Source organism: Streptomyces sp. NPDC020299, from assembly GCF_044387825.1.
In the GTDB taxonomy this organism is placed as follows: Bacteria; Actinomycetota; Actinomycetes; order Streptomycetales; family Streptomycetaceae; genus Streptomyces.
This window is the reverse complement of sequence record NZ_JBIRWL010000002.1, coordinates 342,410-457,752: the sequence shown is the minus strand read 5'-3', so window position 1 is coordinate 457,752 and position 115,343 is coordinate 342,410. Positions and strand designations below refer to the sequence as shown.

Below are 115,343 nucleotides of genomic sequence, written 5' to 3'. Positions count from 1 at the left end.
AGGGTGGGAGCCTGAGCCGGCACACCCCGATGACCTACCAGGACTTCACCGCCGGCGCCCACGCCCGGCGCCGGTACTGGGCGCGCAGCCACCTCGGCTGGCGCACCTTCGGACGCGCCCGCCCCAATGCCGGGCACCGGGCCGTGGCCGCGTTCGGGCGGCACGGCCTGCTCTCGGGCGTGATCACCCAGAACGTCGACGGCCTGCACCAGGCCGCCGGCAGCGAGGCCGTGGAACTCCACGGAAGCCTGGCCCGGGTCGTGTGCCTTTCCTGCGGTGCCTTCAGCCCGCGCCGGGAACTCGCCCGACGGCTGGAGGAGGCCAACGCGAGCTTCGAGCCGGTGGCCGCCGGCATCAACCCCGACGGCGACGCCGATCTCACCGATGAACAAGTCCGGGGCTTTCGCGTGGTGCCCTGCACGGTCTGCGGCGGCATCCTCAAACCGGACGTGGTGTTCTTCGGTGAAGCCGTGCCGCCGCAGCGGGTCGAGCACTGCCGTCGGCTGGTCCGTGAGGCGACCTCACTGTTGGTCCTGGGATCCTCGCTGACGGTGATGTCCGGGCTACGGTTCGTCCGTCAGGCGGCCGAGGCCGGGAAGCCCGTGCTGATCGTCAACCGGGACCCGACCCGCGGCGACCGGTACGCCCTCGCCCGGGCAGCCCTCCCGCTGGGAACGGCCCTCACGACCGTGGCCGACACGCTGGGCATCCCCGTCGACGGCCAGCCGTCTCCGCAGGCATCTCCGGCGTCTCAGTGAACGGTGCGTTCGGGGATCGCCGGCAGGACCTTTTCAGCGATGCCGAGGAGAGCGCTGTCGTCCGGGAGGGCTCCGGACTCGCTCCACACGGTGAGGTCGACTGAGCCGCCCCGGTCCTTGCGGTCCAGCGCCACGGACAGCGTCCTGGCCAGGGGGCCCTCCTCGGCCGGTCCGCCGGATCCGCCGCTCCCCAGGTTGATCTTGAACTTCATGGTGTGGTCCGAGGAGAAGACCGCGGGCCGGCCCAGAACAGTGAGCGTCCTGACGTTGCTCTCATTCCCGTACTTCATCAGCTTCACGTACTGGGCGGTCGACAGCTCGTTGTAAGTGGCCGACAGATTCACGGTGTACGTGTCGAACGCGATCTCGGCCTCCGGCTCGGCGACCTTCCCGGCGGTCAGGGCAGCGGTGTTGTTGGACCCGGAAGCCGTCCACGCGGTCTCTCCAGGCGTGCCAAGGAGTTGGGCGAGGTCGGGCCGGTTGAGTGCCTCGCACAGCTCGTCACCGGTCACAGCACGGGGCGTCTCCTTGTATGCCTTCGGCAGTTTCTCGTGCTCCTCGCTCGAACACGAGGCACGCCGCGGCGCGCCGTCGTCGGACGGCAGCACGCGTGGAGCCAGCCACAGCGCGGCCGCGAGGGCCCCGAACACGGCTACGGCCGCGACGGCCTGGCCCCACACGTTGGGCTCCTTCTCCGGACCCACCGCGCCGGGGCCCGGCCCGGCTGCGGCCTGGGCCGGGGCTCGAAGCTGAGGCTGGGGCTGGGGCTGGGGCTGGGGCTGGGGCTGGGGCTGGGGCTGGGGCTGGGGACCAGCATCGCCCGCCGCCCCGTCATCGGAGGCCGCCGGACTCGCATTCCGGCGTGTGCGCAGGGCCCGGACCACCGTGTAGACGCGTACAGCGGTGAACACGAGGAAGACGATGCCGAGACCGGTCGCGGTCAGGTCGTGATCGCGGACGGCGAGATACATGATGCGTACGCCGAGAACAGAACCGATCACAATGAACAGGGGTTCGCGGACCCAGAACGGGAGGCGACGGAGGAGGAATCCAAGCACCCGGTGATCTCAGCAGGACAAGATTAGGTTCGCCATGGCGGAAGCCACAATTCCGGGCCCTACCGGCGCTGTCCCGGTCCCGCGGTGTGCGGAAGACCGGCGGCGTCCACCGGTCCGGCCGCCCGGAGCGCCGTCGCCACCGTTGCCGCACCCGTCGTGCCTCCCGGTACTGGCACTGCCTCCAGCACCAGTACGGCGAGGTCGTCGTCGATCGGTTCGGTACTGAAGTCGTGAGCGGCTTGCCGAACTCGTTCGGCCACGGCCTTCGCGCCGAGTCCCAGGCATCCCCGGAGCACGTTCGCCAGGCCGTCGTCGTCGTCCAACTGCCTTGTCCCTCTGCGGCGTTCGGTCACACCGTCGGTCACGCACAACAGCGTCTCACCGGGCGCGAGGATGAAGGAGTTGGCGTGGAACTGCGCATGCTCATCGATGCCGAGCAGCATCTGCGAGTCCGCGGCCGGAGTCACCGCCCCGTCCGTCGACAGCCGCAACGGAGGCGGGTGCCCGGCGCTGGCCATCATGCAACGTGCGCCGCCGGTGACCAAGTCGGGCTCCAACTCCCCGTACAGCAGGCTCAGGAAGCGGGAGCCTTCCCGCTCGCCGCGGAACGCCACGGCTTCGGCGGCCTCTTCCGCCATGGCGAGGTTCAGCCGGTTGAGCAGGGACTCGATGCCGTGGCCCTCACGTGCCAACAGCCGTACGAGGTGCCGGGCCAGGCCGGTGACGGACATCGCCTCCAGGTCGTGGCCGCACACGTCGCCGAGCAGGAAGCACCACCGGTGGTCTCCCATCGGGAACAGGTCATAGAAGTCCCCGCCGACGGTCTGGTCCTCACCGCAGGGCTCGTAGACGATCGCCGTGTCGATGCCCGGAATGGTGGCGAGGGACGGGGGGAGTTGCCTGCGCTGGAGCATCCGGCTGATGCTTGCCTGCCGCGTGTAGTGCCGGGCGATGACCACCGCCTGGGCCACGCGTCGGGCCACGTCCTCCGCGAGCCGTACGACGGCATCGGTGAGCTGAGGCAGCCCCTCCTGGCCGATCAGGAGCGTGCCCTGGCACCGGCGGCCCGAGACGAGCGGGAACGCCAGCGCCGAGCCGCCCGTGTTCTCGGTGCCTCCGCACTCGGGCCAGGGCCAGGGGACACCGGTCGTGCTCAGTCTGGCGGACGGACGGTCCTTCTCCAGCGCCAGGCGGAGCGTGCGGATGTGCCGCTCGTCCTTGTGCCAGACATGGGAGAGCCGCATCTCGGCGTTTTCCGTGGTCAGCCATACTCCGCACCAGTCGGCGAGCCTGGGGACCAGGAGCTGGCCGGCGAGCGCGGCGACCATGTCGTCGTCCAACTGTCCGGCGAGGAGCTCTCCGGCCTCGGCGAGGAACGACTGCCCTTCGCGCTCGGCCCACTCGACGCCGCGGCCCCGGCGGTTGCGCGGCAGCACGGGCTCGGGGGCCGGCAGGCGGCGGACGGTCTCGGTGAGGGAGCCGGCGGCACCCTGCTCCGTGGGCGCGAGCGGGGCCACCCTCGCGCATTCCAGACGGAACCAGGCTGTCTTCCCGGTGGGCCGGTGGGTCATCCCCCAGGATTCGGCGAGCGTGCGCATCAGCTGCCGGCCATAGCCGCGTACGTGGCTCTGTACGCCTTTTCCGCTGCCACGGGAGCCGGGGGGACCGCACTCCGACACCTCGACCACGACACCCACACACACGGCCTCGCCACGTGTGGAATCGGCCTGGGACCCCTGACCGGTCTCGAGGCGGCAGGCCACCTCGACCTCGGACGCATCGTGCGTGGCGGCACTGGTGACCAGCTCACTGACGAGGAGCACGGCGTCATCGACGAGCCGGTCACTGATCGCCGGTGCCCCGAGGAGGAGCACAGCGGCCCGCTCGGCGAACACGCCACGCAGAAACGTGCGTGCGGCCGAAGCTGCGAGCTCGTTGGCAGGGATACGCGTCCGTGCCATGGCTGCACGCGGGTCAAGGGACGGCCCCACTGGCGACTCCCGGCCAATCTCACTGTCGGCATATACAGGACGAATGTACTCTAAGCGGCGTAATCATATCTTTTGCCTGCCGGGGAATGGGGCGCCATGGAATCCGTCACCCAGCCTGAACTCACCTCCCCTCGCCCCGAACTCCGCGGGCAGGGGCCCTCTGACACCAGACCTGAGGCATCAGGCCGGCCGGTTTCCGGCCCGGACGGCGAGTGGGTGAGAGTGGCCGAATTGCGCCCCCTGCTCGCGGCCATGAATTCCCTCTGTGACGGCGACTTCACCGTACGCATAGGAAATCTGCCCGATGGGCTCCTCGCCGAGATGGCGGGGGTGTTCAACCAGATCATCACGCGGAACGCGCACCTGGCCGCCGAGCTCGAGCGAGTGCGCCGGGAGGTGGTCCGCCAGGGGCGGCTGGACGAGCGACTCGCGGCGAGTCCCGGCCAGGGAGAGTGGACGACGAGCGTGGAAGCGGCCAACACGCTGCTGGAAGCACTGGCCGTCCCGGTCGTGAACGCCACGCGCGTGCTGGATGCCGTCGCCGACGGTGATCTGACGCAGCGCGCCGAGTTGCACGACGGCAAGCGCCAGCTCCGCGGCGATCTACGGCGCCTGGGGCGTGGGGTGAATCGCATGGTGGAGCAGCTGTCGCTGTTCACCGGCGAGCTGACCCGCGTCGCCCGGGAGGTCGGCACCGATGGCCGTCTCGGCGGGCGTGCCACGGTGCAGGGTCTGGCCGGCGACTGGCGCTACGTGACCGAGGCCGTCAACACGATGGCCTCCCGGCTGACCGCGCAGGTCCGCGACATCGCGGTGGTGACCACGGCGGTCGCACGCGGCGATCTGACCCGCACGGTGACGGTCGAGGCGACCGGCGAGCTCCTTGAACTGAAGCTCACCGTGAACACGATGGTCGACCAGCTGCGCGCGTTCGCCGACGAGGTCACCCGGGTGTCCCGCGAAGTCGGCACGGAAGGGCAGCTGGGCGGCCGGGCACAGGTACCGGGCGTCTCCGGGGTGTGGAAGGACCTCACCGACAACGTCAACTTCATGGCCTCGAATCTGACCTCCCAGGTCCGCAACATCGCCCAGGTGACCACGGCGGTCGCCACCGGCGATCTGAGTCAGAAGATCGCGGTGGACGCCCGGGGCGAGATCCTGCAGCTCAAGAACACCGTGAACACGATGGTCGACCAGCTGTCGGCGTTCGCGGACGAGGTCACACGCGTCGCCCGCGAAGTCGGCACCGAGGGGCGGCTGGGCGGCCGGGCTCAGGTCCGCGGCGTGTCCGGGGTGTGGAAGGACCTCACGGAGAACGTCAACTTCATGGCGGACAACCTCACCTCGCAGGTGCGCAACATCGCCCAGGTCGCCACCGCCGTCGCCCAGGGGGACCTGGGCAAGACGATCACGGTGGAGGCGAAGGGCGAGATCCTGGAGCTGAAGTCGACGATCAACACGATGGTCGACCAGCTGTCGGCATTCGCGGACGAGGTCACCCGGGTCGCGCGCGAGGTCGGCACCGAGGGCAATCTGGGCGGACAGGCGCAGGTCCGCGGGGTCTCGGGCGTGTGGAAGGAGCTGACGGACAACGTCAACTTCATGGCGTCGAACCTGACCTCGCAGGTCCGCAACATCGCCCAGGTGACCACGTCGGTCGCCAACGGCGACCTGTCGAAGAAGATCACGGTCGATGCGCGCGGCGAGATCCTGCAGCTGAAGGACACCGTGAACACGATGGTCGAGCAGCTGCGCGCGTTCGCGGACGAGGTCACCCGGGTGTCCCGCGAGGTCGGCACGGAGGGGCGGCTGGGCGGCCGGGCGCGGGTCCGCGGAGCGTCGGGGGTGTGGAAGGACCTCACGGACAACGTCAACTTCATGGCGGACAACCTCACCTCGCAGGTGCGCAACATCGCCCAGGTCGCCACCGCCGTCGCCCAGGGCGACCTGTCGAAGAAGATCGACGTGGACGCCCGCGGCGAGATCCTGGAGCTGAAGACCACCATCAACACGATGGTCGACACGCTCTCCTCGTTCTCCTCCGAGGTCACCCGCGTGGCCCGGGAGGTCGGCAGCGAGGGACAGCTGGGCGGTCAGGCCCGGGTCGAGGGCGTCTACGGAACGTGGAAACGGCTGACGACCAACGTCAACGAGCTGGCCCTGAACCTCACCACCCAGGTCCGTGCGATCGCGGAGGTGGCCAGCGCGGTCACCCAGGGCGACATGTCCCGTGCCATCGCGGTCGAGGCCCAGGGTGAGGTCGCCGAACTGAAGAACAACATCAACCTCATGGTCTCCAACCTCCGCGAGACCACCCGTGCCAAGGACTGGCTGGAGTCCAACCTCACCCGCATGGCCGCGCTCATGCAGGGCCACCGTGACCTGGTGGAGGTCGCCGATCTGATCCTGCGCGAACTGACCCCACTGGTGAACGCGCAGTTCGGTGCGTTCTTCCTGGCCGAGGCAGGGGCGTCTCCCGGCGAGGGCCTTCAGTTCATCGCCGGCTACGGTGCCGACCAGGCCGGCGGCGGCAGCCCGCTCCCCGGCACCGGCACTCCGGGCCGCGGGCTGATCGCACAGGCCGCGCAGGAGAAGCAGCGCATCCTCATCATGGACGTCCCGCCCGACTACATCACCATCAACTCCGGGCTCGGCACGGCCTATCCGGCCAGCATCGTCATCCTGCCCATCCTCTTCGAGGACCAGGTACTCGGAGTGATCGAGCTGGCCTCGCTGAGCAAGTTCAACGAGGTGCACCTGGCCTTCATCGACCAGTTCGCCAACACGATCGGCGTCTCGATCAACACGATCATCGCCAACTCGCGTACGGAGTCCCTGCTCTCGCAGTCCCAGCGGCTCACCTCCGAGTTGCGCGAGCGGTCGGACGAGCTCCAGCGCTCCAACGCCGAGCTGGAGGAGAAGGCCGCCCTGCTCGCGACCGCCTCGCAGTACAAGTCGGAGTTCCTCGCGAACATGTCGCACGAGCTGCGCACGCCGCTCAACTCGCTGCTGATCCTTGCCCGGCTGCTGGCCGACAACCCCGACGGACATCTGGGCGAACAGGAGGTGCAGTTCGCGACCACCATCTACCGCTCGGGTTCGGATCTGCTCCAGCTGATCAGCGACATCCTCGACCTTTCGAAGATCGAGGCCGGGCGGATGGACGTGCGTCCGAAGACGCTCCCGCTGATCAAGCTGCTCGACTACGTCCACGCGACGTTCCGGCCGCTCACCATCGACCGCGGTCTGGGCTTCGAGATCACGGTCGAGAAAGATGTACCGGGCGAGCTGTACTCCGACGAGCAGCGACTCCAGCAGGTGCTGCGCAACCTGTTGTCCAACGCGGTGAAGTTCACCCACTCCGGCAGCGTGGAGTTGGGCGTCAACCGGGTGCCGGGGGAACAGTTCGCCGAGGAGACGCTCAAGAACGCGGAGGCGGTCATCGCGTTCTCCGTGAAGGACACCGGGATCGGTATCGCCCGCGAGAAGCTTCCGGTGATCTTCGAAGCGTTCCGGCAGTCCGAGGGCACCACCAACCGCAAGTACGGCGGCACCGGCCTCGGCCTGTCCATCAGCCGGGAGATCGCCGGGATGCTCGGCGGGAAGATCGTCGCCGAGAGCGAGCCGGGGGTCGGCTCCCGGTTCACCCTCTACATTCCCCTGGACTACCCCGGCGCGACCGCTGTGATTGGCCCGGCGGAGCTGAGCCCGGCGGAGCTGCGCACCGTCAGCGTCCCGCCCGCGCTGCCCGCAGGAACCCGGGCGCCGACGGCGGTCTCCGAGGACGCGTCACCCGATCACGTGCTGGACGGCGCCGGAAACCGCGGCTCCGGCGTCCTGGCTCCGGGCCGCCTCGCGGACGACCTGATGGACAGGGCAACCGCGGGGACCGCCGAGGGGCGCGAGGACACCTGGCCGGAGACGACACGGCTCAAGGAATGGCTCAGCGGGCGTCCCGGTCGCGTCCTGGCAGGCCGTCGCATCCTCATCGTCGACGACGACATCCGCAATGTCTTCGCCCTCACTCACGTACTGGGGCGGGTCGGCATCACCGTGAAATATGCGGAGAACGGCCTGGAGGGCCTCGAGGTCCTGGAACGGAGCCCTGACGTCTCCCTGATCCTCATGGACATCATGATGCCCGAGATGGATGGGTACGAGACCATCCGCGCCATACGGGGAGCCTCTCGCCTCGCCCACCTGCCCATCATCGCGCTCACCGCCAAGGCGATGCCGGGCGACCGCGACAAGGCGATCGACAGCGGCGCCAACGAGTACGTGCCCAAGCCGGTGAACGTCGACCGCCTGCTGTCGGTCATCTGCGATCTGCTCGACCCGCAGAGTGACTCCCCTGCCCCGGCGCAGGGCCCCGGCGCCTGTGATGAACCGCCGGGCGTGCACCACAACGGTGCCGACGGCCCGCCGGGGAACACGCCATGAGCACCAACTCGGCCGACCAGTGCAGCATCCTCATCGTCGATGACATGGAGGAGAACCTCATCGCGTTCGAGGCCGTACTCGGCCCGCTGCACCAACACCTGGTCCGCGCGCGCTCAGGGGAACAGGCGCTGAAGGCGATGCTGCGCCAGGAGTTCGCGGTCGTCCTCCTGGACGTTCGGATGCCCGGCATGGACGGCTTCGAGACCGCGGCCAACATCAAGCGCCTCGACCAGACCAAGGACGTGCCCATCATTCTGCTGACCGGAACCGAGGCCGGTACGGACTACGCGTACCGGGGATACGCGATCGGCGCCGCCGACTTCATCACCAAGCCCATCGATCCATGGGTACTGCGCACCAAAGTCAATGTCTTTCTCGATCTGCACCGAAAGAACCGCCAGTTGGCGATGCGCGCCGTGGCGGGAGACGCGGACCGGCTCGCTGAGATCACCGAGCGGCTGGCCCAGATCGAGCTGCTGCTGCGCAACCGGCCCGACGCCGACACGGCAGGACTCGCCGACCGCATCGCGGCGGTGGAGCGCGCCGTGGGGGCCCTGCTGCCAGGTCGCACCAGCATCGAGTAGAGGTACGGAAGCAGTGTCGCCACCGTCTCGGCCACGGGCAGGCCGAACCCCAAGGCCACCCACACCGCCCCCGCCGCGCCCCGGCCGCCAGCAGGAGATAGAGCACACCGACCCGTCGGGTCCGCCCACCAGTACCCATGGTCGGATTCTCCAGTGGCAGGACCACGACGCCCGGGAAGAACCGTGCCGCTCCCCCGTATGGGTGAGTGGCAGCTGATGGAGGTGCTGCTGCGTTGTGGCGGCGCACGCACCCACGCACTCCGGGCCACTGGTCGTAGTACCCCGGTACCACCTGCGCCGCGCTCTTCAGTCCCTGGTACGACCGGATCCGGGACATCGCGGTCCTAGCGTGGCGGAGGAGGCGTCAGGCGTGCCGGACGCCGCGGCCCGAAAGAGAGAACGCGAATGATCGACGCACTACAGCTCACCAAGAGGTACGGGGAGAAGACAGCCGTCGACGGTCTGGACTTCACCGTGAAGCCGGGTTCGGTGACCGGCTTCCTCGGGCCCAACGGTGCGGGGAAGTCCACGACGATGCGCATGATCGTCGGCCTGGACGCGCCGACGAGCGGCTCCGTCACGGTGAACGGTCAGCGTTACGCGCGCCACCAGGCACCGCTGCAGGAGGTCGGGGCGCTGCTGGAGGCGAAGTCGGTCCACCCGGGCCGCTCCGCCTACAACCACCTCCGGGCTCTCGCGCTGACCCACGGCGTTCCCCGCCGCCGCGTCGACGAGGTCGTCGAACTCGCCGGTCTCGGCAGCGTCGCGAAGAAGCGGGCGGGTGCCTTCTCGCTCGGCATGGGTCAACGGCTCGGCATCGCGGCGGCCCTGCTGGGCGATCCGCAGACGGTGATGCTGGACGAGCCGGTCAACGGGCTGGACCCGGAGGGCGTCCTGTGGATCCGGAACCTGCTCACCTCCCTGGCGGCCGAGGGGCGCACGGTCTTCGTCTCCTCGCATCTGATGAGCGAGGTGTCGCTGGTGGCGGATCACCTGATCATCGTCGGGCGGGGCCGGCTGCTGGCCGACACGACCGTGCGGGACCTGGTCCGCGAGGCGGGCGGCGACAGCGTGCAGGTCGCGACGAACGACCCCGCGCGGCTGCGGGACGTGCTGGCCGGGCCGGGCGTGGAGATCACCGGCCGCATCGGCTCCGAGGAACTGCAGGTGACCGGGGTGTCCGCCCGCGAGATCGGACTGAAGGCGGCCGAGCACGGGATCCCGCTGTTCGAGCTGACCACGAGGGCGGTGTCGCTGGAGGAGGCATTCATGGAACTGACCAGGGACGCCGTGGAGTACCACGGTTCCACCACCGGCACCGAGACCTCCGGGAGCGCGGCATGAGCACCCTCACGGCGACACCCGACACCCCCGAGACCGTTCCGGCCGCTCAGGCCCGGCCCGCCTACCGGGTGACCGGCCGGCGCGTGCTGTCCTCGGAGTGGGCCAAGCTCTGGTCCCTGCGCTCCACCTGGATCACCCTCGGCCTGGGCCTGCTGTTCCTCGTGGCCTTCGGCGTCATCGCCGCGAGCCACTACAAGTCCAATCTCGACTCCGGCCGGCCCATGGACCGCGACTTCGCGACGTCGACGGCCGTGAGCCTGTCCCTCTTCGGTACGAACTTCGCCCAGCTCGCCCTTGGGGTGCTCGGCGTGCTGGTCACGGCGGGCGAGTACTCCACCGGCATGATCCGCTCGACCCTCGCGGCCGTACCGCGTCGGCTGCCCGTGCTGTGGTCCAAGGCGGCGGTGTACGGACTGGTCGCCCTGGTGGTCGCCACCGTCGGCGCGTTCGTCGCCTTCCTCGTCGGCAGCCGGATCGTCTCCGGCACGCCCGCCGCCATGGGCCTCGGTCAGGCCGGCGTCGTACGCAGCCTGCTGGGCGCCGGGCTCTACCTCGGCCTGGTCGGCGTGATCGGCACCGCCCTGGGGGCGCTGCTGCGGTCCGTCGCCGGCGGCATCTCGGTCCTGGTCGCCGCCCTCATGCTGGTGCCCGGACTGGTCTCCCTGCTGCCCACCTCGTGGCAGGGCGACATCGACCCCTACCTGCCGAGCCACGCCGGCGAGTCGGTCTTCGCCCTGACCCATGACGCCACCGCCCTGTCGCCCTCCGCCGGGCTCCTCGTCTTCCTCGGCTGGACGGCACTGGCGCTGGCCGGGGCGGCGTACCGGCTGCTACGCAGCGACGTGTGAGCAGCAGCCACCGGCATCATGAGGTGGTGACCTCCGTGACCACCGAAGATCTCAGCGGGATGGGGCCGCTGGTCGCCCGGCTCGGCCGGGTCGGCCAGCGGCTTCGGCACGCCGACCGGGCCCGTCCGTGGGTGCTGGACACCGCGGTGGTGGCCCTGGTCTCCCTGCTGTTCTGTCTGCCGGACGTGCTGCACGCGGTCGGCGCGATCGGCGGGGACGGCGACGGCCCGCGCCGGTTCCGCATGGCCTTCACCCGGTTGCCCGTGGCGGGCATGCTGGCCCTGCAGGCCGGACTGGTGCTACCGCTGCTGTGGCGGCGCCGGGCACCCGCCGTCGCCTTCGGCGCCGTCGCGACCGTGTTCGTCCTCCAGTGGTCGCTCGGCGCCGTACTCCGTGCGGACGTCGCCCTCTTCGTCGCCCTGTACAGCCTGGCCCTGCACGGGCGGCTGCGGCAGCTGCCGTGGGCCTGTGCGGTCATGGCGGGTGCGCTGCTCCTGGTGGCGGCGCGGGTGTCGGCGGCGGTGTCGATCTGGGACGCGTTGTTCTTCCTGCTCAGCACGGCGACCGCCGCACTCGCGCTCGGCCTGATGATCCGCATCCGGCGGGCGCAGCTGGCCGCGCTGCGCGACCGCGCGGCCCGGCTGGAGACAGAACGCGACCAGCGCGGCAGGCTCGCCGTCGCAGCCGAGCGGGCGCGGGTGGCCCGCGAGATGCACGACATCGTCGGCCACAACCTGTCCGTCATCATCACCCTCGCCGACGCGGGCGCCTACGCCACTGCCGTCGCCCCGGAGCGGGGAAAGGAGGCTCTGCACCTCATCGGCTACACCGGTCGTCAGGCCCTGAGCGAACTACGGCGGGTGCTCGGCGTTCTGCGTGAGGTGGACGGCCCTCAGGCCGAGCCCGAGCTGAGCCCGCAGCCGGGTCTCGCGGACATCGACGCGCTGTGCGAGGGGGTGCGCGCGGCGGGTCTGGAGGTCGTCTACCGTACGGCGGGACACGTCGACTCCCTCGACAGGGGGGTGCAGCTGACGGTCTACCGCATCGTCCAGGAGGCCCTGACGAACACCCTCAAGCACGCCGGTGCCGGTGCCCGTGCGAACCTGGCGATCGTCGTGGAGGACACACGGCTGACCATCACCGTCCAGGACTCCGGCCCGCCGGCCCCGGCCGAACGTCCCGGCGGGGCGAGCGAGGAAGGACACGGCCTGGTGGGCATGCGAGAACGAGCGGCTCTCTTCGGCGGACACGTCAGCGCGGGTCCCGCCGGCCCGGGGTGGACCGTGCGGGCCGCACTCGACCTCGCGCCCAGGGGCGGTGCTGCCGGGTGACCACTGTGCTCGTCGTGGATGACCAGCCGCTCCAGCGGTTCGGCTTCCGCATGCTTCTGGACTCCGTGCCCGAGACGGTGGTGGTCGGCGAGGCCGCGCACGGAGCCGAGGCCGTGCGCAAGGCCGCCGAACTGCGCCCCGATGTCATCCTCATGGACGTACGCATGCCGGGCATGGACGGAATCGAGGCCACGCGCCGCATCGTCGCCACCGGCGACCGTTCCCGGGTCCTCGTCCTCACCACGTTCGACCTCGACGAGTACGTCTATGCCGCCTTGCGTGCCGGGGCCAGCGGCTTCCTGCTCAAGGACGCCCGACCCGAGGAACTTCTCGCGGGCATCCGTGCCGTCTCCCTCGGAGACGCCGTGATCGCGCCCGCGCTCACCCGCCGCCTGCTGCACGAGTTCGCCCGTCTCGTGCCGGCCGGCGGCGACGGCTTGGCCGAGGACCCGCGCCTGGGTGCCCTCACCGGCCGCGAACGCGAGATCCTCGTCGCCATCGGCAAGGGCTGGACCAACAGCGAGATCGCCACGCGTTTCGTCCTGTCGGAGTCCACGGTGAAGACCCATGTCGGCCGCGTCCTGTCCAAGATCGGCGCTCGCGACCGCGTCCAGGCTGTGATCTTCGCCTACGACCACGGCCTGGCCCGGCCCCAGGCGGGCTGAGCGGAGCGTCCGGGCCTTTGGCGTACGACCCGGTTCGCCACCGTCTTCGCCTCGGTCAGGATGCGTTCAGGTGTCCGGTGGCACGGTCGCTGTCCATGAGGTATGAGACATCCGAAACCTCCGCGATCCCTGCGGCCGGCGTGCCGGCCACGCCTGCGCGACACCGGCTGCGCTGGAACAAGGTGCCCGAGGTCACCGTCTTCTTCTGGGTCATCAAGGTGCTGTGCACGACGGTCGGGGAGACCGCGGCCGACCTGCTGAACGAGAAGGCGGGCCTCGGCCTGACCGGCGTGTCGGTGCTGATGAGCGCCCTGCTGGCCGTCGTGCTGGTGGTGCAGTTCCGTACGCGTGCGTACCGGGCGGGCGTGTACTGGCTCGCCGTGGCATTGATCAGCGTCGTCGGCACCCTGATCAGCGACAATCTCACCGACAACATGGGCGTGCCGCTGGAGACGAGTACGACGGTGTTCGGGCTCGTCCTCGCGGTGGTGTTCGTGGTCTGGTACCGCCGGGAGCGGACGCTGTCCATCCACAGCATCGACACCACCGGCCGCGAGTCCTTCTACTGGCTCGCGGTGCTGTTCACCTTCGCCCTGGGAACCGCCGCCGGCGACCTGGTCTCCGAGCGCATGAACCTCGGTTACTGGCTGTCGGCGGTCCTGTTCGCGGCGGCCATCGCCGCAGTGGCCATCGCGCACTTCGCGCTCGGTCTCGACGCGGTGTGGAGCTTCTGGATCGCCTACATCCTCACCCGCCCCCTCGGCGCTTCGATCGGCGACTACCTCTCCCAGCCGACCGGTGACGGCGGCCTGGGCCTGGGCACTGTGGTCACCAGTGCGCTGTTCCTGGCGGTCATCCTCGGTCTGGTCGTGTACCTGGGTGTGACGCGCAAGGACGTCGCCGAGCCGGCGGGGCCCGCCCGGCACGCGGCCTGACCTGCCGAGCGGCCCGCGTTCAGGATACGTTCAGGCTCCTCGTGCCACGGTCGACGATCCCGGCCGCCGTCGGCGGCCGGCTCATCTCACAGGGCGCTCGTCCCGCTTCCCGGGGGCGAGCGCCCTGTCGTTCGGCCGGAAGGAGAAGTTGAGTTGGAGAAACCGGAGGTCCTCACCGACCTCGACGTGGCAGGCACGTCGAGTACGACCAAGTCGGTGATGAAGAAGCTGCCCGAGGTCACGCTGGCCTTCTGGATCATGAAGATCGCGGCGACGACCCTGGGCGAGACGGCGGGCGACCTCTTCGCGCAGACACTGAAGCTGGGCTACTTCCTCACCACGATCGCGCTGTTCCTGGTCTTCGTGGTGACGCTCGTGATCCAGCTGCGATCCAGCCGCTACAACCCGTTCTTCTACTGGACCGTGATCCTGTCGACCAGCATGGCCGGCACCACGATGTCCGACTTCATGAACCGCGACGCCAGCGCCAGATACCTCTCGAACGGCGCGACGAAGCTGGGCTGGGGCCCGCAGGGCCTCGGCCTCGGCTACCCCGCCGGAGCGGCGATCCTCATCTCCATCCTCTTGGCGATCTTCCTCGCCTGGAAGCTGAGCGGGATGACGTTCCAGATCCGCGACATCGTCACCTTCAGGGGCGAGGCCCTGTTCTGGTCGGCGATCCTTGTGTCGAACACCCTCGGCACGTCCATGGGCGACTTCCTTTCCGACAGCTCCGGCCTCGGCTACGCCGGCGGTGCCCTGCTGGTGACCGGGGTCCTCGCCGTGCTCGTGGCGCTGATGAAGGTGCCCGCGGTTTCGAACGTGCTGTTGTTCTGGATCGCCTTCGTCCTCACCCGCCCGCTGGGCGCCACCGCGGGCGACTTCCTCACCAAGCCGGTCGCCAAGGGCGGCCTGGACCTCGGGACCGCGGGCTCGTCCGCCGTCCTGCTCGCTGTGCTGTTCGGACTGATGGCCTACGCCCAGGTGCAGGAGCGCCGGACCGCGGCCCGGCCGGCGCGGGAGGGGCAGGAGGCGGTCACCCGGTAGGCAGGCTGACCGTGAACCTGGCCCCGGGCGCGTGCCCGGGGTCGTGGGACACCTCGCCACCGACGGCGCGGGCCGGGCGTCGCGCGAGCGGCAGCCCCAGACCCGCGCCGTCGTGCCCGTCGCCGGAGCCGGCTCGCCGGCCGGGCTGGAACAGCTCGTCCACGAACGCCTCCGGCATGCCGGGGGTGTGCCGCGCGGACACACGCGAGGGCATCCTGACACCGAGGGCGTGCGGCGCGCCCGCGGCTGGGAGGGATGAAGCCCATGGGACTCCTCGACGGAAAGACCGCGCTGATCACCGGGGCGGGCACCGGCATCGGCCGGGAGACGGCGCTGCTGCTCGCCGAGGCGGGCGCGACGGTGATCCTCGCCGGACGACGGCCGCACGTCCTCGTGGAAGTGGCCAAGGCCGTCGAGGACGCCGGAGGTAGGGCCTTGACCCGCCCCACGCACGTCGAGAACGCCGAGGAGGTCCGGGAACTCGTCGCGTGGACAAGGGAGATGGCGGGGCCCGTCGACATCCTGGTCAACAACGCGGGCGGCGCGAGCAGAGTGCTCGATGTCCGCTGGATCAGTGAGGCCGAGTGGAACGCCGTCATGGGCGTGAACCTCACCGCGGTCTATCTGCTCACCCAGGCCGTCCTCCCGGACATGCTGGCGCACGGCGGCGGCACGGTCATCACGGTTTCCTCGCTGGCCGCGGTGCGGCCCACCCTGCTCGGCGGAGCCCCGTACGGCGCGGCGAAGGCGGGCGTGCGCAACTTCATGGCGTATCTGCGCAACACCTTCCGCAACGACCTGATTCGCGCCACCTGCATCCTGCCCGGCGAAGTGAACACGCCGATCCTGGACGACCGCGCGGTCCCGCCGGGCGAGGAGGCACGGGCCCGCATGGTGCAGCCGCAGGACGTGGCGCGAGCCGTCCTGCTGTGCGCCACCCTCCCCCAACGGACGGTCATCGAGGAACTGGTGATCGCTCCGACTCTGGTGCGGGACACAACCGCCGACGTCGAGACGAGCCGCTGGATCGGTGCCCCGGACGACGCCCGCGAAGAACGATGATCACTTCGGCAATCCTCGCGGCCCTGCGATGGCGTCCCCGCGCAGTGCCGCGGGGTGGCGCAGGGCAGCGCCGGGCACCGGGGTCATCCCGAAGCGGGCGTAGTAGGGCTGCAGCGGCGCGTCGCACAGCAGGTCGACCGAGTAGAACCGCTCCGTGCCCTCCAGGATGCGGCGCATCAGCTCGCTCCCGATTCCCTGACCCTGGTAACCCGGAAGGACCTCCAGCCAAGGAACAGCCGCAGTGAGCACGCCGTCACTGATCATGGTCACGAATCCGATGACACAACCCGCCGCGTCGTCGCTCGCCAACACCGCACGGAAGCTCCCCCGCAGCACGGCCAAGTGCTGTGCGGGCGAAGGCGCCTCGGGCCAACCAACGAAGAACCCACGCAGCATGCCGTCGTCGACCGTGGCCATGTCATCGGTATAGCGGATCATGCGCACCACCATCGCGTCCCTGTTCCGAGCGGTGGCCGGAACGAGCCCTGAAATCGAACTCCATGCATTCTGGGACGAGTTGGGCCCGGCGCGCAGCACGTCTGGCTTCGTTGCTCTTGAGGCGGAGTGCCAACTTCGCTCCTTTCCAAATCAGTTCCCGTCACTCGAACGGACAAGAGGAGCAGCGCTTCGAACATCATGCGTCAGTCCCAGACTCGCCCTCCCGGCGTCACTCCCCCGGGCCTACGTTCCGTGCATCGGACGGGACGGCGAGTGCCGGTCCGTCGCAACCGACAGTCAAAGGGGAGGACGCCGCCATGGCGAGCGTGGAAGTGTCACTGAAGGAAATGATGACCGCGGTCGAGGGATCGCTGGGAGCCGCGGTCGTCGACTACACCAGCGGCATGGCCCTGGGAACGCTGGGCGGGGACAAGGAGCTCGATCTGACGATCGCCGCAGCCGGGAACACGGACGTGATCCGCGCCAAGGTGCGCACGATGGCAGAGCTGGGCATCAAGGACCGGATCGAGGACATCCTGATCACACTCGAGAAGCAGTACCACCTCATCCGCCTGATCACCGGCCGCAGCGGGAACGGCCTGTTCCTCTACCTGGTCCTCGACAAGGAATGCTCGAACCTGGCCATGGCCCGCCATCAGCTCAAGCGGGTCGAGGAACAGCTCGAGGTCTGACGACGGCACAGAGCCCGGGGCTTCGTGCGCCCACAATGTGAAGATTTCTTCAAGTCACCACATCAGCATGACCCCAATTCATGCCTGCGCACGGCCCCGGGCGGCAAGGATCAGCCGTGAAGGGCGGATGTGGCGGTGCCGCAAGGCGCCGCCGCACCCCGGCCCCTCACCCCACCCGACCGGGCAGAGAGCGAGCGCTCATGCAAGTCCCCCTCTACCAGGCCAAGGCGGACTTCTTCCGTATGCTCGGGCATCCCGTGCGGATCAGGGTCCTGGAACTGCTTCAGCACGGGCCGGTCCCCGTACGGGACCTGCTCGCCGACATCGAGATCGAGCCGTCCAGCCTCTCGCAGCAACTGGCCGTCCTGCGCCGGTCCGGCATCGTGGTGTCCATCCGGGAGGGATCCACCGTCCGCTACGCTCTGGCCGGCGGAGACGTCGCCGAACTCCTGCGCGCGGCCCGCCGTATCCTCACCGAACTCCTCGACGGGCAGAACGTACTCCTCGCCGAACTGCGCCAGGCCGATGCCTCCACCCCGCCCATGTCCACGAGCGGCCGCGGCTGACCGCGACGGTGGCGGTGTTGCGGCCTCCGCGACCGCCGGATCCGCCATGACACCTGCGTCTTCCCGGCCGTCGCCGCCCTGACGCCGGTGCGGCCAGAAGCCAAGATCGATTGTCAGTGGTGCGTGAGACGGTAGGAGCATCGAGTCGGAACGAGGGGGAGCTGTCATGTCCGGAAACCAGAACTACATCAATCACGTCGCTCTTGTGCTGGATGCCAGTTCGTCCATGTCGCACCTCAGCCGCAAGGTCGTCGAGGTCGCCGACCAGCAGATTGCCTATCTTGCCCGCCGATCGAGGGAACTGGACCAGGAAACCCGCGTCACGGTGTACGTCTTCGCCGACAAGGTGGAGTGCGTCATCTACGACAAGGACGTGCTGCGGATGCCGTCGCTCAAGCAGCTGTACCGGGTCGGTGGAATGACGGCTCTGCTGGCGGCCGCACTGAAGTCACAGCGCGAGCTGGCGCAGACGGCTCAACTGTACGGCGACCACAGCTTCCTGACGTTCGTCCTCACCGACGGGCAGGAGAACGCAAGCCATCGCTGCCCGGACGCTCCTTCCAGGGACCCACGTGAACTGGTCGCTGCCGTGGCCGAGATGACCGCGACACAGGAGGACAACTGGACGCTGGCCGTCCTCGTGCCGGACCAGATGGGCAAGCGCGAGGCCATGCAGTGCGGTTTCCCGAAGGACAACATCGCCATCTGGGACGCCACGAGCACACAGGGGCTGGAGGAGGCCGGGCAGGTCATCCGGCAGGCCACCGAGAAGTTCATGGTGGGCCGCTCCCAGGGCATCCGGGGATCGCGGGCGGTGTTCTCCACGGGTGCTGAGACGGTCAACAAGGACACCATCAAGGCGGCCGGCCTCACCCCGGTGAAGCCGTCACAGTACGAGCTGATCCCGGTGACCCGTGACGCGGCGATCCGGGACTGGGTCGTCGAATCCGGGCACACCTACCGTACCGGTGGCGCGTTCTACCAACTGAGCAAGTCGGAGAAGATACAGGCGCGGAAGCAGATCGCGGTACTGGAGAAGAAGACGGACCGGGTGTACACGGGGCCCGAGGCCCGAGCCCTGCTCGGCCTGCCGGACATGGAGGTCCGCGTCAAGCCGAACCACAACGACGACTTCACGATCTTCGTGCAGAGCACCAGCGTGAACCGCAAACTCGTATCCAACACGCGGCTGCTCCTCATGCTCTGACGCCCAGGAAGCTGGCGACAGGCTGAGGCGGACCGGTCGGGAGGCCATGTGGACGTCATCGAGCGCGAGTTGACCGACCCCCGGGAAGGTGTTCTGGTCACTCCTGCCCGCGGCGGTGACATCGGCGTTCTGGTCCTGGCCGGTTCCAGCGGGCGGATCGAAAGGGAAAGAGCACCCATCCTCGCCCAGCAGGGCATGACGGCATTGTCGATCCGCTGTTCGGCGGACCGGGACAGTCCCCGGGCATCTGTGAGGTCCCCCTGGAGACCTTCACCACCGCCGTCGGCATCCTCCAAGCCAGAGGGGCGGACCGTCCAGGCCGCGACGGAGCGCAGCACCCTCATCGATCGTCCTGGACCTGGCACGGACAGGCGCTGCCCTTCGTCCCGATGGACGACTCCTGGACTCCCGCAGAACCGGAAGGCGGACCGGTCGCCATCCGACAGTGATGCGAACTCAGCGAGCGGGCGCGGGCCGATCTGCTCCTGGTCGCGGGCGGCGACGACGCGATGTGGCCGTCCCTCCCCTACGCCGAACAACTCGCACAACGGCGCCACTCGGCTGGAGCAACCACGCGTCTGATCGCCCCCGCGATTCCTCTACGGAGGCACGCCCGAAGCCGACGCGCTCCTGGGAGCGGCTGCCTGGCCCCACATCCTCGACACACTCCGCAGCGGCGGCTGACTCCCCCGACCGGCGAGCATGGCCGCTGCCGAGCCCAGAAGTACGGAGACGGGATTCAGCTACGCGCCGACCTACGCCCTGTCCAACGGCGCGCCCCGCGCGATCGTCATCGCGGCGCGCTCGACGTCGGACTCGGACACGAGCACCAACTCTGCCGCGTCCCCCAGCGGGATGAAACTGTCCGCGCCGGCAACCCGCCGGATGACGCCGGTGAACCCGGCATCGACCAGGGCGGTGACCACTCCCTCTGACACGCCTCCCGTACGGCGGGTCTCGTCGACCACAAGGACGCGTCCCGTCGCACGGGCTTCCCGCAGCAGGTCTTCGACGGGCAGGGGTGCCAGCCAGCGCAGGTCGACGACCCGGCACGCGATGCCCTGCTGCTCCAACCGGCGTGCGACCCGAAGGCAGATGTGCAGGCCGTTGCCGAATGTCACGAGGGTCAGGTCCGCGCCTGTGCCGTAGGTGCGTGCCTGGCCGATCGGTACGTGCTCGGCGGGTGGCGGGTATGCGGCGAGCCAGGCGTTGTCCTTCTCCGAGTGGAGGTCTCGCGTGTGATAAAGCGCGATCGGCTCGAGGAAGGCGCTGACCGTTCCGTCCACCTTGCCGGCCGCCACACAGGTGCGAAGCATCGCGGCGGCGTCGTCGGGGCGGGACGGGGAGGCGATGACCAGGCCGGGAATGTCACGCAGGACGCCCAGCGCGTTGTCGTTGTGGAAGTGGCCGCCGAACCCGCGCTGGTAGCCGTAGCCGGCGATGCGGACCACAAGGGGGTTGCGGTACTGGCCCTGGGAGAAGAACTGCAGCGTGGCGGCCTCGCCGCGCAGTTGGTCCTCGGCGTTGTGCAGGTACGCAAGGTATTGGATCTCCGCCACGGGCAGCAGCCCGGACAGCCCCGCCCCCAGCGCGAGGCCGAGGATGGCCTGCTCGTCGAGCAGTGTGTCGAAGACCCGAGCGGTACCGAAACGCCGCTGCAGTCCCCGGGTCAGTCCGTAGACCCCGCCCTTGCGGCCGACGTCCTCGCCGAAGACGACCATCTCCGGGTAGCTGCCGAGCAGGTCGGCGAGTGTGTGGGTGATGGCCTGGGCGACGGTGACGGGCTCGCCCACGGGCGCTGCGGGTGGTTCGCTCGTACGGCGTGCCGCGGCCGCCACGAGGCCGGCACGGCGGGGTGCGATGGGGGCGGCGATCTCGGCGGCGGTGGTCAGAGGCTCGCTGTCGAGGGCCTCCTTGGCAACGGCGAACACCCGTCCGCCCACATCGTCGTACCGGTCGAGAACTTGCTGCTGGGTGAGGACGCCGGTCGCGGTGAGAAGCCGGGCAGTGGCCAGCAGCGGGTCTCGCAGCAGATCCGCGGCGACATCGGACGGCAGCCGGTAGGCGGCTTCGGCGTCCGAGCCCGCGTGGCCCATGAATCGCACCATCGACAGGTGCAGGAACGCGGGTTGCCGGTGCTTGCGTACATGGGCCACTGCCTCGCACGCGGTGGCGAATGCGGTTGACGGATCACACCCGTCCGCGGCGAAGTAGGCGAGAGAAGGCCGGTCGCCGTAGGCGCGTCGCACCCAGTCATGCGGTGTCGGCACGCTGATTCCCAGGCCGTTGTCCTCGCAGACGAACAGCACGGGCATCGGAAGGCCCTGGTGGGCCGCGTGGCAGGCGCTGTTGACGGCGCCGGCCGCCGTGGAGTGGTTGGCCGAGGCGTCACCGAAGGAACAGCAGACGACGGCATCGCCGGGCCAGGCGCATTCGGCTCCGAGCCGCTTGGCGCGGGCGATGCTCCACGCCACCCCGACTGCCCGCGGCAGGTGGGAGGAGATGGTCGACGTCTGCGGGATGACGGCCAGTTCGCGGCGCCCGTACACCTTGTGCCGTCCACCGGCGATCGGCTCGTCGGCCCCGGCGGCCACCCCCAGCAGCATGTCCCTGACCGCATCGACGCCGCCGGCCTGCCGGGCGCGGGCGCAGTAGAAGGCGCCGGACCGGTAGTGCAGCAGCGCCGGGTCGGTGGGGCGCAACGCGAGGGCGAGTGCGGCGTTGCCTTCGTGCCCGCTCGATCCGATGGTGTAGTAGCCACGGCCCTGCTGCTGCATCCACCGTGCAGCGGCATCGGTGTGCCGGCTCTCCAGTTGGGCGTCGAAAAGATCCAGAGCGGTACGGCTGTCCAGTGCGCCGGGGTGCGGCCGGCTCGCCGCGTCCGTGCTCCCGGCGGGCGACCGGAGACCGGACACTGCCTGGCGGAAGTGCCGGTCCAGGTCCTCGGCGCCGTTCACAGGCGGAAGGCCATGTCGGGTTCGAGCGTGGCCACGTCCATCTGCGCTTTCTGCAGTCGGCCGGAGTGGTCCCAGTTCATCGACTGCCAGCGGGTGAACTGGTCGAGCACCCATTGTCCCGACTGACGACTGCCGTTGCCGGACTTGCCGTTGCCGCCGAACGGGAGGTGCGCCTCGGCTCCGGAGGTGGTGTTGTTGACGCTGACCATGCCCGCGCTGATGCCGCGCCGGAACGTCCACACCTCGTGCGGATCGGTGGTGTAGATCGCGGCGGACAGGCCGTAGCCGTGGGCGTTGGCCAGGTCGAGGGCCTCGTCGAAGTCCCGGTAGGTGGTCACCGAGACGATGGGGCCGAAGGTCTCGGTGAGGAACAGATCGTCGTCGCGGCGCACTCCGTCGACGATCACCGGGTGATAGAACATGCCCGCCTCGGGGTCCCCGACGAAGCCCTTGCGTGGGTTGTCGGCCGTGATCCGCCCGATGCCGTCGGAACCGTAGGTGCGGTGGTGGTCCTTGATCCACCCGAGGAAGGTCTCGTAGCGCTGCGCGAACCGCTCGTCGAGCATCGGGCCGTAGAGGACGTCCTCGAACGCGTCGCCGATCCGGGCCGCGCGGCTCGCGGCGTCGAAGCGGGCGAGGAAGTCCTCCTTCACCGATTCGTGCAAGATGAGCGTCCCTAGGGACGTGCAGCGCTGCCCCGCGGTGCCGAATCCGGAGAACAACGCCCCCTCGACCGCCAGATCGAGGTTGGCGCTCGGGGTGACCACCTGGGGGTTCTTGCCGCCGAGCTCCAGGCACGGGGTCTGCAGGTGGCTTCCGCACAGGGCACCGATCTTCTGGCCGACGAGCGTGGACCCCGTGAAGCCGACCTTGTCGATCAGACCGGCATCGAGGGAGGCCTCCAAACCGGCGTACGTCTGCTCCCCGTCGGCGAGCACGAGGTTGAGTACGCCGTCGGGCAGGCCGCCTCCGTGCACGAACAGCTCGAAGAGGGCCTTGGCGCTCGCGGCGGCGTACTCCGCGGGCTTCCACACCACGGTGTTGCCGGTCACGAGCGCCGGTACGAGGTACCAGGCCGGCACGGCCACCGGGAAGTTGCCCGCGGTGATCACCGCGACCGCGCCGACCGGGTTGCGGAAGGTGAAGAGCTGCTTGTCGGGCATCTCCGAGGGCACCGTCTGCCCGTACAGCCGGCGGCCCTCGCCCAGGAAGAAGTCGCAGGTGTCGATGATCTCCTGGACCTCGCCGAGTGCCTCCGCGAACGGCTTGCCGATCTCCTCGGTCACGATGCGGGCGAGCCGGTCCTTGTTGGCTTCGACGAGCCGGCCGATCTTTCCGATCGCGGATCCGCGTACCGGCGCCGGGATGTCCGCCCAGGACCGCTGAGCCGCCTTCGCCGCCTTGGCGGCCTCGGTGAACGTCGAGGCGTCTCCGAGCGAGACCTCGGAGACCAGCTCGGCGGTACGGCCTGGATTGGGGCGCTGAAGAGTCCCGCCGGGAGCGCCGGCGACCTTGCGGCCGGCAACGATCGAGGCGACGGAACGGGCCATGACTTTGCTCCTTGTCGGCTGGTACGGGGTCAGTGCAGTCCGGCGAGGACCTGGTCGAGGGCCCGCAGGGCGATCCCGAGCTCGTCCTGGGTGATGGACAGGGCAGGGCGGAAGCGCACCGTACGCTCACCGCACGGCAATGCGATCACCTGCTCCTCGGTTCGCAGCCGGCGTACCACCTCGTCGCGGACGCCGCTGCCGGACAGATCGATGGCGCTCATCAGTCCGCGCCCGCGCGAGTTGGACGTCACCGGCGCGTGTCGGACTTCCAGATCGCGTAGTTCGGTCAGGAACCACGATCCCACGGCTGCGGCATGGGCCACCAGGCCGTCCCTTTCGATGATCTCCAGGATGCGGCGTGCCCGGACCATGTCGACCAGCCCGCCGCCCCAGGTGGAGTTGATCCGGCCGGAGACCCGGAAGACGTTGTCGGGTACCTGGTCGACCCGGCGGCCGGCCATGATGCCGCCGAGTTGGACCTTCTTGGCGAAGGCGACGATATCCGGCTCGAGGCCGAGTTGCTGGTAGGCCCAGGTGGTGCCGGTGATTCCCACCCCGGTCTGCACCTCGTCCAGTACGAACAGCGCGTCGTACTCGTGACAGAGCGCCTGCATCGCCCGCAGGAACTCCGGACGCATGTGGTTGTCGCCGCCCTCCCCCTGGATCGGCTCGGCGATGAAGCAGGCGACGTCGTGCGGGTTGTCCTCGAACGCTCGCCGCGCCTGCTCGAGGGCGTGTCGCTCGGCCTCCTCGACCTCGGCGAGGTGGCGGTCCAGGGGGAACCGCACGGCGGGCACGTCGATGCGCGGCCAGTCGAACTTCGGAAAACGGGCCGTCTTGTTGGGCTCGGTGTTGGTCAGCGAGAGGGTGTAGCCGCTGCGGCCGTGGAACGCCTGCCGAAGGTGGAGCACCTTGGTGCCGAGCTCGGGTGAGCGGCCTGCGGCCTCGTTGCGGCGGCTCTTCCAGTCGAACGCCGTCTTGAGCGCGTTTTCCACGGCGAGCGCCCCGCCCTCGACGAAGAACAGTCTGGGCAGGTCCGGATCACCCAGCACCCGGGCGAACGTCTCGACGAACTCGGCGTAGTGCGTGGTGTAGATGTCGGGGTTGGCGGGCTTGTTCGCCGCCACCCGCGCGAGCAGGGTCATGAACTCCGGATCGTCCACGATGCCCCGCGCGTTGAGTCCCAGCGGAGCGGACGCGAAGAACGAGTAGAGGTCGAGGAACTTCTCACCGGTGCGCGCGTCGACGATCCACGAGCCCTGACTGGCGAACGGGTCGAGCACCAGTTTGAAACCGTCGGTCAGCACATGGCGGCCGAGCCTCTCGTGCACCTCGTCCGGGTGGGCCGTCGACGTAGCGGCAACCGTCATGGAGCACCTACTCTCGAGTAGCCGTTCACAGAAGATTTTTCGCCATACGCAAGGAGACGCGGAAATATTTTAGCTATCGCGCAACAATAGTCACAAGGTTTCCTTCATTGGTAGAGCTTCGCAACTTGGGTTGATCCACCCGTGGCGCGCCTGGGCAGGCGCACCACTGCCCTCAGCATGCCGGTGACGAAGCGGAGGCCCTCATGGATCCGCCGCCAGACAAGAGGAGGACGTTCCGAGCGCTCCGGGACGGATGCGCGGCGACCGAGTTGCCCCGCACCAACTGATCGCGTTTCACCAGCCGTACCAAAGACGCATGGTGCACGGCGAAGGCGACCACAAGCAGCCCGGCAGGCCGAGCGCACCGAGGAGGCCGGCGGCGGCGCCCAGTGCCAGGGCCCGCCCGGCGTCCGTCGGCCCCATCAGCGTGCGAGTCCGCCACCTGCCCACCCCCGCGCCGGCGAAGAGCGGCAGAAGCACCCTTTGACGGAACAGGTCGACCGGAATGGGATACAGCGGAGGAAGAGGACGGCGCAGGGACCTCTCTGATGACCGAGTAAGGGGCGGCACGCGATGACAGGTCGCTCGCGGCCGGGAATGTCGCCCTCCGTTGGCATCAAGGGGCGGCGTTGCCGACGACCTCTGCCAGATCGCCGGCCGACTCGGATGTCAGACGATAGAAACCCTGGAGGCTGGCCGCGCGCTTCAGGCGGCCATCCACCACGTACTTCAAGCCGCGGGTCTGTCCCCGGCGATTGCGCCAGGTGAGTCGTTCCAGGAGGTCGCCGGGTATCGGCACGTCAAATCGCACGGGCGTGGCGTCCACGTGCACTGCCGCAGCGCCGCACCCGTCCGCGCCGAGTGCCGACCAGTCGCCGTGCCCGGGAAATGCCGGATCCCGCCACGTCGCGGGGGCTGCGCCGCAGCAGCCGCGCCTTTCCAGGTCGACCACTCGCATCCGGCTCACCACGAACACCTCGCCCCGGTTCACGTGCAGCGCGTACACCTCGTCTCCGGCACGGGCTCCCGACCAGGAAGGAAGGGAAGAATGAACGCCGCTGAAGGCGACCCGCGGCCGCTCGCCCACGCGACCCGCCTTGCGCAGGGCACGGCACGTGTCATGGGTCCACAAGACGGTGAAGGCATCAGGCATGCCGTGATCCTATGAACGAGCACTGACAGCCAGCCTCCTCTGCGGTGTAGGAGGAGGCGAAGGTGAACGCGCGCGGGGAGGGCCCGTGCGCCTGTAGGTCCGCCAGGCGCTCCAAGGCCTCCCCGGTGGTGGGGAGGTGGCCGGCGGGGACCCACCAGAGCACCAGGTGGGCCTCGACGTGCCGCTCGAACCATTCGCGGCGCCGTCGCATCACCTCCAGGTGCCCGCTGCGGTAGGTGAAGTCCCACAGGGCCTCCTGGCTCTCCCACACCGTCAGGTTGATGATGACGTCCTCGCCCGCCGGGCGCAGGGCGGTGGCGTCGGCCGCCCCCTCCTCCACGAGCCGCCACACGAAGCCGGGCGCGCCGTCGGCGGCGGTGTTGACCGGGTCGAGCAGTTCGACGAACGGCGTCGTGCGCGGGTCGTCGAGGGGATGGCGGAGCCTGGCGATGTTGAGCTGGGCAAGGTGGGCGCCATGCGCGAGTGGGGTCATGGCCTCATCCCAGCACGGCCACTTTTCTATGTCAATCAATATTGTTTTTAGAATCCTCGACCACCACGCAGCACTCCCCCGGTCGGGCGTCCATGCGGGCGCGGACGGGGCCGTCCGTGCCGAGCAGCCCCTCCAGCAGCGCGAGGTTCATGCCGCATACGAGCGGTGGGAAGCGTTCGGCGACGGCGTGGAAGGGGCAGTTGCGCATACGGATGACGCGTGCGCCTGCCCCGGTCGCCCCCGCAGCGGCTTCGGCGGCTTCGGCGGCTTCGGCGGCTTCAAGTCGCGGTTCGTAGCCCCGGGCGGCCAGCATCTCCATGGCCTCTTCGAGGCCGCCGCAGGGCGCCGCCGAGCCGCGCAGGGCTTCACCCCGGCGGTGCGCGGCCGCGCAGAGCCCGGCGTCCAGCCCCGCCTGCTCGGCGGCCTCGGCGAGCAGCTCGGCGGCAGTGCGGTAGTCGCGGGCGGGCAGCGACACCGTCCGCTCGGCCCGCGCCCGCGTGTACACCTTGGCGGGGCGACCCGCCCCCGGCCCCGAGCGGCCCGTCAGGCGGCGGCTGCCGCTCTCCAGCAGCCCGGCCTCGGCCAGTCTGTCCAGATGGTGCGCCGCGAGCGTGCGCGCCACCCCGGTCGCCTCGGCGGCCTCGTTGCGGCCGACCTCGCGGCCCTGCGCCACCACGTATTCGTACAGGCGGCGCCGCACGGGATCCTGCAACGTCGCAATCGCGTCGATGTCCTTCACCCGGCCATTCTAGGAACAACACAGATTGGAGATAGAAGCACCGGGCTGGGCACCGCAGAAGTCCGGCCGCGGTGGCGTGAAGGCATTGGTAGGCGGTCACCGTTCAGTGGATCAGCCCCAAAGCTTGAACACGAATTACACACATCCCCTCTTCAAAACTGGCCCCGATGGTCTAGATTGACCGTGCTTCGCCTGTTCGAACACTAGGCGACCAGTAATGATCTATAGGTCCGGCGCCACGGAAAGCCAGCAATCGCTTTCCCGGCACCGGACGTGGGGATGATCAATTCTTAATGCCCGCGTGCGAGTCCGCTGCCGCCAGAGCGGGTTGTTCAAGCAGCTCTGAAACAGCCGGTTTGTCATGCACGGGGAGGCGGGGGCCTCCTTCGGAGAGGAACAGCGCGACGCGGGGGGCGGGGGCCTCCCGGGGGAGGGACAGTACGGGGGGCGGGGGTCTCCCGAGGGGGGAGGAACAGTGTTGGGCGAACACGTCGAGCCACTGGGGACCTGGGGGGTTCTGTGCGGCAAGGGGGCGTAGTCAGCCCGTTTCCGTCGGCGCGCGGGCGTCTGGCGGACGGGGCTATCAGCCGGCCCGCGATCGACTGGGAGCAGCGGTACCGCCGTACCGTGATCACCAGCGATACCGTGGCCACCGCCTTTGTGGTGGCGGCGATCGGCAACTTCTTCGGGGCCCGGGACGCGGCCAACTGGCATGAGAAATGGGGCATTCTCGCATTCGGCACCGAGCTGCTGGTGCTGGGGTCTCTCGCGGTGAGCAGGTCGTGGGCTCCGGCCGTGCTCGGCCAGGGTGCGGAGGAATTCCGCCGGCTCGGACGTTCGCTGTTCGCGGCGACCGTCGTACTGGCGCTCGGCGGGATCGCCCTCACCTCGCGCAACATCAAACTCTGGATCTTCGTCGCGATCCCCGCGATCGCGCTCGTCACCGTTCCCGCGCGGTATCTGCTGCGCCTCTGGCTGCACAAACAGCGGAAGGAAGGACGGTGCCTGAGACCGGTGCTCGCGGCCGGGAGCCCGGCCACCGTACGCGATCTGATCACCCGGACCCGCAAGTTCCCGCACCTCGGCTGGCGGGTGGACGCGGTGTGCATGACGGACGGTCTGGGGCTCGACGGTGACCAACTGGACGGAGTGCCGGTCGTCGGCCGACTGACGGACGTCGCCCTTCACGTCCGCCGCGACGGCTACCGTGTCGTCGCGGTCACACCGGATCCGCACTGGTCACCGGACCGGCTGCAGCGGCTGGCCTGGAACCTCGAGGGCAGCGACGCCGAGATGGTCGTGGCCCCCGTGCTGATGGAGGTGGCCGGCCCGCGGCTGCACGTCGACGCGGTGCTCGGGATCCCTCTGCTCCGGGTCAGCATGCCGACCTTCACCGGGGGCCGCCGGGCGGTCAAAGGGGTGGTCGACCGGGTAGGCGCAACGATTCTGCTGATGCTGTTCGCGCCGCTGATGGTGTTCGTCGGGCTGCTCGTGCTGGTGGACAGCCGGGGTGGGGCGTTCTACCGCCAGCGCAGGGTCGGCAAGGACGGCCGCGAGTTCACCATTCTCAAGTTCCGCACCATGGTCGCCGGGGCCGACAGGGCGCGCGCTGAGCTCGCCGACCGCAACGAGGGCGCCGGCCCGCTGTTCAAGCTCCGCCGGGACCCACGGGTGACCCGGGTGGGAGCGGTGCTGCGCAGGTACTCGATCGACGAGCTCCCGCAGCTCTTCAACGTACTGACCGGATCGATGTCGCTCGTCGGTCCGCGGCCTCCGCTACCGGAGGAGTCCGCCGCGTACGGCCCGGACATCCGGCGGCGGCTGCTGGTCAAGCCCGGACTCACCGGCCTGTGGCAGATCAGCGGACGCAGCGACCTGTCGTGGGAGGAGGCGGTCCGGCTGGACCTGCGGTACGTGGAGGACTGGTCCCTCGCCCTGGACACAGTGATCTTGTGGAAGACGCTGCGTGCGGTGCTCTACGGGCAGGGGGCCTACTGATGCGCGGGAGCCGTCGTCCGGCCGGCGCGCGGACCGAGGGCCCGAGAGGGCCCGCCTGGGGGAGGAACGGGTCATGAGAGTCAGCGTTTTCGGGCTCGGCTACGTGGGCTGCGTGTCGGCCGCGTGCCTGGCCAGCATGGGACACGAGGTCATCGGGGTCGACGTGAACCAGGTCAAGGTCGACCTGGTCAACGACGGCAAGGCCCCGGTGGTCGAGGAGCGGATCGGCGAGCTCATCGCCGAGGTCGTACGGACCGGAGCGTTGCGCGCCACCGGCGACGTCCGCGAGGCGATCATGGACAGCGAGGTGTCGCTGGTCTGCGTGGGCACGCCCTCGGAGCCCAACGGCAGCCTGTGCACCACATACTTGGAGCGGGTCACCGAGGAGATCGGCGCCGTGCTGGCCGAGGGGGCCGAGCAAGGGGGCCGGCACACCGTCGTGTTCCGCAGCACCATGCTCCCGGGCACCTGCCTGAACCTGCTGGTGCCGATCCTCGAGAAGTACGTCGGCGGCACGGCCGGGGTGGACGTCGGGGTCGCGGTCAACCCGGAGTTCCTGCGCGAGGGCACGAGCGTGCGGGACTTCTTCGACCCGCCCAAGACCGTCATCGGCGAGCTCGACCCGGCGAGCGGCGACGCGGTGCTGGCACTGTACGACGGCCTGCCCGGCGAGGTGTTCCGGGTGCCGGTCCAGACGGCCGAGGCGATCAAGTACGCGGACAACGCGTTCCACGGCCTCAAGATCGGCTTCGCGAACGAGCTGGGCGCGGTGTGCCAGGCGCTCGGGGTGGACTCGCACCAGGTGATGGACGTCTTCCTGGCCGACCGCAAGCTGAACATCAGCCCCGCCTACCTGCGGCCCGGCTTCGCCTTCGGTGGCTCCTGCCTGCCCAAGGACCTGCGCAGCCTGGTCCACGCGGCGCAGCGGGCCGACGTCTCGGTGCCCATCCTCGCGCACGTGCTGCCCTCCAACTCCGACCATCTGCAGCGCGCGGTGGAGCTGGTCGAGCGCACCGGCAAGCGCCGGGTGGGGATGTTCGGGCTGTCCTTCAAACCCGGCACCGACGACCTCCGCGAGAGCCCGCTCGTCGAACTGGCGGAGAGGCTCCACGGCAAGGGGTACGACCTGCGGATCTACGACGCCAACGTGAGCCTCTCCCGGCTGCTCGGCGCGAACCGCGAGTACATCGAGAACCGGCTGCCGCACCTCGCGCAGCTGCTCGCGGAGTCCGTCGACGAGGTGCTCGAGCACGCCGAGGTGTGCCTGGTCGGCACCAGGGATCCGGCCGTGCTGTCGGCGCTGCCCCATGGCGACGGCCCGGTGATCGTCGACCTCATCCGCCTTCCCGACGCCGAGGCGCGCCGGGCCGAACCGGGGTACATAGGCCTTGCTTGGTAATGCGATCAGCGGTGACGGGTCGGGCCGGCGCGCGCTGATCCTGGTGGAGAACCTGTCGGTGCCTTTCGACCGGCGGGTGTGGCAGGAGTGCACGACGCTGCGGGACGCGGGCTGGACGGTGCACGTCATCTGCCCGCAGGGGAGCAAGCGGGACACGGAGCCGGAGGCCGAGATCGACGGGGTGCGGATCCACCGCTACCCGTTGCGCGCGGCCACCGGAGGACCGGCCGGCTACCTGCGGGAGTACGGATCGGCGTTGTGGCACACGGCCCGGCTGGCCCGCAAGGTCGGCCCGGTCGACGTGGTCCACGCCTGCAACCCGCCCGATCTGTTGTTCCTGCCGGCCCTGTGGCTGAAGCGGCGCGGCGCGCGGTTCGTCTTCGACCAGCACGACCTGGTACCCGAGCTCTACCTCTCCCGGTTCGACCGCGGTGAGGATCTGCTCTACCGCGCCGTGTGCGCGCTGGAACGGCGGACCTACCGGGCCGCGGACATCGTCCTCGCCACGAACGAGAGCTACCGGGACGTCGCGGTGCGCCGTGGCGGGCGGCGGACGGAGGACGTCTTCGTGGTGCGCAGCGCGCCCCAGATCGAACGGTTCCAACCGGTGCCGCCCGAGCCGGAGTTGAAGCGCGGCAAGCCTCATCTGCTGTGCTACCTCGGCGTCATGGGTCCGCAGGACGGCGTCGACTACGCCTTGCGGGCCCTGGCGAAGCTGCGCGACGAGCTCGGGCGGACCGACTGGCACGCGGTGTTCGTCGGCTCCGGCGACGCCTTCGACGCGATGATGGAGCTGTCCCGGCGGCTCGAGCTCACCGAGCAGGTGCAGTTCACCGGGCGTATTCCGGACGCCGACCTGGTGCGCTACCTGTCCACCGCGGACGTGTGCCTCTCCCCCGACCCGCGCAACCCGCTCAACGACGTGTCGACCATGAACAAGGTCCTGGAGTACATGGCGATGGGCCGGCCGATCGTCTCGTTCGACCTGAAGGAGGCGCGCGTCTCCGCCGGTGACGCCGCCGTCTACGCGCCCGCCAACGACGAGGCCCAATTCGCCGAGCTCATCGCGGTGTTGCTGGACGATCCGGAGAAGCGGGCCCGGATGGGCAAGATCGGCCAGGAGCGGATCAGCGGGCAGCTGTCCTGGCGGAACTCGCAAGTCTCGCTGCTCGCCGCCTACGCCGCCGCGTGCCGTGACCGCACTCCGGTGCCGGCGGGCGGTCCGGTCCGCACAAGGAAGAGGCAAGGAAGAGGCAGCGCAGTTGAGCGATGACACGATCCGCCTCGTCACGATCGGGCGGATACTCCGTCGGCGGTGGCGGCTTCTCGCCGTTCTCGCCGTGGTGGGCGCACTCGTCGGCTACGGCACCTCGGTGGTGGTGTTCCCACCGCGTTACACGGCGTCGGCACCGGTACTGCTGCCCGGGCAGTGGGAGGAGCGCGAGCTGCTCACCCAGGTGGACATCGCGACCAGTTCGGCGGTGGTCGACCGCGCGGCCGCCGCTCTCCACTGGTCCGGCGTCAGCGGCACCGGACTGCGGGACCAGGTGAGCGCCAAGGCCGCCGACGGGAACATCATCACGATCTCGGGCACGGCCGACACCCCGGAGCACGCGCAGCAGCTCGCCGACCGGGTGGCCCAGCAGTTCGTGCAGTTCGCCGCGCAGATCGCGGGGAGCGGCACCGACGCCGGCGCGGCCACCGGAACCGAGGCGCTGCGGCAGAAGGTGCAGGAGACCAACCGCCGCATCACCGACCTGGCCAAGGCGGCCGACCCTGGCCAGACCGTGGAGGGCGTGCAGGCCCGCACCGCGCTCGAGAACCTGCGCACCTCGCTGGAGGACGCCATGAAGAAGCTGGACGAGGCGAACCCGGCGACCAACAAGGCAGGCATGGTCGTCATGGGCCCGGCCGCCCGGCCGACCGGCGAGGCGCCGCCGACGAGGACGCAGCTCATCGTCGCCGGGGCGCTGCTGTTCTTCCTGCTGGCGGTCATCGGCCATCTCGTCGCCGCGCGGATGAACCGCCGGCTGCGCACCGAACCGGAGATCGCCGCGGCGCTGGGCTCGGCGCCGCTGGGTACCGTCGACGTGCCTGGTGAACGGTCCGTGCACCGGCGAGCAGGCGGGGGCCCGCGAGCCTGGATCCGCCGGCTCCTCGGCGTCGACACCCGGTGGGACGTCCCGGCCCCGCAGAAGTCCGGCGACGAGGCCGGCAGACGGCTCCGCTACCGGCGGGTGTGCGCTCGCCTCCGGGACCAGCTGCCGGCTCCCCGGCGGCTGCTGGTGGTCGTACCGGACGGCGACGAGATCGCCCGCCGGGCCGCCGGGCAGCTCGTCGCCGAGGCCGAGAGCGATCCGCTGCTGCGGGTGGTGGAGGTGTCGGTGGACCGGCCGATGGTGCCGGACCGCGGCACGGAGTCCGGTGCCCTGGTGGTCCTCAGCCCGGGCATCTGGACCGCGGAGGAGCTCGCCGGCATCGCCGAGGCGTGCGCGGACGGCAGGCACGAGGTCGTCGGCGTCGTCGTCGCCGGCCTGGTCCAGGCCCGCCCCACGCGGTCCGCCGCCGAACTCCCGGACGACGCCACGCTGGCGCTCGCGGTGCGCGGCCAGACGACCGGGGGTTCGGCGTGACGACGAGCTCGACTCCGGAGTCGCCGGCCGCCGCCCCGCTCCTCGACCTGCAAGCGCTGGTGGTGGCGGTGCGCAGGCGCCGCCGCCTGTGGTCCGCCATGGCGCTCCTCGGCCTGCTGGCCGGCGCGGCACTGGCGGTCCTGATGCCGCCGCCACCGAGCGCGGTCACCAAGGTGCTGGTCGCACACGCGGAGGACCAGCCGAACGACACCGGAACGCTGATCCGCACCGACGTCCAGCTGCTGCAGACCACGCGGATCGCCGGCATGGCCCTGCGCTCCCTCAAGTCCCCGGAAAAGCCGGCGGACTTCATGCGGGACTACCGGGGCACCGGCCTGACCAACAACCTGCTGCAGATCGATGTGACCGGCGACAGCGACGCGGAAGCGGTGGCCCGGGCCAAGGCGCTGGCCGACGCGTTCGTCGCGGACCACGTGCGGCGGATGCGGGAAGCCGCGCAGGCCGAGGCGAAGGCCCTGCTCGACCAGCGTGACCGCACGCGTGACGAGCTCGCCCAGGTCAACAAGGAGATCGGAGACCGGTCGCCGGACAGCGACCCGAAAGCGTCGGCGAGCATCGAGTCGCTCTTCGCCCGCCGGGCCGAACTCAACTCGCGGATCGCCGATTTCGACCAGCGCGCCGCGGAGGCACGCACCGGCACGCCCAACGTCATCGCCGGCACGCAGATCGTGGACGATGCGCGCGCGGTGCGGCACTCCCTGCCCAAGGCGGCTGTCACCGACGCCGCGGTCGGGCTCGTCCTCGGGCTCGTCCTCGGGCTCGCGCTGGCCGCGGTCGGCACGGTGGTGGCGGACCGCCCCGTGCTGCGCCGGGACATCGCGGCGAACCTGGGCGCCTCGGTCATCGCGGAGCTGCCCCGCCGGTCGGGCAGGCTGTGGCGGCGCCGGCGGACCCGGATGGCACGCGAGCGGCTCACCACGTCCCTGGCCCGCACCGTGCGCGGCTCCGCGGAACCGGTGTCGCTGCTGGAACTGGGCTGTGCGCGCAGCACGAGCGCTATCGCGCTGAACGTCGCCAGGGCACTGGCGGACGAGGGGCCCGTGGTCGTCATCGACGGTCTGCCCGGCCCGCAGCTCGCTTCTCGCCGCCCGAAGCCCAAAGATCCCACCGTGGTCAGCGGCGAGCGTGCCGCGGCCGTGCCGGATCAGGGGCGCCTGCTCGGCGTCGGCTCGGTCGCACCCGGCACCGCGTGGACCGACCTCCAGTACCTCGGCACCCAGACCGTGCTCGTCGTGCGTGCCGGGCACGGCAGCGCCGCATGGCTGCACACCGTGGCGCGGCAGCTCGCGGACCAGCGCATTCCGGTGATCGGTGTGGTGCTGATCGACCCCGATCCGCGGGACCGGACCGACGGCACGCTGTGGGACGGGCTGGACATCGCGCTGCGCGGCCAGAACGAGCGGCGGGCCCGGCAGAACGGTGGGGGTGCCTCCCACGCCGTTCTGGCAGGGGGGGAAGGCCGGTCGCAGACGGAGCGGCTGCCGATGTGGGCGGCACGGGTCCCGGACAGCAACCAGGAGGCGCGGTAGGACATGTGTGGCATCGCAGGCACTTACCGATGGCCCGACGGGAAGATCGTGACCGACCGGCTCACCGACACCCTCGCCCACCGCGGCCCGGACGGGGCGGGCCGCTACAGCCACTTCGTCGGTGACGGCGAAGTGCACCTCGGGCACCGCCGGCTGGCCATCATCGACCTGTCCGAGACCGGCGCCCAGCCGATGGTCTCGGACGGCCTCGCCCTGACGTACAACGGCGAGCTGTACAACGCGCCCGAGCTGCGTGCCGAGCTGGCAGCCGCCGGGGTGCGCTTCCGCGGTACCTCCGACACCGAGGTGCTCCTCGAGGCCTGGCGGCGCTGGGGCACGGACTGCCTGCCCCGGCTGCGTGGCATGTTCGCCTTCGGGATCTTCGATGAGCGCACCGGCGAACTGGTGCTCGTCCGCGACCAGTTGGGAATCAAGCCGCTGTTCCTGCTGCGGCGCGGCGAGGGCCTGGCGTTCGCCTCCGAACTCAAGGCGCTCGCCGCCGCGACCGGCGGGCCGCTCGAGGTGGACCATGCGGCGCTGGTGGCCTCGCTGCTGTACTACTGGGTGCCGGACTCGCGGTGCGCGTTCCGTGAGGCGGAGAAGCTGCCGCCGGGGAGCTGGCTGCGGTGCCGGCCCGACGGCCGGGTGGAACGCGGCCGGTTCTGGCATCTGAAGGACGTCGCCGCCGAGGGCCGGGAGCGGGCCCTGGCCGGCGAGCAGCCCGACCTGGCCGCCATCGTCGAGGAGTCGACCCGGCGCCACCTGCTCTCCGACGTACCGGTGGCGACCTTCCTCTCCGGCGGCCTCGACTCCAGCTACCTGACCGCGCTGGCGGCCCGTCACCAACCCGGGATCTCCGCTTACACGATCGGGTTCCGCGCCGAGGACGCCAAGTTCGAGGCGATGCCCGACGACCTGCGCTATGCCCGGCGGGTGGCCGAGCGGTTCGGCGTCGATCTGCACGAGATCGAGATCGCTCCGAACGTGCTCGACCTGTTGCCGCACATGACGTACCACCTGGACGAGCCGATCGGCGACCCGGCCGCGATCAACACGTTCCTGATCTGCTCGGCCGCCCGGGAGGCCGGGGTCAAGGTGATGCTCTCGGGGATGGGGGCCGACGAGCTGTTCGCCGGGTACCGCAAGCACCTGGCCAACCTGCTCGCGCTGCGCTACCAGCGCGTCCCGCGGCCCCTGCGGCGAGGGCTGTCCAGGGCCGTGGACCGGCTGCCGGTCGCCACGTCCCGCCGGGGGTACCGGTCGGTGCGGTTCGCGAAGCGGTTCCTCTCCTTCGCCGACCTGCCGGAGGAGACCGCGTTCCGGCGCAGCTACACGATGTACGACCAGGACGAGCTGCTCGCCCTGGTCGATCCGGACCTGGCCGGCACGGTCGAGGACGTGCTGACCGAGCACGCGGACGTCTACCAGGACAACGACCTCGACGACTTCGTCAACCGCATGTGCCTGGGCGACGCCCGGATGTTCCTGCCGGGCCTGAACCTCACGTACACGGACCGCTCCAGCATGGCCGCGTCGACCGAGGTGCGGGTTCCGTATGTGGACGTCGAGGTGGTCAGGGCGGCGTTCGCCGTGCCCGGGGATCGCAAGATCGCCGGACGGCAGGGCAAGGCGGTTCTCAAGGAGGCGGCCACCTCGATCCTGCCCCGGGAGATCGTGTACCGGCCCAAGGGCCTGTTCAGCGCCCCGTTGCGCGCCTGGATGAGCCGGGATCTGGCGCCGCTGGTGCGCGAGGTGGTCAACGACGGCGAACTCGTCCGCTCCGGGTTCCTGCGCCGCGACGCGCTGCAGCGGCTCGTCGCCGAGGACGCCGCCGGGCAGCGGGACTTCTCCAAGCATCTGTGGCATGTGCTGACCCTCGAGTACTGGTATCGCGACGCGACCTCTGGGTCCGGCCAGAGCACTCGGTTGACGGCTTAGGAATCAGAGGAGTTCGGGTGAAGCAGGTTGTACAGAACTACAAGAGCGGCGAGCTGGCGGTGCTCGACGTTCCGGTGCCGGGGTGCAAGCCGGGCGGTGTGCTGGTCCGCAGCGCCTACTCGCTGATCTCCACCGGCACCGAGCTCATGAAGGTGTCGGAGGCCGGCATGTCGATGCTGGGCAAGGCCCGCTCCCGGCCCGACCAGGTGGCCAAGGTCATGCAGAGCGTGGCCACCAACGGGGTGCCCGCCACCTACCGCAAGGTGATGGGCAAGCTGGACTCCTACACGCCGCTGGGCTACTCGCTGTGCGGGGTGGTCGAGCAGGTCGGCGCCGGGATCGACGAGGTGAAGGTCGGCGACCTCGTGGCCTGTGCGGGCAACGAGCACGCGCTGCACGCCGAGTTGAACTGGGTACCGAAGAACCTCTACGCCCCGGTGCCGGACGGCCTCGCCCCGCGGCACGCGGCCTTCGGCACCGTCGGGTCGATCGCGTTGCAGGGCGTACGCCAGGGCGAGCCGCGGCTCGGCGAAGTGGCGCTGGTCATCGGCCTCGGGCTGATCGGACAGCTGGTGGTGCAGCTCCTCGCCGCCTCGGGTGTCGGCGTCGTCGGGGCCGACCCCGACCCGGTGCGCTGCGAGCTCGCCGAGCGCCTGGGCGCCGCGGCCTGCGGCGATCCCGCGTCTGCGGCCGTGGAAAACGCCGTCGCCGAACTCACCGACGGTCACGGCGTGGACCAGGTGTACCTGGCCGCCGGCGGCGGCAGCAACCAGCCCGTCGAGCTGGCCGCACAGTTGGCCCGGGACCGCGGTCGGGTCGTCGACATCGGCAAGTGCCGCCTCGACCTGCCGTGGAACGCGTACTACGAGAAGGAACTCGACGTCCGTTTCTCCCGCAGTTACGGCCCCGGGCGCTACGACCCGGAGTACGAGCTGGAGGGCCGCGACTACCCGATCGGCTACGTCCGCTGGACCGAGCGCCGCAACCTGGCCTGCTTCCTCGGCCTCGCCGCCCGTGGCAAGGTCGACTTGGAGCCCCTGATCTCCCACGTCGCCGACTTCGACGACGCCGTCGAGACCTATCAGCGCCTGAAGGACGGCGAGTTGAAGGCCATCACCGCGCTGTTCCGGTACCCCGAACAGGCGGGGGAAGCGGAGGAAGCGAAGGCCCCGGCGGTGGCCGTGCCCGCGGTGGCTGTGTCCGCCAAAAGCATGAAGCGGAGTCCGGCCCGCGCCGCCAGGACGCCGGTGAGGCTGGCGTTCGTCGGCGCCGGGAACTACGCGACGTCGATGCTGCTGCCGCACCTGGCACAGCGCGAGGGCGTCGAGCTGTCGACCGTCGTCACCACGACGGCGCTGTCCGCGGCCAACGCGCAGCGGAAGTTCGGCTTCGCCGAGGCGACCACCGATCTCGACGCCGTGCTCGGCGACAAGTCCATCGACGCGGTGTTCGTCGTCACCCGGCACAGCTCGCACGCCGAATTGACCCGCAAGGCGCTTCTGGCCGGCAAGACGGTGTTCGTGGAGAAGCCCTTGGCCCTGACCGAGGACGAACTGGCGGGCGTACTTGCGGCGATGGAGGAGTCCGGCAACGACCGGCTCCAGGTGGGCTTCAACCGCCGGTTCGCGCCGCTGCTCCAGGAGGCCAGGAAGCGGTTCGGTGTCCGCACCGGTCCGGCGAACCTCCGCTACCTGGTCAACGCGGGCCGATTGCAGCACGGCAGCTGGTACCTCCAACAGGGCACCGAGGGCTCACGGTTCGCCGGCGAGGGCGGACACTTCATCGACACGGCGAGCTGGCTGCTGGAGGCCGACCCGGTCTCGGTGTACGCGGTCGCCACCTCCGGCAACGATGACCTCCAGGTCGTGCTGCGCTACCCGGACGGGTCCACCGCCACCATCAGCTACGTCACCACCGGCCCGGCGGGCTTCCCCAAGGAGACGCTGGACCTGGTGGCGGACGGCCGCGCGCTGCGGCTCGACGACTTCGTCCGTGCATCGGTCTATGGCAGCAAGCGGTGGGTCAGTTCGCGGCTGCCCAAGGCCCGGGACAAGGGCCAGAACGCCGAACTGGCCTCGTTCATCAAGGCCGTGCGGACCGGCGGGCCGATGCCGGTGCCGCTTCAGTCGCTGGTCGCCACCACGGCGGCCACCCTCGCCGTGCAGACCGCCCTGGCCGGCGGCGCTCCGGTGACGTTGGTGAGGGCGCGATGACCATGAGCGCCGGCTGGTACCTGCGGCGGCTGTCCCGGATGGGACCGCAGGAGGTCGCGGGCCGGGTGGGCGACACGGTGCGCAGGCGGCGGTGGCGGTCGGCGCGGCCCGACTGCCCGAGCGTGACCGGCGCCCGGTTCACCGCGGTCCTGCCCTCCGGGACGATCGCCGCCGTACCTCCCGACGCCGCGAAACGCCTCATCGCCGAGGCGGACCGGCTGATGGACGGGCACGCCGAGTATTTCGGGGTGGTCCGCGACGACCTGGCCGACCCGGACTGGTGGTGCGACCCGAAGACCGGGCGCCGCGCTCCCTGGGGCTACGCCTTCGACGTGCCGTACCGGAACGAGGACGCGGTCGGCGACATCAAGCAGATCTGGGAGCCGTCCCGGCACCAGTACCTCACCCAGCTCGCCGCCGCCTACGCGATCACCGGGAACGAGCGGTACGCCGAGCGCGTGGCCGAGCACCTGCGGTCGTGGTGGACGGCCAACCCGCCACTGCGTGGCGTCCATTGGATCAGCGGTATCGAGCTGGGCATCCGGCTGCTGTCCTGGGTGTGGATCCGCCGGCTGCTCGACGGCTGGCCGGGTGCGGCCGGCCTGTTCGAGGGCAATCCGGTGGCGCTGAACCAGATCTGGCACCACCAGCGCTGGCTGGCCGCCTTCCCCAGCCGGGGCTCCTCGGCGAACAACCACGTCATCGCCGAGGCCGCCGGGCAGTTCGCAGCGGCCTGCGCGTTCGGCTGGTTCCCCTCCTCGGCGCGTTGGCGAGCCGGCGCGCTGCGGTCGCTGGACCGGCACCTGCGCGGCAACACCTACCTTTCCGGCCTCAACCGTGAGCTGGCCACCGAGTACCACGGACTCGTCCTCGAACTCGGCCTGGCCGCCGTGGCCGAGGCGGACGCCGCCGACGTACCGGTGCCCGCGTCGGTCCGCCTGGTGCTGCTGCGGATGACCGACGCGCTCGCGGCCGTCGTGGACAACCGGCTCCGGCCGCCGCGTCAGGGGGACGCGGACGACGGGTACGGCCTGGTCGTGGACGGCGCGGGCACCGACCGCTGGGGCTCGCTGCTCGCCACCGGGGGCGCCGTGTTCGGCCGGCTCCCCTGGTGGCCGGAGGTGACCGGCACCGACGTGCGCACCACGCTGCTGGCCGCGCTCATCAAACCCACGGAGCCGTCCGTGCGCCGCCCGGCGGAGCGGCCCGCGCACTTCGCCGACGCGGGCATGACCATCCTGCGCGGGCCGGAGGAGATCTGGTGCCGCTGCGACGGCGGCCCGCACGGCTTCCTGTCCATCGCCGCGCACGCCCACGCGGACGCCCTGTCCGTGGAGGTCCGGCACGACGGGGTCGACGTGCTCGCCGACCCGGGGACGTACTGCTACCACGGGCAGTCCGAGTGGCGGCAGTACTTCCGGTCGACCCTCGGCCACAACACGCTGCAACTGGACGGCACCGACCAGTCCGTCTCCGGCGGCCCGTTCCTGTGGACCCGGCACGCCCGCACCCGCGTCCTGGCCGCGGACACGTCCGGCGGGGACGTTGCTCGCTGGTGTGCCGAGCACGACGGTTACCAGGGCGCCGTGCATCGTCGCCGGGTGGAACTGGCGGCCGCGAGCCAGGAACTGACGGTGGTCGACGAGGTGCGCGGCCCGAGCCGGACCGTGCGGCTGGCATTCCACCTCGGCCCGGCGATCGCCGCGGAGCTGGTGGGGAACCGGGCACAGCTCACCTGGACCCGGGACGGCGAGGACCGCTCCGCGGTGCTCGACCTGCCCGGGCAGCTGACGTGGCGGGCGCATCGCGGCGAGACCGACCCGCCGCTGGGCTGGTACTCCGCCGGTTTCGGGCGCAAGGAACCCAGCACCACGCTGATCGGCACCGGCGTCGCCGACGGTGCGGAGGGCTTCACCACCGTACTCAGGTTCCGCGGCTAGGGAGGGAGGAGGAGGCGTGGGGATCAAGTGGCGGAACCGGGCGCTGCCGACGGCGGCGCTGGTCCTGCTGGCGGCGACCGGCTGTACGAGCATGCCGGCCGCCCGGGCGGAGCCGACCGCCCCGCCATCCACGTCCGTGGCCGTGGCCCGGGTGTGCGCCAAGCCCCCGGCCGGGCCGGCGAAGGCGCCCGCGGGCGCGGTGACGGTGGACCCCGCGGTGGTAGGTGACCTGGCGGCGAAGACCAAGAGCCACCCCCCGAACACCACCTTCTGGCTTCGGCCGGGCAGGCACAGGCTCGAAGCGGACCGCTATGCCCAGGTCATCCCCAAGAAGGGGGACCGCTACATCGGCGCGCCGGGCGCGGTGCTCGACGGCCGGAAGAAGAACCAGTACGCGTTCGGCGGCAGTGCCCGCGATGTCGCCATCCGGTACCTGACCGTGCAGGGTTTCGTCGCGCCGCAGGACGAGGGCGTGGTCAACCATGACTCGGCCGACGGGTGGCTGGTCGAGCATGCGACGATCCAGCACAACTCCGGCGCCGGGCTGATGGCCGGTGACCGCCAGCGGGTCCGCGCCAGCTGCCTGCGCGACAACGGTCAGTACGGCATGAACGCGTACAAGGCCAAAGGCCGCATCAGTGGCCTGGTGGTCGAAGGCAACGAGATCGTGGGCAACAACACCGGCGACTGGGAGCGGCGGCGGAAGGGCTGCGGTTGCACCGGAGGCGTGAAGTTCTGGGCCGTCAACGGCGCGGACGTGCGCGGCAACTGGGTGCACGACAACCGCGGCCCCGGGTTGTGGGCGGACACCGACAACAACGACTTCCGTATCGAGAACAACGTGCTCGAGGCCAACGACGGTGCCGCGCTGATCTACGAGACCAGCTACAACGCGGTCATCCGGAACAACATGATCCGGCGGAACAACTGGGTCGAGGGCCGCAAGGCGGCCGATCGCGGCGACAACTTCCCGTTCGCGACGATCTACCTGTCCGAGTCGGGCGGCGAACCACGGATCAAAGCCCGCACCGACAAGATCGAGATCTACCGGAACGTGCTGGTGAACAACTGGTCCGGGATCACCCTGTGGGAAAACGCCGACCGGTTCTGCAACAGCCCGGCCAACACCTCGTCCGGTGACTGCACCTTGCTGGTCCGGGACACCGACCGCTGCGCGAAGCAGGCGATCGCCAAGCCACCGCTCTACAGCGACTGCCGGTGGAAGACCCAGCGGGTGGACATCCACGGCAACCGCTTCGTGCTGGACAAGTCCGTCGTCGACTGCACCGTGGACTGCGACCGCATGGCGGTGCTGGCCAACTACGGCACCTATCCGGACTGGTCGCCGTACCAGGGCGACCGGGTGGCCGAGGCGATCACCCTCAGGCAGCACAACCGCTGGCACGACAACGTCTACGTCGGACCATGGAAATTCGTCGCCCACGACCCGAGCCGGACACTCGACTCCTGGCAGTGGCAGGGCACGCCGTACCAGCAGGACGCGGGCAGCACCTTCCGCGCACAGGACGGTGGTTGACATGGGCGCGGACCACACGCCGAAGATCGTCGGGACCGTCTGGGGGCTGCTGGTCCTCAACACGCTCGGCTCCGCCGGGGCGAAGACCATCGTCCCGCTGCCCCGCTCCCTCATCCAGATGGTCACCATGGGCGCGCTGGTCGCCGCGTTCACGCTGGCGCTCGCGGTGAATCTCCGGCTGCGTATCCGGGCCAGCGCCTACGTGTTGCTGCTCACCCTGCTGCTGGTGACGAGCGTGATCTCCAGCGCCAACCTGGAGTCCGGGTTCGGCGCGCTGTTCCGCTGCTTCCGGCTGGCTCTCTTCGTCGGCACGCTGTGGCTGCTCACCCGCTGGTGGGACGGCAGCCTGACGTTCGTCCGGCACCACATCCGGATGTACTTCGCGGTGCTCGGGACGGTGGCCGCCGGCCTGGTCGTCTCACCGGGCGCCGCCTTGCCCGATCTCTACGGCGGGCGACTGGTCGGCGCGCTGTGGCCGCTCACCCCGCCGCAGATCGGACAGTACGCCGCGGTGATCACCGGGCTCACCGTACTGCTCCTCCTGGGCCGCCGGACCGACCGGACCAGTGCGACGGTGGTCATCGTGCCGTCACTCGTCCTGCTCGCGCTGACCCACACCCGGACGGCCACGCTCGGCCTGTTCATCGGACTGGTGTTGGCGATCGGCTCGCTCCTGCTCACCAGCGCCGCGGCCCGCCGCTTCTTCACCTGGGCGGTGCTGTGCGCCGCGGTGGCCGCGGTGGGGTTCGCCTCCCTGCTCCAGGCGTGGTTCCTGCGCGGGCAGAGCAAGGAGAACTTCTCCAGCCTCACCGGCCGGGCCAAGGTCTGGGACGCCCTGCTGGCCGCGCCCCGGACGACCGGGGAGAAGTTGTTCGGCGTGGGCCTGGGCGACAAGTCGTTCGGCGGGCTGCCGATCGACAACAGCTGGCTGGCCGTCTACAACGAGCAGGGGATGCTCGGCGTCACCCTGGTCGCGGCGATCATCATCGTGCTGGGCGGCGTCGCGTTGCTGCGGCCACCGTCGCTGCAGAGGGCCTGCGCGATCTTCCTGATCAGCTACTGCGCGATCGCGTCGTACACCGAGGCCGGTCTCGGCGACGCCTCGCCGTATCTGCTGCATCTGGCCCTGGCCGCCTCGCTGCTGGCGGCACCCGCCGCGGCGGCTCCGCTCACGGTGCACGAAGTCCCGCGACGGCACGTCCCGCACTGGGCCCGGAGATCGGAGGTGACCTGAGCATGCACATTCTCGTGGTGCACAACCGCTACGCCTCGGCGCAGCCGAGCGGGGAGAACATGGTCGTCGACCAGGAGGTGGAACTGCTGCGCGCGGCCGGCCACCAGGTCGGGGTGTTCGAGCGGCGCAGTGACGACATCGCCGCCCGGTCCCTGCTCGGCAAGGCCGCGGTGCCGCTCCTCGTGCCGTGGAACCCGGCGGTCCGCAAGGAGCTCGCCGCCCGGCTGCGCACCGAGCGGCCGGACGTGGTCCACGTCCACAACGTCTTCCCGCTCCTGTCGCCCGCGGTGCTCGCCGCCTGCGCCGACGCCGGCGTGCCCGCCGTCGCCACGCTGCACAACTACACCCAGGTCTGCCCGCCCGGCACCCTGCAGCGGGACGGCCGGCCGTGCACCGAGTGCGTCGGGTCCGCGCCGCTGCCCGCCGTCCGGCACGGCTGTTACCGGAGCTCCCGGCTTGCGACGGTGCCCCTCGCGGTCAGCATGTCGGTCAACCGGCGGCGGTGGTGGTCCGGCGTGGAGCGGTTCTTCTGCATCTCCGCGGCGCAGCGTGACGTCCTGGTGGGGGCCGGCATGCCGGCCGGGCGGCTGGCGGTGAAGCACAACTTCGTGCCCGACCCGGGCGCCGGGCGCGTGGGCGCGGGCGAGTACCTGCTCTATCTCGGCCGGCTCGCGGAGGCCAAGGGGGTGCGGCTGCTCATGGCCGCGTGGGACGAGATCGCGGCGAGCGGGGGTGTGGGCGTACCGCTCGTGATCGCCGGCACCGGGCCACTGGAACGAGAGGTGACCGCCTGGGCGGCGGGCCGGGACGACGTGCGCTACGTCGGCCTGCTGGACCCGGCGGAGTGCCGGAAGACCATCGCGCACTCGGTCTCCGTGGTGGCTCCCTCGACGTGGCTGGAGGCGTTCGGCCTGGTGGTCGTGGAGGCGATGGCGGCCGGGGTCCCGGTCGTCGCCGCCGGCCACGGCGCCTTCGTCGAACTCGTCGAGGAAGGGGTGACCGGCCTGCTGCACCAGCCGGGCGAGGCGGCCTCGCTGGCGTCCTGCCTGCGCGGGATCACGGCCGATCCGGCCCGGAACCGGGAGATGGGGCAGGCGGCCCGGCGCCGTTATGAGCAGGACTTCAGCCCGGCCGTCGGGCTGGAGCGCCTGGTGGAGGGGTACCGCACCGCGATCGCGGATCGGACGGAATCAATGGGGGGGCAGTAAATGACACGATGCCGACTCTGCGGCTCGGCGACGCCGGCGAGCGTCGTCGATCTCGGGGCGACGCCACCGTGCGAGAGCTTTCTCGCCGCGGACCAACTGGACCAGCCGGAACCGGCGTACCCGCTGCACCTGCGGGTCTGCACCGACTGCTGGCTGGCGCAGATCCCGCCGCTGATCACGCCGGAGGAGACGTTCAAGGAGTACGCGTACTTCTCCTCGTACTCGACCTCCTGGGTGGAGCACGCGCGCACGTTCGTCGGCGACGCCGTACAGCGGGTGGGTCTCGGCCCTGACGCCTTCGTGGTCGAGGTGGCGAGCAACGACGGCTACCTGCTGAAGCACGTGGTGGACCGCGGGATCCGCTGCCTGGGCATCGAGCCGTCGGTGAACGTCGGTGCCGCGGCGCGGGAGGCGGGTGTGCCCACGCTCACGGAGTTCCTGAGTCCTCAGACCGGCTCGGCCGTGCGCGCCGAGCACGGCCCGGCGGACCTGGTCGTGGCCAACAACGTGTACGCGCACATCCCCGACGTGGTCGGCTTCACCCAGGGACTGCGCGCCCTGGTCGCCGACGACGGCTGGGTCTCCATCGAGGTGCAGCACCTGCTGACCCTGATCGAGGAGAACCAGTACGACACGATCTACCACGAGCACTTCCAGTACTACACGGTCGCCTCCGCCACCCGGGCGCTGGCGAGCGGCGGACTCACGCTCGTGGACGTCGAGTTGCTGCCCACCCACGGCGGCTCGATCCGGCTGTGGGCCCGGCCGGCCGAGGTGGCCGGCGAACCGACGCAGCGGGTGACCGACGTGCTGGCCCGGGAGAAGGCCGCCGGGCTGCAGGAGTTGTCCGGGTACACCGAGTTCTCCGCGCGGGTGGCCAAGGTGCGCCGGGACCTGCTCAAGTTCCTCATCGAGGCGGCCGAGCGCGGCGAGACGGTCGTCGGCTACGGCGCCCCTGGCAAGGGCAACACCCTGCTCAACCACTGCGGCATCCGGCCCGACCTGCTCGCGTACACGGTCGACCGCAACCCCTACAAGCACGGCAGGTTCACCCCGGGCACCCGCATCCCGATCCTGCCGCCCGAGCAGATAGCCGCCGACAAACCGGACTACGTCCTCGTCCTCCCGTGGAACCTGCGGGTCGAGCTGACCGAGCAGCTTTCCTTCGTGCACGAGTGGGGCGGCCGACTGGTCTTTCCCATACCGGAACTGAGCATTGTCGAGGTCAAGCCGTGAAGGTCGTACTGTTCTGCGGCGGTTACGGGATGCGGATGCGCAACGGAACCTCCGACGACGTGCCCAAGCCGATGGCGATGGTCGGCCCCCGACCGCTGATCTGGCACGTCATGCGCTACTACGCGCACTTCGGGCACAAGGAGTTCATCCTGTGCCTCGGGTACGGGGCCCACCACATCAAGGACTTCTTCCTCAACTACGAGGAGACGACGTCCAACGACTTCGTGCTGCGGGGCGGGCGGACCGAGCTGCTGTCCACCGACATCGCGGACTGGACGATCACGTTCGCGCAGACCGGCATCGAGTCACCGATCGGGGAGCGGCTGCGCCGGGTGCGGCACCACCTGGACGGCGACGAGATGTTCCTCGCCAACTACGCCGACGTGCTCACCGACGCCCCGCTGCCGGACATGATCGAGAACTTCGCCCGGCGCGACGCCGGGGCGTCGATGATGGTGGTGCCGCCGCAGTCCTCGTTCCACTGCGTGGACCTGGGCGAGGACGGCCTGGTGGGGGGCATCACCGCGGTGAGCGAACTGCCGCTGTGGGAGAACGGCGGCTACTTCGTGCTCCGCCAGGAGGTCTTCGACCACATCCCTGAGGGCGGGGACCTGGTCGCCGACGGATGCGCCCAACTGGCCAAGCAGGGAAGGCTGGTGGCGCACCAGCACCGCGGGTTCTGGAAGCCGACCGACACCGTGAAGGAGCGGGCCGCGCTCGACGAGGCCTACGCCCGGGGCGACCGCCCGTGGGCCGTGTGGGAACGGGACAACGCCGGGGTGAGCGCGTGATCCGGCTCGGCGCCGGGCGCCCGGACCGGATCGTCGCGGTGGGCGCGCACTGCGACGACATCGCCATCGGCGCCGGCGGCACACTGCTGACGCTGTGCCTCGCCCGGCCGGGCATCCGCGTCGACGCGCTGGTGCTCTCCGGCGGTGGCACCGACCGGGAGCAGGAGGAGCGGGCCGCGCTCGCCGCCTTCTGCCCGGGCGCCGACCTGCGGCTGACCGTGCACAAGCTGCCGGACGGCCGCATGCCCGCGCACTGGGAGGAGGCCAAGGCCGCCGTCGAGGAACTGCGTCTGCAGACCGACCCGGATCTGGTCCTGGCCCCGCGTACCGACGACGCACACCAGGACCACCGCGGCCTGGCGCGGCTGATACCCACCGCGTTCCGCGACCACCTGGTCCTCGGCTACGAGATCGTCAAGTGGGACGGCGACCTCGGCCGTCCGGCGGCGTACCAGCCGCTGTCGGCGGAGATCGCCGAACAGAAGGTGCGGCTGCTGCAGGAGCACTACCCCTCACAGCGGCACCGGCCCTGGTACGACCGGGAGGCCTTCCTCGGTCTTGCGCGGATCCGCGGCATCGAATGCCACGAGCGATACGCCGAAGCGTTCGCCGTCACCAAACTCACGCTCAACCTGGGGGGTTGAACCATGCGCGTACTGCTCACCGGACACCAGGGATACCTGGGAACCGTCATGGCCCCGGTCCTCGCCGCCGCCGGACACGAGGTCGTCGGCCTCGACGCCGGCCTGTTCGCCGACTGCGTGCTGGGCCCGACGCCCGCCGACCCGCGGGGGCACCGGGTGGACCTGCGCGACGTCACGGCCGAGCACGTGGCCGGCGTCGACGCCGTGATCCACCTGGCCGCGCTCTCCAACGACCCGCTGGGATCGCTGGCGCCTGAACTGACCTACGACATCAACCACCACGCGTCCGTCCGCCTTGCCCGGCTGGCCCGCGACGCCGGAGTGGGGCGCTTCCTGTACGCCTCGACCTGCTCGGTCTACGGTGCCGCCGGCGGCGAGGACCTGGTCGGCGAGGAGGCCCCGCTGCGCCCGGTGACGCCGTACGCGGAGTCCAAGGTGCGGGTGGAGGACGACCTGCACGAGCTGGCCGACGGCGACTTCACCCCCGTGTTCATGCGCAACGCCACAGCCTTCGGCTACTCGCCCCGGCTGCGTGCCGACATCGTGCTGAACAACCTGGTGGGCCACGCGCTGCTGTCCGGCGAGGTGCTGGTGATGTCCGACGGCACGCCCTGGCGCCCGCTGGTGCACGCCGTCGACATCGCACGGGCCTTCACGGCCGCGCTCACCGCACCGCGCGAGGCGGTGCACGACCGGGCGTTCAACATCGGCAGCGAGACCAACAACGTCACGGTCGCCGAGATCGCCGAGCAGGTCGCCGAGGCGGTGCCCGGCTCCGAGGTGGTGATCACCGGGGAGACCGGTGCCGACCCGCGGTCGTACCGGGTGGACTTCTCCCGGTTCCGCGCGGCGATCCCCGGCTTCGACTGCGAGTGGACGGTGAAGCAGGGCGCGCTCGAACTCGCCGACGCCTACCGCACACACGCGCTGACCCAGGAGGACTTCCGGCAGCGCTTCACCCGCCTCGCCGTACTGCGCGCGGCGTCCGACGCCGGCACCGTCGACGACACCCTGCGGTGGCGCCGGTGACCACGCGGGTAGAAAGAGGTGCCGGCGACGAGATGTACGCCCTGGTGGAGCGGATGTACCCGCTGTGCCGGAGCATCACCGGCGACGGTGTGCGCGCCACCCTGGACATCGTCGGCGAGTACATCCCGCTGCACGTGCACGAGGTGCCGACCGGGACCCAGGTGCTCGACTGGACGGTGCCGCAGGAGTGGAACATCCGGGACGCGTACATCGCCGACACCGCCGGCAACCGGGTCGTCGACTTCGCCGCGTCCAGCCTGCACGTGCTCGGCTACAGCGTGCCGGTGGCGCGGACCATGCCCCTGTCCGAGTTGCGCGCGCACCTGCACACCCTGCCGGACCAGCCGTCCTGGGTGCCGTACCGCACGAGTTACTACAAGCCGGAATGGGGGTTCTGCCTCGCTCAGGAGACCCTGGACGCGCTGCCGGACGGCGAGTACGAGGTGCGCGTCGACTCCACCCTCGCCGACGGTCACCTCACCTACGCCGAGCACGTGATCCCCGGGCAGGTCCCCGAGGAGGTCATCGTCTCCTGCCACGTCTGCCACCCGTCGCTGGCCAACGACAACCTGGCCGGCATCGCGGTGGCGGCGTTCCTGGCCCGGGCGCTGGCGGAGCGGACGCCGTACTACACCTACCGGTTCATCTTCGCGCCCGGCACCATCGGGGCGATCACCTGGCTGGCCCGCAACGCGGAGCGGGTGGAGCGGGTCAAGCACGGGCTTGTCCTGGCCTGCGCCGGGGACCCGGGCCAGTTGACGTACAAGCAGAGCAGGCGCGGTGACGCGGAGATCGACCGGGTGCTGCGGCACGTGCTGGCCGCGTCCGAACGCCCGCACCGGGTCACCGAGTTCACCCCGTACGGCTACGACGAGCGGCAGTTCTGCTCGCCCGGCTTCAATCTCGGCGTGGGCTCGCTCACCCGGACCCCGTACGCGGGCTATCCCGAGTACCACACCTCGGCGGACAACCTGGACTTCGTCTCCCCCGAGGCGATGGCGGACACCCTCTCCGTCTGCCGCGAGGCGTTCGCCGTCCTCGACCGCAACCGGCGGTACCTCAACCTCAGCCCCTACGGCGAACCACAGCTGGGCCGACGGGGGTTGTACGACGCGCTCGGCGGCCGCAGCGACACCAAGCAGGCCCAGATGGCCATGCTCTGGGTGCTCAACCTCTCCGACGGCGAGCACAGCCTGCTGGACGTCGCCGAGCGGTCCGGGCTGCCGTTCGACACCGTCGCCGACGCGGCCGGCGCCCTGCACGGCGCCGGGCTGATCAAGGCATGACGCCGATGACCACCGAGGAGGACAAGACGACGACACCGGCGGACCGGGCCGAAGACACCCGGCGGGCCGCCAAGCGGGGCCTCGTCGGCCGGCTGTCCTGGGGGCTGGCCGACCAGGCGGCCTCCAGCGTGTCCAACTTCGCGGTGGGCGTCTACGTGGCCCGCTCGCTGGGGGTGACCGCGTTCGGCGTGTTCAGCCTGGCCTGGGTGACCTACGGCGTGGTGCTCAACATCTCTCGCGGCCTTGCCACCGATCCGCTCGTGGTGCGCTTCAGCGGCGTGCCGGAAGCGTCCTGGCGCGGGGCGGTGGCCCGGTCGTCGGGTACCGCACTCGGCGTGGGCGCGGCCATCGGCGCCGCGTGCCTGGTGGTCGGGCCGGCCCTCGGCGGCCGCGTGGGGCCCGCGTTCGCCTGCCTCGGCGTCATGCTGCCGGGGCTGCTTCTGCAGGACGCCTGGCGGTTCTCGTTCTTCGCCGCCGGCACCGGGCGGAAGGCGTTCGTCAACGACGTCGTGTGGGGCGTCGCGCTCGTCCCGGCCATGATCGTGGCGGCCCGCGTGGGCAGCGTGGCCGCCTTCGTGGTCGCCTGGGGCGCGTCCGCCACGGTGGCGGCAGGGTACGGCTACCTCCAGTCCGGCATCCGGCCCCGGGTGACCGGGGCGCGCGGGTGGCTTCGCGAGCAGCGCGATCTCGGCTACCGGTACCTGGTCGAGAACACCTGCCTCAGCGGTGCGAGCCAGCTGCGGGCGTACGGGCTCGGCGCGATCGTCGGGGTCGGCGCGGTGGGTGCGGTGCGGGGCGCCGAACTCCTGATGGGCCCGTTCCTCGCTGTGCTGATGGGCCTGTCGCTGGTCACCGTCCCGGAGGCGGCACGGGTGCTGCGCCAGGCCCCGCACCGCCTCGGCAGGTTCTGCCTCCTGCTGGGCGGGGGGCAGGCCGCCGCCGCGCTGCTCTGGGGCTCAGCGCTGCTGCTGATGCCGGACCGGCTCGGCGAACTCGCGCTCGGCAGCGTCTGGCCTTCCGCCTCGCAGCTCATCGTGGCGATCACCCTCGGCGTCGCGGGCGCGGGGCTCGGCACCGGCGCGGCGGCCGGGCTGCGCGCGCTCGGCGCGGCCCGGCGCAGCCTGCGCTGCCAGCTGTTCGCCTCCGCCTGCTACGTCAGCGGCGGGCTCGGCGGGGCGGTCGCGGCCGGCACGGTCGGCTCGGCCTGGGGCGTCGCCGCCGCGACCGTCAGCGGCTCGGCCGTGTGGTGGCTGCAGCTGCGGTCCGCCCTGCGCGAGCGCCACCACAACTCCGTACCCGAAGTGAGGACCTCATGACCGACCGACCGAGGCTGAGCATCGGCCTGCCCGTGTACAACGGCGAGGAGTACCTGGCCGAATCGCTCGACGCCCTGCTCGGCCAGACCTACGAGGACTTCGAGCTGGTCGTCTCCGACAACGCCTCGACCGACGGGACCGAGGACATCTGCCGCAAGTACGCCGCGCAGGACGCGCGCATCCGGTACATCCGGCTGCCCCGGAACGTCGGCGCCACGCCGAACCACAACTACGTGTTCACCCAGTGCCGCGGCGAACTGTTCAAGTGGGCCTCGCACGACGACCTCTACGCCCGGGACCTGCTGCGCCGCTGCGTCGAGGCGCTGGACGAGCGGCCGGACGTGATCCTCGCGCACGCCGACCAGGCGGTCATCGACGGCGACGGCCAGGTGAAGGTCCCCTACGAGTACACCCTTGCGACCGGCTCACCGCGCCCGCCGGAGCGCTTCCGCAGCATGCTGTTCGAGCCCGGCGGTGACGACTTCTACGGGGTGATCCGGGCCGACGCGCTGCGCCGGGTGAAGCCGATGGACAGCTACCACCACGCGGACCGCACGTTCGTCGCGGAGATCGCCCTGCACGGGCGCTTCCACCAGGTGCCGGAACTCCTGTACTTCCGCCGCGACCACCCCACCCGGGCCGAGCGGGCGAACCCGTCCAAGCGCTCCCGGTGCGTCAACCTGGACCCACGCCGGGCGGGCCTGCTGCACCCGACGCCCCGGCTGCTCGCCGAGTACGTCTGGGGCTTCGCCTCGGCGATCCGGCGGGCTCCGTTGTCCGCGGCCGACCGGCGCGCCTGCTACGGCCATCTGGCCGCGTGGATGACCAGCCGAGCCCGGCCGGGCGCCGGTGAGCGGGTCGAGGACCGCGCCCCGGTCGACCCGGCCAGGCTGACCGTCTCCGTCGACGCCCTCGTCGCCGGACGTGAGGGGCGGCGGGCATGACGTCAGCGGACGAAACGCCGGTGCGTGTCGGGGTGTTCGGCCTGCTCGGCTCCGGCAACCTCGGCAACGACGGGTCACTCGAGGCTGTCCTCGGGTACCTCCGCGCCGAGCACCCGGAGGCTGCCGTGGACGCGCTGTGCGGCGGACCCGAGGCGGTGACGGCCAGGTTCGGGATCCCCGCGACGCGGCTGCACTGGAACCGTGCGGAGTACCGGACCGCGTCCCGTGCGGGCGCCATCGCGTCGAAGGGACTCGGCAAGCTCGTCGACGTCTTCCGCACCGCCGCCTGGGTGCGCCGGCACGACGTGGTGATCGTGCCGGGCATGGGCGTCCTGGAGGCCACACTGCCGCTGCGGCCGTGGGGCTTCCCGTACTCGCTGTTCCTGCTCTGCGCGAGCGGCCGACTGCTGCGCACCCGGGTCGCGCTGGTCAGCGTCGGCGCCGCCGAGATCGGCAACCGGCCGACCCGGGCCCTGGTCCGCTGGTCGGCGCGACTGGCCGCGTACCGGTCGTACCGGGACGCCCAGTCCCGCGACGCGATGCGAGCGATGGGTGTGGACACCGCACGCGACGAGGTCTACCCGGACCTCGCGTTCTCCCTGCCGGCACCACGGGTGAGCGCGCCCACCGGCTCGCCGGGTCCCGTCTGCCTCGGTGTCATGGACTTCCACGGCGGCAACGACGACCGCGCCCGGGCCGAGGAGATCCACCGGCGCTACCTCGACGGGACGATCCGGTTCGTCCGCGCGCTCGTCGAGGAGGGCAGACCGGTCCGGCTCCTCACCGGCGACCGATGCGATGCGTCGGTGGTCGCCGCGATCCTCGAAGCGGTCGACTCACCGCTGGTCACCGCGGCCGAACCGGCCTCACTGGCCGACCTGATGAACGAGATGGCGGCCGCCGACACCGTGGTGGCCGTCCGCTACCACAACCTGATCTGCGCGCTGAAGACCGGAACGCCCGTGCTCGCCCTCTGCTACGCCGCGAAGAGCGACGCGCTCATGGACCGGATGGGCCTCGCCGCGTACTGCCACCCGGCACGCGAGGTCGACGCCGACCGGCTGCTCGAACAGTTCCGGGACCTGGAGAAGCACGCGCCGGAGCTACGGCAGACCCTCACCGAGCGAAACCGGACCGCCGCACAGCAACTCGCCCACCAGTTCACCGCATTGACCACGACCCTGTTCCCGGCGAACGACCACGCCCATGCCCATGCCGATTCCCTGCGGAAGGCTCCATGAAAGCGACCGAAGTCCCGGAGATCGCCGGCGCATACCTGTTCGAACCGACGCCGTACGCCGACGAGCGCGGCTTCTTCTGCCGCACCTTCGACGCCGACGTGGTCCGCTCGGTGGGCCTCGACCCGCACGCATTCGTCCAGGACAGCGTGTCCCGCTCGGTCCGGGGCGTGCTGCGCGGCCTGCACCTGCGCTCCGGCGCCGGCGAGGCCAAGCTGGTGCGGTGCTCGTACGGGAGGATCTTCGACGTCGTCGTGGACCTGCGCACGGACTCGCCGACCTATCTGGGCCGGGCCTTCTTCCGACTGTCCGGCGAGACGCAGGCGACCCTGTACATCCCGGCGGGGTGCGCGCACGGCTTCCAGGCGCTGACCGAAACCGCCGACACCTCGTACCGGATCGACCGCCCGCACGATCCGTCCGAGGACGTGACGATCGCCTTCGACGACCCGGAGCTCGCCATTCCCTGGCCGCTGCCGGTCACATCGATGTCCCAGCGGGACCGTGAGGCACCGAGTCTCGCCGAGGTCCTGAAGCACAAAGAAAGTTGAGGTCGGCGTGGGCACCACACACACCGAAGAATTCCTCCTGCCCCGGTCGCGGACGGCGAACGAGCGGCTGCACGCCATGATCCCCGGGGGCGCGCACACCTACGCCAAGGGCGACGACCAGTATCCCGAGAACCTGGCCCCGGTCATCAGCCACGGCCGCGGCGCCCACGTGTGGGACATCGACGGCAACCGCTACATCGAGTACGGTTCCGGGCTGCGGTCGGTCAGCCTCGGCCACGCCCACCCACGCGTGATCGAGGCGGTGAAGCGGGAACTCGACCGCGGCAGCAACTTCGTCCGGCCGTCCATCGTGGAGGTCGAGGCCGCGGAACTCTTCCTGGCCACGGTGCCGACCGCCGAGATGGTGAAGTTCGCGAAGAACGGCTCCGACGCCACCACCGCCGCGGTGCGCCTCGCCCGCGCCGCCACCGGGCGCCCGCGGGTGGCCATCTGCGCCGATCATCCGTTCTTCTCCGTCGACGACTGGTTCATCGGCACCACGCCGATGTCGGCAGGTGTTCCGGCGGCGACCGACGAGCTCACCGTGGCGTTCCCCTACGGGGACCTGGCCGCCACGGAGGAGCTGCTCACCCGCTACCAGGACGAGGTCGCCTGCCTGATCCTCGAACCCGCCACCCACACCGAGCCGCCGCCCGGGTACCTGGCCGGTCTGCGCGAGCTGGCCGACCGGCACGGGTGCGTCCTGATCTTCGACGAGATGATCACCGGCTTCCGCTGGTCCGAGGCGGGCGCCCAGGGCCTGTACGGCGTCGTCCCCGACCTCTCCACGTTCGGCAAGGCGCTGGGCAACGGATTCGCCGTCTCCGCACTGGCCGGGCGCCGCGATCTGATGGAACGGGGCGGGCTGCGTCACTCCGGCGACCGGGTGTTCCTGCTGTCCACCACGCACGGTGCGGAAACGCACTCTCTGGCAGCCGCGATGGCGGTGCTCACCACCTACGTCGAAGAGGGCGTCACCGCGCGGCTGCACACCCTCGGCGAACGGTTGGCCGCCGGTGTCCGCGAGGCCGCGGCCGCCATGGGCGTCGGCGACCACGTCGTCGTCCGGGGCCGGGCCAGCAACCTGGTCTTCGCCACCCTCGACGAGAACCGGCAGCCGTCGCAGGAGTACCGCACCCTGTTCCTGCGCCGGCTCCTCGCGGGCGGGGTGCTGGCCCCGTCGTTCGTGGTGAGCAGCGCGCTCGGCGACGCCGACATCGATCACACCGTCGACGTGGTGGCCCAGGCATGTGCGGTGTACCGGAAGGCACTGGACGCCGCCGACCCCACCCCCTGGCTGGGCGGACGACCGGTGAAGCCCGTGTTCCGCCGCTTGGCGTGACGTGACATCAGCGGTGCTCCCGCCGACCGGCCTCGGCCATCCGATCGCCCGGTCGGTCGGCCATCCGGTCGGCCAGCCGGTCGACCAGCCACGCGGTCGCCGGTATCACCGCCAGCGCGGTGCACCAGCCGCCGAGGACGTCGGTCGGGTAGTGCGCGCCCAGGGCGACCTGGGCCCAGCCCATGGCGGCGCCGGCGGCCAGCGCCGCGGTGAGCACGAGTGACGTGCCGGCCGTCCTGCCGAGGCCGAGCCGCCCGGTCGCGGGCAGCGCCACGACGAGGGCGAGTGCGGTGAAGAAGGCGGTGTGCCCGCTCGGATAGGACAGGTTGCCGTCGCCGTGGATGGTGCGTCCCACCAGGTGCTTGAGCAGCGTCGCCGTCCCCACGGTCAGGGCGGCGCCGACGACGACGAGCACCGCCGCGCGCGGAAGCCGGAGCAGCAGACAGCCCGTCACGATGGCCAGGACCAGCATCACCGCTCCCCCGGGCTCCCCCAGGAAGTCCAGCGCCAGCGCGACATGCCGCCACGGCGGTCCCACCCCGTCCACCGCCGCCCCGATCCGCGCATCCACCCTGCCGGGCCGGCCGTGGCCCGCGTACAGAACCCCGAGCACGACGACCACCAGCGCGGCGAGGGCCGCGACCGGCCCGAGCCACGCGCGCAGCAACGGGGGCGGTATCGCGGGTGCCGGCCGGGCGGTCACACGCCCACCGCGTCCTGCTGATGCCCGTCCCGGCGACCGCGCAGTCGAACGACCTTCGACTTCTGCCGGCACCAATTCCCCACCAACGTGCCCCCCGTCGTGTCCGACTCGGCCCGCGCGGGAGCCGTCAGCCTGGGCAGCCCCGAACTCGCCGACCTGTCCAACGCCCACTCTGGCACAGCGGCCGTTGTCTTGGCTTCAGGAACTTCACCCGTGCTGTGCCCGGCGCCCGCGCCCACGTGGGCAGGCGCGCCGGCGGCGGCCTGCCCTGTGGTGCGCGTGCGCTGGGCGTGCGGTGGGTCAGTCGGGCAGGCGGTCGAGCAGCCAGTGGCACAGCTCCTCGGTGACGGCGGTGTGGTCCGTCGTGGTGGAGGAGCAGATGAAGTCGTCGCTGTCGCTCTCGGACGGGTCGAGTCCGTCGATGTTCGCGTACAGGTCCTTCTGCACGTCGATGTCGCGGATCGAGACGGCGCTGACCGAGGGCACGAAGCAGACGCTCTCGTGCCGGAGGTCGACCTGAGCGCCGCCCTTCTTCAGCGTGTCGGCGAGGATCCCGTAGGTGTGGAGGCTGCCGCCGGGCGCGCCGTCGAGTTCGGGGAAGCCGGAGGTCTTGATCGTCTTCTCGGCCTTGGGGAACCTGCGCTTCAGCTCGGCGACGATGACGTCCCTGCCCTGGGCCTGGGTGTAGAAGGTGGTGCCGGGGTAGATCCGCTCGACCTTCAGCGCGGTCTCGCCGGGCGCGACGGGCAGGCCGGTGCCGTCGCCGCGGCCGTTGGCGAGCGCGAGGATGCGGGGGATGCGCGGCCAGTTGCCGAACCGCGCCAGCTGCTCCAGGAACTCCGTGCGCTCCGGTGCGATCCCGATCTCGCCGCTGCTGGGGTCGTAGTGCCGCCAGAGCATCTGCCGGGCGGCCGGGCTGTTCATCTGCCGGGCGAAGTCGTTGGCGACCGGGATGAAGTGGGCGAACGCCTGGACGCCGACAGGGATGACGGCACCGCGGTGCGGGGTGTCGTAGGAGAAGTACACGCGGACGCGGTGGTCCATCCGCTGGGTCTCCATGCGGGCGAGGGCGTAGCGGGTGATCAGGCCGCCCATGCTGAAGCCGCCCACCGTCAGCCCGGCGTCTCCGAGCTGCTCGGCCAGGGTCCGCATGATGCACGCGGTCGCCGCCTCGGCATTGTCCAGGACGGAGGCGCTGCGCTCCTCGAATCCGAGCAGGATGACGTCACGGCCCCGGCGGCGCAGCTCGCTCAGGAAGGGGTAGCCGCTGTCGAGGCCGGCGTAGAGCCACTTCAGGTCGCTCTCGCCGAGGTTGAAGCCGTCGGCCATGATCACCGGCCGGGTGATGCCCTGGTTGCCGTCGCCGTAGAAGACGTGGGCGAAACCGTTCGGCAGCGGCCACTGCTCGTCCGGCTCCGGCACCGGGTAGGGCAGCTGGACCGGGGGCGTGGAACTCAAGGGGGTGGGGAGCGTGAATGCTCCGACGCTCTGCTCGGCCTTCTCGTCCTGCTGTTCGGACACAGCCGGTCTCCTTCCGGATCCGCGCGGGGCGCAGCAGCCCGGCGGACCCGGGCTGGAGGGCTGCGAGCGGTGCGAAGATCACAATCATCTTCAGCGCATGCTCCGCCGCCACTCCGTACGCCGCTCGCTGAGTCCCTCGTACGGAGGCAACCCGGGCGCCCCCGAGCTGGGACGAGGCGTGGGGACGCCACGGCCGGGCGCAAAGGGGGCCGCGCACTTCGTGGTCTTCGACTTGCCGCATGCCTGTGCTGACGGGCCGACCGGACGTCCGGTGCCGTGCGGCCCTCGAGGACCTCTTCGCGGAGCATCGGGCTGTCTCGTCGAGCGGCGGCGAGTTCAGCCGCGACGGCGTTGGTAGACCATGACTTCGCGGCCTCGTTCGCTCCTTTCGGAGCAGCGGATGAAGTGCGCCTCGAGGACTTGCTGTTTGATCCTGTCGCGGGCGGTGGTGGGGGACGACGCACCGCCGTCGGTGACGACCACGATGCGACGGGCGGTCAGCATGGCGTCGGCTATCTGCTGCGGGGTGCCCTCCACGCCGTTCAGGGTGCCGGATTCCAGCGGGCTCTCGACGAGTGCCACGTCGTCGGTCCCGGTGAACGCGGCAGGTGAGACAAGGGCGGTATCACGACGCGCGGCGGGAATGTACAGCACTGCGTCACCCGGCTCACGGACCGCGGCGACGTTCCTGGCCGTGGACAACACGTCGTCGATCCGGCCGCTCGCGCTGCGCAGGGACACCTGGACGGGGAGCAGCCCGAGGAAGGCGAGGACCACGAGTACGCCGATGGTCCGGCGAGGTGAGCTCCGGACGCGTGATGCGAGTGCGTCGCATGCCGTCCCGATGAGCAACGCGAGTCCGACGTAGCTGAACAGGATGTAGCGGGTCTGGTAGACGGGGTGGGCCACAGAGACGGTGACCAGCAGGAGCGGTGGGAGGACAAGGAGGGGCAGGGCGAGCGTGGTGAGCGTGAGCCGGGCTCCGCCGGGCACGCCGTCGGCCGTCCTCGATCGTGCGGGCCATGCACACAGCGCGCCGGCGAGCAGGGTCAGTGCGAGACCGAGCAGCGTGCTCGGTCCGATCGGGGGGATCCAGGCGATCTGCCCCTCTTGCGCCTGGCTCGCGATGACGAGGGGCAACGTGCCCGCCACGGCGGAGCACGCGGCGCAGGTCCATCGCAGGACGATCGCGCGGGGCGCGCGGGCAAGGGCAATCGTCACCGCATGTGCGAACAGCACCAGGAGGGAGAACCAGTTGAGCAGCGCGGCCACCAGCACGGCCGTGCCGTACGCCGCCCAGCGGCCCGTGCCCGGACTGTCGACCGCCGCGACGAGCAGCCGGCAGGCCAGTGTCACGCCGGCGGTCACCAGAGCGTACGGGCGTCCTTCCTGGGCATACTGCTGGACCGCCGGGAGCAGGGCGAACGCCAGGCCCGCGGCCGGGCCGGTGCACCGGCCGGCCAGTCGGTCACCCAGAAGGGTGATCACGACAGCGGCGCATGCCATGGCCAGGACGGAGGGCAGCCGCAGGGACCAAAGGCTGTCCCCGAAGACAGCGAAAACGACGTGCATGAACATGTAATAGAGGCCGTGGACCACATCGACCCTACCCAGAAGGTGCCAGATCTCGGGGATGGTCCTGTGGGCCGCTTCCCACGTCGCCGCCTCGTCACGCCACATGCTGTTCTCACGGGTGATCCCCCACAGGCCGAGTAAGAGGGTGACCGACAGGGGGCCCACCGCGCTGACTGTTCTGGACATGACAAAACCCCGAATGGCGCGAAGATGACGGTCGGAATTCCGGACGGCCCGCGGGCCGCCGCTGATCACCTGCAACGCTAGGCGCCGGAGTGATCTTGGGCGTCACCTGCCTGGACGACGCCGGGGACCCGTCGCAAGTACTACTGCCTGCTCAGGGTGGGTCCGCAGACGTACGCCCCGGGTGCCTGGCCGGCCGGCAAGCGCACGAGTCGGTGGGTTCGGAGCGCAGGACGCCGGAGTCGATCGCGCGCGGCACCACCCCGTCAGCGAGTCCGGCTTGAGTAGGGTGATGTACATGAAGGCACTTTTATTATCTGGTGGCTCCGGTACCCGTTTGCGCCCCATAACCCATACATCGGCGAAGCAACTTGTACCCGTCGCGAACAAACCGGTGCTGTTCTATGGTCTGGAGGCGATCGCCGAGGCGGGCATCACCCAGGTCGGGATCATCGTCGGGGACACCGCCGAGGAGATCCGGGAGGCGGTCGCCGACGGCTCCGCGTTCGGTCTCGACATCACCTACATTCCGCAGGCGGCGCCGCTGGGGCTGGCCCATGCGGTGCTGATCGCCCGTGAGTTCCTGGGCGAGGACGACTTCGTGATGTACCTCGGCGACAACTTCGTCGTCGGTGGCATCACGGATCTGGTGGACGCCTTCCGCAGCGAGCGGCCGGACGCCCGGATCCTGTTGACGAAGGTGGCGAACCCGACCGCGTTCGGCGTGGCCGAGCTGGACGCGGCGGGCCAGGTGATCGGCCTGGAAGAGAAACCCAGGCATCCCAAGAGCGAACTGGCGCTGGTGGGCGTGTATCTGTTCAGCCCGGTGATCCATGAGGCCGTGCGCGCGATCGAGCCGTCCGCGCGCGGCGAGTTGGAGATCACGGATGCCGTCCAGTGGCTGATCGGCGCCGGACGTGATGTGCGCTCCACGACGATCTCCGGGTACTGGAAGGACACCGGGAACGTCACCGACATGCTCGAGGTCAACCGCTCGGTGCTTCAGACCCTGGAGCGCCGGATCGACGGCACGGTCGACGACGACAGCGAGATCGTCGGCCGGGTGCGGATCGAGCCGGGAGCGAAGGTGACCGGCAGCCGGATCGTCGGTCCGGTGGTCGTCGGCACCGACACCGTGATCACCGACTCGTACGTCGGACCCTTCACCTCGATAGCCGGCGACTGCCGGATCGAGGACAGCGAGATCGAGTACTCGATCATGCTGCGCGATTCCTCGATGAGCGGCGTCCGACGGGTGGAGGCCTCCCTCATCGGCCGCAACGTCGAGGTCACTCCGTCGCCCCGCAAGCCCGCCGCCCACCGACTCGTCCTCGGCGACCACAGCAAGGTGCAGATCGCGTCACGACGGGTTCGCCAGCAGCGCGGCGAACCCGGCCAGGTCCATCCTCATCATCACCGGCCCCTTGCGGTGGTGCCCGAGGAAGCGTCACTGGGGGCCCACACCGAGTTTTGAGACACGTTTTACGCAGCACATGCAACTGCGGCCCGCACTCTCGCCGTCTGACAGACAGTCGGGCCCGCCAGGGCCGAAGCACGAGAGAACGGGGCAGGTCGTGGGACGGCGCAAGGGCAGCATAGGGATCGCACTCGTCACGGGTGCCATGCTGGTGGGCGCGAGTGCCTGCGGCGGTGGCAGCGGTGACAAGGCGGGCGGGGACGACGCGAAGGCGCCGGGCAAGCCGAGTGCGAGCGCCTCTCCCAAGCCGACGAAGCCCGCGGGCCCGCCGATGCTGCTGGAGACGATCACCCCGCAGACGGGAACCACGGTCGGCGTGGCCATGCCGATCTCGGTGGTCTTCACGAACCCGGTGGCGGCGAAGGCACGGGCCACGGTGGAGAAGCACATGAAGGTGAGGACCTCGCAGCCGGTGGCCGGCGCCTGGCACTGGTTCGGCGACAAGCGCGCCGACTGGCGGCCGAAGACGTACTGGCCCTCCGGTACCAAGGTGAAGATCGACGCTGACATGAACGGCGTCAGCAACGGCAACGGACGCTACGGCGTGCACAACTACACCCACACCTTCACGATCGGCGACGACGTGCGCGCGGATGTCTCCGTGACCGGCCACACCATGAAGGTGACCCGGAACGGCAAAGCGGTGCGCACCCTGTCCATCAACGCGGGCAGCCCTCAGTACCCGACATGGAACGGCACCATGGCCGTCATCGACAAGCAGGAGAAGGTCCACATGACCTCCTGCAGCGTCGGCATCAGCTGCGACAAGGGCAGCCCCAACTACTACGACCTGACGCTGCCCTGGGACGTCCACCTGACCCAGTCCGGCACGTACGTGCACTACTCGACCGGCGACCCCAATCCGGGCAGCGGCAGCGCCCGCGGCTCGCACGGCTGCGTCCACCTGTCCATGTCGGACGCCAAGTGGTTCTACGGCCAGGTCAAGCAGGGCGACCCCATCACCATCACCGGCTCGTCCCGTGCCAAGGCCTCGGCCGACAACGGCTATGCCGACTTCAACCTGGGATGGGACCAGTGGCTCGCGGGCAGCGCGTCCGGAGAGGGGACGACCGCGACGCTGTGAAGCCACCGTCGTAGCCCACAGGGGCGTGTCCCTGTGGGCCGGCCGGATCTGCGGAGATCGAAGTGCTTCTGCCTATCAGGCAGCCCCGCGACCCGTAATTCGCTTGACCTGACCGCGGGGCGACGCTGCATTGTGGCGGGACACCACGAGTCGTGGTGCTGGTATCCCGGGGAGGCAGCAGCAATGGAGATACGTCCCACGACCGGCCAGGACCTCGACGTCTTCGTCGACACACTCCATGCCGCGTTCGGACGCTTCCCGGAAACCCCGACCGAGGGCCGCGGGGTCTGGTGGTCGGCAATCGAAATGGACCGCTGCCTTCTCGCCACGACGGCGGACGGGCGGCCCGTCGGCACCGCCGCCGCGTACTCCTTCGAACTCACCCTGCCCGGTGAGATCCTCGTCCCGGCCGCCGGGGTGACCGCCGTCGGCGTACTGCCCTCGCACCGGCGCCAGGGCGTGCTCAGCGCGATGATGCGGCATCAGCTCGCCGAGCTGCGCTCCCGAGGAGAGTTCCTCTCCGTACTGCTGGCCTCCGAGGCCCTGATCTACCGCAGGTTCGGCTACGGACCGGCGACCTACACACAGCGGCTGACGGTACCGCGCCACCGGGCCACCCTCGCCCTCCCCCGGGCGCACGGCACGGCCGACGCACCGGAAGCCGGCTCGGACACCGGCACGGTCGAGCTGCTGCGACGTGCCGAGTGCGGCGAGATCCTGGAAGAGGTCTACGACCGGTACCGCCGCGCACAGCCCGGCGCGCTGGCCCGGCCGCACCGCTGGTGGACCTTGGGCGCGGGGCAGCCCCCGGTCTCTCCGGCGCCGCGCTACGTCGCCGTGCACCGTGACGCCGACGGCGTCCCGGACGGGTATGCCAGCTATTCGATGGGCGAGGCCGAGACCTTGACGGTCGACGAGACCATCGCCACCGACGACGCCGCATTCACGGCCCTGGCCCGGTTCGTGCTCAGGCACGACCTGGTCAAGCAGGTCGTGTTCAAGCACTTCCCGCCCCAGCACCCCCTGCGCTGGCAGCTCGCGGACTTCCGCGCCGGCCAGGTGAGCGACGACACCGACTGGCTCTGGGTGCGGCTGCTGGACGTCCCGCGTGCGCTGACCGCGCGCGGCTGGTTCATGGACGGCGAGCTCGTCCTCGACGTGGACGACCCGTTCCTCGGCGAGCACGGCCGCTACCTGCTGGCCGTCCGGGACGGCAAGGCCGACTGCGTCCCGACGGACCGGGAGCCGGATCTGTCCCTGGACGTCAGCGACCTGGGCTCGGTCTACCTCGGCGGCACCGCCCCGAGCACGCTCGTGCGTGCCGGACACATCCGAGCCCACCGCCCGGGCGCGGCCGCCCTCGCCGACGCCCTCTTCCGCGCCGAGCGTTCCCCGCACTGCCTGCACTGGTTCTGAGGTTCCGGCCGTGGACGGCGAAGACGGCTGTGCGGGCCTCTCGGCCGACCTCCTCTGCCCCACAGCGACGGTTCCGACTCGGTGGAGCAGGGTCTTCGAGGATCGCCGCGATGCCGAGCGCGACCGACGGTTCGACGACGAGGCCGGCATGGTCGAGAAGCATCCGCGCACCGGCGATGATCGACGCCTCCTGGACCAGGACGGCGTCGAACGGCGGCACGGTGTCCACCGGTTCCAGGCCGATGGCTGCCGCGCCCTCACAGGTCACTCGGGGCCTTGCGGAGTCCGCCGACGAGCACCAACTCGCAAATGAGGCACCACGTTGGCTGATCGCCGCGGACAAGCGGGGAGCCGGGCCTCGCGAAAAGTTCCTTCGTGACGTGCGTCATCCTTTCGGGCTGACGGAGGCTCGTACGAGCTCGCGCGGGCAGAGTGCAACTCATGTCGAAATCATCGGACTTGACGTTCGCCCAGCACCTCGCCGATCAAGCAGCCGACATCGCCCACCGACACCGGAGGGCAGGCAACACGGCAGTACGGATCAAGAGCGATGGAAGCCCCGTCAGTGCCGCCGATCAAGAAATCGAAGAGGCGCTGCGGCGCCGCATCCACGAACAGCGTCCCGACGACGCGATCATCGGCGAGGAGAGCGGTTCCCATGGCCATGGCCGGCGCCGTTGGATCATCGACGCCATCGACGGCACGGCCGGCTTCCTCGCGGGAGACCCTGAATGGAGCACCCTGATCGCGCTGGAGGACGACGGTCGCATCACCCTGGGCATGGTCTCCGCCCCGGCGCTGAGCCGCCGCTGGTGGGCACTGCCGGACCACGGTGCGTGGAGCGGACCGCTTCCCGCCCGTTCGTCCGCTCCGGCGCACCGGCTGGGCATCAGTGCAGGCGGCAACGCCGCCGACTCCGCGCTCGGTATCTGGCCGCCCCCGAGCAGGCTGAACCACTCGCAGCGCGTCGTTGCCGCGGCCCTGGCCGCACGTACCGCACGCACCACGCCAACGCTCGACTGGTCCACGGCGGATCCGGCCGCACCTCTGCCCCGGAAGCCGTCCACGGGATCCGGCACCTGCCACGGCGCTCTTCTCGTCGCGACAGGCCAGCTGGACGCCTTCCTCCTGCTGGGAGCAGGTCCGTGGGACATCGCGGCCCTGATCCCGATCGTCGAGGAAGCCGGCGGTGTCTTCAGCGACCTATCCGGCGGGCAACGCACCGATTCCGGAGCCGCGTTGTTCTCCCGGCCCGGACTCCACCGTCAGCTCCTTGGCATCGCCGGGTCAGCTCAGTGACACCAAGTCTCAGGGTGGGGCTCAAGTTTTGCGGTGGGGCGTACTCCCGGTAATCGGTCGGGCAGGGCGATGCGCTGGGACCGGGTGGTGGGAGCGCTGGTGGCCGCCGTGTCGGATACCAGCGGCCTGAGCGGATCGTCACGACCGCACCGCCCCCTGTCCGCCGGTTTGCCCCGCCCACCAGGACCGATGCCCCAGGGGCCCAGGCACTTGGCGTGCCGTGCGCGCGGACGGCGAGCGGCGTCGGCCGCCCTGGGACAGGACATGCCGCAGCCACGAGTTTGTAACGAGCCATTGACAGGAGCTTTGGCCGTGGGCAGTCTCATCTCCACACAGTGGCTAAACGATTAGCCAACACGGAATCAACCAGTTTGGGCAGGGGTAATGGCGCGCCGGATCGGGATCAAGGACGTGGCTGCGGCGGCGGGTGTGTCCACCGCGACGGTGTCGCACGTCCTGAACCGGGTCGAGGGCAAGCGGATCAGCCCGGAGACCCGGCAACGCATCTGGCAGGCTGCCGAGGAGCTCGGGTACGCGCCGAACGGACTCGCGCGGGGGCTGAGGACGCAGCGGTCGCAGACCATCGGCTTCGTCAGCGACGAGATCGCCACCACCCCCCACGCGGGCCGGATGATCCTGGGCGCCCAGGAGGCTGCGGCGGCGGAGGGCCTGGTGCTGCTGCTGGTCAACACGAGCGGCGATGCCGAACTGGAGCGCACGAGCATCGAGATGCTGCTCCAGCGGCAGGTGGACGGCGTGGTGTACGCGGCCATGTACCACCGCGTCGTGGAACTGCCGGACAGCCTTCGCTCGACACCCACCGTGCTGCTGGACGCGCGCTCCGACAATCCCGCCGTCCCCTTCGTCGTACCCGATGAGGTCCAGGGCGGGTACACGGCGGTGCGCGAGCTGACCGACCATGGGCACCGCCGGATCGGTGTGACCGTGCAGACCGTCGACCTTCCCGCGCGGCAGGGCCGCTTGGAGGGCTACCGCAGGGCGCTGGCCGAGGCCGGTGTTCCCTACGACCCGTCGCTGGTCGCCGCCGAGACGGCCGTGCCCTTCAACACGGTCGGCGGTGACGTGGCCGCCGGCTACCAGGCCGCCCGGCGTCTGCTGACGGCGGAGCGGCGCCCGACGGCGTTGTTCTGCTTCAACGACCGGATGGCCGCCGGTGCTTATCGGGCCGCGGCCGAGTTGGGTCTCTCCATCCCCGGCGACCTGTCGGTCATCGGGTACGACAACCAGGAGCTGGTCTGCGAGGCAGTTCACCCTCAGCTGAGCACGGTTCAGCTCCCGCACTACGAGATGGGGGCACGGGCCGTGGCCCAGTTGCTCGCACTCACCAAGACGCCGGGCCGGCCACCGGGCCCGGACGCACAGGAAATGCTGCCTTGCCCGCTGGTGGCGCGGGCATCGGTCACTTCGCCGCCCCGACTCTGACACCGGGACGGCGAAGCGTTTCGCACCATGACAGGCGACCGTCGCAACCGGTCGTCATCCCTGTCAGTACTTGGAACAACGTGAGGGTACACGTATGTCCCCTGGGATTTTCAACGAGCCGTCGAACCGGCGCGGCCGGCTGATCTCGGAGAGCGCCGCCGGTGCGCCCGCAGGCGCGGGCGAGTCGGTCTGCGCGATGTCGTCCCACTCCTTTGACGCCCCGGCCCCCCAGGCGCGGGGGTACTGAGCCCGGCGCTCCCCGCCGACCCGTCGTCGGCACTTCAGCACACCTTTCCCACACCTCACCGCCGGCATCCCGCTGGGCCTCATTTCTGCCGCCATGCCACGAGGCCTGCCGCGAGTGCCGGTGAAGGCCACCTTCATCGGCTACGAGGGGATCGTGGTCGGCCCTGTCGGGTGACCGTGCGTCCCCGCATGCTCTCCGCACATACCGAAAGGCACGTGTGTGTCCACCGCGCCCTGTGATCCGTACCGGCCCGTCGCGCATCTGCGGCCACCCCGGAACTGGATCAACGACCCCAACGGGCTGGTCTTCCATGACGGCCACTACCACGTCTGCTACCAGTACAACCCTCGCGGCACGACCCACGCGAACATGCACTGGGGCCACTTCCGCAGTCCCGACCTGCTGAGCTGGGAGCCGCTGCCGACGGCCCTGTCCCCCACCCCGGGTGGCGAGGACGCCGACGGCTGCTTCTCCGGCAACGCCGTTTCCGACGGCGACCGGCTGGTCGCCTTCTACTCCGCGCACCGGGAGGACCGCTCGCCCCAGCATCAGCCGGTCGCCCGCGCCACCTCCCGCGACGGCGGCCGGACCTTCAGTCCGCGGGGCGAACTGGTCATCCCCGCATGGCCCGACGGCTGCACCATGTACCGCGACCCATACGTCTGGCGGGACGGCGACAGCTGGCGGATGCTGGTCGGCTCCGCCCTCGCTGACGGCCGCGGCGCAGCCCTGCTGTACGAATCGTCCGACCTGGACGACTGGACCTACTTGGGACCCTTCGATGCCCGTGAGCAGGAGCCGGTCGGCGCCACGGGCCTGCACACCGGCGAGGGCTGGGAGTGCCCCCAGTACCTGCCGCCGCAGTCCGAACGACCTGGTGCCCTCATCTTCAGCGCGTGGAACCACCACGACGGCGCACGCTGCGTCACCGCCCTCGTCGGCGAAGAGCGCGGCCACGTCTTCGAGGCCGGCCCACCGGTCCTCGTGGACCACGGCCCGGACTGCTACGCCCCCGCGCTGCTGCGTGCGCCGGGCGGCAGGTGGCTGCTGTGGGGCTGGTCCGGGGAGGCGCGCGACGAAGCCTGGGCGGTCTCGGGCGGATGGGCCGGTGTACTGACCCTCCCCCGGGAGATCTCGGTCGGCGACGACGGCACACTGCGTCAGCAGCCCGCTGCCGAACTGCTCTCCCTGCGCGGCGAGCGCGCCGTCCATGCCGAAGGCGTGATCCACGGCCCCGAGCCCCTGGAACTGGGCCGTGTGGGCCGCGCCTTCGATCTGACGGCCCGTCTGGAGACGAACGGAGCGGCGAGTCTGCGGCTGCTCACCACCTCGGACGGATCCGAGTACCTCGACATCCGCCTCGACCCCGACGCCGGCGAACTGGTCGTCGATCGCGACCACGCCTCGCTGGACGACCGCGCCCACCGCGGCGTCCACCGGATGCCCTGCCCCACCGGTCAGCCGGTCGAACTGCGCCTGGTCGTCGACCACTCCATCGCCGAAGTCTTCCTGACCCCCACCGGCCAGGTACTCACCCTGCGCTTCTACCCGACCGGGAACGGCCCCTGGCGACTGCAGGCCCACACCGCGCCGGGCGCACGCCTGAACCACGCCATCGACGCCTGGGAGCTGCTGCACCTCGTGATCAAGGAGCCGAGCACCGGCACCGCACCACAGGGGGCAGTCCACATGACGGAGTCATCGCCCGCGTCGCCGTGAGGCACGTACCGATCCCGAATCCCCCTATGCACCTTCGCACCACCCACCCTCACCGGCACCACACACCGGAGGCACCCACCATGAACGCCGGCAACGGAAGATCCCGCCGAACGGCCCGTACGGCCCTCGCCCTCGCCCTGCCCCTGGCGGCACTCGCCGCCTGCGGAGGCGGAGGCAGCGGCACCTCCGCCGAGGAGGGCAGCGGCACGGGCACCATCACGGTCTGGGCTCACCACGGGCAAGCGAGCGAGGCCGCCGCACTGCAGAACGCGGTGCAGGCCTTCAACTCCTCGCAAAAGAAGATCAAGGTCAAGCTGACGCTGATCCCGGACACCGACTACACCAAGACCATCACCGCCACCGACGCCTCCAAGCTGCCGGACGTGATGGAGTTCGACGGCCCGACCATGGCGAACTTCGTCTACAACAGGAAGCTCGCCCCGCTCGACACCTACGTCACCGTCAAGACCCTGGCCAATGCCACCGACGCCATCAAGGCGGAGGGCCGGACCGACGGCAAGCAGTACGGGCTGGGCATGTACGACTCCGGGCTCGGCATCTACGGCAACAAGAAGCTGCTGGACGCGGCAGGCATCAAGTACCCGACCGGTCTGTCCGACGACTGGACCGCCGCCGAGTTCACCGCCGCCGTGAAGAAGCTGGCCGCCAAGGACCCCGACGGCAAGAGCATGGACCTCCAGGAGAGCGGTGGCTTCGCCAACGAGTGGGGCACCTACGGCTTCGCCCCCGTCGTCTGGTCGGCCGGCGGCTCGCTGCTGAAGAACGGCAAGGCCCAAGGCGCCCTGGACACCCCGGCCGTGGTCTCGGCGCTGAAGACGTTCCAGTCCTGGAAGAAGTACACCGACCCCAACACCGACGGAAACGCCTTCGCCAAGGGGCGCGTTGCCCTCAGCTGGGTCGGCCACTGGATGTACCCCGCCTACGGCAAGGCCCTCGGCAAAGACCTCGTCGTCCTGCCACTGCCCGACTTCGGCAACGGCCCCAAGACGGGCCAGGGCTCCTGGGAATGGGGCATCGGTGCCGACACCAAGAACGGCAAGGCCGCCGGCGCCTTCCTCGATTCCCTTCTGAACGACACCAACGTCACCGCGATGACCACGGCCAACGGTGCCCCTCCCGGCACCAGGTCCGCGCTCGCCAAGAGCCCGCTGTACCAGCAGGGCGGCCCGCTCCAGCTCTTCGCCGACCAGCTCGCCAAGCCCTGCGGTGACAGCGACATCGACATCGACAAGTCCTGCGTCGCCGTGACCCGCCCGGTCACCGCCGGATACCCCACGGTCACCGCCAAGTTCAGCCAGGCGCTGAGCGACGTCTACGGCGGAGCCGACCCGAAGACCGCCCTGGCCAAGGCCGCCCGCGCCATCGACCAGGACTTCTCGGACAACGACGGCTACAAGCTGCCGTAGCCGGCATCCAGCGGCCGGGAGGGACACACGCCGACGGCGCCCGTCCCTCCCGGCGGGAAGAGGACCCACCGTGACCACCGTGAACCCCGCGCCCGCCACACCTGACCGGCGGAGGCCGAGCCCACCACCGGCATCCGACGAACCCGCACGGTCCCGGCGCCGCAACCGCGACTGGCTGCATGGACTGCTGATGTCCGCACCCGCCCTCGGCGGACTGATCGCCTTCGTCGCCGTGCCGTTCGTCTACGCCGTCGTCCTGTCCTTCTACAACGTGCGGCTCGGCTCCCCGCTCCCGCCACGCTTCTTCGGCCTCGAGCAGTACCGGCGTCTCTTCACCGACCCCGACATGTCCGGCCCCTTCCTGCGGGCCCTGCTGAACAACCTGACCTTCGCCGTGGTCGTCGTACCGCTGCAGACGGGCCTCGCCCTGGCCCTGGCCATTCTGCTCAACCGCAAACTCAAGGCGATCGGCGTCTTCCGGTCCCTTTTCTTCCTGCCGGTCGTCTTCCCCATGGCCCTTGTCGCCGTCATCTGGCGGCTCATCCTCGCCCGCAGCGGTGACGGCCTGCTCAACTCCGCGCTGCACGCGGTGAGTTTCGGGAACTGGGGCGCCTTCGACTGGCTCGGCGACGGGCTCACCGCCATGGCCTCGATCATCGTGCTGTCCATCTGGCAGGGCGTCGGCTTCCAGATGGTCATCCTGCTCGCCGGCCTCCAGCAGATCCCGGGCGAACTCTACGAGGCCGCCCAACTCGACCGGGCCTCCCGCCGGCAGCAGTTCCGCCACGTCACGCTGCCCGGCATCCGCGGCACCCTCGTCTTCGTCGCCATGCTGACCTCCGTCCTGTCCTTCCGCGTCTTCGACCAGATCTACGTCCTCATCCACGGCGGCGGACTCGACGAAGACGCCACCCGCACCGTGATGTACCAGGCGGTCACCACGGCCTTCGACCAGAACAACATCGGCCAGGCGGCCGCGATCACCGTCGTCTTCTTCCTGATCGTCGTCGTCCTGACCCTCATCCAGCGCCGCGTCGTCCGCCCCGGCAACGAGGACTGATCATGACCCGCACACCCCTGCGCCGCTTCTTCGACTACGCCGTCCTCAGCGTCCTGGCGTTCATCTTCGTCCTGCCGGTCCTCTACCTGATCCTCGGCAGCTTCAAGCCCTCCGACCAGGTACTCAACGGCCTGACCGGCTTCCTCCCCACCCACCTGTCCTTCCGCAACTACACAGCCGTCCTGAACAGCTTCGACTCCGATGCCACCGGCTACCTCTGGCGTTTCATGGGCATCTCACTGCTCCTGGCCACCGTCGTGGTACTCGGCGGTCTGATCGTCAACTCCATGGCCGCCTACGGGCTCTCCCGGCTGCGCTGGCGAGGCCAGGACGCCGTCTTCACCCTCATTCTGCTTCTCATGCTGGTGCCGTTCGAAGCAGTCGCCGTCCCGCTGTTCTACATGTTCAACGACCAGCGCAACACCATCTACATCCAGGCCGTCCCCTTCATCGCCAACGCCTTCTCCATCTACCAGTTCGCCACCTTCTTCCGCTCGATCCCGCCCAGCATCGAAGAAGCCGCCCGCATCGACGGCGCCGGCCCCTGGCGCACCTTCTTCGCGATCATCGTCCCCATGAGCAAGCCGGCGTTCGCGTCGGTCGCGATCCTGACCTTCCTCACCCAGTGGGGCTCCTTCCTCTGGCCCGTCCTGATGGTCTCCGACCCCTCGGTGCGCCCACTGCCACTGCAGATGAGCGTCTTCCAAGGCCAGATGCCCGTGGACTGGGGCCAGGTCCTCGCCTTCGGCGTCCTGCTGGTCCTGCCCGTCCTGATCGTCTTCGCGTTCTTCCAGCGGTGGTTCGTCCAGGGCGTCGCCAGCTCCGCCGTCAAGGGCTGAGTGTTTCCACCTCGCTGCTGCTGGGCGAAGTCGCTCGGGGTGGCCCGTGTGAGCCCCCCCCGCTTGCCCCGGCGTGCGTCAGAAGGCGAGCGCGGGTACTCCAAAGCCCCTCGTCGCTCATCCCGATCGCTTTCGCCAGCTGCGGTACGAGCACCTGGTTGTCGCAGTACGACGGGTGGACCGCGCCGTCGGCCTGAACAACGGTCGCCGTCCCGCCCTTCGACCAGCCGAACATGCCGACGCGGTGCGGGTCGAGCGCGCCGCACAGGCCGACTGGCAGCGGCGGGTGTTCGGCGTCGGGGTTGTGCCCGGCACCGAGCTCCTCGACACGGTCGATGACGAACCGGACATCCTTCGCGAAGTCCGCCGGTCCCAGCGCCCGTCGCGGGTCGTCCAGCGGAGGACGCCCCCGGCCGTCGGGGAACTCGCTGAACGCGTCGTCCGTGTGATCCACCGTGACCACGACGGTGGCGTCGGAGCGGTGATCGTGCGCGCCGTGCGAGAACACGACGACGGGCAGCCGTCCTCCCGTTCGCCGCCCCGGGGCGCCCTCGTGGCCGGCCGTGAGCGGTGCGAGCGCGGCGTCGGCGGCGAACCCCGCGGACGTCAGTAGCGCCCGCAGAGGCGCGGCGGGCATCCAGGGCGCCCGCGGGTACCGCCGGACGTCCCGGGCGGGGTACCAGACGCCGGCCATCAGCTCGCGGTGCCGGCCCGGGCCGGCCGCGGGATCCGGACGTGAGGCGTCCACAAGATACAGCGACACCGTGCCCACCGGGTACGGTCCGGTCGGCTCGGGCAGGATGAGCCGCTGCGGGCCCGGAGCGGGCTGCGCGGCCCACGCGGGGCGTGCGACGCCGAGCGGCACGGCGGCGCCGGTCACCAGTGCGCCTCCCGACAGATGACGGCACGTCAGCCCGACCGAGCACATCCGACCGGCGGATGCACAGCGCGTCACGCACGGAACCACGGGGCTGCATCTGTGGGTTGAGCCGACGGGCCACCGAAGGGGCTACGGCCGGAGCACGATCTTGCCGTGAGTGTGCCGCCGTTCCAGCTCGCGGAAAGCGTCCCGCACCTGCTCCAGCGGGTAGGCGCGGGCGATCGGCACCTCAAGCTCCCCGCGCGCGGCGAGCCGGGCGAACTCACCGACCACGACCGCGCACGCCGCCGAGCCTTCCCCGTAGGTCCGCGCACCGACCTTGGCCGCGGCCTGCCAGTCGCTGATCGTGTTGATCCGCTCGGGCCGCACGCCCAACTCCGTTGCCAGCTCCACATAGCCGTCGCCGAACGTGTCGATGAACGCGTCGACGTTCCCGCCGGCGGCCTGCCGGATCCGCTCGGCAACGCCCTCCCCGTACTCGACCGGGACGGCACCGCGATCCGCCAGCCAGACGTGGTTCCGCTCGCTCGCCAGCCCGATCACCGTGGCGCCACGCCGCCGCGCGAGCTGTACGGCGAGCGACCCGACGCCGCCCGCCGCACCTGACACCACGACCGTGTCGCCCGGTCCGGGGTCCACCGCGAACACGGTGGCGTATGCGGTCGTGCCGGCCACGTACAACGACCCGGCCACGTCCCAGGGCAGGTCCTCCGGGCGAAAGACCACGTTCACGTCGTCGACCACGACGAACTCCGCGTGGCTCGCCCTGTTGTGGGTGAAGCCCAGGACCTCATCACCCACCGCGACACCGCGCACGTGTGGGCCCGCCTCCACCACCACGCCGGCCAGATCGCTGCCCTGCCCGGAGGGAAACGTCGCCGGCCAGCGATCGTGCCGCGCGCCCTTGCGGATCATCACCTCACCGGGCTGGATCCCGGCCGCGCGGACCTCGACCAGCACCTGCCCGGCGCCGGGCGACGGCCGCTCCACCTCCTCCACCCGCAGCACATCGATCCCGCCGTACTCATGGAACCGCACCGCCTTCATTGCGTGACCACCGCGCTTTCTCGCTCGGATCGTGACGGCGCGTTCAACGACTCGGGAACGAAGCCGTATTCCCCGAGCGGGGCCCGAGTGTCTGGTGCAAGTTCCTTGAATGCAGGGGATGGTGACGCTTGATCACCCCGACCGGGCTTCGTACGATCGCTCGATGGGACACGACGATCTCCCGACCCTTGAACTCGCCTTTCCCGGTCCGGAACGTGACCGTGGTGTGGCGGCGATCGTGAGCGGTCGGAAAACCGCGCTCACGGGCCTCCTGGAAATCTACGAGCACGCCGGAGAGGCAGTACCGGTGGCCGGTCAGCGATTCTCAGTGCTTGATTCCGCAGGCCGTCCGGCCGTCACGATCGAGCTCGTCGAGGTACGCGTCGTTCCCATGAAGGAGATCGACGACGACTTCGCACGGGCCGAGGGACGCGGCTACTCCGACGTCGCACAATGGCGGGCCGCCCACGAGGACTTCTTCCGGAGTGACGGTGTGAGCGGGTTCCTGGGTCGCACGCCAGTCATCGATGATGACACTCTCGTCGTCGCCGAACGCTTCCGAGTGGTCGCTGGAGGGTGTTGATCTGCCAGGCGAGGACACCCGTGGCGCCCTTGGTGCCGACGACATCGATCTGGACCTCTCCGTCGCCCTTGATGCGTCGCTGGACGACGGACTGGTCGCAGGGGACCTTCGCGTCGGAACCCGACGCGGAGGGGACGATGGTCAGGCGCGCGCTGCCGTGCCCGACGCAGGTCAGAGCCAGCTGGTATGTCCTGCCCTTGCGAAGCACCGGCCGGGTGTGGATGCCGTCCCCGGTACGCTCCGATCCGCCCTCCAGGAGCGTACCGCCAAAAACGCCGGCCACGATGGCTGACGCCTGTTTCACCAGCACCTTCTCGGGCGGTGAACTCGGCGCGTGAGAGCGGGCGTCGGACTGCGGGGTCGGCGTGGCCCGGTCGGCGCTGTGGCTGTCGGAATCCTGGCCGCAGGAGGCGAGGAGCAGAACAGACGCTGCTGCCGCGGCGCAGACCGCGGCCGTGCGCCGGGTGTGCGGGCGGCTCATGACGACGTCTCCCAGTGATCAATCTGCGACAGGGCCTCCACGTTGTACGACACGACGTCCCTGGACAGCACGCGAATTGACCGGGGTTCAGGTACTGCGACGTAGGGCGGGCAGGTCCTGCATGACGCCGCCCCACGAAGCCGTGTCAGACGCCGACGGGCTCGCCCGGGCCGGGGACGTTGCGGAACCGGAACGGCTCCGGTTCGCGGCCGGGTTGGACGAACCAGCACTCTCCTGTGCCGCCGCCGGTGACGATCCGCAGTACGGCGTCCGCGACGTCCTGGGCCGGGATGACCGGCAGTCCCTGCTCGGAGAGCATGTCGCGCAGCGGGTCGATGATCCGCGACTCGGCGAACCCCGGGCAGATCGCGTTGAAGCGCACGTTCTCCCGCGCGAGAGCCGGTCCCAGGGAGCGTGCGAGTCCCACGACCGCGTGCTTGTTGGCCGCGTACAGGGGGTCGAGCGGTACGGCAGCCAGGCCCGCCAGGGACGCGGTCGCCACGATCGATCCTCCACCGCGGGCCCGCAGCGCCGGCAGTACGGCGTGGGTACCGAAGACCACACCGTCGAGGTTGGCGCCCATCGCCCGGCGGTATCGCTCCGGGGCGAAGTCCTCGCCGACGCCGCATCCCGTCGCCACGCCCGCGTTGAGCAACGCGATGTCGACACCGCCGTACCGGTCCTGCGTGAACTCCACCAGCGCGCGGTTGGCGTCGAGGTCGGAGACGTCGCAGGCACGGAAGTCGCCGTCGACCAGGTCGGCCACCTCCCGGCCGCCCTGCGCGTCGAGGTCGGCGACCACCACGCGCGCCCCCGCCTTCGCCAGCGTCAGCGCCATGGCCCTGCCCAGTCCGCCGGCACCGCCGGTGACGATCGCGACCTTGCCCTCGAACGCGCCGGCGGTCACGTCAGCTCCAGCACGAGCTTGCCGACGTTCTCGCCGCGGAAGAGCATCTGGAACGTCTCGGGGAAGTCGTCCACGGTCCCCCGCACCACGTGTTCCTTGACCTTGATACGGCCGGCACCGATCCAGGAGGAGATCTCCTGCGCGGCCTCCGCGTAGCGCTTGGCGTAGTCGAAGACGACGAAACCCTCCATGCGGGCGCGGCGCACCAGCAGCGAGAGGTAGTTGGAGGGGCCCTTGACCGGCGTGGCGTTGTTGTACTGGCTGATCGCACCGCAGATCACCACGCGCGCGTGCATCGCCAGCCGGGTCAGGGCGGTGTCGAGGATGTCGCCGCCGACGTTGTCGAAGTAGACGTCGATTCCGTCGGGGGCGTGCTCGCGCAGCGCCTTCTTGACGTCGTCGGCCCGGTAGTCGATGGCCGCGTCAAATCCCAGTTCGTCGGTGAGCAGGGCACACTTCTCGGGTCCGCCGGCGATGCCGACGACCCGGCAGCCCTTGGCCTTCGCGATCTGGCCCGCGATGGTGCCGACCGCGCCCGCCGCTCCCGACACGACGACCGTCTCGCCGTCCTTCAGCGCGCCGACGTCCAGCAGACCGAAGTAGGCGGTCATGCCCGGCATGCCCAGGGCGCCCAGATATGTCGAGGCCGGGGCGAGCGAGGTGTCGATCTTCATGGCGCCCCGGCCGTCGGACACCACGTACTCCTGGACACCGAACGTGCCGACCACGTGATCACCGGGCTGGAAGTCGGGGTGGTCGGAGGCCGTGACCTCGATGACCGATCCGGCGCGCATCACCTCGCCGATGCCCACCGGCGGCAGGTAGGAGGGGCGGTCGTCGAGCCAGCCCCGCATGGCCGGGTCCAGGGAGATGACACGCGTCCGGCCGGCGAATCGGCCGGGACCCGGCTCCTCGAGCGGTACGGAGCTGTGCTGCCAGTCATCGGGCTTCACTTCGCCCACGGGTCGGGCTCCCAGACGGATCTGGCGGTTGGTCGCGGACATCGCGCCTCCTGTCGTTCACGGCTGAGGCTGACCATACCGACCAGTAGGTACGTCTGCGAGCGTGATCTTCACCACACACGTCCATCGCGCGGATGCGACTTCGAACCCTAAACGTGATGGTCAGCAGGCTTAACAGCCATTCCAACCAGTCGGTATCGTGCGCCGCCGCACCCGTTCTTCACCGCCCACCTCCCACGGAACAGCGCCGCACCGGAAGGCCATGCGATGACACACCCCGACGACCACCGGTACCCACCACCAGCACCGCCGGGATGGCCACAGCAACGACCCGAGCCCTACGCCCCGCGGTACCACTCGTACGGATACGACACCTCCCGCTACGACTCGTACACCTCATACGACTCGTACGGGCACGACGCCAGGTACGCACCGTACGCGGCCGAGCCCGAGCCGCACAGCACCGACCTCGCCGCCCTGCGCTCGGCCTACCGAGTGCTCCGCCGGGTCTCCACGCTCACCGCGCTCGGCTCCTTCGTGGTGTACGTGGCACTGTCCTGCTGTGCACCGGGCCTGATGGGGGCGAAGGTCGCCGGTGAGGTGAGCCTGGGCATGGCGCTGGGGGTCCTCCAACTCGTCGTCACCTTCGCGGCGGTCGTCTGGTACGGCCGCAGCGCCGAGCGCTTCGTGGACCCGTTGGCGCAGGTCGTCAGGGAGCGCACGGTCCGGCCGGGCCGGGATGCCGGGGTGGCGAGATGAACGACTTCGGTTCCGGCACGCAGGCCATCGTCCTGGTCCTGTTCAGCGCCCTGGTCACCATCACCCTGCTGATGTGTGTGATGGCGGGACCCGACCGCGACGACCTGACGAACTTCTACACCGGCTACCTCTCGCTCACCCCGCTCAAGAACGGCCTGGCGATCGCGGGCGACTACATCTCCGCGGCGACGGTGCTGAGCACCACCGGCATCGTCGCGCTCGCCGGATACGACGGTTACGTGCTGGCGGTCAGCACCGCCATGTCCCTGGTGCTGCTGATGTTCCTGCTGGCCGAACCGTTGCGCAACGCCGGCAGCTTCACCATGGGTGACGTCCTGGCCCGGAACATGCCGGGGCGGGCCGTCCGCATCGCCTCCTGCGTGGTGACACTCACGGCGACCCTGCCCTTCCTGGTCGTCCAGCTGTCCGGAGCCGGGTCACTGCTCACTTTCATCCTGGGCATCCCCCACGAGGCCGGCGCCAGGACGACGTGCATCGTCCTGGTCGGCAGCCTGATGATCATTTACGCCGCCATCGGGGGCATCCGGGGCACCGCGCTCATCCAGATGATCAAGATCGTGATCCTGCTGGGCACCAGCGTCACCGTCGCGGCCCTGGTCCTGAACCGCTTCGACTGGAGCCCCGGCGAGGTGCTCCGGGCCGCCCAGCGCGGCAGCGGAGCGGGCCCCGCCTTCCTCCAGCAGGGCCTGCAACTCGGCACCTCGGCCGGTGACCGGCTGGACTTCGCCAGTCTCCAGATCACCGTGATCCTCGGTGCGGCCTGTCTGCCGCACATCACGATGCGCCTGTACTCCGCGCGGGACGTGCCCGCCGTGCGCCGCTCCATGTCGTGGGCGGTGGGCACGGTCACCACGTTCTGCCTGCTCGTGATCGTCATGGGCACGGGCGCGGCGGCACTGGTGGGATCGCGGTACATCACCGCGGCCGACCCGCACGGCAGGACGTCGGTGCTGATGCTGTCCCGGGCGCTCGACGGCGACGCCAGCTCCGCGGGCACGACGATCCTCTACGCGGCCATGGCGGGCACGGTCTTCATCACCCTGCTGTCCTCGGTCGCGGGGATGACCCTGGCCGCGGCCTCCTCACTCGCCCATGACCTGTTCGCCCATGCGGCGCGGCGCGGACAGGCGGCACCGCGTACCGAGATGACGGTCGCGGCGTGGACGAGCGTGGCGGTGGGGATCGTCGCCATCATGCTCTCCACCCTGGTCCAGAACTGGGACGTCGGCGTGCTGACCACGCTGGCGATCTGCGTCGGGGCATCGGCCGTGGCCCCCGCACTGACCTACTCCCTGTTCTGGCGGGGATTCACGCGCACCGGCCTGCTCGCCGCCCTCTACGGCGGCGCGGCCTGCGCGGTGGTGCTGATGGCCTTCTCCAAGGCCGTCTCGGGCACGCCGTCCGCGGTCTTCCCGCACGCGGACTTCAGCTGGTTCCCCATGCAGTCCACCGGCCTGGTCTCCATCCCGTTCGGGTATCTGGCGGGCTGGCTGGGCAGCCGTCTCGACCACCGGCGCAGCACTGCCGCGAGCCGCGAGAACCGTCGGCTGTACGAGGAGAGCGAGGCACAGTTGCTGGCCGCGGCCGAATGACCCATGGGCGGCGGGGCTTCGGCGCCTACCGGGCCCCTACAATTTGAGACCGAACGACCGTGCGGCGGTCAGCCACCGTACGGTCGCCGGCGAAGAACCGGAAGGACCACAAGGACCCGAAGGCCCGCAGGTCCTGAAGGCCCCGAAAGACTTGAAGGAGCCGCCCGTGCCCGGCCAGCGATCCATCACCGAAGCCGAGAAGCTCGCCTCGGCCAAGCTCGGCGGCATCCCGATCCGCCGGGACCAGATGGCGGCCGTGGCGAACATCTACCGGGCCGCCTCCGCGGTACGCCAGCACCTGGAGAACTCCGTGCTGCGGGGCTCGGACCTCACCTGGACGGCGTTCGTCGTGCTGTGGGTCGTCTGGGTGTGGGGCGAGTCGGAGACCCGGCACGTGGCCGAGGAGGCCGGCATCTCCAAGGGCACCCTCACCGGGGTGGCCCGCACCCTGGAGTCGCGCGGGCTGATCGGCCGCGCCGGGCATCCGAGTGACGGCCGGCTGGTGCTGCTCAGCCTCACGGACAAGGGCGAGGAACTGATGCGGCGGGTGTTCCCGGCGTTCAACGAGGAGGAGGCCTTCGTGACCTCCCGGCTCAGCGACGCCGAGTGCCGCGGTCTCGCGGAGGGGCTGCGGCAGGTCGTGCTCCAGGTGGAGGAGCGCGGCGAGGAGCGCCGCCGCGAACTGCTCGACGGTTCCGAGCCCGCGCCGCGCCGCAGCGGGCGGCGCCCCAAGGCCTGATCAGCTCGCGGCCGCCCGCACCAGCGCGTCGAACAGGCGCTGCTGGAGCGGGTCCTCGTGCGCGGTGTCCTCGGGATGCCACTGCACGGCGGTGAACCAGCCCCGGGTGTCGGTCTGTTCGAGCCCCTCGACCGTGCCGTCGACGGCGGTCGCGGTGACGGTGAGCCCGTCGCCGAGGCGGTCCACGCGCTGGTGGTGGTAGCAGGAGGCGTCCGCCTTCGCCTCCCCCATGACCTGTTCGAGGCGGGAGCCGGGGCGGACGGTCACCGGGTGGCGGAGGTGCCGGTGGGTGTGCTCCGGGCCGCCCATGTCCTGCTCCAGGGTGCCGCCCAACGCCACGTTGACGACCTGGAGTCCACGGCAGACTGCCAGCAGGGGCAGGCCCGACTCCAGTGCGTGGCGGGCTACTTGGAGGTCGAAGGAGTCATGGAGTTCGTCGACGTCGTAGACGCTGTCATGGGTGTCGCCGGCGCCGTAGCGGTACGGGGCGAGGTCGCCGCCGCCGGGCAGCAGCACGCCGTCGAAGCGGGCGAGCCGGCCGGCCGCACCGGTGTCGGCGGGGTGGATGCTCGCGGGTTCGCCACCGGCCCGCCAGACGGCCTCGATCAGGGCCCGGGCGTTGACCTCGGCGGCGAAGCGCAGGGCCGAGGTGGTGGCGGAGAAGCGGGCGGGTACGGCGATGAGCGGTCGGGTCACAGCTGGATCCAGGTCGTCTTGAGTTCGGTGTACTTGTCGATCGCGTGCGCGGACTTGTCCCGCCCGTTCCCGGACTGCTTCATACCGCCGAAGGGCACGGTCAGGTCGCCTTCCTCGTAGCAGTTGACCCAGACCGTGCCGGCTCGCAGGGCGCGGGAGACCTGGTGTGCGGTGGACAGGCCGGAGGTCCACAGGCCGGCCGCGAGACCGTACTCGGTGGCGTTGGCGAGCCGGACCACCTCGTCCAGGTCGTCGAAGGCGAGGACGGACAGCACCGGGCCGAAGATCTCCTCCCGGGCCAGGCGCATGCCGGGTTCGACGCGGTCGAAGACGGTCGGCCGCAGATAGCTGCCGCCGGCCTCCGTCAGGGTGCGTTCGCCTCCCGTGCGCAGCCGGGCGCCTTGCTCGCGGCCGGTGTCGATGTGGTCCTGTACGCGCTCCAGGTGGGCCTCCCCGATCAGTGCGCCCATCTCGGTCGCCGGGTCGAGGGGGTCACCGAGCCTGAGTTCCCCGGCTCGGCGCACGACCGCCTCGGTCACGCGCTCGGCGATCGAGGAGTGGACCAGGAGCCGCGAGGGGGCGGTGCACATCTCGCCCTGGTTGAAGAAGACGCCCCAGGCGGCGGTGGCCGCGGCCCGGTCCAGGTCGGGGGCGTCGGGAAGGATGATGTTGGGCGACTTGCCGCCCAGCTCCAGCCAGACCCGCTTGAGGTTGGAGTCGGCGGAGTAGCGCAGGAAGTGGCGGCCGACGGCGGTGGAGCCGGTGAAGGCCAGCACGTCGATGTCCGGGTGGAGGCCGATGGCCCGCCCGGCCGTGGGGCCGTCGCCGGTGACCACGTTCAGGACGCCGGGCGGGAGTCCGGCCTCGGTGCCGATGCGGCCGAGGAGCAGCGCGGAGAGCGGGGAGTGCTCGGAGGGCTTGAGAACGACCGTGCAGCCGGCGGCGAGTGCCGGGGCCACCTTCCAACTCGCCAGTGTGAGAGGGAAGTTCCAGGGGACTACCGCGCCGACGACGCCCGTCGGCTCGCGGGTGACCAGGGCGAGGGCGTCGGGCGCGGTGTGCGGGGACTCGTCGGTGAGCTTGTCGGCCAGCTGGCCGTACCAGCGGAAGGTGCTGACCGCGGCACGCAGTTCGATGTCGTACGCCTCGGTGATCGGCTTGCCCATTTCCAGCGTGATGGTGAGGGCGAGCTGCTCCCTTTGCTCTTCGAGGAGTTCGGCCATCCGCAGCAGGACCCGGCCGCGTTCCGCGGGGGCCAGCCGCGGCCACGGGCCGGAGTCGAAGGCGCGGCGGGCGGCGGCCACGGCGTGGTCGACCTCGGCCTGCCCCGCGTCTGCGACCTGGCTGAGGAGCTGCCCGTCACGGGGTGAGACGACGGCGAAGGTCGCCCCTCCCCCAGGTTCGTCGGTCCCGTCGATGTGGTGCTGTACGGGCAGGTCGAGTGCCTTGGCCCGGCTGAGCAGTTCGTCGTGGGTGGCGTCCAGCATGTGTTCCTGTCCAGAAGTCGGGGGCCCGGCCGCGTGGCAGCCGGGCCCGGCGAAGGGGTGTCAGCGGCCGTGGACGACCCGTGCGGTCCCCGCCCCGAGCAGCAGCACCGCGGGGACGGCCAGGACGAGCCAGGTGGCCGTGGTGGTGTCGCCGCCGATGAGGGTCGTGAAGTTGGCGAGGACGACCCAGATGACGGCGGCGATGCCAAGGGCGCCGAGGGCCGGGGCGATCAGCGTCTGCCAGGGCCGGGTGTCGAGACGCTCGCGGCGGAAGAAGACGATCACGGAGACCGAGGTGAGGAGGTACAGGAGCATGCAGGCCAGGACGCCGACACCGCTGAACCAGGAGAACAGGGTGAGGACCGGGTCCTTGCCCGTGAGTGCGAAGGGCATCACCAGGAGCACCGCGATCGCCGTCTGCACCATGCCCGCGGCCCATGGCGCATGCCGCTGGTTGAGGGTGCGCAGCCGGGCCGGCAGCAGGCCTTCACGGCTGAGGGAGAACAGATAGCGGTTGGCGGAGTTGTGGAAGGCGAGGATGCCGGCGAACAGGGAGGTGCCCAGCAGGACCGGCAGCACGTCGTTGACCCAGCCGCCGAACTGGCCGGCGATCGGTGCGAAGACGAACACCGTGGAATCGCCGCCCGCCAGCGCCTTGCCCGCGGCCGCGGTGACCTTCGAGGGGCCGTACGAGGAGACCAGCATCCAGGAGACGAAGGCGAAGAAGCCGGTGACGACCGCGACCGACAGGTAGGTGGCCCGGGGGACGGTCCGGTGGGGCTCGCGGGCCTCCTCGCCGTAGATGGCGGTGGCCTCGAAGCCGAACATCGAGGCGACGGCGAACATGAGCGCCACGCCGGGCGCGCCCTGGAGCACGGCGCCCGGCGAGAAGGTGCCGCCGAAGTCGAGGCCTTCGGGGCCGCCGCCCTTGAAGAAGGTGACCAGGGCGAACGCGAGCAGGATGCTGAACTCGGCCAGTACGAACACGGCGAGCAGCTTGGCCCCGAGTTCGATCCCGGCGGCACCCAGCACCTGGACGACGGCCATGGTCAGCAGGGCCCACACCCACCAGGCGAGGTGGGCGCCGGAGTAGTGCTCGACCAGGCCGCTGACGGTGAACCCGTACAGGCCGTACATCGCGGCCTGGACCGTGCAGTAGGCGAACAGCGCGACCGCGGCGCTGCCGCTGCCCGTCGTCCGGCCGAGGCCCTTGCCGATGTACGTGTAGAAGGCGCCGGCCTTGACGACGTGCCGGCCCATGGCCACGAAGCCCACCGAGAACAGCAGGATCACCGCTCCGGCGACGGCATAGGCGGCCGGGGCCCCGGGGCCGTTGCCGACGGCGACGGCGATCGGGACGGCGCCCGCGATGCCGGTGAGCGGCGCCTGGGCGGACAGGACGAAGAAGAGGATGCCCAGGACACCCAGGGCGTTGCGTTTGAGGGTTGCCGCGGGGCGGGTGCCCTCTCCGGCCTGCGGAGAGGCGTCGACCGTCTGACTGTCCACTCGGATCACCTGCTGAGGGGAAGGGAGGAGGTTTCGTTTTGAGCCAAACGAGTTGCCTCATGGTGGGCCGGAACTATCCATCTGACAAGGGGGTGGGGAGGGAATTCACGACAGGGAAACCGCCGCTCCCGGGGCATGGCAAACCCCCCGGCGCGACCGCGACGGGGGGCTCCGGGCCGGGCACGCTCAGTCGCGGTTCTCCCGCACCCGCTCACCCAGAGTGCGCAGCAGGGAACGCAGCTCGGCGAGGGCGGCCTCGGTGTCCGCGCGGTCGCCGATGCCGGTCAGCTGGTGCAGCACCAGGCCGTCCAGCGCGGCGAACACCAGGCGGTTGAACGCCGGGCTCGCGTCGCCGGGCAGTATGCGGGCCAGCTCGCGCTGCGAGGCGCCGAAGTACTCGTCGTACAGTTCGCGCACCTGCGGCAGCAGCTCCGGGCGGCGGCGGGCCTCCAGCAGCAGCTCGTACTGGTACGCCTGGCCGTCCGCGTCGTCCTCCACCATGTCCGTCAGCCCGCCGACGAAGTCCTCCGGCCGGCCGGTGCCGGGCTCCAGCAGGCTGCTGCTCAGGCTGACGCGCACGGCGTAGGCGAGGGACTCCTCGATCAGCGCGTCCCGGGAGCCGAAGTGGTGGACGACCAGACCATGGGTGACCCCGGCCTCCTCGGCCACGGCACGGTAGGTGAGGTGGCGCAGTCCTCGCCGGCCGACGACCCGGACCGCGGCCTTGAGCAGCGCCTCGCGCCCCTCGCCGTACCCCAGCCGCTTGCGCGACCGGGAATCGGGCCGGCGCGGGGTCTCGGCGGATTCGGTCATGGTCGCGACCCTACCCGCCGGGTGCCGCCGCAGGTCCTGGCGCTCAACGGCGCGGCGGGCGGATGCCACGGAACTCCCAGTCTCCGCCGAGTGCGGTGGACAGCACCTCCTCGGACTCGGTGGGCTGGGCGCCGACATCGGCACGGATCGGGGTCGGACCGGTGACGATGTGGTTGGTGAGCCGCCCGAGGCCCTCGACCTCGACCTCGACGACATCGCCGGGCCGGACCGGCCGGGAGTGGGCCGGGGTGCCGGACAGCAGCACGTCGCCGGGGTACAGCGTGATCGTGCGGGCGATGTCGGCGACGAGATAGTGCATGTCCCACTTCATCTCGTCGGTCGAGCCGTCCTGGACGACCTCGCCGTTGACGTACGTCCGCAGCCGCTTGCCGTGGAAGTCCCAGTCGGTGACCAGGCCCGGGCCGAGCGGACACAGGGTGTCCGAACCCTTCACCCGCAGCATGGAACCCGCGTCGGTGTCCCGGAAGTCGTGCAGCCCGTAGTCGTTGGCGACCGTGTAGCCGGCGATGTGCTCCCCCGCCTCGGCCGGGGAGATGTTCCGCGCGGCCTTCCCGATGACGATGGCGACCTCACCCTCGTAGTTGAGCCACTTGCAGCCCTCGGGACGGACGACGGCGCCCCGGTGGGAGTTGAGGGCGGAGGTCGGCTTGTGGAAGTAGGTCGGCGCGTCCGGAAGTTCGATCCGGAACTCGTCGACGCGACTGCGGTGGTTGAGATGAACGGCGATCACCTTGGACGGCACGACCGGCGGCAGGTGCTGCGCGTCCTCGGCCTTGACTCGGCGGCCGTCCCCGGCGACGAGTTCGTCCCCGTCGACGGTGACCTGGACGGCGGCGCCGTCGAGAAGGATACGGCGGTATTCGGGCATGGCCAGGCTCCTCAGATACGGCTGTGGGGGGTGCGTGGGGACTTCGGGAGACCGGTGCCGGTCCAGCCGTCGGCGGGCCGGTCGAACCAGAGGTGGACCTGGCCGGTGCCGACGGAGTTCTCGTACTCGCCGTACTGCCGGGCGCGGGCCACACAGGCCTGCTCGCCGAGAGCGCCGGCCATCATCAGGTAGTGGAAGAACTTCGCCTCGGGCTTGAACTTCCAGAAGGCGTCCATGGTCTCGAGAACCTTGTCGTGCCGGCCCTCCTTGAACCAGGCGATGCGCTCGTGGTCGGCCTCTCGGGCCTGCGGGGTGAAGATGTGGACCGGGTCGCTGGCCTCGTGGTCGCGCAGTTCGCGCAGCGGCCAGAAGGTGTGCGAGAGAGCACCCGAGGCGATGAGCAGCACCCGGCGTCCCGGGGTGGCGGCGATACCGTCGGCGAGGGCCCGCCCGAGCCGCAGATGGTCCTCCATGTCACCGGTCTGGCAGACGCCGATGGACACCCACCGCTTGTCGGGCAGACCTTCGCCGAGGAACTTCCAGAGGTTGATGGTGGCGTAGTAGATCGGCAGGTACTCGTCGTCGATGGCCGTGATCCAGGTGCCATGCTTGTCCGCGAACTGCTCAATACTGCGGGCGAGTTCGGGATCGCCAGGGAAGTCGTACCGCATCCGGCACATGCCGCGCGGCAGTTCCTCGGAGGTGAACAGCCCGGCCCGCCGCTGCTGGGCGGTGACGACGAACTCGACGGTGGTCGCCCAGTGGGAGTCGAGGACGACGACGGTGTCGTATTCGTGTGCGGCATCCCGCTCGAAGACGTCCTCGCGCAGCTGCCGAAGGCCGGTGACGAGGGTGATCTCCTTGCCCTCGTTGAGCTCCAGCCGGTCTGCCTCCGGCAGCACGATGGTGGGGACGTGAGCGAGGAGCCCCGCCCCGACGATCTCACCCATGGTCCTTGAAGCCCTTCGGTGCGGTGACGGTGTTCTTCAGGTCGCAGTAGAAGTCGAAGCTCCAGGTACCGCCCTCGCGCCCGACACCGGAGAGGCGGGAGCCGCCGAAGGGCGCCTGGAGGTCACGGACGAAGAAGCAGTTGACCCAGACGGTGCCCGCGACGAGCCGTGAGGTGACGCGCTGGACGCGCTCGGGGTCGCCGGTGGCGAGGGTGGCGGCGAGCCCGAACCGGGTGTCGTTGGCGAGCCGGACGGCTTCCTCCTCGTCGGCGAAGGTCTGGAGGGTCAGGACCGGTCCGAAGACCTCCTCCTGGACGATCTCACTGTCCTGCTCGACCTGGCTGAGCAGGGTCGGGGCGTAGAACTGGCCGTGCTCACGGTGTCCGCCGATCACGGCACGGGCGCCGGCCGCGACGGCCCGCCGTACGAATCCGTCGATCTTCTCCAGCTGACGGGGGTGGATGTTGGGCCCGATGTCGGTCCCCTCGTCGCGGGGGTCGCCCTGCACGAGCGAGCTCGCCCTCGCCACGAAACGGCGGGTGAACTCCTCGGCGGCCGACTCCTCGACGAGCAGACGGGTCCCGGCGAGGCAGACCTGCCCGGCGTTGTCGTACTGCTCCACCGCGAGGTCCACGGCAAGGTCCAGGTCGGCGTCGGCGAACACCAACAGCGGTGACTTGCCGCCGAGTTCAAGACTCAAGGGCGTCAGGTTGGCGGCGGCCGAGGCGGCGATCCGCTTGGCGGTGGGCACCGACCCCGTGAAGCTGATCCGGCGCACGTCCGGGTGGGAGGTGAGGGCGTCGCCGATCTCGGCGCCGTAACCCTGTACGACGTTCAGGACTCCGGCGGGCAACCCGGCCTCGGCGGCGATGTCGGCGAGCAGGGAGGCGGTGAGCGGGGACCACTCGGCGGGCTTGAGGACGACGGTGTTCCCGGCGGCGAGGGCCGGGGCGACCTTCCAGGTGGCCAGCATGAGCGGGGCGTTCCACGGGGTGATCAGCACGCAGGGGCCGGCGGGGTCCCAGCTGACGTGGTTGGTGTGTCCGCGCGTGTCGAAATCGTCGTGCTCCAGCTTCAGCAGCCAGTCCGCGAAGAAGCGGAAGTTGTGGGCGACGCGGGGCATGACGCCACGGCGGTGGGAACGGAGCAGCGCGCCGTTGTCGGTGGTCTCGACGATCGCGAGCTCTTCGAGCCGCTTCTCGACACCGTCGGCGACGGCGTTCAGGAGCCGGGCACGTTCGGCGCGGGGGGTGGCGGCCCAGGCGGGGAAGGCGGCGCGGGCGGCGGCGACGGCGGCGCGGGCTTCGGCGGGGCCGCCGCGGGCGATGTCACCGAGGGTGCTGCCGTCGAGGGGAGAGGTGTCGGTGAAGGTGTCACCGGAGGCGACGCGTCGACCGCCGATCCAGTGCCGGGTGTCGATGGAGACTCCCGCAACGATGATTCTGTCAGCCATGAGAAGGACTCCTATGGAAAGAAGGGGCTACTGCAGGTCACCGGCCTCACCCGGCAGACGCTCCGGAGGTCCCGCTCTCCAGCAACCGTCCGCCGTCCCAGACCACCCCGACCTGCCGGTAGTACGCGGCGATCGGCTCCCGGATCTCCAGCCGGGCCAGTTCCTCCGTGGGCGCCTCGAACAGCTCCAGCTCGGCATCGCCGACCCACGGTTGACCGCCCTCGAAGGCCGCGGCCCCGGACTCGATCAGCTCATCCAGAGCCAGCCCCTCGCCCTTCTCGATCGAAGGCAGCCACCGGTGATGAGCCATCGGATGCCCGTTCACGAACCCGTTCGTCTCGGCCGGCTCCCGCAGCGTCACCACCGTCTGGGCCAACCGCCGGTCCGCCGCGGCCAGCGTCGCCCCGAACCGCGCCCCGGCCTCGATCCGAGGCGCGGGCCCATAGGGGTGCGGCCGCGTCTGGTGGATCGACCCGAGCTTCTTCGGATACCCCTGGTGCAGCCCGCGAGCGATCGCGAAGTCCTTGTCGACCCAGATGTGGACGCACCGCGAGTACGTCCGCCCCCGGTACCGGCAGCGCACGACCGCGAACGCCTCCTTGTACTGCGCGCGCACCGGATCCAGCAGTTCCTCCCCCGATGCCGAGCACGACTGCCAGTCGGCCCAGATCAGAGCGACCGCACCGGGATCGTCGTCGGCCAACTCCAGTGGCTCGGGCAGGAGTTCACGCACCCGCGAGGGATCCGTGCGGTACTCGACGGTGAGCAGGTCACCGGAGTACCGCCACGGAGGCGAGGGGATCAGCGACGAGGCACCGCTCGCCGTCTTCGGATGGAAGTAACCACGGAGACTGGCCACGTGAGGCTCCTTAAACAGTCAGTGCGGGCTGCTTGAGCAGTTCGGCGCGGTAGCGGGCGGCGGACGCGGCGACGGTCCGGCCGCCGAGCGCCACGACCCCGACGAGCCGGCCGTCGCGGCGGTAGCCGACGAGAACGTCCCCGTCCGGGTCGCCGTCGAGGACCCGGACGTCGCCCTTGCCCAGCACAGGCGCTCCGAAGGACTGGAGCCGGAAGTCGTGCTGGTCGCTCCAGAAGGTGGGCAGCGGCGCGAAGGGCGCCGACTCGTCCTGCTCTCCGGAGAGATGACCCACGAGCACCCTCGCCGCGTGCTTGGCGGTGTCGGTCGGGATCGACCAGTGCTCGGCCCGGCGCGGTACGTCGTCGTAACGGGCGTTGGGGAAGCGGGCCACGTCGCCGACCGCCACGACCTCCGGACGCCCGCCGACCCGCAGCAGCCCGTCCGTCAGCACACCGTCGGCGAGATCGAGCCCGTTGCCGTCGAGCCATTCGGTGTTGGCGACCGATCCCACCGACTCGACGACCACATCGGCGGGCAGCACGGAACCGTCGCTCAGCACCACACCGGTGACCCGCCCCGCACCGGCGAACCCGGCCACCCCGGTGCCCAGAGCGAAGCGCACCCCGCGCTCCTCGTGCCGCCTCAGCAGCGCCCGGCCCAGCAGCTCCCCGAGCGGCCCGGCCATCGGCAGGCGCAGCGGATCGACGACCGTCACCTCGGCGACCCCGAGCCCCACCGCGGTCGCGGCGACCTCGCAGCCGATGAACCCCGCACCGACCACGACGAGCCGGACACCGGGCCGGATCAGCTCATCGCGCAGACCCCGGGCGTCGTCGAGGGTGCGGACCGTGTGCCGGCCGGCGAGCGGTCCCGGGCAGTTCAGGCGCCGGGGGCGCATCCCGGTGGCGACGACCAGTCCGTCGTACGGCAGCACCGCGCCGTCGTCGAGCCGGACCGTCCGCTCGTCCAACCAGGCGGCTGTGACCCTTCTGCCCAGCCGCCACTCGACGTCCGACACGCTCGCGCGCGGCCGGAAGGCAAGGGACTCGAAGGGGGCCCTGCCGGCCAGGACCTCCTTGGACAGGGGCGGCCGGTTGTAGGGCATGTGCGGTTCGTCGCCGACGAGGGTGATCGCTCCGCTCCAGCCCGCCGCGCGCAGTTGCTCGGCGGCGCGCAGGCCGGCCATGGAGGCGCCGGCGACGACGATACGGGCGTTCATCATGGTCAGGCCTCGACCCGGATGGCCTGGAGCGGGCAGACGTCGGCCGCTTCCTCGACCTCGTCGCGCAGCGCGCCGTCCGGGTCGGAGACGTACGCCAGGTGGCCCGCGTCGTCCAGCGAGAAGACGTCGGGGGCCGCGAAGACGCACTGGCCGTGGTCCTGGCACTTGTTCATGTCGACGACGACCTTCATGGCCGTTCCTCCTGAGGAAGCGGGAGCGAAGGGGGTGGGAGAAGTGGGCCCGGCCGGTCATATCGGCCGGGCCCTGCCAACGGGGTGCGGCGAACCGCATCCCGAACTCGTTTGGCTTCAAACAAGGTAGGCAGGCGCCACCCCCTGGTCAATAGCTATCCGTATGGATAAATTCTTCGGGTCGCCCCCTTGCGGCACGGTGCACCCCTCCTTACCGTTTGGTTTCAAACAACAGGCCGGACGGCTGCCCGCGTCATCGCGCCCCCGCCCTCACCACCCACGCCACCCGCCTCCCGGACCCCCGGTCCGGAAGGCGGTGCCCCGACGTCCGTCCGTCCGAGGAGACAACGGTGAGCGATCAAGACCTGTCAGAAGTCCGCCGGCACGTGGACCGGCTCGCCGCCGACGGCATCGACGTCGTCCGGGTGACGTATCCCGACCTCATCGGCACGGACCGGGCCCGTGACGTACTCCTGGAGGAGCTGCCCCGGGCCGTGGAGCACGGGCTGGCCTTCTGCCGGGCCGTGTACCACACCAGCCCGCAAGGGGACGTGGTCCCGGTCAGCGGCGGCCTGGACGCCGGCCTGCCGGACATCTGCGTACGGCCCGACCTCGACACCGTGGTCGCGCTGCCCTGGGAACCGGGGGTGGCCGCCTGTCTCGCCGATGTCGTCGCCCCCGCCACCGGGGCGCCTGTCCCCGAGTCGCCACGCGACCTGCTCCGCTCGGTCCTCGACCGGTGCGGGGAGTACGGGCTGAGCCCGGTCGTGGGACCCGAGCTGGAGTACTTCCTGTGCGATCCGGAACCGGCCGGCGGCTGGCGCCGCTATGCCGGCACCCCCGGCGTCGTCTACACGGCCGGCCTGCGCGCCGACCCCGACAACCACCTGCTGCGCACCCTGCGGCAGGTCCGCGGCCTCGGCCTCGGGGTACTCAGCGGGAACCACGAGTTCGACGGCGGGCAGTTCGAGATCAACCTGCTGCACTCCGACGCCCTCTCCGCCGCCGACCGGGCGTTCCGCTTCAAGTCCGCGGTCAAGGAGCTGGCCCGGCGCGAGGGCAGGCTCGCCACGTTCATGGCGAAGCCCTTCAACGACGCGGGCGGCTCCGGCTTCCACCTGCATCTCTCCTGCACGGACCCCGAGGGCCGCAACGCCTTCGACGACCCCTCCGGCGCCCACGGCCTGTCGGCCACCGCCCGGCACGCGATCGCCGGTGTGCTCGCCCACGCGCCCGCCCTGGCCGCGCTGCTCAACCCGACCGTCAACTCGTACAAGCGCTTCGGCCCCGACACGCTTGCCCCCTGGCTGATCGACTGGGGCCTGGACAACCGCAGCGCGATGGTCCGCATCCCGCCGGAGCGGGGTTCCGGCGCCCGGCTCGAACTGCGCCTCGGCGACGCGAGCGCCAACCCGTACCTGGCCGTCGCCGCGACCGTCGCCGCCGCGCTCCTGGGTGTCCTGGCCGGCGAGGAGCCCGCCGCCCCGCTGGAGGGCTACGGCTACGACACCGCCAGGGCCGCGATGCTGCCGAGGGACCTGTCCGCCGCGCTCGACGCGCTGGAGGCCGACACCGCCCTGGCCGGGCTGCTCGGCAAGGACTTCACCACTTCCTACCTCTCCTACAAGCGCAACGAGGTCGAACGCTTTGGACGGCACGTCACCGACTGGGAGTTCACCGAGTACGCCTACCACCTGTGACGCCCTGTCACCCGTGACGCCCTACGACCTGTGACGCCCTACGACCCGTGCCACCTGGGAGCCTGACGATGACGACCGAGACCCGGACCACCGATCTGCCCGAGCCGCTGCCGCTCGCGGACGTCGATCTCGCCGACCTGGACAACTTCACCGACGGGGTCACCCCCTGGCGCATGTTCCACACGCTGCGCCATGAGGACCCGGTCCACTGGCAGCCCGAGGGCGCCCCCAACTCCGGCTTCTGGGCCGTGACCCGGCACGCCGACATCGCGCGCGTCGACCGGGACGCCGAGACCTTCACCTCCACCCGGTTCGTCAACCTGGAGGAGGTCGACGAGGACCAGATCAGGAAGCGCGCCTCCATCCTGGAGCTGGACGGCGCCCGCCACCGTGCCCTGCGCGGCGTCATCCAGCGCCAGTTCGGCGCCGACGTCATCAGCGGCTACACCGACTTCCTCCGCGGCCTGACCGCCCGGACCCTCGACGCGGCCCTGGCCAAGGGGACCTTCGACTTCGTCGAGGAGGTCTCCGCCGACTTCCCCATCAACGTCCTGGCCCGCCTCCTCGACGTCCCCCAGGAGGACAACCAGCAGCTCATCGACTGGGGCAACCGCATCATCGGCAACACCGACCCCGACTACGCGGACGTCCTGCTGCACAGCGAGGAGAGCGAGAAGTACCGCGACCTGCCCTTCCGCTCCCCCGCCTCCCTGGAGGTCTTCGCATACGGGCGCGAACTGGCCCGGCAGCGGCGCGGCGGCACCGCCGGCGACCTGGTGTCCAAGCTGGTCAACACCACCCCGCGGGACGGCGTCCCGCTCTCCCCGCAGGACTTCGACAACTACTTCCTGCTCCTGGTGGTGGCCGGCAACGAGACCACCCGCCACACCATCACCCACTCCATGCTGGCCCTCCTCCAGCACCCCGAGCAGCTGGCCCGCCTCCAGGACGAGCCGTCCCTGATCCCGGCGGCGGTCGAGGAGTTCCTGCGCTGGGCCTCCCCCGTCTACCACTTCCGGCGCACCGCGACCCGGGACGTTGAGCTCGGCGGCAAGCGCGTCAAGGAGGGCGACAAGGTCGTCATGTGGTACGCCTCCGGCAACCGCGACGAGGAGGTGTTCGGCAATCCGTACGACTTCGACGTGGCCCGGCGGAACAACGACCACGTGACCTTCGGCAAGGGCAGCCCGCACCTGTGCCTGGGCAACCTGCTCGCCCGCACCGAGATCCGGATCATGTTCGAGGAGCTGATCCCCCGCCTCGCCGGCGTCCGCCTGGCCGGCGAGGTGCCCCGGGTGCGCTCCAACTTCGTCAACGGCATCAAGAAGCTGCCGGTGGAAGTGACACTCGCCTGACCGGAGCGCGAGGCCCGGGGCGGGGCCGCACACGTGATCACCGGGACCGTGCGAGCTCCTCGACGCGGGTGTGCAGGTGCTTGACGTGGTGCTCGGACTCCGGCTTCATCAGGACGCTGCGGAGGATGCGGGCACCTTGGGCGTCGGCGGTGATCTCGGCGTGTCGTGCGGTGAACGCCTCCCGGCCGGCCTTGAGGGTGCTCAGGAACACCGGGTCGGGGCCGGTCATGCCGTCGCTCAGGATGCGGGCGGAGGCGGTGTCGATGCCGGTCAGGGTGGCGGGTTCGACGACCGGGAAGTAGCTGACGATGTCCAGTTCCGGGCGCTGGTAGAGCTCCAGGACGTCCGACGCGGTGATCAGCTCCGCCCAGTTCAGCGCGGCGCGCCGGCCGGCCGCCAGCACCTGGCCGAGTCCCTGCGGGGTGGGCGGCAGGAGCCGGAAGGTGAGCCACAGGGCAGCCGCGGAGGCTCCTGCCCGTGAGCATTCGAGGCTGATCTCTCCGAGGTGGAGCTCGGTGGAGGTGAAGTAGGTGTAGGGCGAGTCGTGGAGGTAGAAGCGGCCCACCCCGGGATCGCGGAAGAGAACGGCGCCGCAGCCGTAGGGCTGGAGCCCGTGCTTGTGCGGGTCGACGACGATCGAGTCGCACTGCGCGATGGCCCGCCAGGGCTCGGATGGGAGCCCCTCCGGGCCGTCGGCGCCGGCCAGCAGGGTGAAGAAGCCGCCGTAGGCGCCGTCGACGTGGATGCGGACGCCGTAGCGCTCCTTCAGGACCAGGGCCTCATGGACCGGGTCGACCGCTCCGAGTCCGGTGGTGCCGGTGGTGAGGACGACGGTGCCCACGTCACCGGTGCGCAGCAGGTCCTCCAGGGCGTCGAGGTCCATGCGGCCCCGGCCGTCGGTGCGGACCGGGTGGCCCTTCATGCCCAGGACATGGCACATGCGGCCGTGCGTGTAGTGGGCCTCGGCACTGTAGGCGACGCCCTGTCCGGGGTGGAGTTCGCGCGCGACGAAGAGTGCTTCGAGGTTGGCGATCGTGCCGCTGGTGGTGAGGTGGCCGAGGTGGGCGTCGTAGCCGAACATCGCGGCCAGCTGTGCGACGGCCTCGCGTTCCATCCGTGCGGTGGCGGGGCCGCCGTCCAGGGCGTGGTTGTTCGGGTTGATCAGCATCGCGGCGAGGTAGCCGACCACGGCGGCCGGGTGCGGGGGCTTGAGCATCTGGCCGGCGTAGCGCGGGTGGAAGAAGGGGTAGTTGTCGCTCAGCCGCCCGGTGAACTCCTCGAACGCCTCGCCGAACCTGTCGTCTTCGACCAGGACGGAGGCGTGTGCCGGGTAGGGGCCGAAGGTGTCGGCCCATTCCTGTATCGCGTCGGTGGCTCGGCCCAGCCAGTACTGCAGGTCCACTGGTCTCTCCCTCTTCCCTGGCATCTCCGGTGAGGTGGCGCGTGTCCACCATAGAATTTCGCTGATCAGTCAGCAATTGACTGCTCAGCAATTGAGACATCAGTAGGTGATGGAACAGTAAACTCGCGTGGAGGGGCCCTTCCGGGCCGGCACCGACTGGAGGGCTCGACCAGGTGAAAGACGCGATCCGGACGGACGACGAAGCCGCCGCCCGCGCCGCCAGCAGCGCGCTCGTCCACGACTTCGGGCTGCTGATCAAGTCCGCCACCCGCCTTGAGCAGCGGATCGACACGGCGCTGCGGCAGGAGTGCGGTATCAGCCACACGATGATGGAGGTGCTGATCAGACTCTGCCGACAGCCCGGTGAAGAGGTCTCGCAGCGACAGCTGGCCGACGACCTCACGCTCACGAGCAGCGGCACCACCCGTCTGATCGACCGCATGGAGGAAGCCGGCCTGGTCCGCCGCCTGCCGTCTCCCGAGGACCGCAGAGTGGCCCTGGTCGAACCGACCCGGCAGGGCCGTGCGGCCTTCCTCCGGGCCGCGGATGTCCACGCCCGCGTCGTCCAGCGGTACTTCGTCGACCCACTGGACCCCGGGGACTACACCCGGCTGACCCATGCGCTGGGCGAGATCGACACCGCACTGCGCGAGGACGCCGGGTGAGAGACCGCCGGCACCCGGGGCGCACCGGGCAAGCGCCGGCGCCTACCGGTCGCGGCCGACCGGCCCCGGCGGATTGAGACAACCCCGGACGGACTGCGTATCCCGCAGAAGGAAACGGGTGTCCCACGGATGTGGGCCGAGGAGGACTGCCGATGGACCGCGACGGCCCCGCACCACAGCCCTCCCTCGCGTCGGAGCGTGAGGCCGGGGAGAGGCTGCAGGACTCCTTCCAGGCGATCCTGGACGCCCTCGACGCCGCGCGGGCCGAGCTTCACGTCGTGGACGCAGGCCAGGGAACAGCGAGTTCGCCGTGGTCCTTCGAGCACCACGGCGAAACGGCCGGGGGCCGCGTCCGCACAGATCCTTCCAGTGCCCCCTCACCTCCCCCTCCGCACCCTCCGCACCCTCCGCACCCTCCGCACCCTCCACACCCGCCGCAGCCGCCGTCGCCCGCGTATCCGCCGCGGACTCAGTGGACGGGGAGTCGAGCCGCACGCCTGGTTCCCACCCCCGCGGGGGTGCAGCCGCTGTGGTCGCGCGGCATGCCAGGGGTGGCGGGAGAGCAGCCCGCCACAAGCGACGCGGGCCCGACGCGGCCCGGACCGCCGGCAGTCCGCCCCGTCCCCGGGCCTCCGTCGGCGCCTCCCATCGCCCCGCCCCATGTGCCGCCACCACGCCCGGCTCACGACCCGACGCCCCTGACGGAGGGAGGCCGGGGACATCGGCGCTCCACCGACCGGCGGCGCACCCGGATCGCCGGCGTCTTCGGGCTGGGCACCGTGAGCGGCCTGATCCTCGCCTCTTCGCTGTTCACGAACGAGCCCTCCGCGTCGACGGCACCGCCCGCGTCCCTGGGGCAACCGGAACGGCCCCTGCCCGGCGACACCCGGCTTCCCGAGATCCCGGGCACCGGGGTACTGCGTGAGGGCGACAGCGGCCACGGGGTGTACGAGTTGCAGGTACGTCTGCTCCAGATCCCGCAGATCTACGACGGCGGTGCGATCGACGGCCGCTTCGGCACGGAGGTCCGGCAGGCGGTGGCCCGGTTCCAGAAACGGTTCGGCGTCCATGGGGACGAGACCGGCGTGTACGGGGACAACACCCGCTACGCCCTCATGCTGCGCACGAAGTAGCCGCGGCCGGCCCGTCACATGCCGGCCGCCGACTCGGGCAGGTAGCTCGCCAGGCCGCGCAGGATGATCTCCAGGCCGATGTCGAACCGCCCTTCGGAGGAACCCGTCACCATCAGCCCGGACAGGGCTCGCAGGTGGGGGAAGTCCTCCGCGGGAAGCGACGCGAAGTAGTCCTGCATCTTGTCGGCCATCTCGCGCCAGTCGGGCCGGGCCGGCGAGGAACCGTCACCGTCGTGCTGGGTGGCGCGGTCCTGCCACATGCCCTCCTCCAGGACGAACCCGTCGATGTAGGTGGAGATGAGGTCACCCGCCTCCGCCGCGATGCGGTCGGGGAGCCCGGCGGTACGGAAGATGGCGAGCAACGCCTCGACGTGCGGCAGCAGTTCGGCGGTGAAGGGAACGTGGGCCATGGAGATCCTGGCCATGTCCCGGTGGGACCGCAGGCGGTGCCGTGCGGAGCGGGCGTAGTCCCGCACCTGCTCCTGCCACCGCTCCGGGGCGGGCTCGGGCATCTCGAAGCCGTCGTAGAGCCGGGTGTACATCAGTTCCAGGAGATCGCCCTTGGAGCTGACGTAGGCGTAGAGGGCGGAGACCGTGACTCCGAGTTCGGCCGCCACCTGGCGCATCGACAGTCCGTCGAGGCCCTGGCGGTCCAGCACGGTGAAGGCGGCCTCGACGACCCGCTCGCGCGACAGCGGGGTGCGCGCCGGGGCGACACGGGCACGAGCGGGGCGCTCACGCTCCCAGGGAGACGGCGGAGGGGGTTCGGGGGTGTCGGCGGCCGCGTCGGTCATGAGGACAGTCTAGGCGTCGGGAGAACAGTGTTCTCCGTCCGCGTCCGTTGCCGCTTACGCGGAGCAGCACGGGGCGAATACGCGATATATCTTGTCGGCGTCGCAGCATTGCGCTATATCTTGATGAACACCGTTCTCTGTATGAGCAGTGTTCTGCTACGGTGAACACTGTTCTCTCGCATGTCCGGTCATCCGCCTTCCCACCTCATCGAGGAGTTCCGATGTCCACCACCGGTGTCGCGTCCGTCGAGGCGCCCGCCGACTCACCAGCGCCCTACCGGTGGCGCTGGGCTGCACTCTTCGTGATCCTCGCGGCCGAGGTGATGGATCTCCTCGACGCCGTCGTCACGAACATCGCCGGCCCCTCCATGCGGGCCGACCTCGGCGGCGGTGCCTCCACTCTGCAGTGGCTGGCCGCCGCGTACACCCTCTCGATGGCCGTCGGGCTCGTCACCGGAGGGCGGCTCGGGGACATTCACGGGCGTCGCCGCATGTTCCTCGTGGGGGCCGCCGGCTTCACTCTGGGTTCGCTGCTCTGCGCGATCTCCGTGTCACCCGGGATGCTGATCGTCGCACGCGTCGTACAGGGCCTGTTCGGCGCGGTGATGCTGCCGCAGGGCCTCGGCATGATCAAGGAGATGTTCCCGCCGAAGGAGTCGCAGAAGGCCTTCGGCATGTTCGGCCCGGTCATGGGACTGTCCGCGGTGTGCGGGCCGATCCTGGCGGGCTGGCTCGTGGACGCCGATTACTTCGGCACCGGATGGCGGATGATCTTCCTGATCAACCTGCCGCTGGGTGCGGCCGCCTTCCTCGGCGCCCTGCGCTACCTGCCGAGGGGCCGGTCCGGCAGCAAGCCGCGCCTGGACATCCCCGGCATGGTCCTGGTCTCGCTGGCCGCGCTGCTCATCATCTTCCCGCTGGTGCAGGGCCGTGAGTACGACTGGCCTGTGTGGGCGTTCCTGATGATGGCCGCCTCGGTGGTCGTCTTCGTCGCCTTCGGCACGTACGAGGCGCGCCGCAGCAAGGCCGGCCAGGATCCGCTGGTCGTCCCGAGCCTCTTCCGCAAGCGTGGGTTCAGTGGCGGCATGATCCTGGGGCTGGTCTTCTTCTCGACCATGCAGGGCTTCATGCTGGTCTTCAACCTCTACACCCAGCTCGGCCTCGGATATTCGCCGCTCAAGGCCGGACTGGTGATGGTGCCCTGGTCGGGCGGCATGATCGTCGGCTTCGGGATCGCTCAGGGTGTCGCCCGGTTCGGACGGGCCGTACTGCAGGCGGGCGCACTGGTCATGGCGGCCGGTGTGTTCGGCGTGTGGCTGACCCTCGACATGGTGGGGGGCGGCGTCGGCCCCTGGCAGCTCCTGCCGGCCCTGCTCGTCACCGGCACCGGGATGGGGCTGCTCATGGCGCCGTTCTTCGACATCGTGCTCGCCAGTGTCGAACAGCACGAGACGGGCTCGGCGTCCGGCACGATGACCGCGATGCAGCAGCTCGGCGGCGCCTTCGGCGTGGCCCTTCTCGGCACCGTGTTCTTCGGTCTGCTGGGCGGCGGCGTCGCCACCGCCGTCGACCACCACTCGGCCGGCCTGCGTGGTCGACTGGCTGCCGCGCACGTGGCGCCCGCCGTCCAGGAGCGCGTCGTGGCGGACCTGCGTCAGTGCGCCTCGGACCGCGCCGTCGCCAAGGATCCTGCCGCGACCCCGGCGTCCTGCGCGCGCCTGGAGAAGGACTCGCGGTCCGCCGTGACCTCACCACAGGCCGGTGCCCGGATACCCGCCGCGCTGGACGCCACCGCGTCGTCGGCCTTCCGGAGCGGGTTCGGCTCCGTCATGAAGACGGTGCTGTGGATCGTCGACGGCATGCTCGCCCTGACCTTCCTGCTCTCGTTCCTCCTGCCGCGCCGCGCGCGCCCCGAGGAGTCCGCCGGGCACTGAGCCGTGGCCGCCCTCTCAGAGGCCGTGCACATCACCCGGTCCGACTGGACTGCCAGCCGCGTGTGAGTACCTCTTCGGGGCCGGAGCAGGAAAGGAGCCTCCATGTCGTCGTCGACCAGGCGAACACCGCGTCCTGGCCGAACTGCCGCCCCAGCGCTCGTGCTTGGTGGTCGCTCAGGCCGACGATCGCCGCGCTGACCTCGGTGTGCCTGCTGTCCGCGTCACCCCCGACAGCGGGCCACCACCGAAGTTCCCGTCGGCGCAGCAGGCCGAGCATTTCTCGGTGGGCGCGGTCGTTGTCCGGTCGGGACGCGAGACGGCCGCGAGGGTTGTGGGCCGTGACGACGTGGATGGTCTCCCCGTCCGGGGCAGGAAACGAGCCGACCGTCACCCCGCGCGGTGCCGGTGCCACTCGGACCGTGCCTTCGGGCAGTTCGATGTCCACGACCGCCTGCTGGTAGTGCGTCCACTGCGGCATCCGGGCGATCCGTGTGCCAGCGGGCATGAGGGCCTCCGTGCGAGAGGGACCCCCTTACCCGCTGGGCAGGGAGATCCGCGCTTACCCCCACAGGCCGTGGGGGCCTGGTCTTCCCTGGAGGGCACCTTGCGCGGTGGGCGAGGTTGCCGGCCGACGCTCGTCCAGGGGCGCGATCGGCTTCGTGACCGGGACGGATGCTTGCACAGGAACCGGCTGGAAGTCCAGCCGCCGAACGGTCAGGTGAGTGTGCCGGCCAGTAGCTGTTCGGTCCATACGGTCTTGCCCTCGCGGGTGTAGCGGGTGCCCCAGCGTTCGGCCATCTGGGCCACCAGGAACAGGCCGCGGCCGCCCTCGTCGGTGGTACGGGCGCGAAGCAGGTGTGGCGAGGTATGGCTGGTGTCGCTGACCTCGCACACCAGCCACCGTTCACGGATCAGCCGCAGGGTCGCGGGGCCGCCGGCGTACCGGTAGACATTGGTGACCAGTTCGCTGGCGATCAACTCGGTGGTGAACGCCAGGTGTTCCAGACCCCATTCGGTCAGCTTGGCCGAGATCAGTGCGCGGGCGCGGGCCGCGCTGGCGGGCTCCGCCGGCAGATGCCAGGAGGCGACATCGTCCGGTGGCAGCATGCGGGTGCGGGCGATCAGCAGAGCGACGTCGTCGCTGGGGCGAGACGGCACGAGCGAGTCGACCACCGCTTGGCATGTCCGTTCCAGGGCGTCCGCGGGGCGGGTGAGCGCTGCGCAGAGCCTGGTCAGAGCGGTGTCGGCGTCGATGTGGCGTTCACCGATGACTCCGTTGGTGTACAGGCACAGCAAGCTCCCCTCGGCCAGTTCGATCTCCCGGGCCTCGAACGGCAGGCCGCCCAGGCCGAGCGGCGGGCCGGCCGGCAGGTCGAGCGGAGCCACCTGTCCGTCCGGCGCGGTCACCACCGGCGGCGGGTGACCGGCGCGGGCCATGGAGCACCGGCGGGACACGGGGTCGTACACGGCGTACAGGCAGGTGGCGCCGACGGTCTGCTCGCCCACGGGCCGTTCGCCGACCACCTCCTGTTCGGCCGCCAGCAGGTTGACCAGGTCGTCCAGGCGGGAGAGGACCTCGTCCGGTTCCAGGTCGAGACTGGCGAGCGTATGTACGGCGGTGCGCAGCCGGCCCATGGTGGCGGCAGCGTGGATACCGCGTCCCACCACGTCGCCGACGACCAGGGCGACCCGGGCCCCGGACAGCGGGATGACGTCGAACCAGTCGCCGCCCAGGCCCGGGGCCGCGCTGGCGGGCAAGTACCGCAGAGCCACCTCGACGGCCGGCTGGTCCGCGACCGCCCGGGGCAGAAGGCTGCTCTGCAGGGTGAACGCGGTCTGCTGCTGCTGGGTGAAGCGCCGGGCGTTGTCGATGGCGACGGCGGCGCGCGAGGCGAGTTCCTGGGCGAGGGTGAGGTCGTCGGCCTCGAAGGGATCGGGGCGGCGCGAACGCCACAGGGTCATCGCGCCGAGCACCAGGCCGCGTGCGGCGAGAGGCACCACGATCAGGGAGTGGACACCCAGGTCCGGAGCATGGGCCCCCTGGCGGCCTTCCGCCGAGAACCGCTCGGGCGGGACAACCGGTTCCAGGACGGGCCGCCCTTCGGCGAGGCATCTGGCCTGGGGTGTGTCGGGTCCGAAGGTCACCGGTTCGCCCTCGGGATGCGGCGGGCCGGGCTGCTGGGCACCGACGCCGGAGACCCCCACTCGCACCACGGGCCCCGCCAGGGCCCGCACCAGTTCCTCTCCGCGCGTCACCGCCTGGAGCAGGTCCACCGACGCATGGTCGGCGAGGTGCGGCACCATCACCTCGGCCAGTTCCCGGGCGGTCTCCGCCACGTCGAGGGTGGTTCCGATACGGCTGGTGGCCTGGTCGAGGAGGGCGAGCCGACGCTGGGCCCGATGGCGTTCGGTGATGTCCTCGATCATCTCGGCCACGCCCAGGACGCGGCCGGAGGGGTCCTCCATCCGGAAGGACGAGACCAGTGCGACCCGCTCCCTTGCCGGATCCTGCTCCAGGCGGGCGAACTGCTCCGAGTAGACCAGCGGTTTCCCGGTCTCCATCACCTGGCGCACCCGGTCCACGGCCTTGCGTGCGTCGTCGGGGACGAGCATCTGCCCGGTGGGCAGCCCCCGGAAGTCCGCTGCCGGAACGCCGCTGAAGCGTTCGATGGCGCGGTTGACGCGGAGCAGCCTCAGGTCGGGACCGTGGACGACCAGGCCGATCGGGCACCGGCGGTACAAGCCGTCGAGAACCGCGCGGTCCCGTTGCCACTCCAGGACGTCGGCCGCGAGTGCCCCGGCGACGAACCACTCACGGACCCGCCCCTCGCGCGCGACCTCATGGGCCCTGACCCCCATCTCCACGAGCCGCCCGTCGCGGTGCCGCAAGGGGAGCACACCGAACCAGCCGCCGGCTCTCCTGCAGTCGGCCGCGGCCTCCCTGGCGGCCGGCAGATCGCGAGGACCGACAAGGAACTCGAATGCCCGGCGACCGAGCACGGCCGCGTCCTGATGGCCGAGCAGGTCCTGCGCCCGCCGGTTCCATCCGACCACGACTCCCCGGTCGTCGAGCACCGCCAAGGCGGCAAGGTGCAGGGCGAACGGATCGTCATGACTCTCGCTGAGCTCCGTCATCCGCTTCTCCACCGCTGGGCACCACCCTGTACTAGGTCACCGATGTATTGAAACCCGGCGAGGACGTGCGGTCTCGTCCGCCGTGTAGCACGGCGTGGCGGACTTGAGCGGTTGCGGCAGGCGCGGTGGCCCGCTCATGCCGGACGTCGTGGAGACGTCCGCAGCTCGCGTGCCGCCAGCGCCCAGCTGAGCTCCACCGCGGTGTCCGGAGCGTCCAGACCGGTGCCGGTCAGCTCCTCGAAACGACGCAGCCGGTAGCGGACGGTGTTGACATGGACGTGTGCGCCGCGGGCGACCTCGCGGACGCGCCGTCCCCTCTCCAGGTATGCCCGCACCGACTCCTCGATGAGCGCACCGAACTCCCCCTCCGCCTCCAGTGGGCGCAGATAGCGGTCGAGCAGCAGCTCGGCGAGGTCCGGTTCGGCGACGACAGCCACCCGCCAGGACAGGTCGCCCAGGTCGTACACGCCACGCAGAGCGTACGCACGGGCGGCTTCCAGCAGCCTGCCGGCGGCACGGAAGGAACGGTGCACCGCGGTCAGGTCCGTCGGCGGGCCGAGCCCCGCCGTCACCTGAAGGTCACCGGTCTCCGGCTTTGCCTCGACGACTCCGGCGACGGTCTCGTCCAGCACGGTGAGCAGCGCGCCCCGGCCGTGCCCGCGGCCGTGGGACTCCAGGGAGCGTTCCAGCGTGTCCGGAGCGGCATCGCCGTTCGAGACAGCCCTGATGGCCCGGTACGGCCGCGACGGGTCCAGTCCGTAGATCGCCGCACCGCTGTGGATCGCCGCCGTGCTCAGCGTCCCGTGGAGCAGCCCGCGGAGGAAGTCGGCGCGGCGCCGGGCGTCGAGCAGCGCGGAGGCGACCTCTGCCTCCCGGTGGACGGCGGCGATCCGCAGACTCGCGACGTCCGCGAGCTCCCACAGGCACTTGGTGCGGTCGACGATGAGGCCAGGCTCCAGCGCGCGTCGGGTCGCCTCCGCGAGGAACAGATCGCGTATCGCGCTCAGCGCCCGGCGGAAGGCGCGGAGCCCGTCGCTGAGCGGCACGCCCCGGGCGGCACGGTCCCGGGCCACATCGGCTTCGTCGAAGTCCTCCGGCGCGGGCACCGTCCCCGCTCGCAGCACCGTGAGAGCCCGTTGGAAGTGCCGGTGCCAGATCTCGTCCAGGAGTTCCCGCGGGACCGCGCGGTAGGAGGGGATGTGGTCCGCCAGCTCCGCGTGCAACCGCCCGCCCAGGGGCCACTGCTGCGCGGCCATGGCGGCGATGACCCGTTCGAGGGGCGCGGTCGCGCCCGACCGTACGGGCATGGACCTCACCTCCGCCCCTTCGGTACCGGCCGTTGTGCAACTGAACAATATGCCGCCGTCCGGCCTTGGCCGGGGAGCCGTCGACAATCCCCGGCCGCCGAAAGCACAGTGGCACGGCCACCCTGACGACGAGAGCGGAGACCTCCATGACCGACGAGCACCACCGCCGACCCCACCTGGCCGCCGCTGGCACCGGACCGCGGCTCGCGCCCCTGCCCGAGGACGGCTGGGACCCGTCCACGCGGGAGTTGCTCGCCCCGATTCCCCGGGACGCGGACGGCCACGTCGCCAACGTCTTCACCACCCTGGTGCGGCACCCCGGCCTCTTCCGGCACTTCCTGCCGTTCGGCAGCCACCTGCTGCGCGACGGCCGTCTTCCGGACCGGACCCGGGAACTGCTGATCCTGCGTACCGCGTGCAACACCCGCGCCGGTTACGAATGGGGGCGCCATGTGCCGCTGGCCCGGGCCGCCGGGGTCACCGACGAGGAGATCCAGCGGGTGGGCGCGGGGCCGGACGCCCAGGGGTGGGCGCTGGACGACGCCGATCTGCTGCGTGCCGCCGACGAACTGCACCGGGACGCACGCCTGTCCGCGGCCACCTGGTCCGCACTCGCCGCCGGCCACGACGAGGCACAGCTGATCGAGATCACCATGCTCGTCGGCCAGTACCACATGGTCGCGTTCTTCCTGAACTCCGCCGGTACGCGGCTCGAACCCGGCTACAACTCGGAGGCTCTGCCCGGGGCCGGAGCGGACGCGAAGGAAGGAGACCGCAACGATGCCTGAGCCCCGGCACCCCGCGATCCACCCGGCCGGCCTCCTGACCGGCCGGAACGTGCTGGTCATCGGCGCGGGCACCCGCCCCAGCGACGATCCGCGGGCCCCGGTGGGCAACGGACGTGCGGTGGCCGTGCTCGCCGCCCGCCAGGGAGCCTCCGTGGCCTGTGCCGACGTCTCCCCCTCCGCCGCGGCGGCCACCGCTGCCCTGGTCGGTGAGGAGGGCTCCCGTGGCCTTCCCCTGGCCGGCGACGCCACGGATCCCGACCAGTCCTCGGCCATGGTCACCGAGGCCCTTCGCGAACTGGGCACGCTCGACGCGCTCGTGGTCAACGTCGGCATCGGCCTCGGCGCGGGCCTGGCGGACACCTCACCGCAGCAGTGGGAACGTGTGCTCTCGCTCAACCTGAGCGCTCCCTTCCTCGCCGCCAAGTACGCACTGCCCGCGCTCTCCGACGGCGGCTCGATCGTCTTCGTCGGTTCCGTGGCCGGGCTGCGCGCGGCCACGGACTCGCCCGCCTACGACAGTTCCAAGGCAGGCCTGTTCGGTCTCACGCGCCATGTCGCCAAGGAGGGCGGGCCGCGTGGGATCCGCGCCAACCTGGTCGTCCCGGGCCTCATCGACACCCCGATGGGGCGCGAGGCCTCGGCCCGGCGGGCGTCGCGTTCCACCTCGTTCAGCCGGATACCGCTCGGACGCCAGGGCACCGGCTGGGAGGTGGCGGAAGCCGTCACCTTCCTGCTCTCCGAGCGCGCCTCCTACATCACCGGGCAGAGCCTGGTGGTGGACGGCGGGTTGAGCGCCGTCTGAGCACGTGACCGTCTCTCCGCTCCGCGGGGCGGGGGCGGGGGCGGTCCCGAAGGGCATCGACCGGGACCGCCCCCGCCGGCTCAGTGCGTCAGCGGGCCGAACTCCCTGCGGGTGTCCACCGGCTTGCCGAACAGCTGCCAGCGCTCACCCTTGAACCGCATCAGCTGCATCGTCTCGAGCGGGAAGGCGTCGCCGTGGCCCGTGGACATGGTGACACCGGGCAGCAGCAGGCCCACCTTCACGTCCTTCAGGTTGCGCACCGCGTCCCGCAGCCCTTCCCTGGTCGGGCACTTCATCGCGTCCAGGGCCTTGTGCAGGCTGGAGGCGACGGCCCAGCCATAGGCGTTGAACTGGTTGGCCGGGTCGGCGTCCGGGGCGTACTTGTGCAGGGCCTTCGTGTAGGTCTTCATCTCGGGGTCCTTCGCCCACTGCGGGTCGGCGGGGTCCTTGAAGTAGGTCGCCGAGACCACACCCTGCACGTTCTTGAACCCGACGGGCTGGAGCACGGCGGCGGACGAGGCCACGTTGTTCACGATGTGCAGCGGGTTCCACCTGGTGTTCTTGGCATCGGCGGCGAGGGCCTGGCTGCCGAACTTGGGGGTGGTGACGTCCAGCAGCACGTCCGCCTTGGAGCGGGCGAGGCTCGCCATCTGTGCCGACACGGACGGGTCGGTGACCTCGTAGCTCTCCTCGGCGACCACCTTGACGCCGCTGCCGGCGACGGCCTGCTTGAACCCGCCCAGCAGGTCCTTGCCGAAGTCGTCGTTCTGATAGAGGACCGCCACTTTGGCCTTCGGCTTCGCGTCCTTCAGGTACTTGGCGTACACCCGGGCCTCGGCCACGTAGTTCGGCTGCCACCCGATGGTCCAGGGGTGCTTGTCGTCCGTGCCCCAGACGGAGGCACCCGTGGCCACGAAGGGCTGGGGCACCTTCTGCTGGTTGAGGTAGTCCCACACGGCCGCCGTGGAGGGAGTGCCCAGGGTCTGGAACACGGCGAAGACCTTCTCCTGCTCGACGAGTCTGCGGGCCTCCTCGACCGCCTTGGGCGGCTGGTAGCCGTCGTCGCGGACGATGAACCGCACCTTGCGGCCGTCTATGCCGCCGTTGTCGTTGACGTACTCGAAGTAGGCGGCCACGCCCTTGCTGATCGTGCCGTACGCGGATGCGGGCCCCGACAGCGGGTAGATCCCGCCGAGCTTGATGGTGCTGTCGGTGATGCCGGTGGTCTGCTGGCCCTTGCACGCGCCACCGGCGGTGGTGTCCTGGGTGTCCTGCCCGCGCCGGCTGTTGCAGGCGGTCGCGGTGAGCAGGGCGGCGGTCACGGCCGCGGCCGCCCGCAGTGCGGTCGTCTTGCGCATGTGATTCATTCCTTTTCCGTGCGGGGCGGTGCGCCCACGGGTTCGGCGTCGGCAACTGCGGGGTCCGCAGGGGTGGGGGGCGTCGAGGGTGTTTCAGATCCGGTCCGGGACGTCGGCTCCGCGTCAGGTGCGGAGCCGGCCTCCGGTGTCCGGTCGGGGGCCGCGGTGGTGCGGGGCAGGCGTGAGGCGACGGCGCCCAGGACACGGCCCGGCAGACCGGCCAGTCCCGTGGGGGCCACGAACATCACCGTGATGATCAGCAGGCCGAACACCACTCCCGGTGCGGCCTCGCTGACGTCCTGGGAGACGCTCGGCACGTACATCACGAACGCCGCGCCCAGCAGCGGGCCGTACAGCGAGCCGAGCCCTCCGACCACCAGGCCGGCCAGCAGGGTGATGGACAGTACGAAGCTGAAGGAGTCGGGCGAGACGAAGCCGATCACCCACGTGTACAGGCATCCGGCGACACCCGCGAACAGCGCGCTCCACGCGAAGGCGAGGGTCTTGTGCAGCGACAGCCGCACGCCCATGACCTCGGCGGCGCTCTCGTTGTCCCGCACGGCGAGCAGTGCCCGGCCGACCCGGGACCGCAGCAGGTTGCGGGCCAGCAGCAGGGCCGCCGCGGTGACGGTGAGGACGACGAAGTACATCCACTGGTCCTCGGCCAGCCCGCTCCACGCGGGCGGCCGCAGCTTGTCCACGGTCAGGCCCATGGAGCCGCCCGTCACCGGTTCGAGCCGCTTGAGCAGGGGCGGCAGGAACACCGCGAACGAGAGGGTGACCAGGGCCAGGTACAGTCCGCGCAGCCGCAGCGCGGGCACTCCGAAACCCAGGCCCAGCAGGAAGCATCCGGCTGCCGCGACCGGCAGCGTGGCCAGGTGGCCGGTGTCGTACCGGTCGAGCATGACCGCCGCCGTGTAGGACCCCGCCGCGAAGAACGCGCCGTGCCCGAGCGAGATCTGCCCGCCGAAGCCGACCAGCAGGTTCAGGCCGGCCAGCGCGACGGCGTAGAGGAGCACCATGGTCAGCTGGAAGACCTGGAAGGGGGCGAAGTAGAACGGTGCGCCGACGGCGGCTGCCGCCGCGAACAGTACGGTGAGCGCGGCCCGCAGGCGCCGGGCGCGGTCCGTGCCGAGTGGTGCGGTGATCGTGCTCATGCGCGCTCCACCGCCGCCCGTCCGAACAGGCCCTGGGGCCGCACCAGCAGCACCGCCAGAATGATCACCATGGGGACGCCCACCTTCAGGTCGGCACCGATCACGTCCACGTACGCCCCGGTCAGCGTCTCGGCGACACCCACGAACAGGCCGCCGACGACCGCGCCGACCGGGCTGTCGAAGCCCCCGAGGGTGGCCGCGGCGAACGCGTAGATCAGCACCCCGCCCATCATGTTGGGCTCCAGGAACAGCACCGGGGCGACGAGCACGCCCGACACCGCGCCGACCGTGGCGGCCAGCCCCCAGCCGAGCATCAGGACCCGGCCCACGCGGATGCCCGACAGCCGGGCGGAGGCCGGATTGCAGGCGACCGCCCGCATCACCAGGCCGATGGAGGTGTGCTGGAACAGCAGGTACAGCAGGCCCATCACGACGGCCACCACGCCGATGATCCCGAGCGTCGACCAGTCCACGCGGACCCCGGCCAGGTCGAGCCCGCCGTCGGGGAACGGCTGCGGGAAGTCCTTCACGGTGAACGACCAGATCAGGCCGGCGAGCGCGTTGACGAAGATGAACAGGCCGACCGTGACGATGACGACCGTCAGCTCGGGCGCGCCCCGCACCGGGCGGATGACGATCCGCTCGACCAGCATCCCGCCGGCGAAGGACACCGCGAGGGTGACCGGCAGCGCCAGCCAGAACGGCACTCCGGACGCCACCAGCTGCCAGGCGACGTACGTGGAGAGCATGGCCAGCTCGCCCTGCGCGAAGTTGACGATCCCGGTGAACCGGTGGATCAGCACGAGGGCCAGGGCCAGGCTGGCGTACACGGCGCCGGAGCCCAGTCCTTCCACCACTTGCTGGAGGAGATCGGTCACGGCGCTCACCCGGCCTTTCCGGAGCGGACGGAGACACCGAGGTACACCTCGGCGACCTGTCCGTCCTCGCGGATCCGCGCGGCCGGTCCGGACAGCACCAGACGGCCGGCCTCCAGTACGTGGGCCCGGTGCGCGATGTCCAGCGCGAGCTGGGCGTTCTGCTCGACGACGACCACGGTGGTGTGTTCCTCCTCGTTGACGGCACGGACGATCTCGAACAGCTCACGGGTGACCAGTGGCGCGAGCCCCAGGGACGGCTCGTCCAGGAGCAGCAGCGAGGGCCGCAGCATCAGCGCCCTGCCGATGGCGAGCATCTGCTGCTCCCCGCCGCTGAGGCTGCCGGCGGCCTGACGCGACCGCTGACGCAGTCTGGGGAAGTAGCCGTAGACCCGTTCCAGGTCGGCCGCCACGGCCGCCCGCTCGGCACGCCGCCGCCGAAGACCGGTACGCGGGTGGGCACCGATGCGCAGGTTCTCCTCGACGGTCAGGTCGTTGAAGGTGCCCCGGCCTTCGGGTACGTGCGCCACACCGAGCCTGGCGGCCTGCTCGGGTGAGCGGTCCAGCAGTTCCGTACCGTTCAGGGTGACCGAGCCGCGGCCGCGGACCATGCCGCACAGTGCCCGTAGTGTGGTGGTCTTGCCGGCACCGTTGGGTCCGAGGATCGCGCACACCTCGCCCCGGGCGACGGAGAAGTCGAGGCCCTGGAGCACGCGGGCCTGGCCGTATCCGGCGTGCAGGCCGGAGACCTTCAGGAAGTCCGGCTCCGCGCTCGCCGTGGCCTCGGCGCGGTCGGTGGCGGGCTCGCTCATGCGGCCACCCCCAGGTACGCCTCGACGACCGCCGGGTCGCGCTGGATCTCCTCCGGCGAGCCCTCCGCGATCTTGCGGCCGAAGTCGAGGCACACGACCTTGTCGCACAGGCCCATCACGAACCCCATGTGGTGTTCGACCACCACGAGGGTGAGCTCGAAGTCCCGGCGCACCGACCTGACCAGATCCGCGAATTCGCCGACCTCGCCGTGGCTGAGCCCGTTGACGGGTTCGTCGAGCAACAGCAGCCGGGGCCGTACCGCGAGCGCCCGGGCGAGTTCGACGCGTTTGAGCGTGCCGAACGGCAGCCCGGAGGCGGGGTGGTCGGCGACGTCCGCCAGGCCGAGCCGCTGGAGCAAGTCGTCCGCCTGGTCACGCAGTTCCCTCTCCTCCCGCCGGACGCGGGGCAGCCGGAGCGCCGCGGCGAGGTGTCCGGTGCGCCCCCGGCTGTGGGCGCCGACCATGACGTTCTCCCGGACCGTGAGCCGCGGGAACAGGCCCAGGTTCTGGAAGGTGCGGGCGATGCCGCGCCTGGCCACGGCGTGCGGGGGGAGGGCCAGCAGGTCCTCGTCCTCGAACCGCACCTCTCCCCCATCGGGAGTGCAGCGCCTGGTGAGGCAGTTGAACAAGGTGGTCTTGCCGGCTCCGTTCGGACCGATGAGCCCTACGGCGGTGCCCGGCTCGACGGTGAACGCGACACCGTCCAGTGCCGTGATCCCGCCGAAGCGCACGGTGATACCGTCGACCGCGAGCATGAGTGACGCCCCTTCCGACGTGCTGGGGGGTGGGCGAGCGTCACAGTAGGTGGGGGCGTTCGAGCGGCACATTGGGTGTGAGCACCCAACTTCCCGGTCGCCGGACTGTGCGCCGCGCACAGGTGCCGGGAGATGTCTCACCCCGGGCCTGTTGACGGAGCACGAGGCGGACGGCGACGATCGGCGCCATGCCTCGCGGTCCCGCCCTGGGCACCCCCCAGCTCTCCGAACCGCTCCGCCGGGAGCGGCGGCGGATCCTGCACGCCGTCCACGACCGGGTCGAGGAGGTGGCGGAGGCCGCCGTCGAGGTGATGCGCGCGGAGATCCCGTCGTACGCGCTACAGGACGAGCGGTTCTTCGAAGAGGTGCGGGAACAGGTGCTCGAGCACTACCGGATGCAGTTGGCGGCGCTCGCGGGCGACCGCGACATCGCCGCCGAAGACCTGGTCTTCAGCCGGGCGGCAGCCATGCGCCGAGCACGCGCGGGGTTCGCCCTGGAGGACTGGATCAGTGCCTTCCGGGTCGGCCGGCAGGTGTTGTGGGACGCGCTGCTGGACTGCGCGGGCACATCCGCCGAGGCCCAGCAGGCCGCGCTGTCCCTCGTCACCCCGTTGATGCGGTACGTCGACTACGCCAGCACCCATGCCGCGCAGGCGTACGTCGAGTACCAGCAGCATGTGGTGGCGGACGCGGACCGGGAGCGCCGGGATCTCCTCGATCAGCTGCTGGCAGGCGTGGCACCGGCGCACGGTCCGCTGTTCGCCGCGGCACAGGCGTACGGGATCGGACCGCGCTCGCCGATGATGGCGGTCGTGGCGGTCTGCGTCGGCGACACGCGCACGGGCGACCACACCTCGGCCGAGCACGGGTATGCCACCAGCGCGTCGATCAGCGTCGCCGGGCCCTGGGCCGGCCGGACCCTGGTCGTCGTACGCCACGGCGAGGTGGTGGCCGTGCCCGTGCTGCGGGCCGGAATGGACGCGGACGACGTGTGCGCCCACTTCGAGGCCGTGCAGGAACGGCTCGCGCGGAAGGGCACCCTGCTCTGTATGGGCATCAGCACGATCGCCCGCGGCGCGTCAGAGCTGCCGCGCGCGTACGAGGAGGCGCGGGCCGCCCTCGACCTGGTGCCGGGCGGCGGCGGGGTGGCGGCGCTGCCGCGGCTGTCCCCGTTCGACTACCTGGCGCTGCGCGCCGACGACCTCGCCCGCCAGCTGGTCGATCCCCGGGTGCGGGCGCTGCTGGAGGAGGACCGCAGACGTGGCGACACGCTGGCGGCCACCATACGGGCCTTCGCGGAGGCGGACCTCAACCTGCGGCTGGCCGCCGACCGGTTGAGGGTGCACCACAACACGGCGCACTACCGGTTGCGCCGGATCGAGGAACGCACCGGACGCAATCCGCGCCGGATCGCCGACCTCCTGGAACTACTGGTCGCCCTCGCCATCCGCGACGGCGCCGGGGAAGGCGAGGATCGCCAGTGAGCCAGATCGTGCCGGAGGGGCATACCGGGCAGGGGCGTACGGTCCGGCGTGCGCTGCTGGACGCCGCCCTGGAGGTGTTCACCGAGCGCGGTTACACCGACGCCGGTCTCACCGAGGTCGCGGCGCGCTCCGGCGTCCCGGTGGGCAGTCTCTTCCAGCACTACGGCGGAAAGCGCGGGCTTTACCTCGCGTTGTGGGAGGAGTTCCGGGAGGAGCAGGAACGCCGGACAGCGGCGACGGTGACCGCCGAACGCAACCGTGGCGTGGACGACCCCGTCGCCCTCTTCGTGGCGGGGGCCAGGGCGTATCTGGGGGGCGCCTGGGACAACCGGAGGCTCGCCAGGCTCCTCGCGGAGGACGACGGGCCGGCCGGCTTCGACGCGCTGCGCCGCCAGTGGGACCGCGCGTGGGTACGGCGCAACGCCCGGCTGCTGGAGGTGGACGAGCGGCAACGCGCCGGCCGGGTCCGGGTGAGCGTACTGACCACCGTCATCGGAGGGGCGGCGCGCGAGCTGGGCGACTGCGGGGACGAGACGGAGGCCCGGGAGATCGTGGAAGAGGTGTGCGGCATCCTGATCCATCTGTCGGCACAGCCCGGCTGACCTCGCCCCACGCTGCCGTGATGACATCGCAGGCCATTGGTGAGATGTAGACCACATTTCAGGAGTGGATGTCACACTCCGGGCGTCTGGCCGCCTCTGAGTTCGGAACGCAACCGCGACGAGAGGCCCTGCGATGTCCGACACTCCGCCAGACCTGTTGGCGAACAGGTGTTCCACGACCACCGGGAGCTGCTGTTCTCCATCGTCTACAACATGCTCGGCAGCGTTGCCGACACGGATGGGCGAGCTGGCGTATCGCCGAAGGACTGCGGCCGAGGATCTTCGCGGTCTCGGTGTGGGCATAGCCGAACACCTCGTGCAGGACGAAAACCGCGCGTTCCAGCGGAGTGAGGGTTTCCAGGACCACCAGCAGCGCCATCGACACCGATTCGGAGCGCACCGCCGCATCAGCGGCGTCGGCGGGGGCGGGAGTGTCCGTGAGGGGGCTGACGAGCGGTTCAGGCAGCCATGGCCCGATGTAGGCCTCACGGCGGCGGCTGAGGGCGGCCTGGTGGGAGAGGGCCCGGTTCACCGCGATCCGCACCAGATAGGCGCGCGGGCTGTCGATCCGCTCCGCGTTCGGCGCCTGGCTCCTGGACGTCCACGACAGCCATGTCTCCTGCAGCACGTCCTCAGCGCCCGCGAGCACGTCCACGCCCGACGCCCCCGGTACGAACCCGACCCGCAGGTCCGGCAGCGGGTGACCGAACGGTTTCTGGCCGCCGCGCTCGGCGGTGACCTGGAAGCCCTCCTGCAGATCCTGGCGCCGGAGGTGACCCTGTGGGGTGACGGCGGAGGCAAGGCCGCGGGAGGTCTGCGGCCGCTCCACGGCCGGGAGAAGGTCGCCCGCCTGCTCGCCGCCGTCGCCCCCCACACTGAAGCCGTCGTACGGATCGGCCGGGGCGGCCGGGGAAGGCATCTGGACCCGGGTCGGCACCGCCGTCTCCGTCCGGCCGCGGATCGTGTGGATCGGCACCGCGCTCATCCTCGGCGCCATGGCGATCGGGGCGTTCGGGCTCAAGGCCGACGGGCTGTCCGGCAAGGACCAGTTCACCGACAGGCCGCAGTCGTCCGTCGGCGAGGAGACCCAGTCCAGGCACTTCCCGGCCGGGTCGGGTGACCCGGTCTACGTGGTGGCCAGGAGCGCCTCGGCAGAGCGGGTGAAGGCCGCGCTGTCCGGCGTTCCGGGAGTCGCCGCCGTCTCGACGCCGATGATCAAGGATGGCGAGGCCTTCATGCTCGGGGAGCTCAAGGACGATCCCAGCAGCACGGCCGCGATGCGCACCGTCGAGCGGGCCAGAAGCGCGGTCCACGGAATCGCGGGTGCGGATGCCCACGGTGGTGCTGTCGTTCGGCGCGGCCCTCGGCGTGACACCGGGAAGTCTCCGGCCCGCACGTGTGTTTCGATGCGGTCGGCGAGCTTGCGGGTGTACGCGGCGATGGCCTGCGCGTGGAAAACCCCGTCTCCCTCCTTCCAGTCCCCGCGGTCGTAGCGGGGCGGCACGACCACTCCCCCTTCGTCCGCACGGAGCCGCGCCGGCAGCCGCTGCTCACGCAGGGCACCGGCCAGCTTGTAGCACTTCTTACCCCTCACAGCACTTGGTTCGCATGCGAGGCTGGGCGTCCTCGTCGCCCGCCCGCCGCTGGTCCGGATCGCCGAGGCCCACCAGCGTTCCACGGCGCAGGTACTGATCCTCACCGCTTGGGATCCCACCACCCCCTGGTGCAGGAGAAGCACCTTGCACGGTCTCGAACTCGTCGTTGTCCTGGGCGTGGCCGTACTGGCGGGTAACGCCCTTGGACAAGGCGTCAACATCGCCCCACCGATTCTTCTGCTGGTGACAGGTGTGGCCCTGGGGTTCATCCCGGAGGTGCATCGCCCACAGACGTGCCACCGTCGTCCGTCTCCGCGACCAGCGCCACATCAGCGTGATCCTCGGCCTCGGTCTCGCGATGCTGCTCGACCGCCGGATCGTCGGCCGCGGTCTGGCACGGACGATGCTCATAGCGCCGTTCCTCGTCATGCCGGTTACCGCGGCGCTGCTGTGGAAGCACGCCCTCTACAACCCCGACTACGGCCTGCTGAACGGCACCCTCAACGCCGTGTACCGCCTCTTCGGCGCGGAGAACGGCCCCACGATCGACTGGGTGTCCTCCTACCGTTGCCGAGACCGTAGTCGGGTCTGCCTGCGACGCAGCCGCACGCCTGCCAGGGTGATGCTCCGCATCACCCGCGCGATCCGCTTGTGGTTGACTCGCTCGCCGTCGTCGCGGAGTTCGGCGGTGATCCTGGGGACGCCATAGGTGCCGTCCGACTCGCGGTGCACTGCCCGTATCCGGGCGGTGAGGCGGGCATCGGCCGCCTGCCGGGCGGCCCGGTCCGCGGCCGTCCGGCGCCAGTAGTAGAAGCGGGAGCGGGCGATGCCCAGGATGGTGCACAGCCGCTTCACGCCGTAGCGGCGGTGGAACTGTTCGCGACCGGGGTGCTCGATCCGCAGGTGTTCATCAGCCACCGGTTGCCGCTGACGGAATACCCGCAGGCACTGGGGCAGTTCGCGGCAGGCCAGGGACGCAGGATCGTCGTGCTGCCCTGACCTTCGGTCTACCCGGCGTCGAGCTGGTGGTCGGCCCAGACGTAGCTTTCGGGCAGCAGGTCGGTGATGCGGACGGTTCGGATGCGCTCGCCCTGACCGACGATGACCTCGAGGGCGGGAAAGTAGTCGAGGAGGGCCTGACGGCACCGGCCGCACGGGGGCACCACCCCTCGGTCGCGGTCGCCCACGGCGACGATCGTGTCCAGCTCGTAGGCGCCCTGGGCGGCCGCCGTGCCGATGAGGACCAGCTCGGCGCAGGGGCCTCCGGTGAAGTGGTAGGCGTTCACCGCGGTGACGATCCGGCCGTCCCGGGCGCGGGCCGCGGCTGCCATGGTGTGGTTGTCGCCCCGGCATCGAGTGCGCGCGACGTCTGCGGCGGCCTGGATGAGTTCGTGGTCGACATGGTGGGTCTGCGTGGACATCTTCGCTGCCTTCGTGAGGGGTCGGACGACGGTGCCCCGCAGTGACATTGCTGTGCAAGCGAATATCGGGTTCAGCCAAGAGTCGCCGGTCGACGTGTCGGCTGCCGGCCCTCGCGGGGCACGGCCGCCGACGGGTCGCGTGTGCAGGGGTGTTCAGGGGCGGTGAGCACCTGGTCGGTGGTGCCGTGCTCGACGACCCGTCCAACCCTGGTGCATCAAGATCAGCCACAACTGGTCGACACACCGGACCGGCGTCTGACGCTGCCCCAAGGTCACCCCGGATACCGGCTGCGGATCCTGCTCGGCGGCGCCGAAGGACCACACCTCACCCTCACGGCTCCGCCCGGGGGCGCGGGTCACCGCACGGCGTGCCTGCCGGGCGCGTGTCCGACCGCCGCCGCGACGCGTGCCGCCGCCGCGGTGCCGGGGGCGGTGCAGGACTTGCCGTTCAGGGTGAAGTCCTTGGGTACGGCGTTGGTCCCCGTGTAGGCGCCGTTGAAGCCGACGCCGACGGAGGCACCGGTTCCCAGGGCGGCGTTCCAGCCGGCGTCCTTGACGGTCACCGCGGTGCCGCTCTGGCTCCAGGTGCCGTTCCAGCCCTGGGTGACCTTCTGGTTGCCGGGGAACGTGAAGCCGAGCTGCCAGCCGTTGAGGGCGGTGCCTTTGTTGGTGACCGTGACGGTGGCGGTGAAGCCGGTGCCCCAGTCGTTGATCACCTTGTAGTCGACCGTGCAGGCGGTGGCCGGGGCGGCAGCCGTGGTCACCCGCAGCGCGGGCGACGGCGGGGAACTGCGGCCGGCGGTGTCCCTGGCCACGACCCGGAAGGTGTAGGCGGTGGACGGTGACAGGCCGGTGACGGTGGCCGACGTGGCCGGTGCGTCGACCGTGGCGACCGGCGCGGTGGTGGCCGGGTCGCCGGAGTACACCTGGTAGCTCGCCACCGGGGAGGAACCGGCGGTGGAGGCCGTCCAGTTCAGCGTCGCC

At 70.6% G+C, this 115,343-nt stretch carries 95 protein-coding genes, 7 pseudogenes and 1 riboswitch (2 of these 103 running past the window's edge); of the genes and pseudogenes, 58 read left to right on the top strand and 44 right to left on the bottom strand.

All coding sequences use genetic code 11. From position 1 onward, the window contains the following. On the top strand, positions 1-758 hold the 3' portion of the coding sequence (locus ACH45E_RS06225) for an NAD-dependent protein deacetylase (protein WP_361444173.1). It extends 160 nt beyond the left edge of the window; 758 of the gene's 918 nt are visible here — the last part of the coding sequence; its start codon lies beyond the left edge, outside the window; it ends in the stop codon at positions 756-758. On the opposite strand, the gene ACH45E_RS06220 is transcribed toward ACH45E_RS06225, so the two are convergent. Next, positions 752-1,816 carry a DUF6215 domain-containing protein gene (locus tag ACH45E_RS06220; RefSeq protein WP_361444176.1) on the bottom strand — a complete coding sequence of 355 codons (1,065 nt, stop codon included), beginning with the start codon at positions 1,814-1,816 and terminating at the stop codon, positions 752-754. The genes ACH45E_RS06225 and ACH45E_RS06220 overlap by 7 nt on opposite strands. Positions 1,817-1,875: 59 nt before the next feature. Next, positions 1,876-3,777: a SpoIIE family protein phosphatase gene (locus ACH45E_RS06215; RefSeq protein WP_361444179.1), complete on the bottom strand. Its 1,902-nt coding sequence runs from the start codon at positions 3,775-3,777 to the stop codon at positions 1,876-1,878. A 126-nt stretch (positions 3,778-3,903) separates the two neighbouring features. Between ACH45E_RS06215 and ACH45E_RS06210 the strand changes: the two genes are divergently transcribed. The 8 genes from ACH45E_RS06210 (at position 3,904) to ACH45E_RS06175 (ending at position 15,001) form a co-directional block, all read left to right on the top strand. Further along, on the top strand, positions 3,904-8,247 hold the full coding sequence (locus ACH45E_RS06210; RefSeq protein WP_399040093.1) for a HAMP domain-containing protein: 4,344 nt from the start codon (positions 3,904-3,906) through the stop codon (positions 8,245-8,247). Then, a complete protein-coding gene (locus ACH45E_RS06205; RefSeq protein WP_361444185.1) occupies positions 8,244-8,831 on the top strand; it encodes a response regulator in 588 nt (195 codons plus the stop codon). The genes ACH45E_RS06210 and ACH45E_RS06205 overlap by 4 nt, the downstream gene beginning before the upstream one ends. A gap of 405 nt (positions 8,832-9,236) precedes the next feature. Further along, positions 9,237-10,175 carry an ATP-binding cassette domain-containing protein gene (locus tag ACH45E_RS06200; protein ID WP_361444188.1) on the top strand — a complete coding sequence of 313 codons (939 nt, stop codon included), beginning with the start codon at positions 9,237-9,239 and terminating at the stop codon, positions 10,173-10,175. After that, entirely contained in the window at positions 10,172-11,023 is an 852-nt protein-coding gene (locus tag ACH45E_RS06195) for an ABC transporter permease (RefSeq protein ID WP_361444191.1), read from the top strand. The genes ACH45E_RS06200 and ACH45E_RS06195 overlap by 4 nt, the downstream gene beginning before the upstream one ends. 59 nt (positions 11,024-11,082) lie before the next feature. Continuing rightward, positions 11,083-12,354 (top strand): histidine kinase, encoded by a 1,272-nt coding sequence (locus ACH45E_RS06190; protein WP_399040217.1) that lies wholly within the window; start codon positions 11,083-11,085, stop codon positions 12,352-12,354. After that, complete coding sequence (locus ACH45E_RS06185) at positions 12,351-13,019, top strand: response regulator transcription factor (protein ID WP_361444197.1); 669 nt, start codon at positions 12,351-12,353, stop codon at positions 13,017-13,019. Before ACH45E_RS06190 ends, ACH45E_RS06185 begins: the two co-directional genes overlap by 4 nt. 95 nt (positions 13,020-13,114) lie before the next feature. After that, positions 13,115-13,954: a hypothetical protein gene (locus tag ACH45E_RS06180; protein ID WP_361444200.1), complete on the top strand. Its 840-nt coding sequence runs from the start codon at positions 13,115-13,117 to the stop codon at positions 13,952-13,954. A gap of 153 nt (positions 13,955-14,107) precedes the next feature. Further along, the gene (locus tag ACH45E_RS06175) at positions 14,108-15,001 is read left to right on the top strand and encodes a hypothetical protein (RefSeq protein ID WP_361444203.1); all 894 of its coding nucleotides are present in this window, start codon (positions 14,108-14,110) and stop codon (positions 14,999-15,001) included. Here ACH45E_RS06175 and ACH45E_RS06170 read toward each other — a convergent pair. Then, positions 14,991-15,185, bottom strand: a pseudogene (locus ACH45E_RS06170) (ATP-binding protein); the annotation flags it as partial. The gene ACH45E_RS06175 and the pseudogene ACH45E_RS06170 sit on opposite strands and share 11 nt — an antisense overlap. Positions 15,186-15,265: 80 nt before the next feature. On the opposite strand from ACH45E_RS06170, the gene ACH45E_RS06165 reads away from it, so the two are divergent. Next, complete coding sequence (locus tag ACH45E_RS06165) at positions 15,266-16,063, top strand: SDR family oxidoreductase (protein ID WP_361444206.1); 798 nt, start codon at positions 15,266-15,268, stop codon at positions 16,061-16,063. Here the strand turns inward: ACH45E_RS06165 and ACH45E_RS06160 are convergent, their stop codons facing one another. Next, the gene (locus ACH45E_RS06160; RefSeq protein WP_361444209.1) at positions 16,064-16,501 is read right to left on the bottom strand and encodes a GNAT family N-acetyltransferase; all 438 of its coding nucleotides are present in this window, start codon (positions 16,499-16,501) and stop codon (positions 16,064-16,066) included. It abuts the gene before it with no gap. A 317-nt stretch (positions 16,502-16,818) separates the two neighbouring features. Between ACH45E_RS06160 and ACH45E_RS06155 the strand changes: the two genes are divergently transcribed. The 3 genes from ACH45E_RS06155 (at position 16,819) to ACH45E_RS06145 (ending at position 18,966) form a co-directional block, all read left to right on the top strand. After that, on the top strand, positions 16,819-17,193 hold the full coding sequence (locus tag ACH45E_RS06155) for a hypothetical protein (RefSeq protein ID WP_361444212.1): 375 nt from the start codon (positions 16,819-16,821) through the stop codon (positions 17,191-17,193). A 200-nt stretch (positions 17,194-17,393) separates the two neighbouring features. After that, on the top strand, positions 17,394-17,759 hold the full coding sequence (locus ACH45E_RS06150; protein ID WP_361444215.1) for a metalloregulator ArsR/SmtB family transcription factor: 366 nt from the start codon (positions 17,394-17,396) through the stop codon (positions 17,757-17,759). A 166-nt stretch (positions 17,760-17,925) separates the two neighbouring features. Next, positions 17,926-18,966 (top strand): vWA domain-containing protein, encoded by a 1,041-nt coding sequence (locus ACH45E_RS06145; protein WP_361444218.1) that lies wholly within the window; start codon positions 17,926-17,928, stop codon positions 18,964-18,966. Between the two features lie 755 nt (positions 18,967-19,721). Here ACH45E_RS06145 and ACH45E_RS06140 read toward each other — a convergent pair. The 6 genes from ACH45E_RS06140 to ACH45E_RS06115 form a co-directional block, all read right to left on the bottom strand. Beyond that, positions 19,722-21,923, bottom strand: a complete 2,202-nt coding sequence (locus ACH45E_RS06140) for a transketolase C-terminal domain-containing protein (RefSeq protein WP_361444221.1) — start codon at positions 21,921-21,923, stop codon at positions 19,722-19,724. After that, entirely contained in the window at positions 21,920-23,473 is a 1,554-nt protein-coding gene (locus ACH45E_RS06135; RefSeq protein WP_361444224.1) for an aldehyde dehydrogenase family protein, read from the bottom strand. Before ACH45E_RS06135 ends, ACH45E_RS06140 begins: the two co-directional genes overlap by 4 nt. Before the next feature lie 29 nt (positions 23,474-23,502). Further along, complete coding sequence (gene lat / locus ACH45E_RS06130) at positions 23,503-24,843, bottom strand: L-lysine 6-transaminase (RefSeq protein ID WP_361444227.1); 1,341 nt, start codon at positions 24,841-24,843, stop codon at positions 23,503-23,505. A gap of 616 nt (positions 24,844-25,459) precedes the next feature. Continuing rightward, positions 25,460-25,996, bottom strand: a complete 537-nt coding sequence (locus tag ACH45E_RS06125; RefSeq protein ID WP_361444230.1) for a hypothetical protein — start codon at positions 25,994-25,996, stop codon at positions 25,460-25,462. Next, positions 25,989-26,489, bottom strand: a complete 501-nt coding sequence (locus ACH45E_RS06120) for a DUF3291 domain-containing protein (protein WP_361444233.1) — start codon at positions 26,487-26,489, stop codon at positions 25,989-25,991. The genes ACH45E_RS06125 and ACH45E_RS06120 overlap by 8 nt, the downstream gene beginning before the upstream one ends. Positions 26,490-26,520: 31 nt before the next feature. Further along, positions 26,521-27,228 carry a helix-turn-helix domain-containing protein gene (locus ACH45E_RS06115; RefSeq protein ID WP_361444236.1) on the bottom strand — a complete coding sequence of 236 codons (708 nt, stop codon included), beginning with the start codon at positions 27,226-27,228 and terminating at the stop codon, positions 26,521-26,523. 519 nt (positions 27,229-27,747) lie between these two features. On the opposite strand from ACH45E_RS06115, the gene ACH45E_RS06110 reads away from it, so the two are divergent. The 21 genes from ACH45E_RS06110 (at position 27,748) to ACH45E_RS06010 (ending at position 55,255) form a co-directional block, all read left to right on the top strand. After that, positions 27,748-29,226 (top strand): sugar transferase, encoded by a 1,479-nt coding sequence (locus ACH45E_RS06110; protein WP_361444239.1) that lies wholly within the window; start codon positions 27,748-27,750, stop codon positions 29,224-29,226. A gap of 73 nt (positions 29,227-29,299) precedes the next feature. Beyond that, positions 29,300-30,625: a nucleotide sugar dehydrogenase gene (locus ACH45E_RS06105; protein WP_361444242.1), complete on the top strand. Its 1,326-nt coding sequence runs from the start codon at positions 29,300-29,302 to the stop codon at positions 30,623-30,625. Continuing rightward, on the top strand, positions 30,615-31,898 hold the full coding sequence (locus ACH45E_RS06100; RefSeq protein ID WP_361444245.1) for a glycosyltransferase family 4 protein: 1,284 nt from the start codon (positions 30,615-30,617) through the stop codon (positions 31,896-31,898). The genes ACH45E_RS06105 and ACH45E_RS06100 overlap by 11 nt, the downstream gene beginning before the upstream one ends. Continuing rightward, positions 31,888-33,258 carry a Wzz/FepE/Etk N-terminal domain-containing protein gene (locus ACH45E_RS06095; protein WP_361444248.1) on the top strand — a complete coding sequence of 457 codons (1,371 nt, stop codon included), beginning with the start codon at positions 31,888-31,890 and terminating at the stop codon, positions 33,256-33,258. Before ACH45E_RS06100 ends, ACH45E_RS06095 begins: the two co-directional genes overlap by 11 nt. After that, the gene (locus ACH45E_RS06090; protein ID WP_361444251.1) at positions 33,255-34,808 is read left to right on the top strand and encodes a Wzz/FepE/Etk N-terminal domain-containing protein; all 1,554 of its coding nucleotides are present in this window, start codon (positions 33,255-33,257) and stop codon (positions 34,806-34,808) included. Before ACH45E_RS06095 ends, ACH45E_RS06090 begins: the two co-directional genes overlap by 4 nt. A 3-nt stretch (positions 34,809-34,811) precedes the next feature. Then, positions 34,812-36,746 carry an asparagine synthase (glutamine-hydrolyzing) gene (gene asnB, locus ACH45E_RS06085; RefSeq protein WP_361444254.1) on the top strand — a complete coding sequence of 645 codons (1,935 nt, stop codon included), beginning with the start codon at positions 34,812-34,814 and terminating at the stop codon, positions 36,744-36,746. A gap of 17 nt (positions 36,747-36,763) precedes the next feature. Next, a complete protein-coding gene (locus tag ACH45E_RS06080; RefSeq protein ID WP_361444256.1) occupies positions 36,764-38,959 on the top strand; it encodes a bi-domain-containing oxidoreductase in 2,196 nt (731 codons plus the stop codon). Further along, positions 38,956-40,899, top strand: a complete 1,944-nt coding sequence (locus ACH45E_RS06075) for an alginate lyase family protein (protein WP_361444259.1) — start codon at positions 38,956-38,958, stop codon at positions 40,897-40,899. Before ACH45E_RS06080 ends, ACH45E_RS06075 begins: the two co-directional genes overlap by 4 nt. 16 nt (positions 40,900-40,915) lie before the next feature. Further along, entirely contained in the window at positions 40,916-42,436 is a 1,521-nt protein-coding gene (locus ACH45E_RS06070) for a right-handed parallel beta-helix repeat-containing protein (protein WP_361444262.1), read from the top strand. A 1-nt stretch (position 42,437) separates the two neighbouring features. After that, entirely contained in the window at positions 42,438-43,670 is a 1,233-nt protein-coding gene (locus tag ACH45E_RS06065; RefSeq protein ID WP_361444265.1) for an O-antigen ligase domain-containing protein, read from the top strand. A 2-nt stretch (positions 43,671-43,672) separates the two neighbouring features. After that, positions 43,673-44,878, top strand: coding sequence for a glycosyltransferase (locus tag ACH45E_RS06060; protein ID WP_361444268.1), 1,206 nt, complete (start codon positions 43,673-43,675; stop codon positions 44,876-44,878). Then, positions 44,879-46,114, top strand: a complete 1,236-nt coding sequence (locus tag ACH45E_RS06055; protein WP_361444271.1) for a class I SAM-dependent methyltransferase — start codon at positions 44,879-44,881, stop codon at positions 46,112-46,114. Beyond that, on the top strand, positions 46,111-46,905 hold the full coding sequence (locus ACH45E_RS06050) for a glucose-1-phosphate cytidylyltransferase (protein WP_361444274.1): 795 nt from the start codon (positions 46,111-46,113) through the stop codon (positions 46,903-46,905). The genes ACH45E_RS06055 and ACH45E_RS06050 overlap by 4 nt, the downstream gene beginning before the upstream one ends. Beyond that, entirely contained in the window at positions 46,902-47,549 is a 648-nt protein-coding gene (locus tag ACH45E_RS06045; RefSeq protein ID WP_361444277.1) for a PIG-L deacetylase family protein, read from the top strand. Before ACH45E_RS06050 ends, ACH45E_RS06045 begins: the two co-directional genes overlap by 4 nt. Before the next feature lie 3 nt (positions 47,550-47,552). Next, a complete protein-coding gene (locus ACH45E_RS06040) occupies positions 47,553-48,578 on the top strand; it encodes an SDR family oxidoreductase (protein WP_361444280.1) in 1,026 nt (341 codons plus the stop codon). Positions 48,579-48,610: 32 nt separating this feature from the next. After that, complete coding sequence (locus tag ACH45E_RS06035; protein ID WP_361444933.1) at positions 48,611-49,864, top strand: DUF4910 domain-containing protein; 1,254 nt, start codon at positions 48,611-48,613, stop codon at positions 49,862-49,864. Beyond that, positions 49,861-51,180, top strand: coding sequence for a hypothetical protein (locus ACH45E_RS06030; protein WP_361444283.1), 1,320 nt, complete (start codon positions 49,861-49,863; stop codon positions 51,178-51,180). The genes ACH45E_RS06035 and ACH45E_RS06030 overlap by 4 nt, the downstream gene beginning before the upstream one ends. Beyond that, positions 51,177-52,124, top strand: a complete 948-nt coding sequence (locus ACH45E_RS06025) for a glycosyltransferase family 2 protein (protein WP_361444286.1) — start codon at positions 51,177-51,179, stop codon at positions 52,122-52,124. Before ACH45E_RS06030 ends, ACH45E_RS06025 begins: the two co-directional genes overlap by 4 nt. After that, positions 52,121-53,365, top strand: a complete 1,245-nt coding sequence (locus ACH45E_RS06020; RefSeq protein ID WP_361444289.1) for a polysaccharide pyruvyl transferase family protein — start codon at positions 52,121-52,123, stop codon at positions 53,363-53,365. The genes ACH45E_RS06025 and ACH45E_RS06020 overlap by 4 nt, the downstream gene beginning before the upstream one ends. Beyond that, positions 53,362-53,913 carry a dTDP-4-dehydrorhamnose 3,5-epimerase gene (gene rfbC, locus ACH45E_RS06015; RefSeq protein ID WP_361444292.1) on the top strand — a complete coding sequence of 184 codons (552 nt, stop codon included), beginning with the start codon at positions 53,362-53,364 and terminating at the stop codon, positions 53,911-53,913. Before ACH45E_RS06020 ends, rfbC begins: the two co-directional genes overlap by 4 nt. A 7-nt stretch (positions 53,914-53,920) precedes the next feature. After that, positions 53,921-55,255, top strand: coding sequence for a glutamate-1-semialdehyde 2,1-aminomutase (locus ACH45E_RS06010; RefSeq protein ID WP_361444295.1), 1,335 nt, complete (start codon positions 53,921-53,923; stop codon positions 55,253-55,255). A 7-nt stretch (positions 55,256-55,262) separates the two neighbouring features. Here ACH45E_RS06010 and ACH45E_RS06005 read toward each other — a convergent pair whose 3' ends face one another. The 3 genes from ACH45E_RS06005 to ACH45E_RS05995 form a co-directional block, all read right to left on the bottom strand. After that, positions 55,263-55,958, bottom strand: coding sequence for a phosphatase PAP2 family protein (locus ACH45E_RS06005; protein ID WP_361444298.1), 696 nt, complete (start codon positions 55,956-55,958; stop codon positions 55,263-55,265). Between the two features lie 300 nt (positions 55,959-56,258). After that, a complete protein-coding gene (locus ACH45E_RS06000) occupies positions 56,259-57,479 on the bottom strand; it encodes a hypothetical protein (protein WP_361444301.1) in 1,221 nt (406 codons plus the stop codon). 336 nt (positions 57,480-57,815) lie between these two features. Beyond that, a complete protein-coding gene (locus ACH45E_RS05995; RefSeq protein ID WP_361444304.1) occupies positions 57,816-59,240 on the bottom strand; it encodes a glycosyltransferase family 39 protein in 1,425 nt (474 codons plus the stop codon). Positions 59,241-59,535: 295 nt separating this feature from the next. Between ACH45E_RS05995 and ACH45E_RS05990 the strand changes: the two are divergent. The 3 genes and pseudogenes from ACH45E_RS05990 to ACH45E_RS05980 form a co-directional block, all read left to right on the top strand. Further along, a pseudogene (locus ACH45E_RS05990) lies at positions 59,536-60,600 on the top strand (glucose-1-phosphate thymidylyltransferase); the annotation flags it as partial. A gap of 211 nt (positions 60,601-60,811) precedes the next feature. Beyond that, a complete protein-coding gene (locus tag ACH45E_RS05985; protein WP_399040076.1) occupies positions 60,812-61,798 on the top strand; it encodes an Ig-like domain-containing protein in 987 nt (328 codons plus the stop codon). Positions 61,799-61,981: 183 nt separating this feature from the next. Next, on the top strand, positions 61,982-63,214 hold the full coding sequence (locus ACH45E_RS05980; protein ID WP_361444307.1) for a GNAT family N-acetyltransferase: 1,233 nt from the start codon (positions 61,982-61,984) through the stop codon (positions 63,212-63,214). Positions 63,215-63,305: 91 nt separating this feature from the next. Here the strand turns inward: ACH45E_RS05980 and ACH45E_RS05975 are convergent. Next, positions 63,306-63,422: pseudogene (locus ACH45E_RS05975) on the bottom strand (threonine dehydratase); the annotation flags it as partial. A gap of 233 nt (positions 63,423-63,655) precedes the next feature. Between ACH45E_RS05975 and ACH45E_RS05970 the strand changes: the two are divergent. From ACH45E_RS05970 to ACH45E_RS05945, 6 genes are all read left to right on the top strand, one after another. Beyond that, on the top strand, positions 63,656-64,513 hold the full coding sequence (locus ACH45E_RS05970) for an inositol monophosphatase family protein (RefSeq protein WP_361444310.1): 858 nt from the start codon (positions 63,656-63,658) through the stop codon (positions 64,511-64,513). Between the two features lie 384 nt (positions 64,514-64,897). After that, on the top strand, positions 64,898-65,956 hold the full coding sequence (locus ACH45E_RS05965; protein WP_361444313.1) for a LacI family DNA-binding transcriptional regulator: 1,059 nt from the start codon (positions 64,898-64,900) through the stop codon (positions 65,954-65,956). Positions 65,957-66,422: 466 nt separating this feature from the next. Then, positions 66,423-67,922 carry a glycoside hydrolase family 32 protein gene (locus ACH45E_RS05960; RefSeq protein WP_361444316.1) on the top strand — a complete coding sequence of 500 codons (1,500 nt, stop codon included), beginning with the start codon at positions 66,423-66,425 and terminating at the stop codon, positions 67,920-67,922. Positions 67,923-68,002: 80 nt separating this feature from the next. Then, complete coding sequence (locus ACH45E_RS05955; RefSeq protein WP_361444319.1) at positions 68,003-69,349, top strand: sugar ABC transporter substrate-binding protein; 1,347 nt, start codon at positions 68,003-68,005, stop codon at positions 69,347-69,349. Positions 69,350-69,539: 190 nt separating this feature from the next. After that, positions 69,540-70,409: a sugar ABC transporter permease gene (locus tag ACH45E_RS05950; protein ID WP_361444322.1), complete on the top strand. Its 870-nt coding sequence runs from the start codon at positions 69,540-69,542 to the stop codon at positions 70,407-70,409. 2 nt (positions 70,410-70,411) lie between these two features. Next, positions 70,412-71,248: a carbohydrate ABC transporter permease gene (locus tag ACH45E_RS05945; RefSeq protein WP_361444325.1), complete on the top strand. Its 837-nt coding sequence runs from the start codon at positions 70,412-70,414 to the stop codon at positions 71,246-71,248. Here ACH45E_RS05945 and ACH45E_RS05940 read toward each other — a convergent pair. Both ACH45E_RS05940 and ACH45E_RS05935 read right to left on the bottom strand, forming a co-directional pair. After that, positions 71,238-72,128, bottom strand: a complete 891-nt coding sequence (locus tag ACH45E_RS05940; protein WP_361444328.1) for a hypothetical protein — start codon at positions 72,126-72,128, stop codon at positions 71,238-71,240. The two genes, ACH45E_RS05945 and ACH45E_RS05940, sit on opposite strands and share 11 nt — an antisense overlap. 129 nt (positions 72,129-72,257) lie before the next feature. Beyond that, positions 72,258-73,175 (bottom strand): NADP-dependent oxidoreductase, encoded by a 918-nt coding sequence (locus ACH45E_RS05935; RefSeq protein WP_361444331.1) that lies wholly within the window; start codon positions 73,173-73,175, stop codon positions 72,258-72,260. A 163-nt stretch (positions 73,176-73,338) separates the two neighbouring features. On the opposite strand from ACH45E_RS05935, the gene ACH45E_RS05930 reads away from it, so the two are divergent. Then, complete coding sequence (locus ACH45E_RS05930) at positions 73,339-73,758, top strand: ASCH domain-containing protein (RefSeq protein WP_361444334.1); 420 nt, start codon at positions 73,339-73,341, stop codon at positions 73,756-73,758. Here the strand turns inward: ACH45E_RS05930 and ACH45E_RS05925 are convergent. The 3 genes from ACH45E_RS05925 to ACH45E_RS05915 all read right to left on the bottom strand — a co-directional run bounded on the left by ACH45E_RS05925 (position 73,697) and on the right by ACH45E_RS05915 (position 76,150). After that, complete coding sequence (locus ACH45E_RS05925) at positions 73,697-74,239, bottom strand: hypothetical protein (protein ID WP_361444337.1); 543 nt, start codon at positions 74,237-74,239, stop codon at positions 73,697-73,699. The two genes, ACH45E_RS05930 and ACH45E_RS05925, sit on opposite strands and share 62 nt — an antisense overlap. Positions 74,240-74,384: 145 nt before the next feature. After that, positions 74,385-75,146, bottom strand: coding sequence for an SDR family NAD(P)-dependent oxidoreductase (locus ACH45E_RS05920; protein ID WP_361444340.1), 762 nt, complete (start codon positions 75,144-75,146; stop codon positions 74,385-74,387). Further along, a complete protein-coding gene (locus tag ACH45E_RS05915; protein WP_361444343.1) occupies positions 75,143-76,150 on the bottom strand; it encodes an NADP-dependent oxidoreductase in 1,008 nt (335 codons plus the stop codon). The genes ACH45E_RS05920 and ACH45E_RS05915 overlap by 4 nt, the downstream gene beginning before the upstream one ends. A gap of 225 nt (positions 76,151-76,375) precedes the next feature. On the opposite strand from ACH45E_RS05915, the gene ACH45E_RS05910 reads away from it, so the two are divergent. The 3 genes from ACH45E_RS05910 to ACH45E_RS05900 all read left to right on the top strand — a co-directional run bounded on the left by ACH45E_RS05910 (position 76,376) and on the right by ACH45E_RS05900 (position 79,219). After that, entirely contained in the window at positions 76,376-76,867 is a 492-nt protein-coding gene (locus ACH45E_RS05910; RefSeq protein ID WP_361444346.1) for a DUF485 domain-containing protein, read from the top strand. After that, entirely contained in the window at positions 76,864-78,480 is a 1,617-nt protein-coding gene (locus tag ACH45E_RS05905) for a cation acetate symporter (protein WP_361444349.1), read from the top strand. The genes ACH45E_RS05910 and ACH45E_RS05905 overlap by 4 nt, the downstream gene beginning before the upstream one ends. A 166-nt stretch (positions 78,481-78,646) precedes the next feature. Then, entirely contained in the window at positions 78,647-79,219 is a 573-nt protein-coding gene (locus ACH45E_RS05900) for a MarR family winged helix-turn-helix transcriptional regulator (RefSeq protein WP_361444351.1), read from the top strand. On the opposite strand, the gene ACH45E_RS05895 is transcribed toward ACH45E_RS05900, so the two are convergent. From ACH45E_RS05895 to ACH45E_RS05850, 10 genes are all read right to left on the bottom strand, one after another. Next, positions 79,220-79,915, bottom strand: coding sequence for a gamma-glutamyl-gamma-aminobutyrate hydrolase family protein (locus ACH45E_RS05895; protein WP_361444354.1), 696 nt, complete (start codon positions 79,913-79,915; stop codon positions 79,220-79,222). It abuts the gene before it with no gap. Beyond that, on the bottom strand, positions 79,912-81,402 hold the full coding sequence (locus ACH45E_RS05890; RefSeq protein ID WP_361444357.1) for an aldehyde dehydrogenase: 1,491 nt from the start codon (positions 81,400-81,402) through the stop codon (positions 79,912-79,914). The genes ACH45E_RS05895 and ACH45E_RS05890 overlap by 4 nt, the downstream gene beginning before the upstream one ends. A 60-nt stretch (positions 81,403-81,462) precedes the next feature. Then, entirely contained in the window at positions 81,463-82,908 is a 1,446-nt protein-coding gene (locus ACH45E_RS05885) for an APC family permease (RefSeq protein WP_361444360.1), read from the bottom strand. A 186-nt stretch (positions 82,909-83,094) separates the two neighbouring features. Next, entirely contained in the window at positions 83,095-83,721 is a 627-nt protein-coding gene (locus tag ACH45E_RS05880) for a TetR family transcriptional regulator (protein WP_361444362.1), read from the bottom strand. A gap of 43 nt (positions 83,722-83,764) precedes the next feature. Next, a complete protein-coding gene (locus ACH45E_RS05875) occupies positions 83,765-84,610 on the bottom strand; it encodes a fumarylacetoacetate hydrolase family protein (protein ID WP_361444365.1) in 846 nt (281 codons plus the stop codon). 11 nt (positions 84,611-84,621) lie between these two features. Then, complete coding sequence (locus ACH45E_RS05870; RefSeq protein WP_361444368.1) at positions 84,622-85,560, bottom strand: 3,4-dihydroxyphenylacetate 2,3-dioxygenase; 939 nt, start codon at positions 85,558-85,560, stop codon at positions 84,622-84,624. Beyond that, the gene (locus ACH45E_RS05865) at positions 85,553-87,013 is read right to left on the bottom strand and encodes an aldehyde dehydrogenase (RefSeq protein WP_361444371.1); all 1,461 of its coding nucleotides are present in this window, start codon (positions 87,011-87,013) and stop codon (positions 85,553-85,555) included. The genes ACH45E_RS05870 and ACH45E_RS05865 overlap by 8 nt, the downstream gene beginning before the upstream one ends. Before the next feature lie 46 nt (positions 87,014-87,059). Further along, on the bottom strand, positions 87,060-87,872 hold the full coding sequence (locus tag ACH45E_RS05860) for an acetoacetate decarboxylase family protein (protein ID WP_361444374.1): 813 nt from the start codon (positions 87,870-87,872) through the stop codon (positions 87,060-87,062). A 10-nt stretch (positions 87,873-87,882) separates the two neighbouring features. Next, the gene (locus ACH45E_RS05855; protein WP_361444939.1) at positions 87,883-89,091 is read right to left on the bottom strand and encodes an FAD-dependent oxidoreductase; all 1,209 of its coding nucleotides are present in this window, start codon (positions 89,089-89,091) and stop codon (positions 87,883-87,885) included. Between the two features lie 5 nt (positions 89,092-89,096). Further along, the gene (locus ACH45E_RS05850) at positions 89,097-89,285 is read right to left on the bottom strand and encodes a ferredoxin (RefSeq protein ID WP_361444377.1); all 189 of its coding nucleotides are present in this window, start codon (positions 89,283-89,285) and stop codon (positions 89,097-89,099) included. 350 nt (positions 89,286-89,635) lie between these two features. Here ACH45E_RS05850 and ACH45E_RS05845 point away from each other — a divergent pair, with 350 nt between their 5' ends. Both ACH45E_RS05845 and ACH45E_RS05840 read left to right on the top strand, forming a co-directional pair. Then, on the top strand, positions 89,636-90,985 hold the full coding sequence (locus tag ACH45E_RS05845) for a glutamine synthetase family protein (RefSeq protein ID WP_361444380.1): 1,350 nt from the start codon (positions 89,636-89,638) through the stop codon (positions 90,983-90,985). A 68-nt stretch (positions 90,986-91,053) separates the two neighbouring features. Continuing rightward, complete coding sequence (locus ACH45E_RS05840; RefSeq protein ID WP_361444383.1) at positions 91,054-92,340, top strand: cytochrome P450; 1,287 nt, start codon at positions 91,054-91,056, stop codon at positions 92,338-92,340. A 37-nt stretch (positions 92,341-92,377) separates the two neighbouring features. On the opposite strand, the gene ACH45E_RS05835 is transcribed toward ACH45E_RS05840, so the two are convergent. Further along, positions 92,378-93,742 (bottom strand): aminotransferase class I/II-fold pyridoxal phosphate-dependent enzyme, encoded by a 1,365-nt coding sequence (locus tag ACH45E_RS05835; RefSeq protein WP_361444386.1) that lies wholly within the window; start codon positions 93,740-93,742, stop codon positions 92,378-92,380. A 173-nt stretch (positions 93,743-93,915) separates the two neighbouring features. Here ACH45E_RS05835 and ACH45E_RS05830 point away from each other — a divergent pair, with 173 nt between their 5' ends. Together ACH45E_RS05830 and ACH45E_RS05825 are read left to right on the top strand one after the other, a co-directional pair. After that, positions 93,916-94,407, top strand: a complete 492-nt coding sequence (locus ACH45E_RS05830) for a MarR family transcriptional regulator (protein WP_361444389.1) — start codon at positions 93,916-93,918, stop codon at positions 94,405-94,407. Positions 94,408-95,186: 779 nt separating this feature from the next. Next, the gene (locus ACH45E_RS05825; RefSeq protein WP_361444392.1) at positions 95,187-95,540 is read left to right on the top strand and encodes a peptidoglycan-binding domain-containing protein; all 354 of its coding nucleotides are present in this window, start codon (positions 95,187-95,189) and stop codon (positions 95,538-95,540) included. Positions 95,541-95,554: 14 nt separating this feature from the next. On the opposite strand, the gene ACH45E_RS05820 is transcribed toward ACH45E_RS05825, so the two are convergent. Next, positions 95,555-96,334: a TetR/AcrR family transcriptional regulator gene (locus tag ACH45E_RS05820; RefSeq protein ID WP_361444395.1), complete on the bottom strand. Its 780-nt coding sequence runs from the start codon at positions 96,332-96,334 to the stop codon at positions 95,555-95,557. 221 nt (positions 96,335-96,555) lie between these two features. Here ACH45E_RS05820 and ACH45E_RS05815 point away from each other — a divergent pair, with 221 nt between their 5' ends. After that, entirely contained in the window at positions 96,556-98,268 is a 1,713-nt protein-coding gene (locus tag ACH45E_RS05815; RefSeq protein WP_361444398.1) for an MFS transporter, read from the top strand. A gap of 31 nt (positions 98,269-98,299) precedes the next feature. Here the strand turns inward: ACH45E_RS05815 and ACH45E_RS05810 are convergent, their stop codons facing one another. The 3 genes from ACH45E_RS05810 to ACH45E_RS05800 all read right to left on the bottom strand — a co-directional run bounded on the left by ACH45E_RS05810 (position 98,300) and on the right by ACH45E_RS05800 (position 102,710). Beyond that, positions 98,300-98,773 (bottom strand): DUF3293 domain-containing protein, encoded by a 474-nt coding sequence (locus ACH45E_RS05810; protein ID WP_361444401.1) that lies wholly within the window; start codon positions 98,771-98,773, stop codon positions 98,300-98,302. 45 nt (positions 98,774-98,818) lie between these two features. Continuing rightward, positions 98,819-98,933: riboswitch (SAM riboswitch) on the bottom strand. A gap of 49 nt (positions 98,934-98,982) precedes the next feature. Continuing rightward, positions 98,983-101,403, bottom strand: coding sequence for a SpoIIE family protein phosphatase (locus ACH45E_RS05805; protein ID WP_361444404.1), 2,421 nt, complete (start codon positions 101,401-101,403; stop codon positions 98,983-98,985). Positions 101,404-101,537: 134 nt separating this feature from the next. Then, on the bottom strand, positions 101,538-102,710 hold the full coding sequence (locus tag ACH45E_RS05800; protein ID WP_361444406.1) for a helix-turn-helix domain-containing protein: 1,173 nt from the start codon (positions 102,708-102,710) through the stop codon (positions 101,538-101,540). Positions 102,711-102,856: 146 nt separating this feature from the next. Here ACH45E_RS05800 and ACH45E_RS05795 point away from each other — a divergent pair, with 146 nt between their 5' ends. Both ACH45E_RS05795 and ACH45E_RS05790 read left to right on the top strand, forming a co-directional pair. Continuing rightward, on the top strand, positions 102,857-103,498 hold the full coding sequence (locus ACH45E_RS05795) for a carboxymuconolactone decarboxylase family protein (protein WP_361444408.1): 642 nt from the start codon (positions 102,857-102,859) through the stop codon (positions 103,496-103,498). Continuing rightward, on the top strand, positions 103,491-104,300 hold the full coding sequence (locus ACH45E_RS05790) for an SDR family oxidoreductase (RefSeq protein WP_361444411.1): 810 nt from the start codon (positions 103,491-103,493) through the stop codon (positions 104,298-104,300). The genes ACH45E_RS05795 and ACH45E_RS05790 overlap by 8 nt, the downstream gene beginning before the upstream one ends. Positions 104,301-104,380: 80 nt before the next feature. On the opposite strand, the gene ACH45E_RS05785 is transcribed toward ACH45E_RS05790, so the two are convergent. The 5 genes from ACH45E_RS05785 to ACH45E_RS05765 are packed head-to-tail and all read right to left on the bottom strand — an operon-like array spanning position 104,381 to position 109,257. Next, the gene (locus ACH45E_RS05785; protein WP_361444414.1) at positions 104,381-105,658 is read right to left on the bottom strand and encodes an ABC transporter substrate-binding protein; all 1,278 of its coding nucleotides are present in this window, start codon (positions 105,656-105,658) and stop codon (positions 104,381-104,383) included. Positions 105,659-105,663: 5 nt separating this feature from the next. Further along, the gene (locus tag ACH45E_RS05780) at positions 105,664-106,815 is read right to left on the bottom strand and encodes a branched-chain amino acid ABC transporter permease (RefSeq protein ID WP_361444417.1); all 1,152 of its coding nucleotides are present in this window, start codon (positions 106,813-106,815) and stop codon (positions 105,664-105,666) included. After that, the gene (locus ACH45E_RS05775) at positions 106,812-107,693 is read right to left on the bottom strand and encodes a branched-chain amino acid ABC transporter permease (protein ID WP_361444420.1); all 882 of its coding nucleotides are present in this window, start codon (positions 107,691-107,693) and stop codon (positions 106,812-106,814) included. The genes ACH45E_RS05780 and ACH45E_RS05775 overlap by 4 nt, the downstream gene beginning before the upstream one ends. Before the next feature lie 5 nt (positions 107,694-107,698). Beyond that, the gene (locus tag ACH45E_RS05770) at positions 107,699-108,502 is read right to left on the bottom strand and encodes an ABC transporter ATP-binding protein (RefSeq protein ID WP_361444423.1); all 804 of its coding nucleotides are present in this window, start codon (positions 108,500-108,502) and stop codon (positions 107,699-107,701) included. Continuing rightward, positions 108,499-109,257, bottom strand: coding sequence for an ABC transporter ATP-binding protein (locus tag ACH45E_RS05765; protein WP_361444426.1), 759 nt, complete (start codon positions 109,255-109,257; stop codon positions 108,499-108,501). Before ACH45E_RS05765 ends, ACH45E_RS05770 begins: the two co-directional genes overlap by 4 nt. 188 nt (positions 109,258-109,445) lie before the next feature. On the opposite strand from ACH45E_RS05765, the gene ACH45E_RS05760 reads away from it, so the two are divergent. Both ACH45E_RS05760 and ACH45E_RS05755 read left to right on the top strand, forming a co-directional pair. Continuing rightward, the gene (locus tag ACH45E_RS05760) at positions 109,446-110,741 is read left to right on the top strand and encodes a helix-turn-helix domain-containing protein (RefSeq protein ID WP_361444429.1); all 1,296 of its coding nucleotides are present in this window, start codon (positions 109,446-109,448) and stop codon (positions 110,739-110,741) included. Beyond that, complete coding sequence (locus ACH45E_RS05755) at positions 110,738-111,343, top strand: TetR/AcrR family transcriptional regulator (RefSeq protein ID WP_361444432.1); 606 nt, start codon at positions 110,738-110,740, stop codon at positions 111,341-111,343. The genes ACH45E_RS05760 and ACH45E_RS05755 overlap by 4 nt, the downstream gene beginning before the upstream one ends. 214 nt (positions 111,344-111,557) lie before the next feature. Here ACH45E_RS05755 and ACH45E_RS05750 read toward each other — a convergent pair. After that, positions 111,558-111,989: pseudogene (locus ACH45E_RS05750) on the bottom strand (sigma-70 family RNA polymerase sigma factor); the annotation flags it as partial. A gap of 726 nt (positions 111,990-112,715) precedes the next feature. Then, positions 112,716-112,922: pseudogene (locus ACH45E_RS05745) on the bottom strand (arginase family protein); the annotation flags it as partial. Positions 112,923-113,266: 344 nt separating this feature from the next. Between ACH45E_RS05745 and ACH45E_RS05740 the strand changes: the two are divergent. Then, positions 113,267-113,500 (top strand): annotated as a pseudogene (locus ACH45E_RS05740) (sugar ABC transporter permease); the annotation flags it as partial. Here the strand turns inward: ACH45E_RS05740 and ACH45E_RS05735 are convergent. Then, the gene (locus ACH45E_RS05735) at positions 113,500-113,793 is read right to left on the bottom strand and encodes an IS3 family transposase (RefSeq protein WP_399040214.1); all 294 of its coding nucleotides are present in this window, start codon (positions 113,791-113,793) and stop codon (positions 113,500-113,502) included. The pseudogene ACH45E_RS05740 and the gene ACH45E_RS05735 sit on opposite strands and share 1 nt — an antisense overlap. A gap of 9 nt (positions 113,794-113,802) precedes the next feature. On the opposite strand from ACH45E_RS05735, the pseudogene ACH45E_RS05730 reads away from it, so the two are divergent. Beyond that, positions 113,803-113,937: pseudogene (locus tag ACH45E_RS05730) on the top strand (alcohol dehydrogenase); the annotation flags it as partial. Between the two features lie 8 nt (positions 113,938-113,945). On the opposite strand, the gene ACH45E_RS05725 reads toward ACH45E_RS05730, so the two are convergent. After that, complete coding sequence (locus ACH45E_RS05725; RefSeq protein ID WP_361444435.1) at positions 113,946-114,359, bottom strand: cytidine deaminase; 414 nt, start codon at positions 114,357-114,359, stop codon at positions 113,946-113,948. A 356-nt stretch (positions 114,360-114,715) separates the two neighbouring features. Then, positions 114,716-115,343 carry the 3' end of a glycoside hydrolase family 44 protein gene (locus tag ACH45E_RS05720; RefSeq protein ID WP_361444438.1) on the bottom strand. Its footprint extends 1,763 nt past the window's final position, so only the last 628 of its 2,391 coding nucleotides appear in the window; its start codon lies beyond the right edge, outside the window; the stop codon is at positions 114,716-114,718.

Coding starts and splice junctions, on each gene's coding strand:
- ACH45E_RS06215 (WP_361444179.1), bottom strand. CDS start 3,777: ATGGCACGGACGCGTATCCCTGCCAACGAGCTCGCAGCTTCGGCCGCA.
- ACH45E_RS06210 (WP_399040093.1), top strand. CDS start 3,904: ATGGAATCCGTCACCCAGCCTGAACTCACCTCCCCTCGCCCCGAACTC.
- ACH45E_RS06205 (WP_361444185.1), top strand. CDS start 8,244: ATGAGCACCAACTCGGCCGACCAGTGCAGCATCCTCATCGTCGATGAC.
- ACH45E_RS06200 (WP_361444188.1), top strand. CDS start 9,237: ATGATCGACGCACTACAGCTCACCAAGAGGTACGGGGAGAAGACAGCC.
- ACH45E_RS06195 (WP_361444191.1), top strand. CDS start 10,172: ATGAGCACCCTCACGGCGACACCCGACACCCCCGAGACCGTTCCGGCC.
- ACH45E_RS06190 (WP_399040217.1), top strand. CDS start 11,083: ATGGGGCCGCTGGTCGCCCGGCTCGGCCGGGTCGGCCAGCGGCTTCGG.
- ACH45E_RS06180 (WP_361444200.1), top strand. CDS start 13,115: ATGAGGTATGAGACATCCGAAACCTCCGCGATCCCTGCGGCCGGCGTG.
- ACH45E_RS06165 (WP_361444206.1), top strand. CDS start 15,266: ATGGGACTCCTCGACGGAAAGACCGCGCTGATCACCGGGGCGGGCACC.
- ACH45E_RS06160 (WP_361444209.1), bottom strand. CDS start 16,501: ATGATCCGCTATACCGATGACATGGCCACGGTCGACGACGGCATGCTG.
- ACH45E_RS06155 (WP_361444212.1), top strand. CDS start 16,819: ATGGCGAGCGTGGAAGTGTCACTGAAGGAAATGATGACCGCGGTCGAG.
- ACH45E_RS06150 (WP_361444215.1), top strand. CDS start 17,394: ATGCAAGTCCCCCTCTACCAGGCCAAGGCGGACTTCTTCCGTATGCTC.
- ACH45E_RS06145 (WP_361444218.1), top strand. CDS start 17,926: ATGTCCGGAAACCAGAACTACATCAATCACGTCGCTCTTGTGCTGGAT.
- ACH45E_RS06135 (WP_361444224.1), bottom strand. CDS start 23,473: ATGGCCCGTTCCGTCGCCTCGATCGTTGCCGGCCGCAAGGTCGCCGGC.
- lat (WP_361444227.1), bottom strand. CDS start 24,843: ATGACGGTTGCCGCTACGTCGACGGCCCACCCGGACGAGGTGCACGAG.
- ACH45E_RS06125 (WP_361444230.1), bottom strand. CDS start 25,996: ATGCCTGATGCCTTCACCGTCTTGTGGACCCATGACACGTGCCGTGCC.
- ACH45E_RS06120 (WP_361444233.1), bottom strand. CDS start 26,489: ATGACCCCACTCGCGCATGGCGCCCACCTTGCCCAGCTCAACATCGCC.
- ACH45E_RS06105 (WP_361444242.1), top strand. CDS start 29,300: ATGAGAGTCAGCGTTTTCGGGCTCGGCTACGTGGGCTGCGTGTCGGCC.
- asnB (WP_361444254.1), top strand. CDS start 34,812: ATGTGTGGCATCGCAGGCACTTACCGATGGCCCGACGGGAAGATCGTG.
- ACH45E_RS06075 (WP_361444259.1), top strand. CDS start 38,956: ATGACCATGAGCGCCGGCTGGTACCTGCGGCGGCTGTCCCGGATGGGA.
- ACH45E_RS06065 (WP_361444265.1), top strand. CDS start 42,438: ATGGGCGCGGACCACACGCCGAAGATCGTCGGGACCGTCTGGGGGCTG.
- ACH45E_RS06060 (WP_361444268.1), top strand. CDS start 43,673: ATGCACATTCTCGTGGTGCACAACCGCTACGCCTCGGCGCAGCCGAGC.
- ACH45E_RS06055 (WP_361444271.1), top strand. CDS start 44,879: ATGACACGATGCCGACTCTGCGGCTCGGCGACGCCGGCGAGCGTCGTC.
- ACH45E_RS06040 (WP_361444280.1), top strand. CDS start 47,553: ATGCGCGTACTGCTCACCGGACACCAGGGATACCTGGGAACCGTCATG.
- ACH45E_RS06035 (WP_361444933.1), top strand. CDS start 48,611: ATGTACGCCCTGGTGGAGCGGATGTACCCGCTGTGCCGGAGCATCACC.
- ACH45E_RS06030 (WP_361444283.1), top strand. CDS start 49,861: ATGACGCCGATGACCACCGAGGAGGACAAGACGACGACACCGGCGGAC.
- ACH45E_RS06025 (WP_361444286.1), top strand. CDS start 51,177: ATGACCGACCGACCGAGGCTGAGCATCGGCCTGCCCGTGTACAACGGC.
- ACH45E_RS06020 (WP_361444289.1), top strand. CDS start 52,121: ATGACGTCAGCGGACGAAACGCCGGTGCGTGTCGGGGTGTTCGGCCTG.
- rfbC (WP_361444292.1), top strand. CDS start 53,362: ATGAAAGCGACCGAAGTCCCGGAGATCGCCGGCGCATACCTGTTCGAA.
- ACH45E_RS05995 (WP_361444304.1), bottom strand. CDS start 59,240: ATGTCCAGAACAGTCAGCGCGGTGGGCCCCCTGTCGGTCACCCTCTTA.
- ACH45E_RS05980 (WP_361444307.1), top strand. CDS start 61,982: ATGGAGATACGTCCCACGACCGGCCAGGACCTCGACGTCTTCGTCGAC.
- ACH45E_RS05970 (WP_361444310.1), top strand. CDS start 63,656: ATGTCGAAATCATCGGACTTGACGTTCGCCCAGCACCTCGCCGATCAA.
- ACH45E_RS05965 (WP_361444313.1), top strand. CDS start 64,898: ATGGCGCGCCGGATCGGGATCAAGGACGTGGCTGCGGCGGCGGGTGTG.
- ACH45E_RS05955 (WP_361444319.1), top strand. CDS start 68,003: ATGAACGCCGGCAACGGAAGATCCCGCCGAACGGCCCGTACGGCCCTC.
- ACH45E_RS05950 (WP_361444322.1), top strand. CDS start 69,540: ATGTCCGCACCCGCCCTCGGCGGACTGATCGCCTTCGTCGCCGTGCCG.
- ACH45E_RS05945 (WP_361444325.1), top strand. CDS start 70,412: ATGACCCGCACACCCCTGCGCCGCTTCTTCGACTACGCCGTCCTCAGC.
- ACH45E_RS05935 (WP_361444331.1), bottom strand. CDS start 73,175: ATGAAGGCGGTGCGGTTCCATGAGTACGGCGGGATCGATGTGCTGCGG.
- ACH45E_RS05930 (WP_361444334.1), top strand. CDS start 73,339: ATGGGACACGACGATCTCCCGACCCTTGAACTCGCCTTTCCCGGTCCG.
- ACH45E_RS05925 (WP_361444337.1), bottom strand. CDS start 74,239: ATGAGCCGCCCGCACACCCGGCGCACGGCCGCGGTCTGCGCCGCGGCA.
- ACH45E_RS05915 (WP_361444343.1), bottom strand. CDS start 76,150: ATGTCCGCGACCAACCGCCAGATCCGTCTGGGAGCCCGACCCGTGGGC.
- ACH45E_RS05910 (WP_361444346.1), top strand. CDS start 76,376: ATGACACACCCCGACGACCACCGGTACCCACCACCAGCACCGCCGGGA.
- ACH45E_RS05905 (WP_361444349.1), top strand. CDS start 76,864: ATGAACGACTTCGGTTCCGGCACGCAGGCCATCGTCCTGGTCCTGTTC.
- ACH45E_RS05890 (WP_361444357.1), bottom strand. CDS start 81,402: ATGCTGGACGCCACCCACGACGAACTGCTCAGCCGGGCCAAGGCACTC.
- ACH45E_RS05880 (WP_361444362.1), bottom strand. CDS start 83,721: ATGACCGAATCCGCCGAGACCCCGCGCCGGCCCGATTCCCGGTCGCGC.
- ACH45E_RS05875 (WP_361444365.1), bottom strand. CDS start 84,610: ATGCCCGAATACCGCCGTATCCTTCTCGACGGCGCCGCCGTCCAGGTC.
- ACH45E_RS05870 (WP_361444368.1), bottom strand. CDS start 85,560: ATGGGTGAGATCGTCGGGGCGGGGCTCCTCGCTCACGTCCCCACCATC.
- ACH45E_RS05865 (WP_361444371.1), bottom strand. CDS start 87,013: ATGGCTGACAGAATCATCGTTGCGGGAGTCTCCATCGACACCCGGCAC.
- ACH45E_RS05855 (WP_361444939.1), bottom strand. CDS start 89,091: ATGAACGCCCGTATCGTCGTCGCCGGCGCCTCCATGGCCGGCCTGCGC.
- ACH45E_RS05850 (WP_361444377.1), bottom strand. CDS start 89,285: ATGAAGGTCGTCGTCGACATGAACAAGTGCCAGGACCACGGCCAGTGC.
- ACH45E_RS05840 (WP_361444383.1), top strand. CDS start 91,054: ATGACGACCGAGACCCGGACCACCGATCTGCCCGAGCCGCTGCCGCTC.
- ACH45E_RS05820 (WP_361444395.1), bottom strand. CDS start 96,334: ATGACCGACGCGGCCGCCGACACCCCCGAACCCCCTCCGCCGTCTCCC.
- ACH45E_RS05815 (WP_361444398.1), top strand. CDS start 96,556: ATGTCCACCACCGGTGTCGCGTCCGTCGAGGCGCCCGCCGACTCACCA.
- ACH45E_RS05810 (WP_361444401.1), bottom strand. CDS start 98,773: ATGCCCGCTGGCACACGGATCGCCCGGATGCCGCAGTGGACGCACTAC.
- ACH45E_RS05805 (WP_361444404.1), bottom strand. CDS start 101,403: ATGACGGAGCTCAGCGAGAGTCATGACGATCCGTTCGCCCTGCACCTT.
- ACH45E_RS05800 (WP_361444406.1), bottom strand. CDS start 102,710: ATGCCCGTACGGTCGGGCGCGACCGCGCCCCTCGAACGGGTCATCGCC.
- ACH45E_RS05795 (WP_361444408.1), top strand. CDS start 102,857: ATGACCGACGAGCACCACCGCCGACCCCACCTGGCCGCCGCTGGCACC.
- ACH45E_RS05790 (WP_361444411.1), top strand. CDS start 103,491: ATGCCTGAGCCCCGGCACCCCGCGATCCACCCGGCCGGCCTCCTGACC.
- ACH45E_RS05785 (WP_361444414.1), bottom strand. CDS start 105,658: ATGCGCAAGACGACCGCACTGCGGGCGGCCGCGGCCGTGACCGCCGCC.
- ACH45E_RS05780 (WP_361444417.1), bottom strand. CDS start 106,815: ATGAGCACGATCACCGCACCACTCGGCACGGACCGCGCCCGGCGCCTG.
- ACH45E_RS05770 (WP_361444423.1), bottom strand. CDS start 108,502: ATGAGCGAGCCCGCCACCGACCGCGCCGAGGCCACGGCGAGCGCGGAG.
- ACH45E_RS05765 (WP_361444426.1), bottom strand. CDS start 109,257: ATGCTCGCGGTCGACGGTATCACCGTGCGCTTCGGCGGGATCACGGCA.
- ACH45E_RS05760 (WP_361444429.1), top strand. CDS start 109,446: ATGCCTCGCGGTCCCGCCCTGGGCACCCCCCAGCTCTCCGAACCGCTC.
- ACH45E_RS05725 (WP_361444435.1), bottom strand. CDS start 114,359: ATGTCCACGCAGACCCACCATGTCGACCACGAACTCATCCAGGCCGCC.